Consider the following 115,343-nt stretch of genomic DNA (forward strand, 5'->3'; position numbering starts at 1 on the left):
TGGTGGGTCGTGAAGGATTCGAACCTTCGACCAATTGGTTAAAAGCCAACTGCTCTACCAACTGAGCTAACGACCCATCTTGGTTTTGCAAGAATATCTATTCTTACTGGGAAAAAGCCAACTGCCTATGTTTCAAGACCAACTAAGCTAACGACCCATCTTGGTAACTAAGAAACACTAACTTAGACAGTAACGATAGAATAAGTTATAGCTCTTAACACCCCCAGAAGGCTATGCCGTTCTGAGGGCGCCTATAATACCTTTTTCAATTTCTCATGCAAGCGCAAATTTATAATTTCTTGTTGTTTGCATGAAAAACAGACTAAGAGGCTGTTTTTTGTCTTGATTAGCCTTTCAATGCCGATAATTGCTGCTGTGCAAGGCGTGCAGATGCACTATCTGCATACTCTTTTAATACTTTATTATAAAGCGATCTGGCGCCGGCTGAATCATTTTCTTTTTCGGCAATCATGCCCAGTTTAACTAAACTGTCAGCACGCTTATTTGAATCAGCAAACTTACTGACAACGGTACTAAAAGCTTGTTTCGCGTCATTGTATTCACTTTTATTATACAATAACTGGCCTAACCAATAGTTTGCATTAGCGGCATAATTAGATTCAGGGTATGTTGATATGAAGGTACGAAAAGCAGGAATTGCTTCATCGTATTTACGTTCTTTGAGGACTAAATTCACTGCAGCCTCATAGCTTCCGGTTTCATCCAACGTTGAACTGGCAGCCGCCACTGTTGTCGCGTCAGCTTGAGCTGGCACTGCTGGAGTTGATGACTTAGCAGTAAGATTAGCAATTTCTTCATACAGCTGTCGTTGACGCTGCAATATCTGATTCATTTGATAATTTTGTTGCTCAGTAATACCTCTTAACTCTAACACTTCATTTTGCAACGAGTCCATACGGCGCTGCATATCAAACTCGCCTTGCTGCTTTGCTTTAATGATGCGTTCTAATCTTGACACTCTGTCATTATTAGAACCACCTGCAACATCTTCAACAGGGGCTGGAGCAGCAAAAGCTGAAGCCGTTGTGAAAAACATTGCCGCAACTAATATGGCTTGTTTCATTTTTATCTCCTAAAAAAAGGCCAACCGATAAAGGTTGGCCTTGTACTTCTTTTACTTAGTAAACTAACACACCACGACGGTTTTTAGCAAAACCAGTATCGTTACGAGAAAAATCCAATGGCTTTTCTTCGCCATAACTGACTATGCTCATTTGGCCAGCCTGAACGCCCATACCTTGTAAATACTTAGCAATCGCTTTAGCACGACGCTCACCTAGTGCAATGTTGTATTCAGGAGTACCACGTTCGTCAGCATGACCTTCAATCAATACGCGAACATTTGGATGCTCAACTAAATAGTTACCATGAGCTTGAAGTATTTCAGCATTTTCGCTTTGAACTTCACTACGGTCAAAATCAAAATAAATGATATTTTGACGACGTAATTCCTGTTCTTTTAAACGTTGCTGCTCTGTTGGGCTTAACACAGGAGCGACACCACCTGTTTCAATACCACCAACACCATATTCACTACCTGTACCACTCATAGAACCGTTAGCGTCAGTTTCAGAGTCTGAAGTTGAGCTACAGGCACTCAGTGCCATAAGCGGAACTGCAACCAACATAGCTTTAAACAACTTATTCAGATCCATTTTAAATCCTTATCAATATCTATTTAGAGAAACGGAGACCATGCTGGTGATTTCACCTCGCCTTGGCCGACAGGCAATCTTGCTTTAAATCTGCCATCCATAGAAACAGCAGCTAATACTTGCTTACCTTGATGGGTTGTACCGTAGATAACCATAGTGCCATTAGGGGCAACACTTGGCGATTCATCAAGTTGAGTTGATGAAAGCACCTGCATAAAACGTGTTGCAAGATCCATTCTAGCAATATGGTACTTACCGTTAGTACGGTTTACAAAAATCATACTACGACCGTCTGGGGTAATTGAACCACCGAGGTTCCATTCTCCTTCAAAAGTCATGCGCGAGACTTTATTTGTATCTAAATTTACTCGATATAACTGTGGCTTGCCACCTCGTTCAGACGTAAACAAAATAGACTTACCATCTGGGAACCAAGAAGGCTCAGTATCAATTGCGTAATGGTCTGTGATACGTCGAGCAGCTTTAGTTGTTATATCAATTATATAAATATCTGGTTGACCGTCTTTTGACAAAGTGACAGCGAGTTTTTTACCATCTGGTGAAAATGCTGGCGCACCATTTATGCCATCAAAACTACTCACTAAAGTGCGTGTTTGACTATAAATGTCTTGCACAAAAATTTCGGCTTTTCTATTTTCAAAACTCACATACGCTAAACGACGACCATCAGGAGACCAAGTCGGTGACATCAATGGCTCAGGTGAACGCAATAACATTTGCTCATTATAGCCATCATAGTCAGCAATCATTAGATGGTAAGGTGCTTTTTGACCTTGTTTTACCACAACATATGCAATACGGGTTAAAAATGCACCACGAATTCCTGTCAGCTTTTCATAAACAATATCACTGATACGGTGACCATATTGTCTAAATTGGTTTGCACTGATAACGGTTTCACGGCTTTCAAGCAATAACTCACTGTTATTCTGAGGTCCTTTGCCAGCTTGAAGCTGTGCTTTAACTAAATCAATGAGTTCAAAACTCACTAAATACTGATCGGCGCCATAGGGCTTAATCGAGCCAACAACAAGTGCTTCAGCTTCAACATTAGTCCAATTCTGAGCAGTAAAATCATTCACTGACGCAATAGATGACTGTGGTAATGCACGTACATCGAGAGTTTTAAAGGTACCGCTACGAGCCAAATCAGATACCACAACATCAGAAATAGATGCTGGAGCAGGACCTTGCCCTTGCCATACAAAAGGCACCACAGCGATAGGTCTTGCTGCATCAACCCCTTCTGTAATCACAATATCTAACGCTGCGCGAGCGGGTGTAGTTAACACTATCAATACCAGCGTTAGCCATTTAGCCAAATTTTTCATGCGACTCCTTTTAACTCAATTCCATCATTAAATACGATTAATATTAATTAAATTCCGGTGAAACGGTTAAATTAATTTCTTTTAATTGCTGATAAACAGCCGGTTCAGGTGACACAGGTAACCGCCCTGCTTTATTTATTGAGGCTTTCGCTGCTCGACAAACAACCTGATCACCATCTAACGTTTGGCTTGTTGTTACAAAACCATCTGCAGCTAGACGAATAAATACCCGACAGCTTTTACCACGCATTGACTCATCAACCACTAGATTTCGTTGAATAGTGGCAATAATCATAGCCTTATATTTATCAACCTCTGACAACACCTGCTTATTGCGCGTTTTAGAAAGTGAGTCTTGCTCTGCAGCCATAGCTTCAGCCATTTCACGCTCTTGACGCGCTTTATTATCAGCTTCAGCTTTACGTTTACGCTCAGCATCTTCCTTACGTTTACGTTCATCTTCAGCACGTTGACGTTCTTCTTGAGCTTTTTTCGCAGCAGCTTCTTCTTGCTTACGCTTTTCAGCTGCTTTCTTAGCAGCATCTTCTGCAGCTTTTTGTTCCTGTTCTTTCTGTTTGCGAACCACTTCAGCTTTATCTGCGCGCTCTTTTTCTAGTACCTGCTTTGCTTGAGCAGCTTTAGCGGCATCATTGGCCTTTTGAGTTTCCTGCTCTTTTTGTTTACGCTGGATCTCTAAGGTTTTAATTTTTTCCTGCTCGCGTTCACGCTCGCGACGGGCTTCTAATGCTTTACGTTCTAATTCTGCTTGACGAGCCTTTTCTTGCTGAGCCACATCTTGTTTTTGCTTCTTTAACTGCTCAACTCTATCATTCACTTTCTGTTGATCAATCACGATCGCTTTCAAAGCTGGCGCACTTGCAGCAGCCGTTTGCATTACCTTCGGCTTATCGTCAAAACTAATGCCTAAAGCCAAGATGATGATAAACCCAATGTGAATACCAGCAGAAATAGACATCGGTACAGTTAAATCTGATTTGCCAGCCACCTATTTCTCCTTTGGTGAATCGGTCATTAACCCTACTGCTGGTACACCAGCGCCTTGCAAGCTAATCATTAATTGAATAACACTTTCGTAAGGTATTGCACGATCGGCCTTTACGACTACAGGCCTTAACGGTTCAAGTAGGATTAACGCGCCAACTTCAGTTGATACCTGCTCTAAGTCCATTGCCTGAGAATTTGAGCTACTACCTGTATTCAAGAAATATTGCCCATCAGCGTCAATTGAAGCAACGATAGGAGGCTTACTGTCCGGTGGTAAAGATTCCGCATTACCTTGCGGTAATTCTACTTTGACCCCTTGGGATACAATAGGCGCTGTCACCATAAAAATAATCAACAACACCAACATAACGTCGATGTAAGGCACAACGTTGATTTCTGCAACTGGGCGACGACGTTTACGCTGATACATTAAACAGCTTCCTTCTCGCTATATGCTTGACGTTGCAATATGTTGGAGAATTCTTCCATAAAGTTAGCATAAGTCATTTCAATTTTATCAACTTGCGTTGTAAAACGGTTATAACCAATAACAGCAGGGATAGCGGCAAACAGACCCATTGCCGTGGCAATCAATGCCTCTGCAATACCTGGAGCAACCATTGCAAGAGTTGCGTTTTCTACCGCACCTAGCGCAATAAAGGAATTCATAATCCCCCAAACAGTTCCGAACAAACCAATGTATGGGCTCGTTGAACCAATGGTTGCCAATAACGGTAAATGGTTTTCAAGTTTTTCCATTTCACGTGACAAACTCACTCGCATTGCTCGAGAGGTGCCATCCATAACCGCTTCAGGTGCTTTACTGTTTACTTTACTCAAACGGGTATATTCTTTAAAACCAGCAACAAACATCGATTCTAAGCCAGAAATCGCACTTCCTCTGGCTATCAGTTCTTTATAAAGTCGATTTAAGTCCACTCCAGACCAGAAAGTATCTTCAAAACGTAATGACTTGACTCTTGCTGAGCTTAATAATTTGTTGCGTTGAAGGATCACAGCCCATGAGGCAATCGATAATGCCAACAAGGTCAGCATAACTAACTTTACCAACACACTGGCTTCTAAAAACAAACCAATAAATGAAATTTCAGCGTGCACTGTCAAACTCCTGAACAATATTTAGGGGAATAGCGCGGGGACGCATACGTGATAAAGATATACACGCGACAACCACTGTCGCTTCACAATAGCAATCACCCTGATGATCAACTAGGCGCTGGTGAAACACCAACGACACTTTTTTTAATTCTATAACCTTGGATTCAACGACTAAATCCTGTTCAAACTTCGCTGCTTTACAAAAATCTAATGCAGCATGTTTAACGACAAAAGCAATGTCTTCTGTCAACAGTTCCGCTTGACTAACACCCATCGCTTTTAACCATTGAGTACGAGCTCGTTCGAAAAATTTTAGGTAATTCGAATGGTACACAACACCGCCAGCATCGGTATCTTCGTAATAGACAGAAATGGGCCAAACAAACATAATTTGAACATCAATTTTTAGGTTGTAAAAGTTGGCTTACTATACCGAGTACCAACACGCTTGTGAATAATGTACCAAGGTAAAAACAGACTTTATTTTGCTCAAAATGAACTGAAACACTCGAAAAACCTCAGGAACAGCAAGAGATGAAGCTTTATTAATGTATTCCACCTAATAATTAACAAGCGGTTAACTAAAGTATGCCATCAAGATAGTATATTACTTGGCGCTGACAGCCGACAATTAGCCCTTGCGAAAGTAAAAAATGTAACCACAAATGAATATAAAATAATCGCTGCAGTCCCATTATCGCACGTCCACATAAACGTAAACGTTAATAAAAGTTAAGCTAAAAATACACTCCACTTAAATATGGTTTTGAGCGAGGTAAAGTGCGGCTTATTTATCACACTATTCGGGGACAGGATCAAAAGAAACTGACCTGAAGTATTTTTCATCGCAGTAACTGAAGTCTATTAATAACGATTAAGAGCAATATTAATCACATTGTGAAACATTATTAGGCTTTATGATTTACGCAAATATGTTCTATTTGTTAAATAAAATCATTACACAATTATCTAATCCGAATACTTATGCAAAAAATGTAAATAACAACTTAGAAAACCGCTACATAAGCCGATTAGGGCAGATATAAAAATATAAGACCCTTAAAAAGGATTAGTTTTACTAATCGTAAAGAGTAATTTTTCTAGTTTGTCAGTTTAGTGTATTAATTCTATTATGATCTTGTTTTCAAGACATGTGATTCAGATATTGAAAATCAAGAACTCCAAACTGATGTAACCCAATACCTCAGTTTTCTCTAGTTCTTATGTTTGACTTCCTTCCTTAGATTTGTTGATTGCAAATTATTTAGCCCACTTGGATTAAGTGGGTTTTTTTTGTCTTTTTTTTGCCGCAGCAATCAACATTAATCTCATATGAGTATACATCTTGGTATTCAACCTTCAGCATCGAACCCGTTAATAAAAAGTTAGTAAGCTTTTTACACTTCGGCATTCAATCAAAAGGTATTTATTTTAGCTCAAGGCCAAAGAGATAGTGATAAATAAACAACTGAGTTTAACTGCGCTAAGTAGCGCAGCTAAAAAATAAATGAGAGGAATTAGATAGGCTTGGTTATTTTAATTACAACTCGGCGATTTAGCTTACGTTCTTCGGCAAGATCATTGCCTGCAACATGGCGTTTTTCACCATGACCGGATGTATGAATACGATCTTTAGGGATACCGCTAGCAATTAAAATATCTTTCACTGAGGCAGCTCGTTTATCTGACACCCTCTGATTAATAGAGCGTCCACCGTAACTGTCTGTGTATGCATCAACTAAAATCAGCTCAACGTCTGGATCAAAAGACAAGTAACGCTGTATTTTTTGTAACTGCTGGGTAGAAAAACGCGTCAGTTCTACCCCACCTTCTTGATAATTTAATACTGTAAAAGCGATATCATCAAAACTATAAGGCAGTAAATTTGCTAAACAAGCGCGAAACTCACGATATTTTCCACCGAAATTAGCTGAAGATATGCCCACTGCAATTTTAGTATCGTTATTGTACCAATCAGCATAATAAAACGTCGGCTCCATCCCCTGACTCAACTCATTTAACATTGACCAGGCAGCTTTTTTAGGCACTTCACCATTAAACTGCTTACTGTAAGTTAACTCAGTAATTTCTTTAGCATTATGCCCTGGACGCCAGCTAGGGGCTCGGCTAATTAACGTTGCTTTAGTCACAGCATCAGGCTTGAGCCACATATCTAAGGTGAAACTTAAATTTAAACTTTTCCCGGCTCTACTGGTAAATATTGCACGGCCATAATCAGGAATATCATGCTCCAAGCGACACTCTATTGGATTATTCTCGCCAACACGCCATGCTGAGTTTTCAAGTGATGCAACGTAGTGCCTCAAATCAGCATGGGCTGTTGAGCAAAGACACAAACTTGTGAGAACGATCAGTTTTCGCCACATAAAAACACCCTTTATACCTAGTTACATTCTTACTATCGGCCCCAAAGTCTGTTCCTTTAGAAAACAATCATGGTTAATCGATGATAAAAACCACAATCAAACATGACACTGCGCTTGAGTTTGCGCATAATACTCGGCCTACATCATTTGCACCGATAAATGATAGCTATTGAGGATAAAGACTGTAATGACTGATATTTGCGACGCTAACAAGTTTAAACACCGCTTTCGTGGCTATTTCCCTGTGGTTATCGATGTCGAAACAGCAGGGTTTAATGCCAATACCGATGCGTTGCTTGAAATTGCAGTCAGCTTATTAAAAATGAATAGCGATGGGATTATTGAACTTGATAAAACGCTTCACTTTCATATTGAACCTTTTGAAGGGGCAAACTTAGAACCTGCAGCACTGGCGTTTAATGGTATTGACCCCACCAACCCACTTCGTGGAGCCGTTGACGAAAAAGTCGCTTTTTTAGAAATATTCAAAGAAGTCAAAAAGGCTCAAAAAGCAGCAGATTGCCATCGCAGTATTATTGTTGCTCATAACGCCGCTTTTGACTTAGGTTTTGTTAACCAAGCGATTGAACGAAACGGCTTAAAGCGTTCTCCATTTCATCCTTTTGCAAGTTTTGATACCGCGACACTAGCAGGTCTTGCGATTGGCCATACAGTGTTAGCTAAAGCTTGTAAAATGGCTGGGATAGCTTTCGATAATAACGAGGCGCATTCAGCTTTATACGATACTGAACGCACGGCCGAATTATTTTGCCTAATCGTTAACCGTTGGAAGGCGCTGGGCGGTTGGCCGTTAGTGGACCAAGATGATAGCAAGGATCTAGCAAACGAATAGTTAAGCCCAATTTTTTTATCACTTTTCGCCGGCTATTAATGGCCAACTATTTATTTACATCGACAAACTCAATACTAAACCATGAGTTTGATCCAATAAAAAAGCTGCCGAAGCAGCTTTTTTATTGTCTCTAATACGCTAAATTATAGCTTATCAGAGTTGTCTTTTAAGTATGCCGCTACACCTTCAGTGCTTGCAGTCATACCTTTTTCGCCTTTTGACCAGCCCGCTGGACAAACTTCACCGTGCTCTTCATGGAACTGAAGTGCGTCAATCATACGGATCATTTCATCAACGTTACGACCTAGTGGTAAATCGTTAACCACTTGATGACGAACCTGGCCTTCTTTATCTACTAAGAATGAACCACGGAAAGCCACACCCGCTTCAGGATGTTCAACATCGTATGCTTTACAAATTTCGTGCTTAACGTCAGCAACTAGAGTGTATTTAACTTGGCCAATACCACCCTTGTCTACTGGAGTGTTACGCCATGCGTTATGAGTGAACTGTGAGTCAATAGAAACACCAATCACTTCAACACCACGCTTAGTGAACTCTTCCATGCGGTGATCAAAAGCAATTAGCTCAGATGGACACACAAAAGTGAAATCAAGTGGGTAGAAGAAAATAACCGCAGGCTTACCTTTAATTGCGGTAGTGAGGTTAAATGTGTCAACAATCTCACCAGAACCAAGAACGGCTGCTGCTGTAAAATCTGGGGCTGGACGGCCTACTAATACGCTCATTATCTATCTCCATTTAATGACTTAAACACTCGACAACGTTATAAGGTTCTTACTAAATAGTGATCTAGCAAACAATTAACTATAACGTTGGGACATATATCAGTTGTATACCATACATCTAATTCAACGGACTTATAAGTTATTTCAGATGAAAATTGGTTTACCTGCTGAAAAATAAAACATCATGACGCTTTGAATAATATCTTTCCAATATGACAAGATGATTTGTTGAGAAGATTTCACTGGTGCCTTACTTGCAGTAACTGATGAACGTTAGTCAATATTGCTAAAAAATCAGCATAAACAAGCAAAAAAACGATATACGCTGGACAAATAGACTATTGGCAGTCAAGAATAGCCGCCTCACTTACTTTTAAGAAAAATGATTATGAATGCGGTTGTCATCGCGGTTTGCTTAATGTTGTTTTTAAGCTTTATTCGAATTAACGTTGTGGTGTCATTGACCATTAGTGCTGTTGTCGCAGGTATCGTTGGTGGATTAGATATTCATCAAACAATAGCAGCATTTAATGACGGCTTAGGCGGCGGCGCTCAAATCGCATTAAGTTATGCATTACTCGGTGCCTTCGCCGCAGCATTATCGCATTCAGGCTTAACAACGTTAATTTCTCATTCAATTATAAAAAAACTGGGTAAAGAACCTAATAGTGGTAATACCCAAGTTGTACGGTGGTTGTTATTGATCACGATACTGTTAATGGCAATATCATCGCAAAATATTTTGCCTATTCATATCGCCTTTATTCCTATCCTTATTCCGCCACTATTGCATGTGATTTCTAAGCTCCATATCGACCGACGTCTTATTGCCTGTATTCTGACATTCGGTTTGGTCACCACTTATATGATATTACCTATCGGTTTTGGTGGCATTTTCCTCAATGACATCCTGTTAGCAAATTTAAATACTAATGGCTTAAATGCCGTAGCCGAACAAATACCTAAGGCAATGTTACTGCCAGCAATAGGTATGGTTGTTGGTCTGCTTACGGCGATATTTATTAGTTATCGCAAACCTAGAGAATACATGATTGAACAACCTGTGATCAGTGACAGTATTTCAACCACCATTAGCCGAAAAAGTTTGTTGGTCTCACTCTCTGCGATTTTGGCGACGCTAATTGTTCAATTACAAACTGACTCGATGATATTTGGCGCATTAAGTGGATTTATCATTTTTCGGTTTTCAGGAATAATCAAGCACGAAGTCAGCAAAGACTTGTTTAATCAGGGCGTGCACATGATGGCTAATATTGGCTTTATTATGATTGCAGCGGCAGGCTTTGCAGCAGTAGTTAAATCAACTGGTGAAGTTAGCACACTGGTAACCTCTTTAGGTGACATTATTGGTGACAACAAGGCATTAGCTGCGCTATTGATGCTGATTGTTGGACTGTTAATTACAATGGGAATTGGCTCTTCATTCTCAACGATTCCTATTATCGCCACCATTTATGTGCCATTAGCTCTCAGTTTTGGTTTCTCGATTGCGGCAACCATTGCACTCGTCGGCACAGCGGCCGCACTTGGTGACGCAGGATCGCCAGCATCGGACTCCACTCTGGGCCCCACTGCTGGTCTCAATGCCGATGGGCAACATGACCATATTCGAGACAGCGTTATCCCAACGTTTATTCACTACAATATCCCATTACTGATATTTGGCTGGATTGCCGCGATGGTATTGTAAAATAGGCTAAATACTGACGAGCTGTCTTGATATAATAAAAAACGGGAGCCTAACAAAGGCTCCCGTTTTTTATTGTCTGGTATTAAAGCATCAAGCCATCTAACAATGGTCTTTAACATTGAGCATAAAAATCGCTCAGTTAATATTACTTAGTACCGAATATCTTGTCACCAGCATCACCTAAACCAGGCAAAATATAACCTTGCTCGTTTAAACAATCATCAATTGCTGCGGTATAAAGTTCAATATCAGGATGCGCGAGTTCAAGTGCTTTGATACCTTCTGGCGCGGCAACCAAAACCAGTGCTTTGATCGAAGTACAGCCACGTTTTTTCAGTAAATCGATAGTCGCAATCATCGAACCACCAGTGGCTAACATAGGGTCAACCACTAATGCGATGCGTTCTTCAACATTACTGACTATTTTTTCAAAGTAAGGCACAGGCTGTAATGTTTCTTCATCGCGATAAATACCGACAACAGAAATACGAGCACTAGGTAGATGCTCAAGCACACCATCCATCATTCCTAAACCCGCACGTAAAATAGGCACGACAGTGACTTTCTTACCTTTAAGTTGATCAATAGTAACAGGGCCATTCCACCCCTCTATGGTAACCGTTTCAGTTTCAAAATCAGCTGTTGCTTCATAGGTTAATAAACTGCCAACTTCAGTGGCAAGTTCGCGAAATCGTTTGGTGCTGATATCTGCTTCACGCATCAAACCGACTTTATGACGAACCAGAGGATGCTTTACTTCAACGACTTTCATTTATTTCTCCTAGATTTCTGACTATTTCAGGCAAATTTGATAAATGTTAGACGATTTATCCTCTCTATAAAACATAAAGTTTCAAAATTGCTGTAAATCGTGAGCTAAACCAATAAAAAATAGGCAAATCATCGTTTTCTTTATAGGATAAAGTAAAAAGATGGCTTCCGACTCGCACGACAAACTGGTAGAATATCGGCGCATAAAATTCCATAAAACGATGTACCCTAGAGGATCCTCCGTGACCACTCCAACCCCCCTAAGTTACAAAGACGCCGGCGTTGATATCGATGCAGGTAATGCGTTAGTAAACAACATTAAATCTGCGGTAAAACGCACTCGCCGTCCAGAGGTTATGGGCAATTTAGGTGGTTTTGGCGCATTATGCGAATTACCAACTAAATATAAACACCCTGTACTGGTTTCCGGCACAGATGGTGTTGGCACTAAATTAAGATTAGCTATTGATTACAAAAAGCATGACACCGTGGGTGTTGATTTAGTTGCAATGTGTGTCAACGATCTGATTGTTTCTGGTGCTGAACCACTTTTCTTCCTCGATTATTATGCAACAGGTAAGCTTGACGTTGAAACAGCTACCTCTGTTGTTACAGGTATCGCTGAAGGTTGTTTCCAATCTGGTTGTGCTTTAATTGGTGGCGAAACTGCTGAAATGCCAGGCATGTATGAAGGCGAAGATTACGATCTAGCTGGATTTTGTGTTGGTGTTGTTGAAAAAGCAGACATCATTGATGGTACCAAAGTCAAAGCGGGTGACTCACTTATCGCTCTAGGTTCTAGTGGTCCTCATTCAAATGGTTACTCGTTAATCCGCAAAGTATTAGAAGTGAGTAAAGCAGACCCGCAGCAAGATCTTGCTGGTAAGCCATTAATAGACCATTTACTTGAACCAACAAGAATTTATGTTAAGCCTTTATTGAAGCTGATTGAACAATCAGACATTCATGCAATGGCACACATTACCGGTGGTGGATTCTGGGAAAATATCCCACGCGTGCTGCCTGATGATTGCAAAGCTGTCGTCAAAGGTGACTCTTGGCAGTGGCCAGTGGTGTTTGATTGGCTAATGACAAACGGCAATATTGCACAACACGAAATGTTCCTAACATTTAACTGTGGTGTCGGTATGGTGATTGCACTACCAGCAGATAAAGTCGATGCCGCATTAGCATTATTAACCGCCGAAGGCGAAAATGCTTGGTTAATAGGTGAAATTGCTTCTCGTCAAGGTGACGAAGAGCAAGTGGAGATCATCTAATGAGCCAAAGCTGTCGTGTTGTGGTACTGATTTCCGGTAATGGCAGTAATCTTCAAGCTATCATTGATGGTTGTGATGATAATTTAAAAGCTAACATTGTTGGAGTGATCAGTAACAAGCCGGATGCTTATGGATTAATACGCGCCCATCAAAGCGAAATTGATACCAGTTGTGTTATTCCTTATGCCAATGAAATACGCAGTGAATATGATGCGCGTTTATTAAAGGCAATAGAAAAGTATCAGCCTGACCTGATCGTTCTAGCCGGATTTATGCGTATTTTAACTGATGATTTTGTTAGCCATTTCCTTGGAAAGATGATTAACATCCATCCATCGTTATTGCCTAAATATCCAGGATTACACACGCATCAGCGTGCCATTGATGCTGGCGATACCGAACACGGCGCCAGTGTACATTTTGTGATACCAGAACTCGATGCTGGACCTGCTATATTGCAAGCTAAAGTGCCGATTTACCCTGAAGATGATGCTGAAACATTAGCAGAGCGTGTTCACGAACAAGAACATGCTATTTATCCACTGGTGGTAAAATGGTTCAGTCTGGGTCGTTTGACTATGACTGATGGTAAAGCTTATTTAGATGGCCTATTAATCGGTGAATCTGGGTATGCGCCGGACTAATCTGTCACTCAGCTTTTAACATGCTGCTCATAAAAAAACCTCGCTGACATGCGAGGTTTTTTATGTAACAAACAAAAATGAGATTAAGTACTAACGTACTGGTAGGTCAATATTAGAAAACATTTCATCAATCAATTGTTGGTCACGAAGGGCCACGGCTTTTTCAACAACATCTCGGGTTAAATGCGGTGCAAAATGACGCATAAAATCATACATATAGCTACGTAAAAAGCTACCACGTCTAAAGCCGATTTTGGTTGTACTATGGGCAAACAGATGACTTGCATCAATTGCCACTAAATCTTTATCAACCGCTGGATCAATTGCCATTGAAGCAATCACCCCTACACCAAGCCCCAAACGAACATAAGTCTTAAGGACGTCGGCACTGGTTGCACTAAACACCACGCGCGGATCAAGATCTGCACGCTTAAACGACTTTTCAATTTCAGATGCTTTATCAAAACCAAACACATAAGTGACCAATGGAAACGTCGCTAAGTCTTCGATACTGATTTTTGCCGATTGGGAAGCTAGCGGGTGATCCCGTGTGACGACAATTGAACGATTCCAATGGTAACAAGGCAACATAATGAGATCGGTATATAAATGCATCGCTTCTGTCGCGATGGCAAAGTCCGCATCGCCTCTGACTGCTTGCTCACTAATTTGCGAAGGCGTGCCCTGATGCATATGTAAATTAACTTTTGGATATCGTTTAATGAACTCACGAATTATTTGTGGCAGAGCATAGCGAGCTTGTGTATCTGTCGTAGCAATATTCAACTCCCCCTGATTGGGCTTGGTATATTCTTCAGACACCTTCTTAATACTATCGACCTTGCCAAGTATATCATTTGCAATATCAATAACTTGCTGACCTGCAGGGGTCACGTGAGTCAAGTGTTTACCACTTCGACCAAATATTTGAATGCCTAATTCATCTTCTAGCATTCTAACTTGCTTACTAATACCGGGTTGTGAAGTATAGAGATTCTCAGCCGTTGATGACACATTTAGGTTGTGTTTAACAACCTCTGCAATATATCTAAGTTGTTGCAGCTTCATGGTTTTATCCTTGATTTAACCGGCACTCATCAGCAAATATGCAAATAAGAAAAAATCGGTCGTTGTTTTACATAGCAAGAACAATTGTTCAACTATAATAAAACGTTATATGACACTTGAAATGTAATATAAATAGGAATAACGAGCAAGTAAAAATAGCGGTTATTGAATCGACTTAGCTTTTTTATAAACATCTTGGTTAGTCTGTTTAATGATTTATCAACAAAACGACTTATTATTCAACGACAGCCACGATAACATACGCTAAGATATAGAATCTTTTTGATGAAATTTTATTAGCACAGCTTATTCCAACATCAAATTTACTTCTAGCCATCGTTGTTTGGCTATACTTACCATGTGATATGAAAGATAAAATGGAACCTTTATGTCCTTAATTTTGGTATTAATTCTTATTGGTGCACTGCTACTGCTGATTATTGGCTTTAGTATTGTCCAACAACAAAAAGAGCGGGCAGAAGCCGAGCGTCGCATAGAAATTGCTCGTCAGCGCGCCATCATAGATGAAACCGATGCCGTCTTATCTAACACAGGTATGACACCATCTTCTAGCCATATAATGTTAATCCTTTATCGCCGCATTCAAGATGCTTTAGAACAGTCATTATTACATGCATCAGGGCAATTAAAATCTGATTACGAACGTCGCTTAAACGACATAAAAGCACAAGTATCTAGTGTATCTAGCTCAGCAAGCCAAGTCCCTGCGATTGAGGGCTTCCGCTTACCTGATAATGACAGACAAGTTTTAGAGTTAGTCAAAACACTCAAAAAACTTAAAGCGATTTTACGAGCTGAACATAACAAGGGAAAAGTTGATCCGTCTATTTTTAGTCAAGAAGAAATGCGTATTGATAACCTTCAATTAAGAATTAATGTTGAATCTATGATTACTCGAGCACGTGCCGCTTGCTTTATGAAACAGTACGGTTCAAGTAAACAGATGGTCACTAAAGCTTTAAACACTTTGCACACGATAAAGGGACAAACGCCGAATGATCCTTTTATTGCTCGTAAAGTCGATGAAGCCAAGCAACTACTCGATGAAATAATGGGTGCTCAAAAGCATAGTGAACCAAGTGCACCAAAACAGAAAAAAGAAGGTGATGATCTTGATATGCTATTTCAACCGAAAAAGAAATGGTGATGGTCTTGCTTTAATTTTGCTATAAAAAAAGCCCCGTTATGAGGCTTTTTTTATAGGCGAAATTGATTTTAAGTAAAGTCGTCGTTACTTTTTAACCACACAAAAAAAATCACTTAATACAAAGGCTTAGTGATATAAACAACATTCGTCAACAAAGTTGTCCACAGATTCTGTGGATAACATTTTAATCCGTTATTATTACTGGATTAATAAGTAATAATTCATCTGTACGCTGATACGGCATAGCTGGGTGTATATAACTCGCGTAAAGTTACTATATTGATTTATGACATGTCATATAGAGCGCGTCAAGCCATTAAGATCAAAAGTACTCTCTTATGCTGTCAATTGAACAAATAATAGTTTATCCACTCATTTATTATCTGCTTCTATATTTCCAATATACAAAATCTCACCTATTCGTCCCGGTAAGCAATGGTTAACATGATGGCGATCTATAAAAGGATGATTTATGTCCTCCTATCCTTGTAAGCCATGACATAAATCGAGATACTGGTTAAAATTATAAAAACAACTGTATTAGAATATGATGTTAAATATGAATTTGATAAGAATTTTACCTTTTTTCCTGCTACTCATTCTCAGTGCCTGTGGTCAATCAGATGAGTTTGGCGAAGCCCAACTCACGCCAGAACAAGTATCCTTGGGCTTCTTCGAAGCAATTTACGTCGATCGTGATGTAGATAAAGCAAAAAAGTTTGTCTCTACTGATATCCAAGAGATCATGGATCACTACCATATTGCATCTGCGGTACAACGACATGTCTTAGGCTTATCCATGAAGCAAGTAACTATGTCTATCGATGAGATTGATATCGATTTCTTCCGTAAATTCACCGATGACGTAACAGTAGTGGTTAAAATGCAAGGATTGAAAGGTGGCAGAGATTGGATTGACGATCGAACTATTCGTCTGCATAAAATAGGTAATACTTGGGTTATTGTTGAAATATTAACTGAAAAAGGTCGTATTGAAGGTTGATATTGAATAGGCTTAAGTATTGTCTTCGCTTCATTGCACTATTGGATAGAATAGCTATTAAATTGTCATTCAATAACTGCTTAGCCATATTAAAGTAGTGTAATCAGTAATAAAAAAGCAGCCTAGGCTGCTATTTTTGTTTTTAGTGTCGGAGTTTTTTAATGTAGTGAACCAAGTGTCAGTACATCAATATGCTCGTTCAATCGTCTTACTCTTCGTCAGAAGGTAAAGACTCTAACACGTCATCTTTCACTTGATAGTAAGCATTTTCGTATTCATGAACTTCCATAATAACTCCAATCTTTTAGGTCGTTTTGTAGGTGTAGGCCTGTCTTTTTATTTACAGCAACAAGATGTTAAATCTTTAATATAGACAACATCTTGTTAATGCTGAGGGGATGACATTTGCCTTACAGAGAGAAGACTGACAATCACATTCTTCATGCTGTGGAGTATAACAATAGTCAGATCACAATCAAACCAAAATTACGAAAAACTTTCAGTTTTGTAGGTTTTTTATTGATATAACCTATAAAAACCCCATTTTCAGCAAAAATAAATGAAACACTTTCAGTTTTACATAAAAAAGCCGATGCATGGCATCGGCGATAATATTATTCTCAACAATTATATTTGGCTAATATGGTTCAATACTCGCTTTTCTGAAATAGGATAAGCAGTGCCTAGCACTTGGGCAAAACATGATACTCGATACTCCTCAATCATCCAGCGAGCTTCAATCAATGCTTCAGGTATTGCTTGTGAACGCGGCACTTTAGCTAATTGCGCCGTTAACGCCTCTTGTACTTTAGCAATGCTATGCATGTGTAATCGATCGCGTGTTGGGTCAACAGGTAGCTTATCGAGTCTATTTTCAATGGCTCTGAGATAACGGCTCACATCGGTTAAGCGTTGCCAACCACAATCCTCAACAAAGCCTTTATAAACCAGACTATCAAGTTGAGTTTGAATATCACTCATCGCAAAGGCAATATCCAGGCTAATTTTACCTTTTAAACGCTTCTTAACACGTTGATAAATAGTTAATATTTGCTCAACATTTAATGCTATTTGCTCAGCAGTTGGGTTAAGCTCTTGGCGAACCCAATCTTTTGCTTGCTCGAACTGCTGTTCATTGCGAATATCGAGTTGCTTTTTATCCAATAACTGCTGCACCGCGGCATTAATAATGTCTTCAATTAATATCTGCACTTGGCCGAAGGGATTAAAGTACATTGCAAGCTTAGCTTTATTAGGTAATGCTTGCTGTAAGTGCTTCACTGGCGAAGGGATATTAATCAATAACAACCGACGCAGGCCTACTCGATGATGGCGCTTAGCTTCGTGTTCATCATCAAATAGCTTGATCGCCACATCCGTTTTATTGTCTATTAAGGCAGGATACGCTTTTACTTCGTAATTGCCTTTACGCTGCTGATATTGAACCGGTAAATCACCAAACGACCAGCTAGTTAAAGCTTGTTGTTCAATGCCTTTATCAGCCACTTTACGAATAGCTTTGGCAACTACCCCTTGTAACTGACCTTTTAACGCTTCTAAATCACGGCCTTGGGCGACTAAACGACTTTGATCATCTTCAATCTTAAAGTTCATCTTAAGATGTTCTGTTAGTTGCGTTAAATCAAAATCATCAGCCGATATGCGCACGCCACTCATGCGCAGTAACTGTTTACACATAGAATTGAGCATCGACAACTCAAACGGTTTCATCGCTTGATAACATGCTCGGGCATAGTCTGGAGCTGGCACAAAATTACGGCGTAAATTTTTCGGCAGTGACTTGATCAACGCAATGAGTTTCTCTTGTCGTAATCCCGGTACAAGCCAATCAAAATCACTGTCGTCAATTTGGTTGATCAGTGCAACAGGAATATGTACAGAGACTCCGTCATCAGCGCTAGCAGGTTCAAAATGATAGCTCACCGTTAAGGCTAAATTCCCTTTGTGCCATATATCAGGGAAATCAAGCGCCGATATATGCTCGGCACTTCGCTGCATTAACAAGGCTTGGCTGTAATCAAGCAAATCAGGGGTTTGTTGGCGAGCTTTTTTCCACCACGCAAAAAACAACGGCGCGTTAAAAATACCTGCAGGGATCAAGGGTTCATAAAAATCCACAAGCACTTGCTCATCGACTAAAATATCTCGACGACGAGACTTATGCTCTAGTGTTTCAATGTCATTGAGTAGCTGCTGGTTATTTACAAAAAAAGCTTCTTTAGTCTGTAACTGCCCTTCTGCTAAGGCGCTACGAATAAAAATCTCTCGAGCTTCAATAGGCTCAATAGGCCCATATTGCACTCGACGGCGATTAACGATAGTTAAGCCATAAAGCACTTGGTTCTCAAGTGCGATAACACTTGCTGCTTTGGCTTCAAAATGCGGTTCAAGATAATTCTTTTTCACTAAATGGCTCGCAAGCGATTCCAACCATTCAGGATCAATTTTTGCGCAACAACGGGCAAACAATCGTGACGTTTCAGTCAACTCTGCGGCCATAATCCACTTAGGACCTTTTTTGGCTAAAGGTGACCCCGGAAACACAAAGAACTTACGGTTACGTGCCCCTAGATACTCGTTGTTCTCGCCTTTAAAACCAACATGACTTAACAAGCCTGATAATAATGCTCGATGTAACTTTTCATAACTGGCTGCACTGTCATTAATTCGCCATTTCAATTCATGAACAGCTTGTTTCACTTGAGTATATAAGTCTTGCCATTCACGCACGCGTAAATACGCGAGATATTCATCGCGACATTGTTTTCTAAACTGACTGGCTGACAACTCATGCTTTTGATCTTTAACGTGGTCCCATAACTTAACCCAACTGGCAAAATCAGAGTCTTTATCGGCATAGCGACGATGACACTCATCAGCGGCTTGTTTTTTATCCACAGGACGTTCACGCGGATCTTGGATAGATAAACCAGAGGTAATCACTAATGCTTCATGCAAACAGCCCAATTTGTTCGCTTCAATAACCATTCGAGCTAAACGAGGATCAAGTGGAATTTTAGCTAAATCTTTGCCCAACGGGGTTAACACTAAATCATTACCTGATTTCTTCACTGCTTGTAACTCTTCAAGCAATAAAAAACCATCACGAATGTGTTTTTGATCCGGTGGCTGAATAAATGGAAATCCGCCAATGTCACCCAAACCAATCGCCAACATGTGTAAAATCACCGAGGCAAGATTAGTCCGCAAAATTTCAGGATCGGTAAATTCCGGGCGCTGAATAAAATCCATTTCATCGTAAAGTCGAATACAAATACCAGGGCCTACACGACCGCAACGTCCTTGACGTTGATTGGCACTGGCTTGGGAAATAGGTTCTATCGGCAAACGTTGTACTTTAGTCCGGTAACTATATCGGCTTATGCGGGCGGTTCCGGGATCGATAACATAACGGATCCCAGGAACAGTTAATGAGGTTTCAGCAACGTTAGTGGCCAGTACAATGCGCCTACCAATGTGACTTTTAAACACTTTAGATTGCTCACCGTAAGAAAGGCGCGCATATAGTGGTAACACTTCAGTATCGCGATATTGCTGTTTATTGAGTAAATCAGCTGTATCACGGATCTCGCGCTCACCATTCATAAAAATTAATATGTCGCCGGGCCCTGCCGCCATGAGCTCTTCAACAGCAGCAAAAATACCATCGCTGACATCTAAATCTTCATCGCTATCGCGAACTAAAGGACGGTAACGCGTTTCAACGTCAAAGGTGCGCCCTGATACTTCAATAACTGGCGCATTATTGAAATGTTTTGAGAAACGGTCTACATCGATGGTTGCGGAAGTAATAATGACTTTTAAATCAGGACGTTTTTTTAATACTTGCTTTAGGTACCCTAAAATAAAATCAATGTTTAAACTGCGTTCATGCGCTTCATCGATAATAATCGCATCGTACTGGTTTAAAAATCGATCAGAAGTGAGTTCCGCTAACAAAATACCATCGGTCATCAGTTTGATATAACTGTTGTCGCTCAGAGCATCTGCAAAGCGAACTTTAAAACCAACAATATCACCTAAAGGGCTATTAAGTTCATCAGCAATACGGTTGGCAACACTACGGGCGGCTAGACGACGAGGTTGAGTATGGCCAATTAAGCCACGAGTGCCTAAGCCAAGTTCAAGACAAATTTTAGGTAACTGAGTCGTTTTACCCGATCCCGTCTCACCCGCGACAATGACCACTTGGTTATTGGCAATGGCAGAAGCGATATCATCACGTTTTTGTGACACAGGCAGTTCGTCTGGGTAATGAATAACCGGTCGAGACTGTAAGCGCAACTGCGCTTTGGCATAGGCTTGCTGCGCAGCTTCAGTTAACTGCGCTAACGTTTGGGATTTTTTTTCAGACTCGGCTTCTTTATTGACACGATACAAACGACGTCGAATTTTAGCGGCATCGGTTTGATAACAAAGATTGAGATACGCCTTAGATAGCGGGTGAAGGTCCGAATTCAAATCTGATTCCCTTGCTTACATCAAAAAAAGCGATCCTAGCAAGGAAAACAGCAGAATGGTATTGATTTCAACGATTGTTATATTGGAGATAAGTAACACTGTTGCATATAAATATTCATCGCCTTAAGTACATTCGTCCGATTAATCGTTCCAATGACTTTTCCTGCACTCACTACAGGATAAATCTTCGGTTTAGCGCCTAACATTTGATCCGCTAATTCCAATATACTTTCATCGGGCGTCACCGACAATACAGGGCTTTTCATGCAATCTTTTACTGTACTGGTCATATCGCAATGGTAACTGCTTTTTAGCATCACAGATAAACAATCTTGTTGAGATAGAAAGCCCACTAATTGACCGATATGATCAACAACCGGTGCACCATTTTTATTACTGGCGAGTAGTTTTTCAACCGCAATAGCCAGTGACATATCTGCAGTTAATAATACTGGATGCTTATCCATATAATCTTTAATTTTTATTGAATCCATATTGCCCCCTATTACACGCTAATTAACTACGTGTTTAATAAACCCCCGTCAAGCAATTCATAAGGAATCAACTCTCGGGTACTAACTTGATTAAGTTTAGTCAATAATGGCTCAGGAGATAGAAAATATAACCGATTGCACTAATCGGTTTACTAATCAATGGTATTAGCCCACTGCATTAACCACGTCATGAACTGACTTGATGAATCTATTTGATAAACCTAAGTCAATTCAGCGCAGTAATACTTACTTGTCACGCCAAATCATAACGGTTGCAGCTTGGCCTTTACTTCGTGTGGCGCGATACATCCCTTCGGTATTAAATGGTGTCGCGATATTGCCACGTTGATCAATCGCTATCACTCCTCCAGTTCCCCCTGCCGAGAGCAAGCGTTGATTGATGACCTCATCGGCCGCTTGAATAATCGATTTCTGTTGGTATTTGACTTTAGCGCATATGTCACCTGCCACTTGATAGCGAATAAAATATTCGCCATGACCCGTCGCTGATATGGCGCAAACACCATTTTCAGCATAGGTTCCAGCACCAATAACCGGTGAGTCACCAATGCGGCCAAAACGTTTTGCCGTCATGCCGCCAGTTGATGTTCCGGCGGCAAGGTTGCCTTGTTTATCAAGCGCCACTGCGCCGACTGTGCCGTATTTGTAGTTGGCAGGTAACTGGGCAACTGACGCCTGGTGATCACCACCATTTACGCGCTCAGCTTCAATGATGCTCGCTTTGGCATCCAGCAATTGTGCATAACGATGAGGCGTGTCGAAATGGCTATTAGACACCAACCTAAATTGTTGCGTTAATGCAAACTCCTCTGCCCCTTGGCCATATAGCATCACATGAGGTGATTTTTCCATCACTTTTCGAGCTAAATCAATTGGGTTTTTAATGTGTTTAACCCCCGCAACGGATCCAGCATTCATGTTGTTACCATCCATTACCGAGGCATCTAGTTCATGGCCGCCGTCAAAAGTATAAACCGCGCCAACACCAGCATTAAAAAATGGACTATTTTCTAACACATTAATTGCCGCTTGAACCGCATCAAGACTATTACCGCCTTTATCTAGCACCTTATAGCCTGTATCAACAGCCTGTTTGAGTTTATCGCGAATAGCTTTTTCTTGTTGAGGACTTAAACTGGCAGCAGAAATGGTTCCCGCGCCGCCATGGATGGCAATTGAAAAAGGCTTATCATCTGTGGCTGCACAGATATTTGCGGTTAAGCATAAACACACTGCAATCGTTAAATATAATTTATTCATGTTAGGCAAGTCCTTGAAAGTGGTTTATCTTTGTAACCATTTGTGGTTGTAATTTCAATCATATCCTTGCGACTTTTAGACTTTGTAGCGACAATAGTCATCATGATCACTTTTGGAAAAATTAGCTTAACTTGCCGACAAAACGCCTTAAATTTAGTCAGTTTCTATTACTTTCGTTGACCTTATTGATGTCAGGCTTTGTGCTGGCTGATAATAATTGGCTAACGATTAACGTTAATGGCGTTAACAAACAAATTGAAAATAATATTTCAGCTCACTTAGGTACCTTGCCAGATAATGATGTTCAACGCCGAGCTTTTTTATTCACAGTTGACGATAACACCCATGATGCGCTTGAATCTATGGGCTACTATCACGCTATTGTAGATATTGACGTTAACGAAAAAGACAATGGGCCTTGGGAGCTAAAGCTCGATATCACCCTTGGGGAACCAGTGATTATTCAGTGGGTTGATATTCATTTTCAGGGAGAGATGCTTGAAGACAATACTTTTTCGCTATGGCTTAATAGCCTAAAAATCAAACCTGGTGACACCTTAAACCACGGGGTTTACGATTCAATTAAATCACAATTAGTCACTCTGGCAATGGCAAGAGGATATTTTGATGGTCAATACACAAAATCAGAAATCAGCATTAATCGTGACTTAAATAGCGCCCAAATTAACCTCGAATTTGATTCAGGTAAGCGATATTTATTTGGTGATGTTGACTTTGAAGGTTCAACGCTTAATGACGATATTGTCGAAGCATTAATCCCTTTTGGTGCTGATGCGCCTTATGCCACGCAACTTTTGACTGAGTTTAATCGTAATTTGTTAGATACTGGTTACTTTAGTAATATCAAAGTATTGCCACAATTAGACAAGATTGAAACCGGTGTTGTGCCAATTAAAGTTGAACTAAGTCCTCGTCCTAGCCATCTTATTGAGGTCGGTTTAGGTGCTGATATTGGTAATAGTACCGAAAAAAGTATCGATCCTCGCGTGCGAGTGACTTGGCGTACCCCACAAATAAACCGCTATGGGCATTATCAAGAAACCAGTATGGAGTGGTCGCCTGAACGGCCGAAAATTTTAACTACCTATACGATTCCATTAACGCATCCTTTAGATGATCAACTAAAAATAAAACTAGGATTATTACGCGACACCTATGGTGTCACTCAAGATTATGATCCAGATAACCGTCAATTTAATAATACTGGGCAGTTAGAGTCTGAAAAATACATTATTGGCTTAACGCGTCAACGACGGTCCAAAAGTAATTGGCTGCATGGTTATTCCCTTGAATCCACAAGAGAGTTTTATAATCAACTCGATACAGATTACGATCCGCGATTTTATTTAGTAGGTTACAACCTCACCAAAACGGTTCGAGGTGACAATACCCTCGATCCTAAATCTGGCTATCGTCAAACATACAGCATTGAATATGCAGATCCATCTGTAGGATCGACTATTCGTCTCACTCGCTTACAAGCACGATTTAAATGGATAGAAACCTTATTTGATAAGCATCGGTTTGTTGCTCGCGTTGACTTAGGCGCCAATATTGCAAATGATAACGATATTGCCAACATTCCCCCATCACTGCGTTATTTTGCTGGTGGCGACCAAAGTATACGGGGTTACAGTTACCAAGAATTAGGGCCCTATATTGACTACACCAACAGTGAAGGCGGCTTATCGAGACAAGTGGTTGGTGGCCGTTTCTTGGCCGTCGGCAGCGTAGAATATCAGTACTATCTCACCCCTACTTGGCGCGTTGCTACCTTTGTCGATGCGGGTAATGCCTTTGATACACAGAAGTTTGAACCTGTGGTATCGGTTGGTGGAGGTTTACACTGGATATCACCGATTGGTCCAATCCGAATGGACTTAGGGTTTGGCTTAAAAGAAACTGAGACTGTTGCACGCTCGTTTCGTTTCCATTTAACCATGGGGACTGATTTATGACAGATGAGCATTCTGAGCAAGGTCAGCAGCCACAAGCGACCGCTGCCAATAATAATACCAAAACTAACCGTGCAACTAGCTTACCTGCACGCATTTGGCGCCAAATTAAGTTTTATACTCGGATCTTAATTTATGTACCTTTAGCATTATTGATGTTGTTTGCCGTCCTCATAGGCACGCCATTTGGCAGCAAAACAGCGGTGTTCTTGGTTAACCAATTGGTCAGTGATGTTGAAGTTGAATACGCTTCTGGCACCTTAAATGGCGATCTCACCCTTCATAGCATGTCATGGTCAATGCCTGGTATTAGCGTTAATGCTCAAAATGTAACATTGGAATGGGTGCCAACCTGTCTGATGAATAAACAGCTGTGTGTGACAAACCTAATGGCTTCAAGCATAGGAGTGAACATTGTCAGTGATAATATTCCTGCTGCAAAAGATGCGGATAAATCCACTGAGTTACCAGCCCCTTTTACTAAGTTTGAATTACCGATAAACATTAGCCTCAGCCAAGCAAAATTAACCCAGGTTGATATTGCGGTCAATAGCATGACATTTCATGCCGATGAGCTGTCGACTCAAGCTATTTGGAACAGCGCAGGCCTGATGGTTGAATCATTTACCAGCCAAGGCCTGATAGTTGATATCCCTGCAGCACCAGCATCAACCAAGCCAATCAATGTTCCAGTGGAGAGTATACAAACTGCACAAACGGTTGATGCAAAAGCGACAGCATGGCCACTAGCAAATTTACCACAAGTGTTTATGCCTTTTCCTATCGATGTTAGGCAATTTAATGCTACAGACAGTCTGCTCAAATTGGGTGAACGAACTGACCATTTTAGCCATATCGCATTGGCGGCCAGTTTTCGTCAATTTCAACTTGGAATAAGCCAACTCGACATTAAGCATGATGATGGTAATGTCAGTGTTAGTGGTGACATTGCTTTGCATGACCACTATCCGCTCGCATTAACACTAACAGCAAATGTCGATAATCTGCCTGAATTACCGGGGCTTAAACAGCAACAACTTAGCCTTGAACTTAGCGAAGACTTAAGCCAGTTACACATCGACGCCATTGCTAAGGGTGATAGCCATTTTAACCTCACCGCTAAAGTCGATCTCACGTCTCCTGCGCTTGACTACCAAGTAACACTGACCGACGCAGCTTTACAGTGGCCACTGAGTAACCCCTTGTACACCAGCAACATTAGCCGTTTTACCAGCAAAGGTGATAGTAAAGATCAAGTGGCACAGTTTGAAGGGCAGATCACCACGCCTTACCATCCACCTTTAACGGTAAGTGCTGATATTGTTAACGTTAAGCAAAAACTGACGGTTAATAAGCTGAAGGTGCAGTCGCTGGCTGGCAATGTGGAGCTAACGGGAGAACTGTCATATCAAGATAACATAACATGGCAAGCTAAGGTGTTTAGCGACAATATCCAGTTGCAATACATTGATTATATTAATCAGCAAAATCCAGTCAAAAGTAAATTCAGCGGTCATTTTAATAGTTCAGGCAGCCTTGCGGATAAACAATGGCAAGTGGCAATTGAACAGGCTAATTTAACAGGACGTTTAAATGGTTATCCATTGAATTTACAGGGCGATATTTCATTAAATCAAGATTTTGCAGTTAACGCGTCGAACTTACAAGCCAATGCCCTTGGCGCTCAGTTAATCGTCAACGGTCAAGCGGATCAAATCTGGGACATCAATGCTGAACTGAGTGTGCCAGATGTCAGCCAGTGGCTAACAGGCGCTCGCGGTAGTATCTTTGCTAAAGTAGATGTCAGCGGCAATAGTGCAGACCCTATCGTTGATGTGAACGCACAAATTAACAAGTTGAGCTACCAAGGTAGTAAAATTGATAACCTCAATTTACTCGCTAACTATCGTCCTTATTTACAACACCAATATCGAATAGAACTGCATAATAACAATCTTGTATGGAGTAGCTATAAACTGACAGATATTTCTTTTATCAGTGAAGGCAACCAAAGCAAACAGCAAAGTAAACTGAATACTAAAGGTGATTTGGTCGTCAATACTCAAATTAGCAGTAGTAGCAATATTGATAAACAACAATTTAATGCCACCTTAACCGAGTTCAGTATCAGTAATGTCCTTGGACAATGGCAACAAGATAAACCCATTACAGCAAACTGGGATCAACTTAACCATAGAGGTAGCATCAGCAGCTTCTGTTTAGTGCACCCACACAATAAATTATGTTTGATCAATGATGTTAATTTGGGCCACACTGGCCAAGCCAATATCACGCTTACGGGTAACCCAGGTAAAACCTTGGAGCCCATTTTATCTAAAAAAATCAACTGGAGCGGTGAAGCAGCGTTAACCAGTCAAGTTAATTGGGCCAAAGCTAAAAAGCCTACGGCCAATCTTCAATTTACACTCCTGCCCGGTAATATTAAGCTAAGCCGTACTAAAAACAACACCATTAGCATCGACTATCAGCAGCTGCTATTACAAGCGTCACTTGATGAGAAAAAAGTGACCAGTTCATTAAGTTTCGATTCATCCGGAATCGCCAGTTGGCAAAGTCAGCTAAGTGTTAATATCACTCCCGATCGTACCTTACAAGGAACGATTAATGTGAATGAGCTCAATCTCGCTCCCTTTGGAGAATTTTTCCCAAGACTTGAAACCTTAGAAGGCATGCTATCGAGCCGATTAATGTTATCCGGTACCCTTATGGACCCTAGTCTATCAGGTAATATTAAACTCAATGATGCAGCATTGGCCTTATCAACTAACCCGACATTGATTGATAAACTCTATTTATCACTCTCACTTGAAGGTCAGCAAGGGCAGCTCAATGGCCAGTGGCATATGGGAGATGGCCAAGTCACCACCCAAGGTACCCTAGCGTGGCCACAAGGTAAATTTAGTGGTGATATTGACATTAAAGGCAGTAACTTAGCTGTTATTCAACCGCCAATGGCAATCTTAAATGTCTCTCCAGATATTAATATGACCTTTGATGACCAACTGTTCGCAATAAAAGGCAAAGTGAATGTTCCCTCAGGACAAATAAAAATCACCCCATTGGCTGAAGGAGGCATAGCGGTATCAAATGATGTGGTATTCAATGATTCAGTGTCTCAACAAACGGTTAAAACCAGCCCTTACGCCATCACGGCCGACTTAAATATCAATGTAGGTAAAAACCTCACTATTGATGGCATGGGCCTCAAGGGTAAGCTAGAAGGTGACCTTGTACTTCAGCAACAAGCATTTAAACCACCGATGTTGTTTGGCGATATTAGAGTCAATAAAGGTACCTATAAGTTTATGGGGCAGACCCTAACGATCAATACCGGTGAAGTGCAATTTATTGGACCAACTGCATCACCAAATCTTAATATAGAGGCAACCAGAGAGATTAAGGAAAGCGATATAACCGCAGGTGTCAGAGTTACGGGGACACCAATGCGCCCTGTTGTAACCTTATTTTCTAATCCGGCAAAAGAACAAGCTGAGATATTATCGTACATTTTAACGGGTAAAGGCTTTACCAGTTCAAGTAACCAACAAAGCAACTCATTAATGATGGGGGCAGCGCTGAGTTTAGGCTCACAATTTGATGGTGGCGCAATGAATAGTATTGGCAGTACAGCGACAGGACTCATTGAAAAATTTGGTTTTTCTAATGTACAACTTGATACCAATGATGATGGAAAAGTAGCTGTGAGTGGCTATATTGGCGAAGACTTAATGATTAAATATGGTGTGGGCGTGTTTAACCCAGGGTATGAAATGACCGTGCGCTATTACTTATTTTCACAATTATATTTAGAAAGTGTATCGAGTACCTTAAGTCAATCACTGGATATCTACTATAGCTTCGAAATTGATTAAACTTTAGGGTTTAGGGTTGTAAAAAACAGACACAAAAAAAGCGCCCTTAGGCGCTTTTTTCAAAGCAAAAGTTAGACAAACATGAAGTCAATATGTTCAACTAATTGCTTGAATGCGTGACGTTGGATAGCCTTTGCACGAACTTTAACTTCTTTACCATCGACAACGATAGTTAAATCAGTTGTGTAAAAGTTTTCATTTAACTGGATGTTAATGATGTCTTTGTGTTCGAACGTGATTGATACAGGCTCTTTACCTGGACCATAAATTACTGCAGGAACTTTACCGGCATGACGTAGGCGGCGGCTCGAACCTTTCCCGATTTCTGTGCGGGTTACTGCGTTGATTGTGTAAGACATTAGTCACTCACTTAATAATTAATAAAGTATGAAGGCGTCATCATTCTCGACCAACGATGACTCAAATAAAGCGCGCGGATATTACCACAGCCATTATCAACCCACAAGAAGATATACCAATCCTATTAAATATGTGATCTTTCAGCGGGAGTTCAAAGTGCTATAGGCAAGACAGATGATTGAAACAAACAGTGACTCTCGGTAACAAGCTCCTGCGTAACTCACCCTCTAGCATCTGACCGCAATGGATGGTGGGAATGTCTTATTTTTAAAGCGCCTAAAGATGCCTAAAGGACTTTGAAACCTGAGAGACTCTGAACTGACCAGATATTCAATGAGATTTGTCTTATTAACCCCAACGTCTCACTGGACCACAATCAATGTGTACAAAGCCATCGCGAGGATAAAACCCAACACCGCCCAGCTTAAGAGACTCGGCGGCATCACGCAAATGTTTGGTTTTTACCCCAGGTAAAGCAATATCCATTGCCATGCCTTTCATGTGATAACTTTTCTTCGCTACGCCATTACTACGAGATGCGAGCATTTGGTTCGTTTTCGGTGAACGATAAGCGGAGATAACATGGATTTCATCTTGATTATCTAACGTAGCCTGCAATTTATACAAATATTCAAATAATCGTTTATCAATTGGTGCGGCTACATTTTGACGATGATCACGTAATACATGATCAAATTCAGTCAGTGTCGCTGATTGATATTGACCATCAACCCAAAAGCTTCCCTGACTTCTTTCACCGGTATGTAGATTATAAAAACGTAAATCTTTAACCCCAATAGTTGCACGACTTGCTTGGGCGGTATTAGGTAACAGAGTCACCACTGCGGCACCGCTTAAGCCTAATAATACCTGCCGACGAGTTAGACACTCAATTGTCATTTATACACCACTTTAATTATCTAAATTCAGGACTTATCAGCCTTTGAGGCATGATTTAATCTTCACAACACGATCGGATAAGTTGTTGTTTTTTTATCCAACTGGCGAATAAATTAACCATTAATGCTCATAAATGCAAGTCTGGCGCTGTTGCGTGAGATTAAAAACACGCACGGTAATATAAGAGTGTGATATTGCTCAAGTGCTTAGCAGCAAAGTGAGCAGCCATTAACTTTACTTAATTAACTGATAATGCCTGCACAATATCTTTGCTGGCGCCTTGATGGCTTAATAAATTGACCGCTGCCTTTGGAGTTAACTGATAAATGTCATCACGATACTGAATAACATATTGCTCATCCACCCAAGCACGCCAATAGACCATGTGCACGGGTAAAGATGCAGATAAGGCAAACCATTGGGTTTGAGTATAATTAGACTGTAAGCGATTCCAGGTTCGTTTATCGATAACCAAATGGTTGACAAACCAGTCGGCTAATTGCTGTACCTTTTCAATGCGGACACAACCTGATGATAAATCTCTTTGTGATTTTGAAAATAGCGTTCGATTGGGGGTGTCATGCAAATAGATACTTTGATCATTATTGAAATGGAATTTATATCGGCCTAAAGCATTATCACCTCCAGGACGCTGCACGACTCGATAAGGAAAGCGCCCTATTGCTGCTTGCTGCCATTGCTCCGCAGTTTTATTAACTATATTACCTTCATAATCAAACACATCAAAATGCTTGTCGGCAAAATAGTCACCATAGTGCCTTATTTGCGGCAAAATATCTTGGCGTAAAATCTGTCGAGGTACCGTCCAAGTAGGATTGATGATGATATTTGAAATTTGCCCTGTCATCAGCGGAGTCGGCCGGTACGGTTTACCCACGATAACTTTCGATGACAATACGACCTGATTATCATCCACCAATACCATTTGAAAAGCAGGAATATTAATTAACAAATAAGGTTGAGGCAATTGACTTAAATATGCTGTTTTTTCAACAAAGCTCTTTGCTAATAAAGAAGCCAGTTGAAGCGGAGTTTGATTTAACCAAAATAAGGTCTTTGGACCAATCACGGCGTCAGGTTTTAGCCCATGGCGAGACTGAAAACGTTTAACACTTTCCGCTGACGCGGGTTGATACACAACTTCATCAGCAAGTAATTCGCTGGCATCACCTAATAGCCACAAACGTTGGTTGATTAACTTAATATTGGGATCGCTATCGCCAGGGCGAAGCAAGGCATCAACTGTGATAGCTTGCCAATCTTGAGTTTGCGATAACCACATTAACTTGCGTAGCGCATTTATGACGCTCAGGTAATCATCGACGGCAGGTTCCAGTGCGATATTTTTTTCAAGCAACGAGGCCGAACTCTCGATTGCATCAAATGCGATAGGCACCTTTTTATTACGCCAAAAAGTGGCAACACTTTGCTGAATGAGATCGATATATTCTAATGACTTTGCAGCTGACTCTGATTGTAATATTGCTAAATAGTGTGCTCGCTGCGCATTAGGTTCAGCCAAATACTGTAATTGCAGATTTTGAGTTAAGTTAGGATATATATCATCAGTATCGGCCAAAACAAATGACGATATACTCCAAAGCAATATGGCTACTATGCTCACATTTATAGACAGTTTATGTTTACTGAACATACTCTTCCCCATTAGCGACACCCCACGATACTGTCATGTTTATGACATAAGTGAAATGGGTATAGTCATTATGGCAAATAATAACGCGCTTTGAATGAACGAAACATTTAAGCAACAAAAGTGAATACTAAAATATTACCTCTGTGTATAAAAGTTAATCGTAAATATAAAAAGTAACCACTTAACATTAATTTATGAATACACAACTAGGAAGGTCGATATTGAATTGTTATAAGAGGGTTTTGAAGTACTTAAGTTATAGAGACTGTCATGAATAAAAAGCAACTCATCCAATCAATGGCCAATAAAATGGACCAACCTCAAGCTCAAACAAAGCAACAACTTGAACAGATCCTAGCCATTATTCATCAAGGTTTAGCTGAAGGTGAGAAAATCTACATTCCACAATTTGGCACGTTTGAATTGCGTTTTTACTTACCTAGAGTAGGCCGTAATCCACAAACGGGTGCAGCCATAGAGATTGACGGATTTAATCAACCCAGCTTTAAAGCGTCGCCAACATTAAAAGCGCTAATCAACAATTAACTGAGGCACTAGAGATTAAAAGCCGAGGTGCTAGAACGCTTCGAAGCTAGAGGCTATAACTGAAGTAGCTAAAGGGCGATATGCAGGCTGTTGAATGCAAATACCACTGAAGTCAGCGTTAAAACCTTATAAGTCTAAGTACTAGAGTGTTTAGCAGCTATAGGCTATAACTCTGTAATATTCAGACCTCAAACGCTCTTATAGCCGCGTAGCGGACTAGTAGGATGAAGTCCGCCCTAGCATCTAGGCTCGTTCGCTCTTATCGCCCTCACCTTCTTTTGCGTTTGTTACCCTTAACTACCAAATTACAGACGTAAAAAAGCCCCAACATAAGTTGAGGCTTTTTTACACCACTCTCTATTACTAGAGATTATAATGGTACCCGAGGCCAGACTTGAACTGGCACGCTTATTCAGCGAGGGATTTTAAATCCCTTGTGTCTACCGATTCCACCACTCGGGCAAACTGAGCGTGTTTTGATAAAAATATCAACTCACTTAATTTGTTATTACGTAAGGTAAACCAAGCTGCTTTCGCGTCCGGCTTAACTTGGGGCACACTTTACTGATTTTTTTGAGCCAAGCAACTAAAATTTTCATTACATCAAACTGAACGCTTTAAAAAACGTCAATCCGATGTAAAATCCAACAAAACAAAGTGCTTAGCACAATAAATAATTAATTTGCTCTTACTGGTGTTAAGCCTTTACTGCGATTAGTTACCGCTTCTTCAATCTCAAAACCGGCTTCACTCCACACTTGAGCTTCTTCAACATTAAAGGCTTCTTTGGCCCAAGTCGTTGCCGTATCTAACGTGAAGTTTGCTTTTATCCAACCATCAGATTCTGCAGGTCCAAAGCCTCTGACACGCCAATTTTGCGCTTGGGTTGAATCAAACCCTATCGCTTTCCATTGACTGATCTCACGCTCAGACATACCTTGCCAACTCGGTGCAGATGCGCAAGCTACTAGTAACAAGACCAATAAACCAACCAATACTTTTTTCATACATTCCTAATCATTAGTATTAACGCCGCAGCGCATAAATTGTCGAATAACAGCTCAATAGGCCGTAAATTTTGAGAATCATATCTGAGAAAAAACTTTTGACAAGTAGGTGAGCAATATATAATTTTTATCAATAAAAATTAACAAAAAAGGCCGCTTTCGCGACCTCCTATAAACAAAGCAAAACTGATGTATTAGCTACGCTGACGCGTTGGTTTGCCGTGATTACCCACCACTTTATGCTTATGAACTGCACGGCGAATTTTAGCACTTTTCACTTTAGAACGGGCAACACTGTGTTTGTCCGAGCCTAAAATTGAACGTGTCTCAGGTTCTAAACCAGCAAGTTGACGTAAGTAGTTCACTTGGTCAATTGGCAGTTCAATCCAGCCACCACGAGGCAATGTTTTTGGCAATTCAACTTGACCATAACGCACGCGGATTAAACGGCTAACTTGTACGTCTTGAGACTCCCACAAACGACGCACTTCACGATTACGTCCTTCGCGAAGGGTAACATGCCACCATTGATTGATGCCTTCGCCGCCCGCAGCTTTGATGGTATCAAACTGGGCTGGGCCATCTTCTAAGGTCACACCGGTACGTAAACGCTGCACTGCAGCCTCTGGCACTTCACCAAAAGTACGCACAGCGTATTCACGCTCTACTTCATTAGACGGATGCATTAAACGATTAGCTAATTCACCATCACAGGTAAATAATAGTAACCCTGAAGTATTAATATCTAAACGCCCTACCGCAACCCAACGAGCATCACGCACTTTAGGTAAACGTTCGAACACGGTAGTACGACCTTCAGGATCTTTGCGCGAGCAAATTTCACCTTCAGGTTTATGGTATGCCAGTACACGACAAATAATGTCGTCAGCTGATTTTAATGAGACGGCACGGCCATCAATACGTATTTTGGCATCAGCCTCAACACGATCACCTAAACCAGAAATTTCACCGTCAACACTAACTCGGCCTGCAGCAATCCATGCCTCCATCTCACGACGGGAGCCATGGCCTGCACGGGCCAAGACTTTCTGCAATTTTTCACTCATTAGCGGGACTCTTTAAAGAAGTTTTATAAAAAACAAAAGGTTAATTACTCTTGTTTTATTGTCTTTTTAGGATTGTACCCGCCTATGGCGCATACAATTAGAAAAGTGCGTAGATTATACGCTGAATGGGGCTGGTGAGCAAAAAATACCACAGTTACATTCAACTAAGGATAAGAGATAACTGAAACGCAGCAAAATCAATCTATGCTATGTCATCAATATCAAGCTGGCGATTGGTTTGCGAACAAGACCAATGGAGGCGTAAAAGCTGACCGATTTTGAGTCAGCCATTGTTGATAACAGAAATACATTAAGCAGCCTGCTGTACAACGTCGCTAATGATAGATTAATGCCTTCAAAAAGGCTGCTGGCACTATTGCATCAGCAGCCTTAATCAATCAAATAGCATTATTGATCGATCAGCGAGTCACATTAAGGTTAAACACTAGGCTATACATAACGGGCAACACCACTAAAGTTAATAGTGAAGCAAAACCTAAACCAAAGATGATGGTAATCGCCATAGAACCAAAAAAAGCATCACTAATTAAAGGGATCATACCCAACATGGTGGTAATCGCAGCCATCATAACAGGGCGAACACGACTCACACACGAATCAACCAGTGCAAATCCAGCCTCTTTCCCCTCTTCAAGTTCAAGATTGATTTGATCAACCAACACTATGCCGTTTTTGATCACCATCCCAGACAGGCTCAACAATCCAAGTAATGCCATAAAGCTAAACGGAGCATCAAATATCAACAACCCTGCAGATACACCAATAACCGCCAACGGTACCGTAAACCAAATGACCAAGGGTTGTCGTACAGAGTTAAACAGAAACACTGTGATTAAAAACATCGCTAAATAACCCATGGGAATTGAGCTAAAAACAGCTGTTTGCGCTTCGCCTGCCGATTCAAACTCCCCGCCCCACTCCAAGCGATAACCGGAAGGCAGTTTAATCGCCTCTATTTTATGTCTAACTTTTTTGTGCACTGAGTCTGCAGTTTCGTTAGAGCCCAATTTAGGATCTGCCAAGACAGCCAACATACGAATACGATCACGGCGCATCACCAAAGGGTTTTCCCATTCAGTGCTGAACTCACTGACGACTTGCGTTGCTGGGACAAAGGTATTGTTCTCTGTACTCCAGATTTGCATCTTCCATAAACTATCCGCTTGAAGCCGTTCTGCTGCTGGTGCACGAGCAACAATCGGTAATAGATGGCTGGTTTCACGGTACAAACCAATTTGTTTACCGCTAAAGTTAACCAATAAGGCATTATCTAAGTCTTGCTTACTGATGCCGGTTTCACGTGCTTGAGCATTTTGTAATTGTGGACGGATGAGTGGCACTTGGTTGCGCCAATTGTGGCGAACACCGTCCATTGTCGGTTCGTTTCTAAAAATACTTTCCGCTTGCGCGGCTAAACTGCGCAGCACTTGAGGATCTTCGCCATAGAAACGCGCCTCAATTTTCGCCGCTGGTGATGGACCATTCTCCATATTTTTTAAACGGTATTGTGCTTGGGGAAAATGGCTATTTAACAACTGTTCAACTTGGGGCATATAAGCCTTAACGGCTGCTAGATCGCGCATTTCTACGATAAGCTGAGCAAAGGCTGGATAGCCTTTTTCAGGCTGATAAGGTAACACAAAACGCTGGGCACCCTGACCGATGACAGATGTCAGGTGCACTAACCCGCTGTCATTAAGCTCACTTTCTTGCAGTAGCTTTTTCTCTATTTCGCCAGTAAATCGTTCCGTGGCTTTAATGTCTGTCCCTTCTGGCATCCATACATCAACAAAAAATATTGGCGTATTTGATGCGGGAAAAAACACGTTCTTAATGTGACCAAAGCCTATCACTGCGGTGACTAACATCGCCAACACCACTGATAATGTCACTAGACGAAAACGTAATACAAAATACAGAAAACGACGATACGTGGTAAACAACCAGCCTTTATAAGGGTCTACCTGTTCAGCTTGTGGTGAAGCCTCTTTGAATAACAAATTACAGAAAAATGGCGTTAAGGTGATTGCTGTAATCCAACTAATAAACAAAGAAATCATTAACACTTGAAACAATGAACGACAAAATTCACCGGCCGCATTTTGTGACAAACCAATTGGCGCAAAGGCAATGATGGCAATCACAGTTGCGCCTAATAATGGCCACTGAGTTTGCGATACCACTTGCTTGGCTGCTTCAAGACGAGTTTTACCACGCTGTAAGCCAATCAAAATACCTTCGGTGACCACAATCGCGTTGTCGACTAACATACCTAAGGCAATGATCAGCGCCCCCAGAGATATCAACTGCAATTCAATGTCCAATACCTTCATTACAATGAAAGTACCTAAAATAGTTAACAGCAGAATTAGGCCCATCAATAGTCCAGAACGCAGGCCCATAAATAATAATAATACTGCGATGACAATCGCAATCGACTCTAAAAGGTTAATCAAAAAACCTTGTACGGTATGATCAACCGCAGAGCTTTGGTTATAAACCGTATCAAGGCTCATCCCTAACGGCCGTTGCGATTCAAGTTCAACTAAACGCTCGCTCACACGCTTGCCCACATCAACAACGTTTACGCCGCCTGAAAACGCAATACCTAACGATAATGCCGCCTCACCACTATTGTGATAAAGCACATTAGGGGTCTCGTCATAGTCTTTTTCAATATTGGCAATATCTCCAAGGTAAATAAGTTCAGTACTGCCCGGTGAACTGACGACTAAACGAGACAACTCCTCTACAGAACTAAACTCACCAGTGGGATGTAAACGGATACGATTATCACCAATCACAATGCTGCCAGCATTAGACACCACGTTTTGATTGTTCACTAATCCATAGATGTAACTTTGATCTAAACCAAGCGCTGACAGTTTCTGCTGTGAAATCTCAATCACCACTTGCTCTGTCACATCACCTACAACAGAGACTTTTTTTACCCCGGGAACAAGCACCAACTCACGGCGTAAATAGTCGGAATAGTTGCTCAGTTCTCGGTTACTAAAATCGTTGCCTGACAAGTTCAATAAAATACCGTATACATCACCAAAGTCATCAATCACTTGTGGCTTAGCGGTACCAGGTGGTAAGCCCCCTGTGGTGTCATTTACTTTTCGACGCACCTCATCCCACACTTGGGGTAAGCGATGTTTGTCATAATTGTCTTTAATCTCAACCTGAATTTGTGATAACCCAGCACTGTTGATAGAAGTGATGTGTTTAATGCCATCAAGCTGCTGCAACGCATCTTCAAGCGGCAAGGTCACTTCTTCTTCCACTTGCTCAGGCGATGCACCAGGATAGGCGGTGATCACTAGCACTTGTTTAATGGTAAATTCTGGAAACTCTAATTGTCCTAGTCCCGTAAAAGCCACACTGCCACCAATAAGCAGTAAAAATACAAACATCCAGCTAATCACTTTATGATTAATGGAATATTCAGCAACATTCATCAACTACACTCCCCGTTGCCAGCGTAATGGCTTCACTTTCATGCCTGCAGATAATTGCGACAATCCAGCAGCAACAATAACGTCGCCTTTTTGCAAACCACTCAACACTTCAACACCATCTGTGCTTACGCGACCAAGCGTCACTTTCACCGGATTAATGTCACCGCTATCTGGCTGATAGCGCCATACTGTCACCTCACCTGTTTGATCTTGTTTGTCTACAGCAGAAATAGGCACAATCGCAGTAAAGCCTTGTGGTGATTCGTTGAGCGTAGCTAAGGTTAATTCAGCACTCATGCCTGGCAGTAATTGCACATTGTCAGGTTGTGGTAATGAAAACACCACTTCATAGGCTTGGGTGCCCGGCGTCACTTGGGTTGAGTATTCTTTAAATTTGGCATCAAACGACATGCCCTCTACTGCGCTAAAACGTACTTTTGCCGCTAAGCCATTGGCAATATCTTGAGTTAAGACTGCTGCCATAGCTTCAGGCACTTGAATAGTGACATCAAGCAAATGATTATTTTGCAGGGTCATTACCCCTTGGTTTGCCTGAACAATTTGGTGATTATCCACTAGTCGCTTAGCAATGGTGCCATTGAATGGTGCTTCTAAACGGGTATAACTCACTTGGTCATTGGCTGCTGCTAGCGCTGCTTTAGCCGACTTAAGTTGGGCTTTACTGCTGTCAAATAGTGCTTGGGAAATCAGTTTACGATCGAGTAGCGTTTGATTACGGCTAAAATCGGCCAGCAACAAATCGTACTCAGCTTCACGCGTCATTAAATTATTACGCGCATCGCGATCGTCTAATTGAGCCAGTAAAAAACCTTGTTTAACCTGCTGCCCTTCCACAAGATCCAGTCTGACAAGCTGACCTGAAATCCGAAATGATAATTGTGCTCGACTGTTGGCTTCAACTCTGGCAGGAAATTGGCGAATAGTATTGCCTGAAGATTGCGCGACCTCAAACAATTTAACGGGGCGTACAAGCTCTTCTTGTACGGCGCTTTCGACAGGCGTACAACCAGCTAGAATAGTAGAAATAAGCAATGCCAACGGCAATGTTGAGCGATATTTCATCGATTATGTTCCTTGGTAACAGAGATTTAAACTGACGTAATGACAACATCATCATCTCTTTTTGAGATGACAGTTAATTTACAATTGGTTCGAACAATACGCTGAATTATAGTTGCAATAAATGGGTTTATTTGGGAATATCAATCCCATTATTTGAGTTTGACTTATCAAGCATTATTAGAGCAAACAATATGAAAACTGAAGACATTGCATTATTCCACCGCATCGTCGAAACCGGCAGCATTCTTGAAGCGGCTAACTTATTGAATTTGCCTAAGTCAACCGTCAGTAGACGCTTGCAATCGTTAGAGGAGTCATTAAATTTAAAGCTGTTTCACCGTCAAAGCCGCGCCATCACCCTCACCTCCGCAGGCAGTCATTTCTACCAAAAAACCTTAACTATGCTAGCTGATTTAGCACAGACATTAGATGAAATCACCGATAACAAAGCTGAACTCAATGGCCATCTGCGGATATTAATCTTCCCTATCCCAGAGATGATGGACATTGTCAGCAAAATTTTTAATTTTATGGACGCAAATCCAAAGCTGTCAGTTGAAATTATTAGCAGCACAGAACCCCTCGATATGGTCAGACACAATATCGATATTGCATTTATGGTCCAAGAAACGTTTAGCGAAATAGACATGGTGGCAAAACCGATTATTCGCGAAGAGTTATATTTTGTTGCCAGTCCACAATATCTGGCTAACGCCGGAACACCGCATTCACCAGAGGACATAGAGCAATATAATTCGATTTTATTTCGCTTCCCTAATGGTAAAACCTTCAGCGAAGTGCCTTTGGCAAATGATGCGATGCAAGCGGTGAAAGGTAATTTGTGTACCAATAGTATCCAACTCGCTTATGAAGCAACGCTTTCTGGCCGCGGCATAGGTTATTTACCTTTGCGAATTTGTCAGGAGGATTTTAAACATGGCAAATTGGTGCGTTTGTTTGATGAACTCCCACCTTATATGGCGGTAGTCTTTTTAGTTTACCCTTCGAGGCGTTTTTTAAGTCTTGCCAGCCAACGCTTTATCGATTACATGTTAGCCAATCTGCCTCAAAGTGGCCATTATCAATCGCCGTCGACACATGTAAAAGTGTGGATGTGATAAAGCGACTGGACCAACTCTTAGATATTGATGAGGAAAACGAATAGCGCTAGAGGGTGCACCAAGATGTTACCGATAAGGGTTAATATGACATGCTTAATTAATGATGTGGCTGATGCGAAGGGTTATTATCGTTTTGATTGTCAGGATCAATGTCATTGTTAACCGCGCCATCTTGTTCATCAAACTTAATAGCTCCATCTGGCTCAGATACCTCATCAAGGGCAACGACGTCATCGTTATCTGGATCAACGACGGTTTCAAGCTCAGATTGATTGTCCATGCCTAGCTGAGCTTTTTCAAATAAAGCATGTAAAGAGTCGGCATCAGTTAAGGCTGGCAAGTCGGCTAGCTTGGTAAGATTAAAGTAATCGAGAAATACACTGCTGGTGGCAAATAACGCAGGCCTACCAGGTACCTCTTTATGGCCCACTACTTTAATCCACTGGCGATCGACTAAGCTTTTTATGATATGGCTGCTAATAGCCACGCCTCTGATGTATTCAATATCGCCACGTGTTACCGGTTGTCGATAAGCAATAACCGCTAAGGTCTCCAGGGTTGCACGTGAATACTTAGGAGATTTCTCTTGCCATAGCGGTTGCAGGTAAGGACTGAGCATCTCCTGAGTTTGGAAGCGATAACCACTGGCAACTTTCACTAGTTGCACTCCACGTTCTTGATAATCTAGTTGTAATTCATCAAGCACTTCCTGAATGCGCGAGCGCGACACACTAAAGTCAGCCAACACAGTTTCTTTGATAGCGTTAACTGACAATGGCTTAGCTAAGACAAATAAACTGGCTTCGATAAGTTGCTTTAGCTGTGTAGGATTAATTGGCTTCATGGATCTCTTCGAATATCGTTAACCTCAACTTTGGATAAAAGAGAGGGATAAATCGTTAATATTTGCGTTGTGTTAAGTCCGTTATGTCAAACTTGTCATGTGTTTTGCTCACAGCGTTGAGCTTGATTAATAGGCTTTTACATAAATGGGCGAGAAAGGTTCATTTTGTACTAATTCAACCAGTAACTCTTTAACCAGCTCCATAAGTGCCAAAAAGCTCACGACCACACCGGCTCGGCCTTCACTGACATCAAACAAACACTCAAAACCAATGAATTCGGTACTGGATAACCTGGCTAAAATTTGGCTCATACGCTCGCGGGTTGATAACTGTTCGCGCTTAACATGATGATCTTCATTGGCATCAATGCGTTTCAGCACTTCACCAAACGCGCGGGCAATATCCACCAGCGACACTTCAGGTGGCACAGTGACAGGTTTAATGTCTGGAGCTGCACTCACCGATGCTTGTAATACATCTCGCTCAATCCGTGGTAATGCATCGATATCTGCAGCAGCTTGCTTTATCACTTCATAGGCTTTTAATTGCCGGATCAGTACCACGCGAGGGTCTTCTTCCTCATCATTTTCACTGGCCATTTTAGGCAAAAGCAAACGTGACTTAATTTCAGCTAAGGTTGCGGCCATCACTAAATAATCAGCCGCCAGCTCAATCCGCGCTTCAGTCAGGATCTCAATATAGAGTAAATATTGCTGGGTAATTTGTTGAATGGGTAAATCAACCACATCCAATTTTTGTTTGCGAATGAGATACAGCAATAAATCCAGCGGGCCCTCGAAGGTTTCAAGAAACACTTCTAAGGCCTCAGGCGGAATAAACAAGTCTAGTGGCATGCTATCAAGTACTTGGCCACGAACCACTGCCAATGGCAGGCTCTGCTGGCTACCTTGCATATTTATCCTTGACGGTTCATCAACCATGGTCACCTGTGGTTATTCAAATGCACTGGTATCGCCAGCACCATGACGTAATATCACCATCTCATCTTCAGACATATCAATCACAGTCGTTTGATTTTCAGGCAAATAGCCGCCATGAATAATACCTTCGACTAGGTGATCGAGAATGTCGCGAATATGCTCAGGGTCTGACTCAGCAAATTGCTCATTTGGCATAACCAAACTGGTGGTCATCATCGGCTCACCCAATGCTTCAAGTAACGCCAATGCAATTACATTATTCGGCACGCGGATACCTATGGTGCGTTTTTTATCGCATTGTAACCGGCGCGGCACTTCTTTAGTGGCTTTGAAAATAAACGTATATGGCCCAGGCATACAGCTTTTTAATAAACGATATGCTTGATTATCAACCCGGGCAAAATTAGCCAGTTCAGATAAGTCACGACACATTAATGAAAAATTGGTGTCGTTTTCTATCTGGCGAATACGCGCCATGCGCGTCATGGCATTTTTTTCGCCAATCATACAGCCTAATGCATAACCAGAGTCTGTTGGGTAAACAATGACTCCACCTTGTTTAAGAATCGCCACCGCTTGGTTTATTAACCTTGCTTGTGGGTTTTCATCATGAATATACCAAAATTGACTCATGCTCTTTCCGTCCAATGTTGTGATTGCCAAACCCATTCCACACCTTGAGGTTGGAATAAGTTTTTACCTAGCTCGATCCAATTACTGGGGAAGTGGAAATCGCTCCCCACAGAAGCAAGTAGGTTATTTTGCTTACTTAATGCGATAAGATTATTACGATCATCCAATGTTTGCTGGCCTAGAATAACTTCCATTGCATCGCCACCGGCCTCTGCAAATTCACGTACTAAGCGCTTAAGCCATTTGGCCGATAATTTGTAACCACTAGGGTGAGCCAAGACTGCAACGCCACCCGCTTGATGAATGTGGTCTATCGCATTGGCCATGTCGCCCCAATTATTAGGCACATAACCGGTTTTTCCGCGCGCTAAGTAACGTTTGAACACGCTAGGCATATCTGTCGCATGACCATTATCAGCTAACCATCTTGCATAATGGCCACGACTCAGTGCGGCGTCGCCAGCAATTGCTTTTGCGCCGTCATAAGCGCCTTCAATCCCGGCCTTAGCTAAACGCTCGCCAATTTCTTGGGCACGCACTTCACGCAATTGGCGTTGGTGAGTTAAGAAGTCTAATAATCCAATATGGCCGATATCTAAGTTTAAACCGACAATATGAATATCAAAACTGTTCCAACGCGTTGAAATCTCACAACCATTAATTAACACTAATGGTGTGGCATGCGCTTGATTGGCAAGATGCGCTTCTGCTAACCCTCCGACTGTGTCGTGGTCAGTAATAGCAAACATCTCGACGCCTTTTTCAATAGCGCGAGTTAATAATTCGGTTGGTGTTAATTGACCGTCTGATGCGGTCGTGTGGCTATGAAGATCGGCCAGGAGAGTCTCTGTAATCATGTGCTTATTGTACAAGAGTAGCGATAAAAATACTGCTTGGATTTATGAATAAATGATGGCAATTGATGAATTATTTATACACAAGCCACCTAAAGCGCTCAATAATTAGCCTCTCGTTATCCTGGTTGTCATTTTTTAATGGCTTTTGAGAAATATTCAATTGACATTACTCTCCAGCTGGGTTTTCCTATAGGCATTAAACAAAGACATAACATAGCGATTAACAATGACACATTCTTTAGCTTCATTACACATTACTTGGTGGTGGCACTTCCCAAATTAACGGGTGGTGTGAAGCGTTGTGCTCATTTTTAAGAGACAAGATTTTACCAAAAAGCCCGCAGAAATGTGGGCTTTCTTGTTATCTGGCCCATGCAAAATTAGTCACTCGGGTTACACAATATTAGAGGCCAATAGATGATAAATAAACATGATACAAGGAGCGGCGACATAGTGACGACAACAGTGACTACACCAAATCAACTCGCTCAGGTTACCACGCAAAAGCAGGCACTAACCTACCATACAGATCCGCTAAAACTGTATCAGCAAGTGACTAATAACGCGCCGCATACCATGCTGTTAGAGTCTGCGGAGGTCGAAAGTAAAGACCATTTAAAAAGTATCGTCCTCACCCATGCGGCAATGATGATTCGTTGCGACGGTTATCAGCTTAGCTTTAGCGCATTAACTCAAAATGGTGCCGCGCTGTTAGCGCCAATAGCGAACTTCTTCAGTGATGCACAGCAACAACGAGATAATGATACTCTCATCGTGACGCTGAAAAAAGCCACCGAGTTACAAGATGAAGATGCACGGTTAAAGTCAACATCGCCTCTTGATGGCTTAAGAATGTTTATCAAGCACATTCAAACCAATAATCCGCTTAAATTTGAAGATTTATTTTTAGGTGGTGTATTAGCATATGACTTAATTGATACCGTCGAGCCACTCCCTGCTGCGCCCAATGCGCATAATGATTGCCCTGACTATTTATTTTATCTAGCTGAGACACTTGTTTTAATTGACCATCAAACTCAGCAAGCTGAGATTGTCAGCCACCAATTCGGTCAAGATAACATCATTGCAGAGCAATTAGCCTTGCAACTGCAACACGTTACCGAACAATGCGCTGAACTAGGCGATATTGCTCAATTAACGCCAGTGACAACCGACGAAGAAGTTAACATCACCGACGAGCAATTTAAGCAGACCGTGATTGATTTAAAAGAACACATTGTCGCCGGTGATATTTTCCAAGTGGTGCCATCACGTTGTTTCAGTCTACCTTGTCCAAATACCCTAGGGGCGTATCGAGCTTTGCGCTTAACCAATCCTAGTCCGTATATGTTCTATTTCAGAGGTCCTGATTTCACCTTATTTGGCGCATCGCCAGAAAGTGCCCTGAAATACGATGCGGCCAGTAACCAAGTTGAAGTGTATCCCATTGCTGGCACCCGAAAGCGCGGTAAAAACGCCCAAGGTGAGATTGATTTTGACCTAGACAGTCGTATAGAGCTCGAGCTGCGTTTGGATAAGAAAGAATTGTCTGAACATTTAATGCTAGTCGATTTAGCCCGCAATGACATTGCTCGCATCAGCCAAAGCGGTAGCCGTAAAGTGGCCGAATTGTTAAAAGTTGATCGTTATTCACACGTGATGCATTTAGTCAGTCGCGTCACTGGTCAATTACGCTCAGATTTAGATGCCCTGCACGCTTATCAAGCCTGCATGAACATGGGAACTTTAGTGGGCGCGCCAAAAGTACGTGCATCGCAATTAGTTCGCCAAGCAGAGCAAGCTCGTCGCGGCAGTTATGGTGGCGCTGTAGGTTACCTCAATGGTCTTGGCGACATGGATACCTGCATTGTTATCCGTTCAGCCTTTGTTAAAAATGGGGTTGCTCATATACAAGCAGGTGCTGGCGTGGTATTTGATTCAGACCCACAAGCCGAAGCCGATGAAACTCGTCAAAAAGCCCAAGCGGTTATCTCAGCAATAAAGATGGGAGGTGGCCTATGAGCACTGCAACCACACAAGCCAGTAACCAAGCGACTAACCGCATGAAACTGTACTTACTGGATAACTTTGACTCATTCACCTACAACTTAGTCGATCAATTCCGCAGCCTTGGTTGTGAAGTCATCATTTACCGTAATGATGTCAGCGCCGATTATGTTGCACAAAAGCTTATTAATGAAACCTCAAAAGCAGCCTTGGTATTATCACCAGGCCCAGGGGCCCCTCATGAAGCGGGCTGCATGATGGAACTGATTGGTAAAGTAGCCGGCAAAGTTCCAATGTTGGGCATTTGTTTAGGTCATCAAGCTATGGTCGAATATTATGGCGGTAAAGTAGAACGAGCACCATTTGTGGTTCACGGTAAAGCCAGCCCCACCTTCCATAATGGTCAAGGCGTATTTGCCAATTTGCCCTCACCATTACCAGTGGCTCGTTACCACAGTTTGGTGGCGACAAAGGTGCCTGACTGCTTAGAAATCATTGCCACTACCGATGATATGCCGATGGCAATATTGCATCCACAACATCAAGCAATAGGCTTTCAGTTTCATCCAGAATCGATTTTAACCACCTTAGGTAGCCAACTACTGACGCAAACATTAGCGTATTTAACCCAAGACCACGCCTTTACTGGAGGAGAATAATGGATAATCTGCAAGCTTTATTCGACCGCCTTTATCAAGGTACCGCGTTAACTCGTGAACAAATGACACAAGTTTTTAGCGCGATTATTCAAGGGGATATGCAACCTGCCACCATGGCGGGGATGTTAGTGGCGCTAAAAATGCGTGGCGAAACCATTGATGAAATAGCCGGAGCGGCAGATGCATTACGACAAGCCGCTAAACCCTTCCCACGCAGTGATGCCTCAAAGCAAAGCGGTATTGTTGATATTGTCGGTACCGGTGGTGATGGACATAACACCATCAATATTTCCACTACAGCTGCTTTTGTTGCCGCTGCAGCTGGCGCTAAAGTCGCAAAACATGGTAATCGCAGTGTATCGAGTAAATCTGGTTCATCTGACTTATTATCCCATTGCGGTATTGCACTCACCATGACACCAGATGCCGCAAGCCAGTGTTTAGATAAACTGGGCTTATGTTTCTTATTTGCGCCGCATTACCATGGCGGAGTAAAACATGCTGTGCCGGTTAGACAAGCGTTAAAAACCCGGACCATTTTTAATGTGCTAGGACCGTTAATAAACCCTGCAAGCCCAGAATTTATGCTTCTAGGTGTTTACACACTTGAACTGATCGAGCCTATCGCACATGTGCTCCATGCTTTGGGGGTAAAACGCGCCATGGTGGTACATGGTAGTGGTTTAGATGAAGTGGCATTGCATGACAATACCTATGTGGCAGAACTAAAAGACGGTGTGGTGCGTACTTACCAACTTAGCCCTGAAGATCTAGGGGTTAAGCGCGCAAGTATCGAGCAACTCACCGGCGGCGAACCGGCAGACAATGCCCTCATAACGCAAGCTATTTTACAAGGTAATGGCCTCCCTGCTCACCGAGATGCTGTGGCCATTAACGCAGGTTGTGCTTTGTATATCAGTGGTGTGTGCGACTCAGTTCAAGCCGGTACACAGCTAGCATTAGCAACCCTTGCCAGTGGCGCTGCCTTCACCTTATTAACCGATTTAGCTGCCGTGAGCCAAGCAGGAGAACACCATGAGTAAGCCAGAAAGTAATGTATTAACCCGCATCGTTGCAACTAAAGTCGCGCATATTAGCGCACTTAAATTGCGTTTCCCCGAAGCTAGCTTACAACCTAAAATATCAGATCGTAGCTTATTTGATGCGTTGAAAGCGCCGAATGCTCAGTTTATTTTTGAATGTAAAAAAGCCAGCCCTTCAAAAGGACTGATCCGCGCCGACTTTGATGTAGAAGCTATTGCTGATATTTATACTCGATATGCTGCAGGCATCTCAGTGTTAACCGACGAAGAATTTTTCCAAGGTGACATGGACTACATTCCTAAAGTGCGCGCTAGAGTGACTCAGCCGATTATTTGTAAAGACTTCTTTGTCGACCCTTACCAAGTGAAATTAGCGGCTCACCAAGGCGCTGATGCCATTTTACTGATGCTGTCAGTGCTTGATGATCAACAATATCGATTATTAGCAAACGAAGCGGCAAAGTATCACTTAGATTGCTTAACTGAAGTCAGTAACGAAGCAGAATTAGTTAGAGCGATTGATCTAAACGCGCCGATTATTGGTATTAATAACCGTAATTTACGCGACTTAAGTACCGATCTTGCCACCACAGAATTATTAGCACCGCAAATCCCCGCTGACAGAGTGGTGATCAGTGAGTCAGGGATTTATTATCATCAGCAAGTGTGTCGCTTAAACCCATTAGTTGACGGTTACCTTGTCGGTAGCTCAATAATGGCGCAAGACGATATTGATTTAGCCTGTAGACAATTGATTTATGGTAATAATAAAGTTTGCGGCTTGACTCAAATTGACGATATTGCAGCAGTGGCACAAGCCGGTGCGGTATTTGGAGGATTAATATTTCATCCTAAATCACCCAGAGCTGTAACGCCAGCACAAGCAAGTGACTTAGTCGCCCAAATGCACCAACGTCATATTGGATTAAACATGGTCGGCGTGTTTGTTAATCATGCCGTTACTGATATCGCAGCTTTAGCCAAAACACTGGATCTTTTTGCAGTGCAACTACATGGCGATGAAACAGAACTTGAAATTAAAGAGTTAAAAACATTACTGACTGAGCAGCAACTTAGCACCGAAATTTGGAAAGCCATTGCAATTGACAGTCAGAGCGGTGAAGTGAGTCCAAAACCTGCCAGGGCCGATCGTTATTTGTACGACAGCAAATCTGCACAGCAATTTGGTGGCACCGGAAAAACATTTAACTGGCAAGCCAATATTGGTAATAAACAAGACGCCATCTTGGCCGGCGGGTTAACCGCAGAGAATGTTTATCTTGCCAGCCAACAGGGATTTTATGGGGTCGACTTAAATTCAGGAGTAGAATCAGCTCCTGGCCATAAAGACCATCAAAAACTGAACGCTGCATTTGCCCAGTTACGCCGCAATTAACATTGAATAACGAACAACGAACAACGAATAACGAATCAACATGAATATACGATTACTCAAAGGGAACATTTATGACCGAGCTCAAGCTTAACCCTTATTTCGGCGAATACGGTGGTATGTATGTACCGCAAATTTTAGTGCCTGCATTAAAACAACTCGAAACAGCCTTTATTGACGCGCAACAAGATGAAAGCTTTATCGCTGAATTTACCGACCTGCTGAAAAACTATGCAGGCCGCCCAACAGCGCTAACACTTACCCGTAATTTAAGTCCAAATCCAATGGTAAAAATTTACCTAAAACGTGAAGACTTACTCCATGGTGGCGCCCACAAAACCAACCAAGTGTTAGGTCAAGCGTTGTTAGCAAGACGTATGGGTAAAAAAGAAATCATCGCAGAAACAGGTGCTGGTCAACATGGCGTAGCCACTGCCCTAGCCTGTGCGCTTTTAGGCTTAAAATGTCGAGTTTACATGGGTGCTAAAGACATTGAACGTCAATCGCCAAATGTGTTTCGAATGAAATTAATGGGTGCTGAAGTGATTCCGGTGACTTCAGGTTCATCAACCCTAAAAGATGCCTGTAACGAAGCCATGCGCGACTGGTCAGCAAGTTATGATAAAGCTCACTACTTACTCGGCACCGCTGCTGGGCCACATCCGTTCCCAACAATTGTGCGCGAATTTCAGCGTATTATTGGGGAGGAAACCAAAAAACAAATTCTTGAAAAAGAAGGCCGTTTACCTGACGCTGTCATCGCCTGTGTTGGCGGAGGCTCAAATGCTATTGGTATGTTTGCCGACTTTATTGACGAACCATCCGTTGAATTAATTGGTGTTGAACCTGCAGGTAAAGGACTTGATACTACGATGCACGGCGCGCCGCTTAAACACGGTAAAACTGGTATATTCTTTGGCATGAAATCACCGTTAATGCAAAACAGTGATGGTCAAATTGAAGAGTCGTATTCTGTTTCTGCCGGGCTTGATTTTCCCTCGGTAGGCCCGCAACATGCACATTTAAATGCCATTGGTCGTGCACGATATGAATCAGCAACCGATGATGAAGCGTTAGAAATGTTCCAAACCCTCGCTCGCTGTGAAGGTATCATTCCGGCATTAGAATCAGCGCATGCACTTGCTTACGCAGTTCGCATGGCAAAAGAAGCGACTAAAGAGACCATTTTAGTGGTTAATTTATCAGGCCGTGGTGACAAAGATATTTTCACTGTCGCAGATATTTTAGAAGCGAAACAAAAACAACAGGAGAGCGGCAATGAGTAACCGTTATCAAGCAAAATTTGCTGCACTTAAGGCACAGAATCAAGGTGCGTTTGTTCCTTTTGTCACCATTGGCGATCCGAGCCCTGAATTATCGTTAAAGATCATTCAAACCTTAGTTGATAATGGTGCTGATGCACTTGAATTAGGTTTTCCTTTTTCAGATCCATTAGCTGATGGCCCAGTAATACAAGGTGCTAACTTACGCTCATTAGCCGCTGGAACTAAACAAAGCGATTGCTTTGACATTATCGCTAAAATACGCGCGCAATATCCTGATCTGCCTATCGGACTATTACTGTATGCCAATTTAGTATTTGCCAATGGTATTGATGAGTTTTACGCCAAAGCACAAGCTGCAGGTGTAGATTCGGTATTGATTGCCGATGTGCCAGTTGAAGAGTCAAAACCTTTTAGCTTGGCCGCAAAAGCACATGGTATCGCACCTATCTTTATCGCACCGCCTAATGCTGATGCTGACACCTTAAAAATGGTCAGCGCACAAGGTGAAGGTTATACCTATCTATTATCACGAGCCGGCGTTACGGGTACTGAATCGAAAGCCGGTGTGCCAATTGAGAATATTCTGGCACAGTTGGTCGAATTTAATGCCCCACCGCCACTATTAGGTTTTGGTATTGCCGAACCAGAGCAAGTGCGCGCGGCCATCAAAGCCGGTGCCGCAGGCGCGATATCTGGTTCTGCCGTGGTTAAAATTATCGAAGCTCATCAACATGATGAAGTCACATTACTGACAAAACTTGCTCAATTTACTGCAGCAATGAAAGCGGCAACCTAGAAACGTTATATTTTAAATAGAAAAGTAAAAACAAAAAAGGCGCTTAAAGCGCCTTTTTTAATGGATGCCATTTTAGACGGGTACTCTAAGTCTGTGATAATCTAAAATACTCTCGAAGTAGAGTAAAGTAAAATTAGTGACGGTTTGCTCTTGCGATTGAATTAGCTCTAAATATCTAAAGATTTTATTGATGAAATAACATTTAGGTCGAATAAATTATCCATGGGCGATAGTCAACATATAGAACTAATCCATAAATCTGTTTTCTATATTACAATATTAAAAAATTGGTAGATTATTTAATCTATATTACATCAAAGAGGTTTGAGATTTTTCTCACTAAAGGACTTATTATTTGAGTATCTAATGTATGAAATTTAATCCAGTGAAACCTTTTTAAAACCAATGATAACAAGTAACTTACTACTATTTAGACAGTTCCTAATTTTGTACAGCTTTAGTTGATGACAGCCAAAATATAGTAAACTATGGATATAAAACAAATTAACCCATCACTCAAAAAATCAATAATTAAAATAAAATCAAAACCTTAGTAATATAAAAATAGGCCAAGAACGAGTTCATGGCCTATTTTTTATTTACTAAACACGTGATTGATTAATTATTTTATATCAATCAATTAAGAAATAAAGCTAACTCCTTAGCCATCATCTCTGACATTAACACTGTATGAAACCGGATCGCCGTAAATGGTTTTAACTGTAATAGATAATAATCCAGCTGATTTTTGATTTGGACTAGCTTCTCGAGTTACAGTAAATGCATACAGTAATGGTTTGTTGGAGGTATTGTTACCAATTGTGTACGACGATGTAGATGTAGATAATGCACCATTGTCAATACTGGTTGTAATCTCAGTACCGTTGGCAAGAGTGTTATTATTGATATCAGACAAGAATAAATAAACAGTTTTTGAGGATACGCCTGTTGCCGCAGTTAAATCTATATCGACTACAGGGGTAATATTTCCCGAGCTATCAATATCAACTAAACGACCGTAAGGCACGGAACCAGACATTACAATCGGCATATTTCTGAACACATTAAGTTGTGCTTGGGTGTTATTGACTCCGGTTTGAGTACAATTAGATGCTGAAGATGCTGCGCACAAAAGACCAGTATAAAAACCATCTTTACCATCAAAGCTACCATTGGTATTAAAGTCAATAAACTCTTCATTTACAGCGCCTAAAGGCACTGATGAGCCACGATAAAACCCATCTTCGTTATCATCAGTAAAGGCTTCAGTTAAATCAATGAAATCTTCACCAATATCAAATAAACCATTGCCATTCAAATCAACAAAACTCTCTTCGCCGATAGCGAAAGCAGTTATCGTTGCTCGACCAGGTCGAGGCTCTGCTATAACAGAAGTAGAACCATCTAAATAACCCGCTAACTGATTACCGGTACATGGTGGTGTTAATAAACCGTTAAAAGCAACAGGACAAACAACAGATGTTCCTTCAAATGGGCGTGGATTCTGGCTCGTCCAATCTAGAGAACAAGCTCCTGTTCGACCTGCCGTTTCACAGCTGGCGCTGATAGAGCCACCTTCAGTTCTAAAGTTGATCACAGTTCCATCTGGAACAGGATTATTAAAATGATCTGCAGAACGAATGGTAATCGTCGATGACTCTCCATCATGACTCCAGCCCTCTACGTTTAACGTTGTCGCTGACAAGGAAAAGCTGTTGTAATCAGCTAAACCAGTTGTCACTGTTAAACTATCAGACACATTTGACACTATAAGACTTGCCGGATCTGTAGCATCCTGCCAAAGAGCAAAAACTTTAACAGGTGTTGGTATTGTTCCTGAACGTACAGTAACAGATACATCACCATTAGCATCAGTGTAAGCTACTGCATATTTATTAGGAGTACTGATATCGCTAGGATACTCAGCATCACCTACTTTAGGAAAATTAGGACAATTTACAAAATCATCTGCTAATGGTGCTGGAGTTAATACCATACCCCCCACATCAGTAGAGAGTTCAAAACAAACTCTTTCAGAACTTGCTGGCTGACCGATCTCATTGAGCAACTTGAAAGCAACATTTGCGGTTTCTGAACGAGCACCTGCACCATCAAGGCCTCCAGAGACTTTAATTGCGAGCTCCTTTGGTGACGCACTGACGAATTGAATTGCACCGACCGCATTAGGATTAATGGTGATATCCGCAGTAGCATTTACGCTTGATGCTCCTGTAATTGCTGAAACAGTAACAGTATCTGTACCTTCGCAATTAATGCTTCGATAGGTTGCAAAACCTTTACCCGCATTTGTTATAACCGGAGAATCAACAACTGCATTACCTGCCGACATACATTGAGAAGAAAACTCTAATGTAAAAGGTTGACTTGTCTCAATACTGCCATCCGGAGCTTTAACGGTCACTTCAATAACAGTAGAGCCGCCAGCTGGAAGAGTGTTAGTACCTATGTATGTACTAACTTCAAGAGAGATATCGACACGACCAATCTCAAAAGCTTTGGTAGAAGTAACTTGTTTAACTTTTAAAGACACTTCACCAGCACCAACATCACCGTTTGAATATAGATCTAAAACAGCCTTACCGTCAGCATTAGTTATTGCTGTAGCAGAATTTGGGCTAATTGCACCTAAAGTCGTACCAGCAGTAATTAGTACTTGCTTTAAAGGTTGATTAGAACCATCAAGTTTGACTATTGCCCCTAAAATACCAGGGCGTTGATTAGTAATGTTATCGGTAACAGGACAGACTTCAAAGTTTTTCAAAGTCTTGTCGAATGCTACAACACCATTACAATCATAAATTTCAAATGAGATAGAAGGATCTGCAGCAACGGGATCAATATCATCACCAGCGGTAGTAAAACTGACAGTATCAACTGTTAAACCATAACTAGCAGTGATAGTAGCAGCCCCCTCTACGGTTCCTGCTGTAATAGCTAATTCAGCTTTACCAGCGCCATCCGTAAGGGCTGTCCCTACTGAAGGTAGAAACTCACCTAAGCTACTAGAAAATGAAATAACTTTCCCACTTAGTGGGTTGTTATTTCGGTCAAGTAAATAAACTTGTACACGTCCTGGAGATGATTGGCTAATACTAGAAGCCTGATTTCCAGTACCATCAAGCAAGCTTATGGTTAATGAGTTGTTTTCACCATCGCCACCAGGAGCATCACCAGCAACACTGTAATTAAATGTTTCTGTTAATAGTTCATTATCTAGATTAAAGGTTGCTTGAACAGTACCAGCACCATCCACCGTACCAGTCAATAGAGTCACTTTAGCAAAACCACTCGCATCAGTTAGTGCATTTCCTGATGTAGGGTTAATGACCCCCTCACCAACTAAAGAAAAATTAATTAATGCATTCGGTACAGCTGCTCCGTCTTTTAATAACGTAGCCCTTACAGATCCTGGCGAGCTCTTATTTATACTTCGTAACTCATTATTTAATAAGTCGAGTACAGTTAGATTTAAAGTGTATGAATCTATAGGACGAACAATTATTTCATCACCCAAAGTTTCGAAAAGGATACTGGCTCTAGATGTTTGTATTTGAACAGATAACTCTGCTGCACCTGCAATATTACCAGCAGTCAAACTAATTGAAGCAATACCGTTACTATTAGTAACGGCGGTACCTATAACTGGAGATAAATTCCCTAAACTAGATGTAAAAGTCGCTAGTTGTCCCGTTAAAGGTAAGCCATTTAAGTCAACATATGTGGCTACTACATTTGCAGCTGAAGAATTACTGATAATAGAAATTGGATTACCATTGTTATCCATTAATTTTAGAGATAGACGATTTGTTCCAACGGCAACACCATCACCTAAAATGTAAAAGCTTATCGAAGTTGTTAAACCAGAACCAGTACTGACCGTGACTGTAGCAGCAGTCTCGACATTAGCAGTACGAAGTTTAATCTTCGCTAAGCCATTTGAATCTGTAAGAGCGGTTCCACTAGATGGCTCAAATGTACCGAAAGAACTATCATTTAATGAGAATGATACAACTTGACTAGCTAGACCTTGGCCAATAGAGTCGGCAAGAAGAACTTCAATGTAACCAGGTTGACTGTCAGAAACTGTAGTGATTGAAGTTCCCGCTGCATTAATTAACTTAGCGGTAAGTGAAGATGAACCAGAAACGCCAGCATCACCTTTAGAATAAAAGTTTACACTAACTGCTTGTTGCTCATCAATTTCAACTTTTACCGTTCCAGCGCCCTCTTTATTCGCAGCAATAACTTTAATGACCGCTTGACCATTTTCGTCAGTCAAACCGGTGCCACTATTAGGAACGAAAGTCGCTAAAGCGGTATCATTAAGAGAAAAAGTAACTAAGCGATTGGCTATCGGTATCCCTGTGGGGTCTTTATACTCTACATGAATATAACCTGGTGTTAAAAAACTAATATTACTAATTGCATTTCCAGCAGCGTCTTTTAATTTTAGCGTTATTAAATTCTCACCAGTAACAGCCCCATCTCCAGCCATTGATATACCTGTAGACGCTGATTCACCAGAATCTAAAGAAGCCGTTACTGTCACAGCACCTTGAGTGGTTGATGTGCTAAGAATGACTTCGGCCACACCTTCAGAATTAGTTTTGGCAGTCCCAGCGCTTGGGGTAAATGAACCCAAAGATGGATCTGATAAGGAAAAAGTCACAACTGTATTTGCAACAGCTCCAGTTAAAGAACTTGTAACAGTTGCCTTTAACATTGCTGATGAACTTGCCGTAATCTCATTTGAAGATGTCTCAAGTTTTATTGAAATAACCTCAGTAGGATCCGTCCCTCCATCGCCTCCGGTTCCACTATCAGTAATACCGCCGCCGCCACCACATGCGACGAGAAAAAAAGTACATAAAAGTGCGAAATAAACTTTATATGCTGACCTCATTGTCAGGCTCCCTGTTACATTGAAATAAAACTTAAGAATTATTATAGTTACTTATATTTAAACAATACACAAACATCCTATAACTTTAGCATAACTATAATAATTTCTTTGCTATTTATCGGCTAAAACTTTCACTTTTAGGCCATTTCCTAAGTTAACGATTCCTGCTAGTCTTTAGCGCATTCAATAAAGAAATAAAATAATATGATGAAAAGGAACACTCTGTGAGTAAACAATACAAGCTCGGACTCACGAGCAAAATTTTATTTGGCATGGCATTAGGCATTATATTTGGCCTAGTATTGAGAAACTCTTTTCCTGATAGCCAATTTATTCAAGAGTACATTACCGATGGATTCTTGCACGTCATTGGCACTATCTTTATCTCAAGCTTAAAAATGCTTGTCGTACCTTTAGTATTTATCTCATTAGTGTGCGGTACTTGCTCCCTTAGCGATCCATCTAAACTGGGTCGTCTTGGTGGCAAGACCATATCCTTCTATTTATTCACTACCGCTATTGCGCTCACGATTGCGATTCTAGCCGCAGTGTTGATCCATCCAGGTAATGCTAGTTTGGCCGGTAACGCATTAGAATACTCAGCAAAAGACGCGCCTAGCCTTTCTGAAGTCATTATTAATATTGTACCGACAAACCCTATGCAAGCCATGAGTGAAGGCAATATGCTGCAGATTATCCTATTTGCAGTTGTTTTTGGCTTTGCCATCTCACATATTGGTGAACGCGGTACGCGTATAGCATCATTTTTTAACGATTTAAATGATGTGATTATGCGTGTAGTTACCTTGATTATGCAGCTCGCGCCTTATGGTGTGTTTGCACTGATGGCGACTCTCAGCTTAACGTTAGGCTTAGAAACCTTCGGTAGTGTAGTAAAATACTTCTTCCTGGTCGTTGCAGTATTATTTATTCAAGGCTTAGTGGTATACCCGACGTTATTAAAGTTATTCTCAGGCCTGAGTCCACTGATGTTTTTGCGTAAAATTCGTGATGTGCAACTGTTTGCCTTTAGTACAGCCAGTTCAAATGCCACATTACCTGTCACCATTGAAACAGCTGAACACCGAATGGGGGTTGACAACAAAATTGCCTCATTCACTTTACCACTGGGTGCAACACTTAACATGGATGGCACCGCCATTATGCAAGGTGTCGCCACGGTATTTATTGCCCAAGTGTTTGGTATTGAACTGAGCATAATGGATTACGCTATAGTGGTGGTCACTGCAACGTTAGCCTCCATTGGCACTGCAGGGGTGCCTGGCGTAGGCTTAATCATGCTCGCCATGGTGTTAAACCAAGTTGGCTTACCTGTAGAGGGGATTGCATTAATTATTGGTGTCGACAGAATGCTCGACATGATCCGCACCGCGGTGAACGTAACCGGTGATGCGGTAGCAACGGTGATTATTGCTAAATCAGAGGGTGAATTCAATGAACAAATATTCAATGACTCACAAGCGGGTAAAGTCGCTAAAAACTTTGAAGATCAAGTGCTTAACTCCAAAAATTAACACTTAACATCACCTTATATAAAAAAGCGCTAATTTAGCGCTTTTTTATTATCTTTTTTCTGCATAAATATGTCATTATCATCAACATACATTGATATAGGCTTTTATTATCATTAAAACTCATGGGTAAATGACTCGTCATAGCTTACAAAAAAACGGAATAAATATGGACCTTACTTTATTGGCAAGTTTAGCGGTTATTCACATAGTGGCATTGATGAGCCCTGGACCCGATTTCGCCATTATTGTAAAAATGGCCACACAACAAACGCGCTTAACCGCACTTTATTGTGCCTTAGGTATTGCGGTGGCCATCTTGATACATACCTTTCTATCTTTGATGGGGATCAGTGTGATGATCCAACAATCTCATATAGCGTTCTTGGCTTTACAACTCATTGGTAGCAGCTACTTAGCTTGGATGGGATATGGGGCGCTTAAATCAGCGATGACGAGTATTATCAGCAAACGCCGGACTGTAGACATCCCTTCAGTTCAGCAAAATCTCACCCAGGTGGCTGTAGTCTCGTCGTTAAAAGGGTTTAAGGTGGGTCTTTATACCAATCTACTCAACCCTAAAGCGCTGATCTTTTTTATTACTTTATTTTCAGTATTAATTACGCCACAAGTCAATCATTCAACCAAAATAGCCGCGACAGTATTATTGTTTGTGTTGTCATTAGCATGGTTTAGCTTGCTGGCATTAGTATTATCTAAACCTCGAGTTCAGCAGAAATTACTCGCAGCGAATACCATTATTGATTTACTGGTAGGGATTATTTTTATTGCCGTTGCGCTGACTATTGCAAGTAATATTATCCAACAAATTATCAGCTAATTGACATAGATATACTCATTTAAAGCGACCTGAGTTTTAAGCCTTATAAGTAATTCGTGGCCAAGATTAATCCGAGGATTAATCTTAAGGCTGCTTTAGCAAACCTGTATACGATGCCGAGGATAATGGAGTAATCGACGCGCTAAATAATCCACGGCAACATTTAAACCCGCAGTGAACACCAATAACAATAAGGCACCGCTAAAGCGGATTTCAGAAAAGTTACTGTCAACATAAAAGCCTAACGTCATCACGCCAAGCATACCCAAAATAGCCGTTTCACGAATAATCACTTCAAAACGATAAAACAGTAATCCCATAAAATGTGGATATAGCGTAGGCACAACCAAATAACTATATTGGTCAATTCTTGGCAGATATGTGAGCGGAACACTCACGTTGTCAGCTTGGCGCGCCATTAAAAATACCATAAGACCGGCATTGTGTAATGCTAGCGCGATAATAGCGGGTAACATAGAAGGACCCAGCAACATCATAAACACAAAAGCCAATAAATATTCTGGCAGTGAACGTAATATTAAATTAACCGCACGCATGAACAAGATGATCAGGTTTGGCATCATTAAACGCGTGTTTAGCGGCAACAATATCATGGTGAATAAGTGAGTTAATCCTAAGGCACAAAAAGCCAATACTAAAGTGGCAATCATTCCCGGAAACACTTGTTGGCTTATTAATTCATAAACCCAGTCAAACAACTTTGATAAATTATCTGAATCAAACCAGGTAAAAAAAGCCTGCCCTTGGAGCATTGGCGGTAAGATATCCACACTGATAAAGCGCCAAATAAGTTGCGAGTCAATCACAGGTATTGGTGGTAAAAAATACACCGCAAGCGGTAAATATAGCCACAGCAAAATCGGTTTAGCCCAAAAGCGTATGCTGCCAATTAATAACACAAATAAAATCAGTAATGCCCCACCTTGCTCATAACGCCCTTGACGAAAAGCGGATTCTAAATAAAAGCCTAATGTCGGCATACCAATAAAACCCAATACCGCACTACTGCGCAATGCACATTCAAAACGATAACGAATATAATCAATAATCTGTGGATACATGTGCATCCAACGTCCATAGATAAATGCCGATAACTTATCAGTACCTTTGGGCAGTGAAAACAGAGTATGGATAGGGGCTTGTTGTAATATATCCGCAAAAACTCGGGCAAATGTGGCAGCATAAGGTAGTGCAATGGCTAAGATACCGGTAATGGCTGATAGACCAAAGATCTGTAAAAATATCAGCGCCCAGAAAATCTCATGGATCGCGCGGATAAAGGCACACAATGCCGCAATTAAGGGATGTTGATACCACAAGGCTAATGGAAACCCCACTAGCAATCCAACCGTGATCCCAAGCAAGGCAAAACTGATAGTTTGCCACAGTGCATCAAACAGATTCTCTGTCGCAAAAAAATCGGGATGCACAAAACCCTGCCACATACGGCCGAGTTCGGACCAAGGATCGAGTGCTATCACTTCGGTATCGGCAAAAAACCAACACACAGATACCGTAACTAAAAGTAGTAAAGTGATTTTCTGCCAGTGGCCCACAAAAGCGCGTCCACGAAAAATCATGGCGTCAGACATAATAGAAAAGACAGTAACGGCACACAGATAGAGCTGTGATAAGCAATATAATGAGCTGCAGCGATGTGATCATATTCACGCCATAACCTGCTTTGGCATATCGGCCAAAGCATAATGCTGTGATAAACGGGCCAGAGATAACTTATCGGCGCCATCATCTAGCACCACTTTGCCCTCGCTAATCACGATAATGCGATCAAAATGCGCTAAGGCTAACTCAGCATCATGCAGCACACAAATCACACTTTGATGTGCTTGTTTAATCAAATTTAATAACCGTAAGCCCATTAATGGATCTAATGCAGAAAAGGGCTCATCACCCATAAAAATGGATTGCTGTTGAAATAATGCTCTGGCTAATGCGACACGTTGACGTTGTCCACCAGACAGCTCACTGACCTTTTGTGTTAATGGCATGGTGAGCTCTAACTGCTGACAAATAGCGGCTATTTGTTGTTGTGGCTTATTAAATGGCAATAATAAATTAGCCATATTGTACCAACGAGAGTAACGCGCTAATCCACCAATAAATACATTATGATATATCGACAAGTTATCAACCAACCCTTGTGCTTGAGAACACAAACAGGTTTGCTGAGCCAATTGTAGATATAGATGATGCAATAACGTGGTTTTACCCACGCCTGAAGGACCTAAAATAGCCACATGTTCATTGGGCTTAAATGACAAATTAACCTTAGATAAAACAATGTTCTGACTATAACCTAAATCAACATCAACCAAAGACAACATTAATCAAGCATTCCAATGGTTTTTGCGACGCGCTCAATCGGCTCATAGTCGTTATTATGGGCGGGTACAAATGACTCACGAGGGAAACTGGCTAATAAATCTTTATCCGTCATACCAATTAATGTTTTAGTCAGTTTTTCTTTAAAACCTGCACCAAAAGAGTCATCAACGCCAGCACGTACTGTCCATTGATAGTCAGGGTAGCTAGGACTTTCCCAAATAACTTTCACTTTACTGGTATCAACCTCGCCTTTTTCAACAGCAGTGTCCCACACTTTATAATTAACCGCGCCAACTTGGTATACACCCGCTTCGACTTGGCTAATGGTGCGGCTATGATCACCAGAGAAACCGATTCGTTTAAAAATCTGTTCGATCGGCTTACCTAAGTTTCGCTCAATAAAGAACTGCGGCATTAACCGTCCAGACGTTGAATCTTTAGAACCAAACGTAAAAGTATAATCGTTTAGTAGCGGGAAATTACTGGAAGGAACAATTTCAGTAGATTGATGGGCTATCAAATAACTCTTAAAGTACTGATCTTCAAAACCTTGAGCGATAGCTTCAGAACCAGGCACTAAGCGACGAGCCTGAACCCCAGATAAACCGCCAAACCAAGCAAGCTGAACTTGATTGTTACGGAACGCCGTTACCGCAGCTGAATAAGACTTTACTGGAATATATTTTACTTCCACGCCCAATTGCTCAGATAAATAATCAGCCACTTTATCAAATCGAGTACGAAGCTGACTTTCATCTTCATCAGGGATAGCAGTAAAGGTAAAGGTTGCACTTAATGCAAACGTCGAAAATAAACTTAAAAAGCTCGCTGCTAATAAATGTGTTAGTTTCATCTTAATCTTATAAGTTAGTCGGTTGTTAACGCTATTCTAACTTACCTGCTACTCGATTACATAGCCAAAGCGACTCAATATAAAAATGTGAGTAAAAACAAATAAAAAATATTAGTATTATTGTTATAAACTTAATTATATCGACACCCAAAGCCTATTTAATATTTAACCTAAAAGATTGATAAGGTAATACTAATCGAGCACATTTTACCTAAGGCAGCGGCGAAACAAGGATAAATTATGCGCATATTGGTTATTGAAGACGATCCTATTTTGTCACATCACTTACAGATTCAGTTATCTGCGCAAGGCAACCAAGTACAAGTCGCATTAACCGCAAAAGAGGGATTTTATCAAGCGACTAACTATCCGATAGATGCTGCTATTATTGATTTAGGTTTACCCGATCAAGACGGAATAAGCTTAATCAAAATGCTCCGTAGTGCCGATATCAAAGCCCCGATTCTCATTTTAACCGCACGACTCACGTGGCAAGACAAAGTAGAAGGGCTTAATGCTGGCGCCGATGACTATTTAGTTAAACCATTTCAAAAAGAAGAACTCATCGCTAGGCTAGACGCCATCGTACGCCGCAGCTGTGGTTTTGTGAGTTCAACTATTACCAGTGGGGCGCTGCAAATTGATATGGCAGCAAAAAACGTGACACTGAATCAAACACCATTAGACATCACGGCCTTTGAATACCTTATTTTGGAATACTTAATGCGCCATAGCCATGAAGTTATCGCTAAGCAGCGTTTACTTGATGTGGTATATGCAGACAAGGAAGGCGATCCCAATACCATTGAAGTAATAATCAGTAGATTAAGAAAAAAACTGGCTCAGGGCGGAATAGCAGAGGCGATTGTGACTCTTCGCGGTCAAGGATATAAATTTAATCACCCATGCGACTAATTCCCCGACCTCAAAAACGCCTGCTAACAAGAATGTTTGTTACTTCCTTGGCCATTATCACATTAGTGGGATTTGGTCTGGCTTGGTTAATTACCCTGCTCCATGCCCAAAACCGTTATAACCAAACCACCAGCGCGTTAATCGCTAAATTACCTATCATTGCTGCGGAGTTTCGCGAAAACAATTTAATCCCCATCACCCAAGCACGTGAAGGTGATGACGTTGATACGCAATATATTATGGCGACTTGTAATAGTGCTTATCACACTTTATGGCGTTCTGATTTCGCAATTAGCTTAAAATTGAATAACATCTGTGAAAAATATCTTCAAATAAAAGATGATTTACCGCCGTTTTATCTTAATTTTGACGCCCAGCAAAGCTACTTTGCTTATTTGCTCAGTATTGATGTTGAAGATCAAATGTATCATCTATTAATTTTAAAAGACGCGACGGCATTAAAAACGGAACTTAAACAATTTAACCGATTAACTTATTTTAGATTAGCCATCGTCATGGCTATTGCATTACTGCTGTTAGTCAGTGCAGCCTATTGGGGCATGCGGCCGTTAACACAATTAAAACAAGAACTATTACAACTACAACAAGGACATAAGAAAAGCCTTTCACAGGATTATCCCGTTGAATTACACGGTATTACGATGGCGTTAAATCAGCTTATGGACCAAACGGATCAACGTCAGACTCGCTATCAAAATGCAATGAATGATTTGGCTCATAGTTTAAAGACACGTCTTGCTGCCAGCATTGCCATCATTGACGATGACTCTTTAGATCGTCAGCAGCAACAGCAAAAGATACTAGAACAAATCAATGATATGGATCAGCTGGTGCAGTATCAGCTCAAACGCGCCATGTTAGGCCAGCAAGGCTTACGTCAACAACAAACAAAGGTCGCACCTATTGCCCAACAAGTGGCACAAATGCTTGATAAGATTTATCGGGACAAACACGTTATATTCACACTGCAAGTATCGGCGTCATTACACTTACCGCTCAGCAAAGGGGATGTAATGGAGTTATTGGGTAACTTAATGGAAAATGCGTTTCGCTTGTGTAGTAACAAGGTACAAGTTACCGCCCAGCATCTTGATGGCAACATGATTCAGCTTAGTGTCGAAGATGATGGCCCTGGGGTTGATGACGCCATTAAACAAAAAATCATTCAACGCGGAATGAGAGCCGATACCCAATCATCAGGACAAGGCATTGGTTTAGCAGTATGTCATGAAATCGTTAGCAGTTATGGTGGCACCATGACCATTACGACCAGTGAATTAGGCGGAGCAGCCTTTGTGATCCAGCTCTCCGCAACGACGTAATATCATTTAAACATAAGTACCTAAGCAAGCTATCAGGGCAGTAAATACAGCAACAACACGCTTTACTCGACAGTGATCACTAACTTAATGGCGCATAAAGCTGCTCTGCACGATTAAACATTGCCCAAGAAGTGGCAATATACTTGTCGTTGCTAATGGGCACATTACCACGATGACTGTGAGTAAAGCCGGCCGGTGCTATGACCATAGTGCCTTTTCTAGGACTTATTTTACGCTGCTGATAATAAAACTCCGTTTCACCGCCCTCTTCTACATCGTTAAGATAAAACATGTATAACACTACCCGATGAAGCGCCTCATTATGGCCATTTTGTGGAAATTGCTCTGAATGCCAATGCGGATAGCCACCGACACCTTGCTGATAGTGCTGCACGTTGATACTACCACTGCGGTACAAGTACTTAGTTAACGCTGCAGCCCTTGGCCGACCTAATGTTTCAAAATTATCAGGGGTCAGGGTTTGAGCTTGACCATTTTCATCAGCAACTTGCACTGACACGGCCCCCATTAGGGTTAATGAGTATTGGGTGAAATAATCACTAATGTGAGTAAATGTTGCCGCTAATAGCTCATTTTTCAATTCAGCTAAATCATCAAAAGCGTCTAACATTAAGTCACGACTGCGCTTTTTGTCGGTATCAATGCCAAAACCAGTATGACCAGGCCCCACACTCGGATGAGCATTAAATGCTGCCATTAAACGATCACATAGGTCATTACTTATCGCATTGGGATATACTTCAATAAAATCCATAGGGAGTAACTATTGTTAATAAATGTATAGTAGTATGCTGCCATGCCTATAAAGCATCTGTAAAGCGCAATGCACAACATACCTCTTTGTTCTTCAAAGTAACTATCGATTGAATATGAAAAAAAATCAAAAAATATCTGTAGATCAATTAGAAGTGGGTACTTTTATCCGCTTGCCTATTTCTTGGAAAGACCATCCTTTTTTGTTCAGCAGTTTTAAAATTAAAGACACAGTACAAATAGAGCTCATCAAAGGATTAGGGCTAAAGGATGTTTTTTTTGATCCTGATAAAAGCGACATTGAACCGGTAACATCTGACACGGCTGACGTTACAGCACCTGACCAGCAAACACTCGATGCACGTAAAGAGCAAATGCTCAGTCAAAAATCAGCGCAGATAGATGAACAACAAAAACTCAAACGCGATTTAAAGAAAACCGAACAACAATTTAATCGCTCAGTGTCGATGATGCATTCCATGGTCGCTAAAATCGGCAGCAGACCTCTTAACTCGGTTATCGAGGCCAAAGATCTCATTAGTAACATGACCACCATGCTACTCAACAGTGATAACTTAGCCTTGCATTTAATGGCCGATGCTAAAAATGATGAACATATTTACCATCATTCACTTAACGTCGCCATGCTGTGTATGCTGATGGCAAAAGAGCTGGGTTGGAATCGCCAAGAGGTAGAGACTATTGGTATGGGGGCGCTATTTCACGATATAGGTAAGCTCAAAATTCCAAGTAATATTCTCAATAAGCGGGTACCTCTGACCACACCAGAAGAAAACTTTATTAAACAACACCCTTTAATGAGCATTAACTTTCTTAAACTTGCAGATAATTTCCCGGAAGAGGCTAAACCATTAATTGCTAATCATCACGAATTTTTAGATGGGAGTGGTTATCCACAAGGCCTTAAAGCAGACAAGATAGACAAGTTGTCGCAATTGATCGCAGTGATCAATGAATATGACAATCTATGTAATGGTACTAATCAAATCAAACCTAAGCCGCCCAGTATCGCTTTAGGTTTATTATATAAAAATTATAAAAACAAACTAAATGCTGAGTATATTAGTAAACTAATCAAACTATTAGGTGTTTATCCTCCTGGAAGTATTATCGAGTTATCCAGTGGCCAATTTGCCTTGGTGATGTCAGTAAACTTACAACACTTATTGTGTCCCAATATTGTAGTATACGATCAGTTAGTACCCAAAGATTTAGCCCCTATCATTAGTTTACAACAAGAAGGACTCACTATTGTCCGCAGTTTACCTGCCGCCGCATTACCTGAGAAAATTCATAAATACCTAAATCCTCGAGAACAAATCAGCTTAGGTATCGGTCAAAGCTAGTCAGCTAAATGACACTGTTTTTGGGTTGTCGTCATGTCAATAATGATAAAATTCAACGACCTTATTCACAAATTGATACACCCTTGTTGAGAAACAAAAAAGCCATCAATTGGCAACAATTGATGGCTTTCTTATAGCGCAATTTGCGGTTATAACCAGCCTTTTCGTTTAAAGAAAAAGTAAGTTCCCGCTGCGCTGGCAAGCATTAATCCGACCGCCATGGGATAGCCAAATCGCCAATCGAGTTCAGGCATAATATGAAAATTCATCCCATAACTACTGGCAATGAGCGTGGGAGGTAAAAAAACCACCGCCGATACCGAAAATATCTTAATAATTTTGTTTTGTTGCAAGCCACTGAATCCCATCGCTGCATCAAGCAAGAATTGTAACTTATCGAAAATAAATTGGCTGTGTGGCATCAATGATTCAATATCCGATAACATCTCTCGAATATCCTTCAAGTTTTCATCCGACAAACGATCACGATAATAACGTTGCATATAACGCAAGGAGCGCTGGGTATCCAATAAACTTAATCGAATTTTACCGTTAGAGTCTTCTTGCAAGGTGATCAGTTTAAATACGTCATCAAGCTCTTCGTCATTAAACACTTGCTCGCTGACATTTTCTAATACACTGTAAACATCTTCAATTAAGTCAGATAGATAATCTACTTTCAGGGTAAATAACTCTAATAATAACCCTTGTGGGGTGGTAATATCTAAACGACCTAAACGCAAATAGTTACGCAATAAACGGATAAGACCAACGTCTTCCTCACGCATTGTCAGTAAAAAATTTTCACGTAAGTTGAATGACACGTTCACTGCACGCACATCTGAACTCACCCGTTGAGGAAACAACGAGTTAATATGTAAACCATCTTGGTTTTGATAAAAACGTGCTGATGCCTCAATTTCTTTAATATCTTCTTCGTCGGGCACTTCTTCAGCTGAAAACAAGCTCAACCACTGACGTTCTTCGTCATCGGGTTTCAATAAATCTAACCATAAGGTCGACTCGGGCACTTTATCGCCCACTTTCAATTCGGTGGTGATTAACTCTCTATTTTGATAGGCGTATGCAGTAATCATCGCTCCCCCAAAGTTCATTAGGCTATAAAGCACAACAAACAAAAAACACTCAAAAAGTGGCGCTAGTTTACTCAACTACAAATGAATGAAAAGTAAAATATTCAACTGCGCCAAAGATCGTACCAGCGACATCATTCGTGAAATAAGACATGAGATAAGTCTAGACTAGACTGTGCTGAATTAAGCGCCACTTAGGCTATTTAATTATCTGGATACTGAGGTAAAGAATGGCTATTTTCATCATTAATATTCGCGCCAACGATCACGATATTCAACATAACATTCCCATAAAAAACCAATGTGTAAAATCACATAAAGTGACTTCAGCGGCTAACTCACAACAGCATAACACGCGCTAAACCTTAATTAGTGTTTTCAGCAGATATAAAAAAGCGCCCAGATAGGACGCTATAACAACACACTACCCAGATTGAGTTAGCTCAGCTTGTGTTCAGCTTAAGTTACTCACCTTTTAAACGACGATCCAATTGATCTTTCAAATTGGCCGGCACACCTTTTATCAAAATGGTGTCAGAAATAGGATCATAAATAACCCGTTCACCTAAATGGCCGCCATCAAAACTCAATGTTACTCCGCCGCCAGTGCCTGAAAACTTCTTCAAACTGCGTAAACTGGCTTTATCTGCCGGAAACTCATCATCCAACTCATAACTGCCACCACAGGCGAAATCATAAAATGAATCCATGCCGGAATCAGCTAACTCGTCAGCTAAATCTTTAACTTCAATCACATCACCAGAGCCCGCGCGCTCAGAACAATAGTCAAAGACCTTGTTACGGCACTCTTGACGTTCATCTTTGGTTAACTCACTGCCCGCAACAAAGTCTTCAACCGCATGGATCAAGGTTTTGTTTTGCGCTTTGATGTTAACCCCTTCAACACAGCCCATAAAATCTAAAAAGAAGTCGGCAACTTTACGGCCCGCACGACCACGAATAAACGAAATATATTTACGCGAGCTTTTATCGGCCTGCCACTCAGTTAAATCAATGCGGGCGGCCAGTTGAATATTGTTTAAATCTAAGTGATTATTTTGCGACAATTCCATGTCATCTAAGACAGTCATCGACGACTTAGCGCTTAATAACGCCACAAATAAATAGTCGCTTGTCATACTGGTATAGCAAGACATCAATAAAAATCCGCCTTGGCTAAAGTCGTACTTAGACAATTCTTGCTGCAATAGTTGGCTTGCTTGGCCGCTAAATTCTACAAAACCTAAATCGCCTTTGCGATAGCCTGTCAGAGCATCAGAAAATGCACTATTGGCTTCGCCATCATCGTCATGGGTACCAAAAAAGCCAAAACCTTTTCCCGCTTTGCCCGAATAGGTCTGATGTAACTCTTCTAACATGGTTTCAACGGCGTGAGTATTCAACAACGGTTGCGGGCGTAAACGACAACGCATTTGCCCCTGACTGTCTTGAGATATTTCGTGAATAATTGCTTGCTCAATACTAATGCCCATAAGCCTTGTTAATCCTAGTCAGTCACAGATGATAATTTTAAAAAGAATGATATCAGACCAACCGTATAAATCGAACAAGGGTTTACGATATTCCTCACATAGAGCGAATAAAACTTGAGGCGAGCGCCGGCTAAATCCGTTATTATGTGCAGCTAATTCATTCTTTATTGAAGTTTTCTGACTATGGCAATTCAATCTAAATACACAAACACTCAAGTTGAGGCACTTATCAGTGAGCTGCTTGCTGTGCTAGCAAAGCATCAAGCACCTACCGATTTAAGCCTGATGGTACTAGGTAACTGCGTGACCCATTTACTCGACAAAAAAGTCCCAAATGAGTCTCGTCAAAAAGTAGCAGAGCAATTTGCCAAAGCTTTAACACAGTCGATTAAGTAACGACTAAATAAAATTTATCACGAATGCTAACAATCAGTTACACTGAAAAAAAGCCGTGATAATAACGTAGGAATACGAGTTAACATGATCGAGCGCAAAAAGCAGCAAATGACGCGTGATAAAGTGTCACGCTTAGTTAATTGGGGTCACTGGTTTGCCTTCTTTAATGGCATATTGGCGATGTTAATTGGCGCTCGGTATATCGGCAGTGTCGGCTATCCAGAATCCATTATTGGCTGGGCATATCTTACTATCAGTACCATTGGCCATTTTACTTTTTTGGCTTTTATCGGTTACTTAGTTTTTATCTTCCCGATTACCTTACTCCTACCTTACTCTAAAATTTTACGCGGTTTTGCTGCATTTATTGCCTCAATTGGATTATATGCCCTACTGTATGACACCATTATTTATGACGACTATGGTATTCATTTAAGTCCTTTTGCCTTTGATTTAGCTTGGCAAGACCTCAACGCGCTATTGCACAGTACCTCATACATAGTCACCCCTATCGTCATTGTGATTGTTGAACTTACCGCGGCCAATTATTTGTGGAAACGCATCGACAAAATCCAGAAAAAACAATGGGGTAATAAAGTGGTATTGTTTGTCGGAATTTGTTTCGTCAGCAGCCATTTATTTCATATTTGGGCCGATGCCACTAACATGACTGAAGTCACTCGTTTTGATGACGCTTATCCAGTGTCATACCCAGCAACAGCGCGATCGTTTATGGAAAATCACGGCATTGACAGCAGCATGCAGTCAACAGAATCACGCAACACTAAATCGCGAAAGTTAAGCTACCCCATCAATCCGATGCAATGCAGTGCTGATAGCCAACCTAATATTATGCTGATCACCATAGACAGCCTTCGAGCAGACATGGTCGATAACGTCACTATGCCGTTTTTAAGCCAATATCGAATCCAAAATCAGCGTTTTACGAATCACTATGCTGGTGGTTCTGACTTTGAAACCAGTATGTTTACTCTCATGTATGGTCTACAAGGTAATTATAGTGACCGCAAAGAGTTTGACAGTACTAGCCCAATCTTAACCAACATCCTTAAGCAGCAAGGTTATCAATTAGCCATGTTTGCCCCCGAAAATGAACAATACGCTGCCAATAGCGCAATGTTTAACGGCATGACCATGCACATCAGCGAAAGTCAAAATGGCAGTGCAGATGCCGACATCAATACCATTAGCACAGTCAATCAATGGCAACAGAATCAAACACAACCTTGGTTCAGCTTAGTCAATCTGACTGCACCGAAAGACTACGATACTCCTGTTGGTTTTTTAGGCGTGCAAACCGTGAAACCGCAAATGCCATTAAAGCCAGCACAGAAAGTATTGTTTAACCAATATCGTCAGTCGCTTAACTTTATTGACCAGCAACTCGCTACGCTACTCAATAATGTCAGTGATGACACTGTGGTGCTTATTACCGGCACATACGGTCAAGTCTTCACCAGTAACGCCAGTGATGCACGCAGCGATTTATCACCCGGTAACGTTAAAGTGCCACTGATCATTCATTGGCCAAACAGCAGTGGTAATAAAGTCAATTACCGCACTAGCCATTATGGTATAGCACCAACCTTGCTAAGCCATGTCTTAGGCTGCACAAACCCAAGTACTGATTACAGCTCGGGACGAAGCTTGCTAGAGCCTAATAATGAAACCTGGGTCTACATAGGAGATAGTCGCCGTTTTGCTATCTATCAAAAATCTGAAATTACCGTGCTGGATCGCTTCGGCAAGTACCGTATCTATGATTTGGACTACAAAAAACGCTTAGATAAAAAAATGAGTGCACCAGAACTCATCCAAGTGATGCGCGAAGGTAGAAGGCTATACAACCAATAAACCAACCAAAGTACCATTCATTGGTGTAAGTTATGCTTAAAAAGTGCTGAAGGTAATACAATAAATGTTCCCTTCAGCTTCTAAGTCAATATCGACCTATATTCATGATCAACGCTTATGCAAAAGGCTATATTCTGGCCGCTTATCCAATATTCGTTATCGTAATTGGGCAGTTTATAGTCAATCGATAAATAGCGCTTAACTAACTGCTTGCACTCGTTAATTACTGTTGATAAAGTGCTTATCCGCTTAGTGAACTCAGCTGAGTTACCCCAAAGCCATTAGGCGAACTAAGTGATACTTTACCAACCAGCTTGATACTAACTATTGACCGCTAGTGTGATAAAGTACTAAAAAACTCGGTATGTAGCGCAGCCCGGTAGCGCACTGTCATGGGGTGTCAGGGGTCGGAGGTTCGAATCCTCTCATACCGACCAAATCAGATGTTTTATTCCGATATATTATCGAAATTGACCTAAACAAAACCCCGTTTCAGCAACACTGAAACGGGGTTTTGTTTTTCTAGTTTGTGTTGAGCAATCCAGTTAATTCTTTTATAGCCTTTAGCCTGCGACACAGTAGACTTCGCCACATAAAAACCAAACACTAAATCACTGCCCCATAGTTCTGGCAACATTGTTAAAAACGAAATGGTCGCTATGGAGATTGATCAAATTGTTAGCTTAGTTTGAACATTATTACTTTTGTGCCAGTAATAAGCGCTGACACAGTTTGACAAAGTCTGAAGATGTAACGATACCAAGAACATTATTTTGCTCATCAACCACCGGCAAGCAACCCAGTTTATTATCAATAAAATATTGTACGACTATAGTCAGAGGTTCATCTAAGCCTAACTTTTGTACTTTCGTGTCCATAATATCGGCAATTGGAGTATATCGCTCTTTTCTGTCTAACGCTCCTTGACCATATTTATTAAGCATACTCAACACACTGGCGATCATCTTTTTGTGAGTCAACATGCCGATGAGTTGTCCATTTTGCTCAGAAATAACCGGTAAATGACGCACATTACGGCTTTGCATCAATTGGTGAGCATCTTTAAGGCTAGCTTCATGACTAATGCACACCGGATTTGGGGTCATAATGTCGCATACTTTCATGGTATTACTCCTTTACAGCTGTCATAACATAATTCACTCCGAATGAAGACTATATCGAATATAGAATGCCGCTGGTAGCAAAATAAATAGGCATAACAGTAACCTTCATATCGACATTGAGCCAGAGACTAAATAGCCTTAAGCAACTCCTCTTAAAGGACTCAATGCTTTATACAATTGATTAATTTTTATGGTATATGTCTAGCAATACCATATCCTTAGGCTAAGTGATATCCCATTTCTTTGAGCATTCCGCGGTGATCTAGAGCTCCCGCGTCCCTTTACACCTAAAAATACTTTCGTGATACTCACAAATAAGTCTTCTTGATGCCTAAGAGTAAATACCAAAGCATTATCATCAGAAGTATTCATCCGTCGTATGTCTGTTTATAAGAAAGTGAGTTATTTAATGCAATATAAAAATCAGCCACACGGATCGTTTCATAAAAGAACTGACTGCCTATAAACTCAATATCAATGCTGACTTTTACGTCATATAAGCCACGACATAAAGCTTGTGGGCCTTTTTCTGTAATTTACAAAATTGAATGGCATGAATTGAACTTTCACACACATTTTTCTGCAGCATCTGCATGACAAGGTGCGACGATTAAAAGCAGTAACATTAGTACCTGTATTGATATTCACTGCACAACGAAATAATGTCGTATTTCAACCTTCATTTTAATCCTACAAAGACCAATGTACTGAGTCATGTCCTGCTTAAATTGCTTTACAATATTGCACTGAGAAGCCGTAAAGAGATGGTTTCTAACCTTAGTTAATATTCACTATAACTGCCAATACGTTGATTATCAGCGTGACTTTCGGCATATGTACTGCAGATGATAATTCAGAATAATAAAAGATTGATAGCACCCTTTATATCAGCAGTCGTCGGCATTAAGCTTAGCTCCATTTCCACATAGTAACTTTATCACTTCAGTATGACCCTGCTGCCTGGCACGCATCACAATGGACAACCCTTTACCATCAAGAGCATTAATATCTGCCCCTTTGGCTAATAAAAACTCCATTACAGCAATATGTTGCTTATTCGCGGCATAGATCAATGCAGAAAAATGCTTATTATCATACTGATTAACCTCTGCACCATGAAAGATAAGTTGTTGCACAGTATTGAGTTGACCTTGTTCTGCCGCAGCCATTAATGGCCGAAAATTATCATTGTTTTTTCCATTAACATTGACTCGGTTATCTAACAAAAGATTAATCGATTCCAGATCATTATGCTCGATGGCAAGTAGCAAGGGGGTCATCTTACTTTCATCGCTTTCTATTTCAGTCGCGGCGCCATGAGATAATAATAAACGGACCATTGCTATATTGTGTGTTCCAATGGCATACAACAAAGGAGATGTTCCAGCATTATCTTGAGTATTAATGTCGGCTCCGTAGCTGAGCAATATCGTCACGATATTTATATCTGAACGATTTGCCGCCCAGTTCAGCGCTGTATGCCCTGTTTTATCTTTTATATTTACGCTCGCCCCTTGCTTAAGCAGAGTATTAACGACGTCGGTATGCCCACTCAACGCCGCGAGCATTAAGGCTGTACGCCCTATTCTGTCTTTTGCTCTGGCATCAGGACTTGCTCCCTCTTTAAGAAGTTTATTCACCGCTTGCACATCGCCAAAAGCGGCTGCATGAAGTAATGCTCTGCGTTGCTCGTGAGAGGGTTTTAGGGGTTTAGCATTATTATCCTGAGCATCAATCAATGACGGATTATGTTGCAAATCATTGCTTTGGTCTAATCGTTTGGGGTCAGCTTGGCTTGCTGAAGAGCGGGGTGGATTAGCATATTGTTGATGCTGAAAGTAAGCAGAACCTCCCTGTTGTCGATATTCAGGATAACCAACATTAGCACTATTTATATGCTGTTCATCTATGATTGGTGATTGTTTTAATGGGCTATCCTTAGCTTGTTCTTCTGATGTTGTTTCCTTTCCACCACGATAATTAGCTTCACCTTTACCTAGCTTAGGCATATTTTTCTGGTAATCGTGGCCCATTGCCGGTTTTTTAGCACTTTGTTTAGCTGTTGGGGTGACTGTTGTTTGAACTAATTTAGTTGACTTTATTATTACTTGTGATGGGTTCGTGCTTGTTTCAGCAGGCGTAGCTGAAGTAACAGGTGTCTCTAGTTGGGTTGGATCACGATTATCTTCAGCTGACAAAGTGATAATTGCCGAAGATAAAATAATAATCGCAATGAAGACAATTTGTATAATGCGCATCTGCTATTCCTATCCTTTCGGTCTATAAAAACGGCTAATAACAGTTTATGTTTAGCTTGTGTGAAAAGGAGAGAACAGCGCTTCCCCCCTTTGATTCACCAGTCAATCCTTAATTAAAATCTACGGATTTTGGTTATTGCAGTACCAGTATTGTTATCATTATTAAGATCGCCTTCGGCAAACACTGTCGCCGTCCAGATAATTTTCTCGTTTTTTAGGATATTGACTGGCCAGCTGAAGTTTAAAGATGTAGCAGCCCCGCCAGCTAAGTCACTAAAAGCCAAGCTAGGCAGGTGAATAACCAATCCTCTATTGGTTACGCCACTCACACTTACCTCGCCACTAACACTACTCTCTTTCAGATTGGCCACTTCGACAACCATAGCCACAGTGTCACCAAACTTAGCTTGTGCTGATGCAGCAAAGGCCGTCAATGCGACATCTACCTCAGTATTCACCACAGGTACTTCACCCTCATATTCGATGATAAGCTGCGCGTTATATAAAGCCGTCGATTTACTATCGCCTTTAATATAGACCGCAAGATCAAAGTCCGACGTCATCGGCAAACCATTGCTGGTGACAGGCGGTTCACCTGAGTCAGAAACAATTGTGACATACTCATTTGCAGTTACATCTACCCAGCCTTTACTCGTTGCGAGTGGAGAGGTTTCGCCCTCAGCCCAATCGAGTAAATTGATCACTGTTGTTGTCGGTATACCCACAGTATATTTCACGTTATCTTTGGCAAAAGGCGGCGCACTACATTCAATCAAGGGGATTTCCATTCCAGGAAGGTCTTGACCAAACTTATTAGGTTTAAGTCTCCAGCGTGGCCCAGAAACCAGCTCCCCAAGCGAAGCATCGGGCAAAGCACTACCGATGAAGTCCTGAATATTTGGATCTGGATTTGTATCATAAGACCATTCAAATGGGTCTCGATTAAGGGTGGTATAGTAGGCGTTAGAATAACCACCAACAAGATCCGATGAGAAGGCATAAGGATGATCGGAGGGTTCTGAACCAGGAGAAGCTGCAGGGTCTAGCGCTTTAGGGGAATTTTTTAGTACGGTACCGATTCCGATAAAAGACGGTTCTAAAGACCCTTCATCAGTATCAATTATGTCACTATCGCCTTCATAACAAGGAACAGTACTTTTCCAAATAGCAGTGTCACCTTCACCTTCAATTCTATAAGATGGTTTACGACCTGTTGCCGCCTCATTTTCCAAGTCTTCAGGACGAAGTTGGTCATTAGGATTATTAGTGATCCAATGATTAACCACCAACTCTGCTCGAGTAACCACAAAGTTTGCTGCTGGATCTTTCCATTCTGCTGGCAATGCCAGCTGAGCATACATGCGAATATCATTAGGCCGTTTATGTATTCCTCCCCAACCATAAAGTGGCTTACCATCATCTTTAAGCTGTATAGAATAATCAGTACTTAAGGCAATATTATCTAACATATTGGTCTTATCATTAGGGAACATCTGACAGCCAATTGGATCATTATCTGCCACACAAGGTGTTGCCTTGATCAAGCGTTCATATGCTTTCCCACCGACTAAAACTTGGACATTATCATCCAGTGGTGCATTTGCACAGTCAAACGAGAGACTGCCGTCTGGTGTTGATAAAATTGCTTGGGTACCATCTGGACTGGCAAAAAAGTATGGGATGGTTTCATAACAACTAAGGGCATGCTCCATAACGGTATAATGTTCCGTTTCACATTTTACCGAGGTGCCACCTAACCCTTGACACCAAGTACCTAATGGAGGTTTCACCTTATATTTTTCGGTGGCAGCATTAGCAACTTGAATACCGATAATCTCTCCTCCATCGAGAATATTACCAACGAATCCTTCTAGGTAGTCACCATTGCGCGCTTTGGGTTGGGCGCCAAGAAAATCTACAACGTAAAATCCAAATTCACTATCGACGGGATATAACATCACCCCCGACTTATCAAGAAATGGAAGATTATCACTAGGACAACTGATTTCTCCAATATCACAAATAATTGATGGATCTTCAGAGAAAGTCACACCATTAAGTCCCCCCAGAACATCCTTAACTGAAAAAACGTGCACTGGCGATTCATAAGCCGTAGCACTCCCTATTGAGGCAAGCAATGCTATAGAAATAGCAAGGGCAAGCGGTTTTTTATTAAAATATTTAACAAATAACATAACAACCTCCTGTAATTATTTTGGGATTAAATTAATCAACCATAACAACCTCCTATATTTTATTTTTATGTAACTAAGTTGGGGCGGTATTAAAACTCGACAAGGTTTATGCACTCTGTAAACCTTGTTCGCCAGTCGATCCAACAGTCAAAACCTTAAACAACCGGCACCGACATATAACATTTAAACCACCTTTTTATTACCAAAAAGAAACCTATTAAACATACCGTTAACCATACAAAAAATGTGGAAATATTCAAGAGGGTAAAATAGCCCTTAATCCATCAAAATGCGCTTTTTGACTTGAAAAATATTTAATTTCAATTAATTAAAAAATACGGGGTCAGATCAATAAAAAGTGATATTTTTGACTATGCTGATCAAGGAGTTGGCGTTCTCATTCTTTCGAATGACAACTACACATTTTAGCTTTTTAAATATTACGGTTATTTCAACAGAGCTTGCATTTACTCGCATCAGAATAAACGCTGTAGTTGATGTATGCAGTTCAAGCCAGATAAGAAAACCCACTCATTTAGCTGGTCCTATGGAGATATGCGGAGTCGTTGAAATACTTTGGTTTAAACCGACTAACTCAACGGTTTATCTCTTTGAAGTTAAGTGTGGTATTGCTTTGGTACAACAGCCTTGAACCCATTAAAAAACCCAGTATCAATGACGCAATACTGGGTGTTGTATAAACTCAATGCTCAAAGACTAATTTATCGCTTCGTGTAGCTCCTGATACATTAACTCACGCATCTTAAACTTCTGGATTTTACCTGTCACTGTCATGGGGTATTGATCGACAAATTTGATATAGCGCGGCACTTTGAAATAGGCAAATTTCTCAGTGAGAAAATGACGAATATCGTCTTCAGTAATATCGGCATTGGCGCGCACTTTAATCCATGCGCACACCTCCTCGCCATATTTGTCACTTTGAACGCCAAAGACGGCTGCGTCCTGCACATCTTTGTGGCTATAGAGCTTTTCTTCAATTTCACGAGGATAAATATTCTCGCCGCCGCGAATGATCATGTCTTTAATTCGGCCGACAATTTGTACGTAGCCAAGTTCATCCATTTGACCGATATCTCCTGAATGCAGCCAGCCTACACTGTCAATGGTTGCGGCAGTTTTCACCGGATCATTCCAGTAACCTTGCATAATGCAGTAACCTCGGCTGCACACTTCACCGGGTTGGCCAACAGCCACCACATCACCAAATTCATTGATGATTTTCACTTCAGTGTGCGGCAATGCACGACCAACTGTGAGCACTTGCTTTTCGATGGAAGAATCAATCTCAGTAATATGATTTAGCGGGCTGCACTCGGTTTGTCCGTAACCTATTAATACTTGTTTCATATACATTACATTTTGAACGCGGCGCATCACTTCTTCGGGGCAAGTGGCGCCCGCCATTACACCAGTGCGCAATGAACTAAGGTCAAACTCGTTAAATTGCGGATGCTCTAATTCAGCGATAAACATGGTCGGTACACCATGTAGTGCGGTACAACGCTCTTGTGCAGCCACGGTTAACGTAGTTAGCGGATCAAAAGACTCCCCCGGGTATACCGCTGCGGAGGCATTTATAATTGAACATAAACTGCCTAATACCATGCCAAAACAATGATATAGCGGCACAGGAATACACAATTTATCAGCCGGAGTAAGCTTCATCGCCTCAGCCACTAAATAAGCATTATTTAAAATATTATGATGCGATAATGTCGCGCCTTTGGGGCTGCCAGTAGTACCAGAGGTAAATTGAATATTAATCGAATCATGTGTACTAAGAGAGTCAGCAATGCTGGCCAACACATGTTGATCATCGGCGTTAACCTCCACCAGCAAATCATTAAAATTAAGCATACCAGGGGTTTTGTCTGTACCCATGCGGATAACAAATTCAAGTTTTGGCAGTGCGCGAGCGGATAAACGGCCCTGATTACTGCTCAATTCTGGCAATAACTCATTCAACATTTGTAGGTAATCGCTGGACTTAAACCTATCAGCACAAATCACGGCACGGCAACCAACATTGCTCAAGGAGTATTCCAGCTCTTCAGGTCGATAAGCGGGATTGATACACACCATAATGGCGCCAATTTTAGCGGTCGCAAATTGTGTTAAACACCACTCAATGTTGTTAGGCGACCAGATCCCTACTCTATCTCCTGCTTGAATGCCTAGCTGCAATAAACCTGTGGCGAGGGAGTCTATTTTTTCTTGATACTGGCGATAGTTCCAGCGGATATGTTGATGGTAAACAACAACAGCAAGATTATCTGGATAGATGTTAGCAATATCATCAAAATATTGACCAATGGTTTTATTGATAAGCGTTATTGAAGTATCACCATGGTATTCACTCAGAGTAAGAGGAAGTTGCGCTTGGTGTTGTTTGACCATTAAAGCCTCCGTGCATTTATTATTATAATGAATAATGTTATTCGTCTTATTCAAACTAACCAATGCATGGGGTCACTCACAAGTAAAAAAGGCGGGTATTAGACTAAAGATTAACGTAGACGAAAGGAATTTATGCACCCAAAAATCAATATTTCAAGAATCAAGAATCAAGAATCAAGAATCAATGTTGGCTGAGATTGACCGCTTAAGTTACCAGCTCAAGTTAACAGCTAAGATTAACCGCATGATTACATCGCATTTACGACTTGGACAATAAAAGGACACATTAAATAATCATAATAGCCTGTTTATAATAAAATTTTAATTTATTGCGGTCTTTTATTAAAAATCTAATAAACTGTGGTGCTTTATGATGTCGCAGTCGCTAAGTTTCCCCTAATAATAGCGAATTCACTGTCGATACAATCATGTTTAACCATTATGTCTTTGGCACATTAAAGCTTGTTGCTCGTTGCCAGATCTTAACCGTAATAATGTCTTTACATAACATGACTATCATAAACTTAAAAATAAAACTCACCACTATTCGTCTCTTATCAATAACAGGATTACATATGACACCGGCGGCAACATCACCAAGCCAACTAAACACTACCGCCATTTTACTCGTGTTAGCGCTAGGCACCTTTATTTTGGGATTATCTGAATTTTCGATGATGCCAATGCTGCCATTAATTAGCGAGACATTTGCCTCTACTCCATCTCAAAGCGGTTATGCTATTAGTGCTTATGCGATAGGGGTTGTTGTCGGTGCACCGATTTTGATGCTGACAACTGCCAATATGAAAAAACGTCATGCATTGGCGATATTTCTGACATTAATGTTTATCTCAAATGGCTTAAGTGCCATGGCCACTTCACTTGAACAGCTTATTGTATTTCGCTTTTTAAGCGGTCTACCTCACGGCGCTTATTTTGGTGCCGCGATTTTATTGGCTGCCGATATTGCCCCACAACATAAACGTGCCAGCTATATGTCTAAAGTGTTTATGGGCTTAACCATAGCGACCATTGTTGGGGTTCCAATTGTCACTTTAGTCGGCCAAAACTTAAGCTGGCGCTATTGTTTAGCAGGTGCATCTGCTCTCGCTTTAATCGCACTTGTGTGCGTCTATGTGGTAATTCCAAAAATAGAAAATAGCCAACCATCTAATTTAATTAATGAATTTAGCGTGTTGAAAAATAAATTGGTGTGGTCAATTTTAGGCATTGTGATTATTGGCTTTGGCGGTGTGTTTTGTATTTACACTTATATCGCCGACACCATCTTAGTGGTGACACAAACCCCAGCCTACACGATTTCAATTGCCATGGTGATGTTTGGTATTGGTTGTACCTTAGGTAACTACGTATTAGGCAAAGCGGCCGATCGCGCCGCCTTAAAAACCACAGGTATCGCATTAGTGTGTACGATTATATTTTCTGTTGCCTATGTCAGCGCCAGCCATAATATTTGGCTATTGTATGCGGTGATTTTCTTTATTGGTTGCAGTGTGGGTTTAGCCACATTAATTCAAACCTTACTGATGGACGTATCGCCAAATGGTCACGCCATGATAGGTGCATTAGTGCAATGTTCATTTAACACTGCCAATGCTATCGGCCCTTGGGTGGGCGGTATGTTTATCGCACAAGGTGCAATGCCTAACGAGACCGGTTATGTGGCGGCTGTGCTATTTGCCGGCGGTTTAATCATGTGGCTGTTAAGTTATCTGCAAATGAACAAGAAAAATACTCAACTGGAACAGTGTTCAGCATAAATTAACAACGCTTTCCATTTTATGGAAAGCGTTGTTAGCTTCAAACTAGGTGCCAATATTAACGTGTGTGAATTTTAGCAGGAAGTGACTGACGAGCTGCCGCACCGACTACCCAATCAAGTAATACGCCTTTACCTTGACGGGTTAGGTTAATTTCCAAATGGCCAGAAGTTTGTCCCATTAATACTTCATGGCCTCTGCTTGATAAGCATGAGATGCATTATAAAAATACCGCAACGGATAATGTTATGGTTTAGCTTGTAAGCAGCCTTCAAAACTTTCTCAATGCCCATAAAAGTAACTAGAGAAAAATGCACTATCTAGTTAAGGGGACAACTTTAAGAAAACCCATTGGTGAAATCATCTAGGGGTTATTTTTAAGCCATCTTTTATTAATAACACAATTATCTCGTTGACCTAAAAAATGATCAACGGTTCAAATAATGGCTGTCATTGATATACGTTACATTGAGATTTTTAATTTTTTTAAGCGTAAATATAAAATAAATACCTTAGCGGTGAAATATTTCACGGGTTCTGCCTGTCTATACTGATTACATTACCCCACTAGGAATAATAAAAATGACAATTCGTCGATATCAATTACTGTCAAAAATCTTTTTACTCTCTAGTCTTTCTATTCTATCAACGTCACTTTATGCATCAGAAAAAACCATGCAAGAAATCGTTGATGCTGTTAATGGCACACCTGATATGGCGAGTCGAGAAGCAGGTAAAAAAGTCAAACTGCGCAATCATGCTAAAGGATTCTGTACCTCTGGATATTTTGCACCTAACCCTAAATTAAATGATGAATTAGCGATTCCTTTCTTTGATCAACCAAAGATTAATGTCATCGCGCGTTTTTCAATGGGTGGCACAAATCCACACGCTTCAGATAAAACTGCCGGACGCTTTATGTCACTTAAAATTGATGGTGACAAAGAAAATCTCAATTTTGTCACCACAAACTCACCGGTATTTTTTGCTGGTAACCTAGATGATTTTTTTACTTTTCAAGTTAAAGTAAAACAAGGGCCTGAAGGCAAACAATGGTTAATCGATAACAAACCCGATGCCAAGGCATTTTTTGACTTCGTTAAACAGTTGCCACCCAGTGCCAGTTTTGCCAATAGCCCGTATTTCGGTGTTAATAGCTTCCTATTCACAACCAAAAATAACGACATAGTTCCTGGTCGTTGGATTTTTGAGCCTGCTGACGGCGTCGTCAATTTATCTCAAGCTCAACTTGCAGAGCTTCCAGATGACTTTTTAAAAGAAGAATTATTAACACGAATTAAACATCAACCCGCAGTCTGGAATTTATTCATTAAGCTTGCAGAAAAAGATGATGAAATTAATAACCCAACGGTACTTTGGCCTGAAGACAGACAGCGTTTATTAGTTGGCCAAGTTATCATTAACGGCGAAAGAGATAACGAATCAACGATCCAAACATGTGGCAATGGTATTTTTAACCCTGTGTTGTTACCAAAAGGGATTACACCGTCAGCGGATCCTATTTTAAATGCACGGACTCCGGCTTATATTGAATCGTTTATTAGACGTCAGTAATAGCCGCTGACCGACACAGCATGATCCATTACATCTTCAGCAGGATCATGCTGTGAGGTTAAGTCAGCCAGCGATATTTGCATTACGCTAAATGAAATCGTTATGGCTGCTCACTAGTAATTAACCTGCCTAGCTTATGAATTTGTTAACTAACAAGGATCTATAATGAGCCTAATTGTCTATGGCGTGCCACTTTCTCCTTATGTACGTAAACTGCGTTTATGTCTAGCCGAAAAACAGCTCGATTATCAGTTGGTCATTGTATTGCCCTTTGATCAACCGGCTTGGTTTAAAAAACTCAATCCTCTGGGGCGTATTCCAGCAATGAAGGATGGTGACTTAACCTTGGCTGATTCCAGCGTGATCTGCCAATACCTTGAAGATAAATATTGCGAGCTTACCCCTTTACTAGGACAAACCGTAGAGCAACATGCCAAGGTACGTTGGTTAGAAAAATATGCTGATTATGAGTTGGCACCACTGGTTACCTTTACCCTATTTCAACAGCGTATAATTAATCCCAGTATGGGCCATCTTTGCGATGAACCTTCGGTAATGTCAGCTTTAAATGAAAAACTCCCCATCCACTTTGATTACTTAGAACACACCTTAGGTAATGCTAAATTCTTTGTGGCAGACACCTTAAGCCTCGCCGATTTAGCGTTTGCTTCTCAAATGGTCAATATGGAGCACGCAGGAGAGCAACTAGATGCACAGCGTTGGCCGAATCTTTCAGCGCTTTATACGCGGATCAAGGCCAGAGCATCAATGGCGGATTTATTACAAGGTGAGCAAAAAATATTATCTTCATTAAAAAAAGCCACATCAAAGCAAGCGTCATTTGAAATCTAATCAATAAAGGTGTGATGACAACGCAATGAGTCATGCAAAAAATCTCCCTTGTACCGATGATTTTTAATGATATCAATTGATTATATTACGAAAAATAATCTGTAAACCTTCTTTGTCGACTAAATAATGGCAAGCGGTTTACCCAGTCTTTTGATTTTATCAATAGGCCGAACAACCAAGCATATTTGAATAAATGCTAAAATAGACAAAAACCTTATTCACATTGAGCTGAAACCTCAGTCGCTTCGTATTTAATAACAATCGTCATCACAAAGAGCACTATAATGTTTTCATTTTTAAAGCCAGATCCAGTAAAAAAATTGCGCAAAAGCTACGATGCAATACTAGAGCAAGCCATGCAAGCGCAGCGAAAAGGCGATATTAAAACCTACTCTTTACTGACGGCTGAATCGGAACAAATTTGGGCTAAAATAGTCAGCTTGGAAGCAGCGAGTAAATAATCCCATACTGAGCCAATACAATGAGTAAGAGATTAATGAAAGTCATCATTGTGGCTCGGGTAATATAGGTTCACTTGAATCCATGTAGGTTAAATAGTTTTGCCAAATATTATGAGTACGCTGCACCGTAAGTTGCAGCATACATCCTTGATACATAACCCCTCTTATTGTGCCATCTCGCCATAATTGGTATATCGCATGGCAATAAGACTCTCGATAAGTCAGCCAGTCTCTTTGCGATCGCTGGAGTGCTTCAAGCACTACAGGATCATCATGAAAAGTGTCACTAGCCTTAGCGATATATTCATCTAACCTAACTTGCGCCACTTCAAACTCCTGTCTTGCGCATTGATTAATATCAACCGTACTCATTGCTGCATCGCAATCGATATCATGTTCAGTTTCTTGTGCCCTGCTGGCACCACTTATGATTAACGTGAAGCTGAGTAACCCTACAGCCATATATGCCTTCATTGCCAACACTCCTGTGGTGTTTACCTTAATTCAACAATCATTTGTAGCATATTGATAGTGAGAATAATGCTATTGTATTAATTTTGCTAATAAGTGCTTTGTATCCATAAGGGATAATCACTAAAATCACTTTATCAGTCATCGCTAATCTAAGTTAGATAATAAGGATATTATATTTTGCCTCTTGATCAACTGCCGATCCATTTCGCCCAAAAAACTGATTTAGCTGATATCCATCAACTTGAAAAGACGATATTTGGTGAACCTTGTTACCCTGCCTTTTTCTTTAGACAAGCTTTTGATTGCTGGCCTAAAGGACTATTAGTTGCCAAACAGGATAGCTCATTATTAGGTTATTTATTATGGGTTGAGTCGAACGCTCAAGCTGGTGATGCTTGGATTTTATCATTGGCCGTTGCAACACAAGCTCGTGGTAAAGGAATTGCTCGTGGACTAATCAATCACGCTATCGCTACTGCCCGCGGTGAATCCAATGGGGCAATTAAACGTTTATTACTCACAGTTGCGCCTAACAATCTTGTCGCTTTGTCTTTATATCAATCAATGGAATTTATTATTCTGACTAACGAAAATGATTATTTTTCCCCTGGTGAAGCAAGGTTAATACTGGCGCTCAAATTGTAATTTAAGCCTGCGCCTAGCTAATCATCGCGCCGATAAATAATACCCTTGAAATAACCCTCAGTTAATTACTGATTATCGAGAATCATTAAGCTGACAAATAAGTAATTTGTGAACCACAGCCAACAATCAGCCATCATTTAACGCTATGCTGCATTATTCATCGCCAACGATATACACACTTATAACACTTTTGTAGTGGCACTATTGGCATTCGTTGTGGCGTATTAATGAGGAAGAATGGTATGTGGTGGCGAGTAACCATAATTAGTTTAGCTTACCTGTTATTAGGCGCGCATTTTTTACGTTTTGACCAGCACGTCTTAGCCATTATTGCCATGAGCTTACCATTACTCATGCTTATTCGGCATTCATTTACCCACACATTACTCAAGATAGGTTTACTGGTAAGCGTAGTATTTGTCTGGTCGGTCAGCGCATTTAATTTTATTGATATGCGCATTGCACTGCAACAACCTTGGTTAAGATTGGCCATTATTATGCTGTCTGTGATGGTATTTACTGTGTTTGCCGCCTTTTCAACTAACGGCCTCAATCAAAAATTGAGACGTTAGTTAATAAAAAATAAGCTTATTTTTTCGGTTTAATCCATTTATAAATAGTATCTTTACGGTACAGCAATAACGCCGCAAACAGCACAATATAAATACTCGGCTCAATAATTTCAGACTTTACCGACCAATAAAAATGGATAGGTGCCAAAATCGCAGCCAGATAAATCCAATTATGTAATGACTGCCAGCGCTTTCCCATGCGGCGTTTGATGCTATTAGGTGACGTTAGCGCCAGTAATAAAATGATTAGTAATGCCGCTGCGCCAACTAAAATATAAGGCCGCTTAATCACCTCTTCAAACAATAATCCCCACGCAAACAGTAAGTCTAAACTGATAAAAGCACTAATATGTAACAGTGCATAGGCACACACATATAAGCCCACCAAGCGGCGAGTTTGGATTAGCGCGGCTATCTTAAAACGTTTAGCGATAGGTGAAATAAGCAAAGTAGCTAACAAGCTATTAAGCGCTCCCATGCCCGTATAATGAATAATATACTGCACAGGATCGCCGCCCGCATTGTCAGTTAACACTAGCGCCACGAGATAAAAGGCTGGCAATAAAAAGCTAATATGTAACAACACCTTTAGCCAAAACAGCCCTCGAGCACTTATGCGCATTAGTAAAACTTCCTCAGGTCAATATTTTTATACAGGTCGGCGACTGAATCGCCATAACCATTGAACATTTGTGTCGGAATACGTTTCGCTGAGAAAAGGCCACCCTCCCCAATACTGCGCTCAGATGCTTGTGACCAACGTGGATGATCAACCTCTGGATTGACATTGGCATAAAAACCATACTCACTCGAAGCTAATTGATTCCAACTCGTTGGTGGCTGCTTATCCATCACGCGGATTCTCACTACTGATTTAATGCTCTTAAAACCGTATTTCCAAGGCACGACTAAGCGGATAGGCGCACCATTTTGTGGCGGCAAGGTTTTACCATATAAACCGACGGCTAAAAACGATAAGTCATTCATCGCCTCTGCAACCGTTAAGCCTTCAACATAGGGATAATGGATCCCACCACCCATTAAGCGACTCTTTTGTCCGGGCATTTGCTCCGGATCAAACAAGGTCTCAAAAGCAACGTGAGTCGCGTTACTTTGCACCCCAGCTTGTTTAAGTAAACTGGCTAACGAAAAGCCCACCCAAGGTATCACCATCGACCAAGCCTCAACACAGCGTAAACGATAAGTGCGCTCTTCAAGAGCGAAACGGGTCGTCAACTCATTAAGGTCTAAGGTAATCGGCTTATCAACCAAGCCATCAATGGTCAGTGTCCAAGGATCAACCTTAAAGTTTTGCCCATTGTCATAGGGATCGGATTTACTGGTACCAAATTCATAGAAGTTATTATGACGAGTCACTTTATCTTCTGGGGTTTTCGGATTGGATAACACAAACTTAGCGGGAGTTGTATATTGCAGACCTTGAGTCACAAAAGGATGTTGCGCTTTTTGCTCGCCAAATAAATCAAAAATACCTGCTTGAACTTGACCAGGCAAACTGGCTCCCAACGCTCCTAACCCAAGTGCTTTGATAATGTTACGGCGATCATTAAATACCGATTCGGGAGTCACTTGGTTATCAGGAATATGCCAAGCCGCACGTTGTTGTATGCCTTGAGTAAAGCGTTTTTTACCGGTCATAAATCACCTCAATAAAATATTTTTCGACAGCAAAGTATTACCATAATCTGCCATACTTATCTCAATAGACAGGTAAAAACCTATTTTTATTTCAGAATATGACTAAAAAAAACCAAAAGGCCGTCAACCTTTATCGATTGCCGAAATGGTGTCACTGCAAATGCTATACGAACCTATATAAGGGTTAGGTTTAAATTTAATCATTAACAATAATATTTGATTAAATCCTCAGTTTACCTCTTGCAGCGGATTATTAGCCGTGCGACCCTTAACCATTATTTTCTATCGGTTTTTGTTATGCCTTTTGCAGTGTCGTTAACTCCTCCTCAAATTGCAGCTTTGATTGCTGTCGCGTTTGTTGCCTTTCTCATTGGCGCCCTAATCAATCAACGATTAACTCGTAAACGATGGGAGCAACTTAAGCTTCAACATGAACAGCAAACGCTTCAACAACTCAATGAAGTCCAAATTGAAATGTCCAGATTACAAGATAATCTCGATGATAAAATTGATCACAGTAATCATCTGCAAAGTAAAATTGAAGATCTGATTGGCCAACTGTCTAGCGCAGAAACCAAAGCAGATCGGGTTAGTCTTGTTGAACAACAAATGGTTGATATTCAACATCGTTTAATGGAATCACAGCTCAATTTAGCGAAGTCTAATGCAGTGCAACAAACGATTCTGGTCAAAGCTGAAACTGAGCAAAAATCATTACAAGATAAAATAGCCTTACTCGAATCTGCTGAAGAACGCCTTAAACTGCAATTTGAAAACCTGGCAAATCGAATTTTCGAAGAACGCAGTGAAAACTTTAAACAACAAAATGTCTCGCAAATAGACGGTGTTATCGGGCCGCTGAAACAACAATTAGAAGGCTTTCGACGTCAAATTCAAGAGTCGTACACCTATGAGCAATCTGAGCGTAGCGCGTTAAAGCATCAATTAGACAATTTGCGCGATCTCAACTTAAAAATGAGCCAAGATGCCATTAACCTGACCAAAGCGCTTAAAGGTGACAACAAGCAGCAAGGTAATTGGGGCGAAGTGATTTTAGAACGCGTATTACAAGAAAGTGGTTTACGCGAAGGCCATGAGTATCAAACACAGCAAGATTTAAAAGACGATAATGGCAAGCGTTTTAAACCCGATGTTATCGTGCATTTGCCTGAGCAAAAAGACGTGGTAATTGATGCAAAAATGTCGCTGGTCAGCTATGAGCGTTACTTTAATAGCGAAGATAAAGACATTCGCGACCAGGCAATAAAAGAACATGCGTTATCAATTAGACAACATATTAAGGGTCTTGGCCAAAAAGATTATCATAAGCTGCATGGGCTGAAGAGTTTGGACTATGTGCTAATGTTCATTCCGATTGAGCCAGCATTTTTACTGGCCATTGAATATGATCCAAGCCTAGTTAACTTTGCCTTAGAGCAAAATATTATGCTGGTGAGTCCAACCAACTTATTAGTAGCTTTGCGCACCATCAACAATATATGGCGTTATGAGTACCAAAACCAAAATGCGCAAAATATCGCTAAACAAGCCAGTCGTATTTACGATAAATTATGCGGTTACCTTGAAGACATGGAAAAGCTTGGCCGGGCCTTAGACACTGCAGACAAAAGCTATCAAAGTGCCATGGCAAAATTATCCTCAGGTAAAGGCAATGTCATTAGACAAGCACATTACATGCAGCAATTAGGTGTCGATACCAGCAAGCAGTTAGATAAACAATTGCTCAACCGGGCACTAGATGAATCAGTCGAAAAACACACTAGTGATAGTGAATTGCAATAATAAGTAATAATTAATCTTTATTTAATCAATAAGACTAATAGTGATTTAACAACGTACAACGACTGTTTAGCAAAAGCATTAATCACCCATTCTTTTTAGGAAACAAATTACTGTGGCGGAGATCCTTATTTAAATGCGTAACACTTGGGCAAACATGTTAATGGCTAGCGCATTATTATTCAGTACATCATTGGCCTTTATAAGCCAAGCTAATGCGCTGACCTCACAACAGCAACGCTATCTTGATGCTCGTCAAGCACTGGATAAAAACCAGCTGGATAAGTATCAAGCATTACGCAAAAAATTAGCCGATTATCCATTAACGGTTTACCTCGACTACCACGCAACCATCGACAGCATAGTGCAGTCTCCAGGTAGCATAGCACTCAATGCTATCAACAAATTTGATACTACACCGCTGTACAATAATGCCCGTTATCGCTATCTGCTTAACGCAGGTAAAAAACAACGTTGGCAAGACTTTCTGGTGATATCACCAGACACGCCTAATGATATCCGTCTGCAATGTTATTACTACCAAGCACAACTTGATGCGGGTAATAAAGAGATGGCATACAAAGGTGTAGAACGCATATGGGTTTATGGCTATTCACGTCCTAAAGAATGTGATGCGGTGATTAATCAATGGACTAAAGCGGGCTATCGCACCCAAGAACTTATCTGGGCCCGCATGCTACTTAGTTTCGACGCTGGCCAATCCAGTTTACTCAACTATTTGTCTCAAAAAATCACCCAACATGATGACGAAGCCAAACTATTATTGTCAGTGTATCGCGACCCAAATAGCTTACGGCACATGAAAAAATTTGCCAGCTCAAAACCTATCATAGGTGATATTGTTGATGCCGGATTGCGTAAACTGGCCTACAAGGATTTACATCAAGCAATTAAACTGTATGTAAAATATCAAAAATTAGATCGATTCAGTGACTTTGGCGGACGCCAACTTAATCGCTATTTAGTTCGCCGAGCACTGATCAAGCAAGACGATAAATTAGTGTCACACATTGACACCATGTTGCCATTACTCAAGTCTGATGATTTATATGAAATGCGCTTACGCTGGGCCATTCGTCAACAGGACTTTACGACAGTAGAGAAGTATTTAGCCTTGTTAAGCGATCAAGGTAAAGCTGATCCTCGTTGGCAATATTGGCAAGCTAAGATGACCTCTAGCCATGACAAAACCCGTGCAACACAACTGCAGTTGACCTTAAGTGGCGAACGTAACTTTTACGGCTTTAATGCCGCAGAAGCGCTCGGTAAACCTTTGGCGATGAATGATAATAACTTAGCACCCAATCCAGAATTGCAAGCTAAGTTAAATCAAGATCCCGGCCTTGCTCGCGTGATTGAATTAATGGCTTTAGATAAGCAAATTGATGCTCGTAATGAGTGGTTGTATTTAATGCGCCGCCATAACAGTGACATGACGGCACAATACGGTTTGTTAGCCTTAAAAAACGGTTGGCATGCATTGAGCGTTGAATCAAGTATTCAAGGTAAGTTATGGGATTCACTGGCACTGCGCTTTCCGGAAGCGGCTAACGATGAGTTCGTTAACGCCAGTAAAAAATTCTCCGTTAATATTGATGAAATTCGTGCTATTTCTCGTCGCGAAAGTGCCTTTTATCTCTATGCAACCTCAGGTGTAGGAGCCAGAGGTTTAATGCAGTTAATGCCAGCTACGGCCAAACAAACGGCTAAAAGAAATAAAATCCCTTTTAATAACGTAAAAGACCTATACGACCCGAAAGTGAACATTATGCTGGGCAGTGCGTATTACAGTGAATTACTTAAACAATTTGATCAAAATAGAGTACTCGCAACTGCGGCTTATAATGCTGGCCCAGGCAGTGTTAAACGCTGGTTAAAAGACTCCAATGGTCGCCTAGATGTAATGAGCTTCATTGAAACAATTCCGTACACTGAAACTCGGGAATATGTTCAAGCAGTACTGAGCTATCGCATGATATTCCAACAGAATAAATCATCTAAAGACGGTATGTTTAGTCGTAAAGAGCTTAGCTATCGTTACTAGCAATGATAAATCGTGACCCGTTTTAGCTCTGGTTTGACGCAATAATCGCCATTCAATATTGGTGTATTTTGCTAACATGGGTTCACAAGATAACCTATGATATAGGTATTGTGCTGGCATCATAGGTGTTGAAGCGCTTGGTGGTGATTGATGCTAATCACAATGGTCATCTATCACCATTAACGCACAGTAATCATAAGCCCGAATGGCAAGGATAGTGATCAAATACTGAACGACAAACCGTAACCCACAATAAACCCTTTCGACAATAAACCAATAAGGGTTTATTGCAGACAAGTTGGAGTTTTCGTGTCGCAATCAAATATTCAAACATTACTCACTCAACTCAGCCAAGTTCTGCTCGGTAAGCCAGAGCAAATAAAACTTGCTGTCGCTTGTATTCTCGCCAAAGGCCATTTACTGATTGAAGACTTGCCCGGCATGGGTAAAACCAGTTTATCCCAGGGTATTGCCAACAGTTTAGGCATGAGTTACCAGCGTATTCAATTTACCAGTGACATGTTACCGGCTGATATTCTTGGTGTATCCATCTACAGTAAAGAGCAGCAACAGTTTATCTTTCACAAAGGCCCAGTGTTTAATCAAATGTTGTTGGCCGATGAAATTAACCGCGCTAGCCCGAAAACCCAAAGTGCTTTACTTGAAGCCATGGCAGAACAACAAATTACTATCGATGGCATAACCCATCAACTGAGCTCACCGTTTTTTGTTATTGCGACCCAAAACCCAGTTGATCAAGCCGGCACTTTCCCCTTACCAGAGTCGCAACTTGATCGATTTATGATGCGAATTTCCATCGGCTACCCTAGCGCAGAAGCGGAATTAGCCATGTTAAAATCGCGCACTCAAGCGAATAAACCGGCTTCATTATCACAATGCTTAACCCCGCAAGAGCTAATGCTACTGCAACAACAAGTGGCGCAAGTGTCGGCATCTGATGCGGTACTAAATTACTTAATTGCCTTAGTCGATTTTTCTCGGCAACACAATACCGCTAACGGTTTATCGCCACGCGCCAGTATTGCTCTACTTCAAGCAGCCAAAGCATGGGCTTTTATCAATCAACGCCAGTACGTAGTCCCTGAAGATATTCAAGCGGTATTTGCCTCAGTAGCAGAACATCGCATTCGCAGCAGTAGTCAATTTCAAGGCGAAGCGTTGTCTGACACTATCCTCGCTAGTGTTAACCCAATACGTTAACGGCGCAGATATCCATGGCTAAATCGACGACAGCAAAAAAGCACTCTTCGCCAACCTATGCCAATGGTGCTATCAAGCCGTCACGGTTGCGTCGTTTAATTCCAGCATCGTTAACCCAGCGCTGGTCAAGGTGGATAAGTAAACGCCTACCAGCACAAAAGCAAATTACCCTCAGCCACAAAGGTATTTTTATTCTTCCCAGTGGTTTTGGCTTGGTGTGGATTGGACTCATTGTTTTACTGTATTTATTTGGCACCAATTATCAAAATAACTTGGTGATTGGCTTAAGCTTATTACTCGCCAGTGTGTTTCATACCTGCATCATATACAGCTATAAAAACCTTGCAGGGTTAACCTTTAATCCAGTCACGCCGCCACAATGCTATGCTGGCGACAGCATGCCATTTCCCATCATGTTAACTGGTCATACTCGGCAGAAAAATCCCGATACCACCCACCAGCAAATTTGTTTGCAATTTAGCTATCAGCGCCATGTCCGCGTCAAACAAATGCACGAGCAAACTATTGCTATCGTGCCATTTGAAGGGGCTAAGCGTGGTCAATTAACCCCTGGGCGGATCAAAGTCTCATCCTATTTTCCGTTAGGATTATGCTGTGCATGGTCCTATGTAGACTTAAATATTCATCATGTTATTTTCGCTAAACCAGAAATGTGTGACATTGAGCTTGCAAGCCACATAAGTGACAATGATAGCCAATATGAGCACGGTAAATTACGCCCAGGGGTTGATGACTACAAAGGCTTACGCACTTATATTCCGGGGGAATCACTCAAACAAGTGGCATGGAAACAATGGGCCCAAGACAAAGGCATGTTATCCAAAGAGTTTGCAGAGCCTGAAGGATTACCCGTTTGGTTAACCTTGGCCAACACATCGGGCAATAACATTGAACACAAACTGAGTAAGTTAGCTTGGCAAGTTGATAAACTCAGCCAAACCAAGCAAGTATTTGGCTTAATTCTGGATGAGCATATTATCAGCCAGCAAACAGGCGAAGCACACCGAGTGGCTTGCCAAACCATGATTGCAACTTATCGTTTACCCGCCAATATGAACCCAGATTTTAGCCCAAGCGATGTGACTTCCTCAACGGTAGGTAAATCACTATGACCGATAACTTTGATGCCATTATTAGTCGCAATACCTTGTTTTGGCTTTTGGTCACTAATGTCGCCATCCTTAGCCCCTTGTATCAACAAGCCACCTTATGGAGCATCGGCATCTGTGCGATTTGCTTTGTTTGGCGAGTAGGCATTTTTCTCGGTAAAGTCGCTGCGCCGCCTAAATTACTGGTAACTTCTTTGGCGATTGGCGCCGCGATAACCCTTGCTTTAGTGTCATCTGAAATCGGTTTGCTCAATGCCTTGGTTAACTTATTAATTTTAGGTTACGCATTAAAATACATCGAAATGCGCCAACTAAGAGATGTAAAAGCGATTGTATTAGTAGGGTATTTCCTTATTGGGCTCACCTTGCTTGATCAACAAAGCATGCTTGATACCTTGCACTTATTGGCCGTTGCGGTGCTCAATACCGGTGTGTTAATCAGTGTTTATCAAGACAAATCCAACAAAGCGGCTAACCTCAGTTTTAGTCTAAAAATCATCTTACAAAGCCTACCATTAGCCATATTACTGTTTGTGGTGTTCCCAAGGCTCGGGCCTTTATGGTTAGTGCCCAATATGAAAACCGCCAAAACTGGATTATCCGATGAAGTCTCCTTTGGTGACATAAGTAAGCTCACTCGTTCAGCAGAATTAGCCTTTCGCGTCGGTTTTGACAACCCAGATGGCAGTACCCTAGGACCAGCAAACCAAGACTTATATTGGCGCACCTTAGTGATGGAAAATTACGATGGTAAAACATGGCGCCAAGACCCAAGCATCAAACAAATTCAACAGCAGGCATATTTTAAAAAACCCGATCGCCAAGCCCCTGCTGCCAACAGCAATAATAGCAAAATCGATTATGTGGTGATTAGCGAACCCAGTCATCAAAAATGGTTGTATGGCTTAGATGAAGCGTTTAGCAATAATGATCAAGTGGTTGAATTAGCGGATTATCGTTTGTATTCACTCAGGCCTGTCGATCAGCGCATGAGTTATCGAGTGACCTCATATCCCGATCAGATTATGGATAAAAAACTCGATCGCAATACCAAACAGCTAAACCTTGAATTACCGCCCAACAGCAACCCAAAAACCCTTGAGCTTGGTTTACAATTTGCCAAAGATTATCCGGATCCACAGACGCGCATTAATGCGATGATGAATTATTTTGCTGAGCAGGCCTACTATTACACTTTAAGTCCGCCGAGTGTTGGTGAGCAGCAAATTGATGACTTTTTATTTGAAAACCGTGCCGGATTTTGTGCTCACTACGCCTCAGCGCTGGTGTTTATGGCTCGCGCCAGCGGCATACCAACGCGGATGGTTACCGGTTATCAGGGCGGAGAATACAATGCCAAAGCGGGCTATTACAGTGTGTATCAATACATGGCGCATGCTTGGACCGAAGTGTGGTTAGAAGGCCAAGGTTGGCAACGTTTTGATCCTACCGCAATGATTGCCCCACAACGGATACTCGATGGCTTTGATGCCACCTTTGACAGCCAAAGCAGCTACTTACAAGACAGCCCGTTTAGCACGCTGCACATGAAGCAATACCCATGGTTAAATGAATTACGCCAACAGTTTGCCAGTGTCGATTATTACTGGAGCGTGTGGGTATTAGGTTTCGATGAACAACGAAAACAACAGGTATTAGCCAAGCTATTGGGGGATGTCAGCAGCACTAAGATCGCCTTATTGATGATGTTTAGTTTTATCATTATCGCGCTGGTTATTGCTTATTATGCTGGGTTATTTAGTACCGATCGCCAACAAGATCCACTCAATAAACGCTATCAGATCATTTGCCAACGCTTAGCCAAAAAAGGCATCGCCCGCCAACAAGGCCAAGCACCATCCGATTACGCTGCGGCAGTCAGTGCACATTTAGGTGCCCTTACCCCTCAAGTGGCAGCGGACTTTACGGCCTTGAGCAGTGCCTATGTAGCTCTTAAATATCAACCACTGACAGCGTCGCAAATCCAGCAACAACAGCAACATTTTAGCCAGTTATATCGTCGCTTACGCCTGCGACTCTTTCGCAACTGATCTTGTGCACTACAGCAGCAATCATCCTGATTATTAACGGTTTTGATTGATGATTTACGGCAGAGTCCATAGAATGAATTAATCTCAAATTAGCGGGTCGCCCATGCTTACTTTAATTCAATCTAATCAGATGGAAGTGTTATCTGAACAACTGGCCAAACTATTGGCTATTCGCTTAGATAACGTCAGTTTATTAGCCTGTGAGCATGTGTTAGTTCAAAGCCCGGGGATGTCGACTTGGCTGCGTTTAGAAATCGCTAAACACAATGGTATCGCCGCCGCATTATCGTTCCCACTTCCCTCAAGCTTTACCTGGCAGTTATGCCATGACTTGCTGCCCGATGTGCCAAAAGATAACGCCTTTACCAAAGCGGCAATGACGTGGAAATTAATGGACTTATTGCCAAGTCTGCTAGATAAGCCAGACTTTAGCCCGCTCAAACAGTACTTATCACCTCAAGTTGATTCCACAAGTGATATTACTGATACAGATATCGATGCGAATACTGGTACTGATATTCATACAGCAAACACCCACGCCATATTGCAGCTCAATCAGTCACATGACGCGATTAAGCTATTTCAATTGTGTGGCCGCATTGCCGATATTTTTGACCAATATTTAGTTTATCGTCCTGAGTGGATTTTAGCGTGGGAGCAAAATCAGCCATTATCGAGCCTAGACAATCGCTTAACGTTAGATGAAAACCAGCAATGGCAACCGATCCTGTGGCGAGCATTAATCGATTATAACCAACACCATTTACACGCCAGTCATTATCATCGCGCCAATTTACATGCCGATTTAATTGCAACCTTGGCCAATCCAGATACTGACTTATCCATGTTGCCGGCTCGATTATACGTGTTTGGTATTTCATCCATGCCACCACAAACCCTCGATGTGCTGTACCATTTAGCCAGTCGCATTGATGTGATTATGCTGTCTCTCAGCCCTTGCCAGCATTATTGGGGCGATATTATTGAGCCGAAAACCCGTGCCCGCATGGCGTTGCAATATGCCAATAAAAAACAACTCGACCAAGACTGGGAAGACAAACTCGAAGTGGGTAACCCTATACTGGCCAATAATGGTCAAATGGGCCGTGAACTACTGGATTTATTACTGTCGTTACCGCCAGAGCACACCGATTTTGGTTACGACTGTTATGTTGAACCTGAGCCGAATAATCTGCTGCACGGGGTACAATACGACATTTTACAAATGGAAACACTCGGTCAACCATTAGGGCCAAATGCCAGTTTGTATCAAGATATTCATGCTCGCCGCACCTTATTGCCAAGTGATGACTCTATTACCTTACGCAGTTGTCACAGTGCCTTGCGTGAAGTTGAAACCTTACATGATCACCTGTTAGAGCTGTTATCAAACAATAGCGACTTAAGCCCTAAAGACATAGTGATCATGATGCCCGATGTTGCGGCCTATGCGCCGTATATTGATGCGGTATTTGGCACCGCCAACAGTCAGTATTTTGCTGACAAAAATCCGCAAAAAGGCGATTATTACATTCCTTACGCCATTGCCGACAGGGGCGCAGCGCAAGAGTCACCGCTGATTAATAGCTTTTTAAGCCTGTTAAATATCAATCAAAGTCGCTTTGGCCTCACTGACATGATTGGTATTTTAGAAGTGCCGGCTATTTTGCGTCGTTTCCAACTCGATGATGACGAATTGTCATTAATCCGCCGCTGGTTAGATGATGCCAATGTCCGTTGGGGCCGCAGTGAACACACTCGAAGCCAACTGGGTGTGCAGCCTTTTACGCAAAACTCATGGGCATTTGGCATTAAGCGTTTAATACTGGGTTACGCCTTTTACGACGATGCCGATATTTATCGCGATACCTTAATGGTGCAAGGCATTGAAGGTCAGTCATCTCAGGCATTAGGTAAGTTGCTCAATTTCTTAGAAACCATCGACACCTATTTCAACTTATTTGCCAATGACTACAGCACCGCAGAGCGCCTTGAACAATTACAACAGCTACTCACCGATTGCTACGACACCACAGATGACGAGCGTGAACAAATCCAAGCCATTCGGGATGCATTAGTCACCCTAGATACCGAGCTTGAAAGCGCCGGCCATCAAGGCCAAGTCGATATTGAAGTCCTAAAACAGTGGTTTAATCAACGCTTAACTGAATCTCGAGTCGGCCAGCGTTACCTTGCTGGTAGCGTGAATTTTTGTACCTTAATGCCAATGCGATCAATCCCCTTCAAAGTGGTGTGCCTGCTGGGCATGAATGACGGCGTCTATCCGCGGATTCAACATCCTGTCGGGTTTGATTTAATGGCGCATTTTGGGCCTAAAAAAGGCGACCGTTCGCGCCGATTAGACGACCGCTACCTATTTTTAGAAGCATTACTGTCTGCTAGAGAACAGCTTTACATCAGTTATATTGGCCACAGTGAGCGCGATAATGCTGAACGTATTGCCTCAATGTTAGTGTCTGAATTGGTCGAATATTGCCAACTCAGCTACCTACCGCAATCCTTACAGCAACAGCTTGAACAGCAAGTAGACATTAATCTTGATGATGCTGATAAATCCGTACTGGCACAGCTTATTCAAGCGCAACCTTTGCAACCATTTGACGCTAAACTATTTCGAGAGACACCACAATCAGCGGACAGTGTCAGTAAACTGCAACACAGTTTTAATGCCCAATGGTGTCCGCCAGCCGCCAATGCGACCATTAACAATCACTTTTTTGAGCAAACATTACCCTTGTCAGCCGAACAGGCAGATGAAGTGTTCGCCCATACTCACATCAATAGCAATGGCATTAAAGTGGTCGAACTCGAATTGTCGGCATTAATCCGTTTTTATCGCAATCCTGCGCAATTCTTTTTCAACCGCAGTTTAAAAGTCGATTTATCACTGGATATTCAAGCCGATGACAATGACGAACCGTTTAGCTTAAATGCACTCGAGCGCTATTTATTGCAATCACGCATGCTCAATAATGCCATTGAACATCAACTCGACAGCCCAGATCTCGAATTACTCAGCAAGCTCAAAACCAGCGGTGAATTGCCAATGGCGCCGTTCGACGACTTGTTAATTAATCAATATTTACGCGATATATCGCCGTTGATTAATCGGGTGCAGTTTTTACAAGATCAACAAACCATGCACACGCTAAATGTGGATCTTAACTTTGATCTACCGATGCAGGATTTACCTACAAGAGCAGATCCAAGCCAATCGTCCACAGTGCGAGTCAATCTTGTCGGCCGTATTGACGATATTTTGCCTAAAGGCTTAGTCAATTACCGCCCCGGCGCTGCCCACGGACGAGATTTTATTCGGGTGTACTTACGCCATTTATGCATCAACGCTATGGCCAATTCGTCCACCGCGGGCATGGGTAAAAATCAATTTAGTTACTTACTCGACATTGGTCATTTTCATGCCTTTGCGCCTATCACCGCCGAACAAGCGCAGGCGCAACTCCTGCGCTTTATCAGTGGTTTCATTCAAGGGCAAACTCAACCCTTGTGCTTTATGCCTAAAACGGCTTTTGCCTATGTTGAAACCGATGGCGACCATGAAGAAAAGTTACTCAAAGCCCAGCAAAAATGGGATGACGGCCAAAACCAATTCGGCGAAGGCCACGATCCACATAACCAGCGATTATTCCATTTCCCAGAAGACTTTAGTGAAGCGACATTTGGCGCATTAGCCAGCCATTTACTGCAACCGATGTTAAGCCTGTATCACAAGGATAAACTGGCAGAATTAGACACCTTTGTCAGTGGCGCCGCAGTCGATATTCAAGCGCAACTCATTGCCAACGCAGCTAAACCAGGAGCGCATTAATGGACGCTATTACCGTGACACCGCTTAATGCCCTCACCTTACCTTTTAATGGTTCCAGCTTAATTGAAGCCAGTGCCGGTACGGGGAAAACCTATACCATTTCGGGTTTATACTTACGCTTATTGTTAGGCCACGGTGGTAAAGCGCCATTAAGTTGTGAGCAAATTTTGGTGGTAACCTTTACCAACGCTGCCACAGAAGAACTCAGAGACCGTATTCGTAAACGGATTAACTTAGCGTTTAAACGCTTTTTAGGCTTAGCCGTCAATGATGAGTTTATTGAACAGCTTTACCAAGACACCTTGGAAGATGAACGTCCTATTGCGTTAAGACGCTTAGACTTAGCGTTAAAGTCGTTAGATGAAGCGGCCATTTTTACCATTCACGCCTTTTGCCAACGCGTGTTGTCAGACATGGCATTTGAGTCGTCACTGCTATTTGAGTCCGAATTCACCCTCGACGACAGTGAGTTTTTACACCATGCGGTGCGCGATTTCTGGCGTGAAGTGTGTTATCCATTACCGCCCTTTTTGGCCCAAGCCATTAGTGATGTGTTTGCTGAACCAGACGTGTTAGCGCAAAAGCTGCGCCCGCTATTAGGTGCAAGCCAAGCTGTGTTGTCAATGCAACCACTGGCCTTTGAAACCCTACAACAGCAGCTAAGCCAAAGCATCAGCCGCTTTACCTTATTGTGGCAAAGCCTGCACGACAGCACTCTTGAATTATTGCAATCGCTACCATTAAACGGTCAACGTTTTGGTAAAGGCGCCGACGGCTACCCTAAACTAAGTCAACTGTTTGATAGTATTAGTAACTGGGTAAAATTTGGCCAAGGATTACCGCCAATAAAAGCGCTGGAGCAATTGGCATTATCCGAGCTTAAACTCAATAAAGGGGGCGTTATTCCCACTGCTGCTGAAGCGCCGTTGCTGGATCATATCGAGCGCTTGCTTGAGTTAATTAGTCAGCTTATTCCGTCATTTTTAGTACGCGCCCGTGAAGGTATTCGTCAACGCTTTGCTGGCCAAAAACAGCAACGCAATTTAATGACACCCGATGACCTATTGCTCAGCTTAGCCATGGCGCTCAGCCAAAACCCGATCACCCTAGCCCATGCTATTGCTAAGCGTTTTCCGGTCGCATTAATTGATGAATTCCAAGACACCGACCCTCTGCAATTCACCATTTTTAATCAGGTATATCAACAGCCGCTAGCATCGCAACTGGACTTAACCACAGCGACCACTGTGCACAGCCCAGCTAATGAAGACAATAGTAATGACAACAAAGCTAACGACGCCAGTAAAGGTCAGCTGAGCTTATTAATGATTGGCGATCCTAAGCAGGCGATTTATGCTTTTCGTGGTGCCGACATTTATACCTATATTGCCGCGCGCCAACAAACACAGGCCCATTATAATCTTGACACCAATTACCGCTCATCGACTCAATTAGTCAATGGCGTTAATCAGCTATTTAGCCAACATCAAGACCCGTTTATTAGCCAAGCGATTCCCTATGATATTGTTAAAACCCCATCATCGGCAGCCAATAAACACCTGAGTGAAGCCACAACTAATCCTGCCGCTCTGCGGATCCGTTTATTAGCCGAAGACGATGTTAATGGCCTCAATAAAACCAGCGCAAGACAACGCTTGGCCGCTGATGCTGCCAGCGAAATAAAGCGCTTACTCACCGAAGCGCAACAAGGGTTATGCCGAGTGAATACCAACCTTGAGCAGGTAGGTAAACCGCTCATTGCCAAAGACATTGCCATATTGGTGCGCGACCGTAACGAAGCCGCCGTGATGAAAGCGGCATTATCAGCACGTAAAATTGGTGCAGTATTTTTAAGCCGAGACAGTGTGTTTAACACCATTGAAGCCCGTGAAATGGCCATTTTATTGTATGCATTAGCCACGCCTAAAGATGAACGCGCTATCCGCGCCGCACTGGCAACTGAGCTTGTCGGGTTTAATGCCCAGCGGATCCATCAATTTAACCAAGATGAAGAACAACGCCAACAGGTATTAGATCAATTCACTCATTGGCATCAGTTGTGGCAACAACGCGGCGTGATGCCTGCGCTGCTTAACTTTGCCAGCGAAACCAAACTGATCCATCGTTATCTGTCGCAATCTGTCACGGCTGACATTAATAGCGCTAATGAACATAATGTTAATGCTCACAGTGGTAGCACTTATAGCAGCAATAGTGACAATAGTGACAATAGCTTTAATGATGCTGATGACGACAACGCAGCAGATCTCAAAGCATCTGGTGAACGACGCTTAACCGACTTTAGGCATTTAGCCGAATTACTGCAGCAAAAGGCCACTGAGCTCGATGGTAGCAGCGCGCTTATCAATTGGTACGAGCAACAACTGATTGGTAACAACGGTGGTGATGAGCAGCAACTGCGCTTAGAAAGTGAACAGAACTTAGTGCAAATTGTCACTATTCATAAAAGTAAGGGCTTAGAATATCCGGTATGTTTTGTGCCGTTTGTCAGCTTAGCCCGTGGCAATAAAAAACGCCCTGCACCTATGATGTACCATAAAAATGAGCAGCTCATTTGGGATATCGACGCCACCGACGAAGGCTGGGAACAACTCAAACAAGAAACCCTCGCTGAAGATTTACGCCTACTGTATGTGGCGTTAACACGGCCGGTTTACGTGTGTTATTTGTATATTGCCAACCAAAGCCGTCAGTTAAAAGCGGGGATCAGCAGCCAATTACCTGAAACAGGTATTGGTTATCTGTTGGGCATTACCGACAAGAAAACTGACTTTGCTCTTATTCAAGCCAAAGTGAATGCAATTGCCATCTTGCCAGCGATGAGTGTGGAATGCTTAGACAACAATATTGACGATTCAGTGCTCGCCGATATCCACGACAATAATGACCCGCTAGCGGCCAAAAAAGTCACGCGAGTACAGAGCCTTGCATGGCGCGTGGGCAGTTATTCTGGCTTAGTAAAACATCTGCCTCATGAGAGAGTCGCGCCCGGTGCCGATGATGAAGACTTCACCGATGAGCTTATCCAATTACAGTTACAAGATGAGCTCACCAGCGAACCTGAACTTGATCGCTTTACCTTTGAACGCGGCGCCAACGCCGGTAGTTTTATGCATTTAGTGTTAGAGCTGTTTGATTTTACCCAAGCAGACACCGAACTGACACCTGCGCTAACGAAAGCCATGAAACAATATGGATTTGACGAAGCCCTGTGGCAACAGCCGTTAATGGACTGGTATCAGCAAATATTGGCAGCGCCCTTGTTTATCGACACATCGTCAGAGAACACATCACTGACATTAAGCCAATTAGGCATCAAGCAAAAAATGGTCGAAATGGAGTTTTATTTGCCTATTTCAACCTTACAAGCATCGCAATTAAATCATATTTTGCAGCAGCACGGTTATGTCGCCGGACTCGACTTTGACACCTTAAAAGGCATGTTAAAAGGCTTTATCGATTTAACCTTTGAGTACCAAGGCCAATTTTATATTGCCGATTATAAGTCCAACCATTTGGGCGATAACTACAGCGACTACACTCGCTCAGCCATGGCTAAAGCCATTGATGCTCATCGTTATAATTTGCAATACATCTTGTATACCTTGGCATTGCATCGTTACTTATCGCTTAGATTACCAAACTACAATTATCAGCAACATATTGGCGGCTGCTATTACCTGTTTTTACGCGGCATGCATCCTGATCATCCTGGCGTTGGGGTATTTTATGACAAACCACCGCAAGCATTAATCGAACAACTCGACCGCTTATTTACAGGTAATACAGACAATCGTGCGCCGGAGACGTCATCATGCTAATACTCACCCATCCAATCACTGAGTTATTGCACCTTTGGCAAGAACAGCGGCTCATTACCGCACTCGATCGTCATTTTGCTTTAGAGCTGGCCAATATTGAAACCATCAATAACGATCCCGCAATAAACGAGCAGCCGCAACTGTTCTTGCTTGTTTGCGCCATGCTCAGTCAGCAATTGTCTAATCAGCACAGTTGTTTAGTCATCGAGCAAATTGATTTAGCCAATCCCATGGCAGAGGAAAACCGCGGCCACGCTGAAATCAATTGTCGGATTGAACTTGACCATCAACAATTGATTGAACAAATCGTTCTATTTGATGCCGTCGGCCAGCCCGGTGACAACAAACCGATGATTTTTGAACATGGGCGCTTATATTTAAATAAATACCACTTCTTTGAAACTCAAGTGGCGGCTAAGTTGACCCAATTAGCCAATCAACAAATTGAAATCGATCTAGCTAACAGTAATCTGCCGCAGCTCATTGAATGCTTATTTACCGCAGAAGACACCAATAGCAGCCAGTTTAATTGGCAAAAAATTGCCACGGCAACAGCGTTGGCCAAAGCATTAGCGGTGATCACTGGCGGCCCAGGAACCGGTAAAACCACCACTGTAACCAAGCTATTATTGTTACTGTTAACCCAGTCGTCGCTAACAATCCGTTTAGTCGCGCCTACAGGTAAAGCGGCAGCAAGGCTAAGTGAATCGATCAAGGCGTCTAAACATCGTTTACTGCAACAGCTAACTCAAGTCAGCGACCCAGCATTGGCGAAAGTATTAACAGATTCGCTAAAACAAATACCAGAAGAAGCCTCAACATTGCATCGACTATTGGGGGTTATCCCAAACTCATATCAATTTAGGCACCATCAGGATAATCCGTTGCGCTTAGATTTACTGGTGGTCGATGAAGCGTCGATGGTCGACTTACCCATGATGTATAAATTACTCAGCGCCCTACCGTCTCATGGCCGCTTAATATTGTTAGGCGACCAAGATCAACTCGCATCCGTAGAAGCTGGCGCAGTGCTCGCGGATATTTGTGTTGGCTTAAAACAAGCTAACCCGCAACAAACATCACCATGGTCAATGCGTTACAGCGCCGCACAGGCAAAGCTCATTGAGCAATTAACCCAACAAGATGTCAGTCAGTTTATTCATCAACAGCCTAAAATTGGTGACAGTTTGTGTATGTTGATGCACAGCCATCGTTTTAAAGGTGATGCAGGTATTGGGTTATTAGCCAATGCGGTTAATCAATCAAATGTGCATGCGATTCTCCAAGTATGGCAGCACAATCATGCCGAATTGAATTGGTTTGAACATCAGCATAATGCCCAGGGAGATAACACAGGTAAACAAGCATTATTGGCATTATCGGTACACGCTTATGGTGACTACCTTAATTTGGTGCAACAGAATCAACAGGCCATTATCGATCAAGCGGATCGGCAAGACAGCGCCATAACACTGCCGCATACTGAACAAACCATCATCGACAGCTTTAACCAATATCGAGTCTTGTGTGCCATGCGGGCAGGTGAATTTGGGGTTGAGGGCATGAACATCGCCATCACCGACAGCCTTAAACACGCCAAACTGATTACTCCTCAAAATGAGTTCTATTTAGGCCGACCGATCATTATTCAAAGTAACGATTACAACTTAGGCTTATTTAATGGCGACATTGGTTTAATCTTGCAAGACAGCACTAAGCCAAGCCGCTTAATGGCCCACTTTGTTATGGCTGATGGCAGCCTGCTTAAAGTATTGCCCGCACGCTTACCCAGCCACGACACTTGCTACGCCATGACAGTCCACAAAAGCCAAGGCAGCGAGTTTGATAAAGTCAGCTTTGTATTGCCACATAAACCCAGCTCCGCCCAATGGCAATTACTCAGCAAAGAACTGCTTTACACCGCCATCACCCGCGCCAAAAACCATTTCTATTGTTTAGGCACGGCAATGATATTTGAAAAAGCCAGCAAACAAGCGACATCACGAGCATCTGGGCTAGCTTGGAGATTGTGGGGCTGATTTTAAGAGAAATAACATGAACGCTATTCCAGGGTAAGCAAATCTGCACTATCACAGATTAGTCGGGACCGAATTTGAACAGCTTTAGCTGACCTAAAGATGAGCGCTATGGGTGACAGCGAATAAAATCTGCCAGTGCACTTATCTGGTTTGTTGCCCATTCGAGCAAGCGGCTCATTCAAGCAACGTATAAACCAACTCATTCCAAGCCCACTCATTAAAGTGGGCTTCTATTATCGTCTTTTGAACAACTTATAGGCAGCTAGAGCGAGTTGAGCTCAACTTATTCACTCAAAAAAGAAGCTAACTCATCAACATGAGATTGAGTTTCATTGATGAGTAGGCCTATTTGAACCGCGGCGTCATTTGACGTTTTCGCAAGATTACGAACTTCGTCCGCAACAACGGCAAATCCACGTCCGGCTTCACCTGCTCTTGCTGCTTCGATGGCTGCATTGAGGGCTAATAGGTTAGTTTGATCGGCGACCGCATTAATGGTCGTTACTGTATTTTGAATTTTACTCAACACTATAGACATAGCACTGTGCGTTTCGGTCACTAACTTATTACGAGAAGAAACATTACTGCCAAAAACAATATACTTAGAAATATTTCCATTCAAATCCGTAATTGAAGAAATAACACAATCTAAAATCACTTCAGTGCCTTGATGAGTCAGTTTCATCATAACTGCTGTCGGTTCGCCTCGTTGGATCATCTGCGTACGAGAATGGTCTAAGTGGTCTTTTAAATTCGCCACTACAGTTTGCATTTGTATATCGTCGTGTAAATTTAACTGCTTTTTAGTATAGTCATTAGCCGAAATAAACTGACCACTTTGATTAAACTCTAACACTGCCGAATGACTGCTTATTGCATCTCTTTGATTAATCTGTTCTAACACAATACGTTTGATTTCACGCACATCAGAGCTCACACCAACAAAACCTGTGTGCTCACCCTTGTCATTAAAAATCGGATTTACTGCCAATACAATCCAATATGGCACTCCATTTTTATCAAAATTCAATATCTCTTCATAGAAGGCTTGTTTTGCTTTGAGTTTTTGAGATATGCGCTTAATCGTTTCTTTGTCGGTTTGTTCTCGTTGCAAAAGTATACCGGGTTTTTTGCCCTTTACTTCTGCAAGGGTCAAGCCTGAAAGTTTTTCAAAACCAGGGTTTACATATTCAACTAAACCATTTTTATCAGTGATCAATACACTAGTGCTAGTGTTACTTACCACCTTTGATAACATTTCAAATTGCTTAATGTGCTGATTTTGCTCTTGATGGGATAATACATAGGCGGTGAACTTTTGATTACCAGAATTTATTTGATGGCGCGCCACATGAACATCGACCTTATCTTGCTCAGATAAACAAAGTAGGCGTTCTTTATTGTTAAGCCCATTTTTTAACGTTCTCTGTAAATTGATATCTGCTTGATTTAAATAAATAGAGTCAGTATTTACGGGATCCAAATTAGCTGTTACTAACTTTTCATTGTTATCAAATACAACATAGGCCTTGCCACTGAAAGCTAATAACTCTTGCCACACACTTTCAGTTAATAACGGTGTTGATACAGCATCAAACGTATAAAGTGAGCAAGACTCTAAGTTTTTATAGGTCAGTTGGATAACTTGCTGACTAAGGAGTAGGTTTTCATCACAGCGAATAGTTTTGCTGCTACTGTCATAACGAGTAAGCAATAAAGTAAAGGTTTGATTATGATCAGCTTGTTTTAAGCGCTTGCTTAATTGATTAAAAGCATCATTAACGACAATAATATTTTGCTGAGCATCGACCACAACAGCAGCTGACTGATGCGTGGTAACTAGCTGCAATGCCAGCGCTTTCCGACTAATTTTCGAACTAAACCACATAATAGATCTCTAATAAAAAAAGTAACAACGTCAATACGTTAGTCGAGCGTTAATCGATCACTATTTAGGGTCTCAGTAATTGGGGGGCATCGCAACAACTGGTTTAGTCTTTAAATCATTACATTGAATATATAACGGGTAAAAAATATTGCTCTTATTTGAGAAAAGTAACTAAGCCAGCGATTTTTATGATGATTGCGCAAACACTCTTAACTGCAGTTGCCATTCACTAAAGGATAATAAAAATAGCGCCGAATAAAGCAAATATGTACTTACCTCCTATACTGTTATTTAAGACACACCATAGTGTGCCAGTAACCTTAGTTTTTATAAAAAACTGTAGCTTGAAAAAAGCGAGGAGGAAGCATGATTAATCACGTTTGGGGACTTGTACATCATCCTGATAAAGAATGGCGCAACATAAGTAATGAGCATGAAACGGTCAGTCATTTGTACACCAGTCATGTACTGTGGTTGGCGGCGATCCCCGTGGTCAGTACTTTTATTGGTACGACACAGTTTGGCTGGACTTTTGGTGGTGAAGACACAATCAAGGTCTCAATGGAGAGCGGTTTAAGCCTAGGAATTTTATTTTATGTGTTAATTTTAACGGCAGTGACAATAGTCGGTAGTTTGATCCATGGGTTGGCGCGTAAATACCCTAATTGCCCAAGCAGAAATGAATGTATTGTCTTTGCCGGTTATATTGCCACACCGATGTTTTTAAGTGGCCTGTTTGCTATATACCCTATGATTTGGTTATGTACACTCGCCTGCATTATGGGCATTTGTTATACAGGCTATTTACTCTATCGTGGTACACCAAGCTTTTTAGGCATAAGTAATCAACAGGGCTTTATTATATCAAGCACAACGCTAGCCATTGGTGTATTAGTACTAGAGGTTTTACTAGCCGCCGTTGTATTGCTGTGGAGTCTTGGTGCAGACAATACCATTATCTGGAACCTATTCAGATAGACCATATGTTGTGAGTACATCGACGGAAAACGCCTTAATAATTTGGCCAAAGATACATGAGCTGTTAAGCATCAAGTCATCAGGAGATGCATTATCTTCTGATGACTCCCACAAGACATGAACAGCTTTTTATTGAGCTTAAGCAAACAAGATAACTGTAGCGCAATGCTGGATGCTAGGAATACTAAAAAACCACAACCTATTTAGGTAAAACCACCATCTTACTCATGCGGTCGCACAGCTTAAAAACAGGTACTAAAGGCTCATTAAATCCGCGAGATTATCATTCCACAAAAAACACATCTTACTTTGTGCTAAGTCCATTGAGTATTTGCTGAATGAAAATCAACCATAAAAACTATTTTATAATGAAAAAATATCGTCACACAATAAATACGCTGACGTTATCTGCCGGCTTCGGGGATGTAAATCTGTAACCTGGTGTTCTAACACGGCTAAAATGATAGCTAACAAGACTCACCCTATCAGTACGATGAGTTGGGCGTACTCTCAGGATTAACCTCACCATAAACCTCTTCAGGATCGACATCATTAATCAATAATATTTCCCTGACTGTTTCAATGTGATCTAAAATCTTTTGGTAATCATCACCATACTCATATTTAGTCACTTCAATTGATTTTGGCATGTAAGTAAACGCGATTTTCAATGCGTTTAGCGCCGATTCACTTATTTTGTCACTCATATAAGGTCCTTATCTGATAGTTTGAATTGATAACATCTAACTCAGCATTCTGCCACTAGGTAGCGTTGAAATTGATTATGTCAACAAGCGCACAAGCGAGACCAGAATTCAACTGTGCCTCTTTTACAGGTAAACAACTTAACCTCTTTGAACTCAGATTACGATAGTTATTTATGATCACTTACTTATAGAATATTTAATTTAATCATAGTATTGGATGTTAATTGCATTCAGGGTAATTCAAGTACAGACAAGGTAGCAAGTTTATTTATCTGCAAAATTACAAGACAGTATCAATTACTCAATAACTATAAAAATTAATAGCTTAATAGATATAATTAAAACTGAAACCCACTTGTAAACAAATTGTAACCCAGGTGTTACTTTATGTTCATTATAAACCTCTATGTTATGGCTAGGTCCTTAAATAACTTAACTACAACATAGGGTAATATGAATATGCTCAAACAAGGCTTATCAGTGGTTATCGCTAGTATATTGTCTTCGGCAACATACGCTGGTTCTGCAACCGCAGCGACAACGACTGACACACAACTCAATAATGCTTGGTATAAAGACGGCCAAGCAACCATCACCGAAAAATTACAACAATCAAGATCAACAAGAGCAAAAAATGTCATCTTGTTTGTTGGCGATGGTATGGGTATTTCTACACTTACCGCTGCTCGGATTTTAAAAGGACAATTAGCTGGTAATTCTGGTGAAGAAGGTTACTTAAGCTTTGAAACATTTCCTTATTCAGCTCTAGTTAAAACATACAATGTAGATGCACAAACACCAGATTCAGCTGGCACCATGACAGCCATGATGAGCGGCTTAAAATCAGACGCTGGTGTTTTGGGTGTTGACGAAGACGTCGTTCGTGGAAGTTGTGCTTCCGTTAAAGGCAACGAAGTTGTAACGGCTCTAGAGTTAGCCGAAATAAAAGGCTTGTCGACGGGTGTGATATCAACCGCACGTATTACCCACGCAACGCCAGCCGCCACATATGCAAAATCAGCAGACCGTGACTGGGAAGATATCTCAGATATGGATATTGATAATAATGCTGAACGTGCAAATTGCGAAGATATCGCATCTCAACTGGTTAACTTTGAAAAAAATCTAGAACAACGTTATACCGGAGTTGATGTAAATGGTATCGATGTTGTTATGGGTGGCGGACGTCGACATTTTCTCCCTAAAGACGCCGCATTTAATAGTGTTGATGCCGTTAGCGCTATTGAAGGCGATCGAACCGATGGACGTGATTTGACCGCAGAATGGAGCGCTATGTATCCAAATGGTAAATACGTTATCGACCAAGCTGGATTTGATGCCATTGATACAGAAACGACTGAACGTGTTTTTGCTTTATTCAATGAATCTCATATGCAATACGAAGCTGACCGAGGCAATGATATTGCCGGCGAACCAAGCCTTTCTCAAATGACCGACAAAGCCATTAAAGTATTGGATAACAACCCAAAAGGTTACTTTTTAATGGTTGAGTCTGGACGAATTGACCATGGACATCATGCTGGTAGTGCAAGCACAGCCCTTAATGACGCTATTGAGTTTTCAAATGCCGTTCAAGCGGCATTAGATGCAACAAATGATGAAGAAACGCTCATTATTGTCACCGCCGATCACAGCCATGTGTTTACGATTGCTGGCTATCCTAAACGTGGTAATCCTATTTTGGGTAAAGTTGTTGGTATTGGTGCTTCTGAGCCTAGTGAAGATTCAGAAGGCAATCCTTACACCACATTAGGTTATAGCAATGGACTGGGTTTCAGAAACTTAGGCGCTGAAACAGATGGCGACGCATCATATGCGGCTGAAGCTGTTGCTGGGCGTCAAGACATTGCCGCAATCGATACAACAACCCCAGGTTATCACCAAGAAGTGACTGTTCCATTAGATAGCGAAACTCACGCGGGGGAAGATGTTGCTATTCATACATCAGGCCCAGGTGCGCATTTAGTTCAAGGTATTGTTGAACAAAGTGTCGTATTCCATTTAATCAATCGTGCTCTTGGTTTAGTTGGTCAATAGACCCTATAAGGTTTTTATGATGAATAAATTTATATTATCAACAATAACAGTTTCTTTGGTTTTTGCATTATCAGCTTGCGGCGACAACGGTGACAATGGCACAGATGGAAGCAACGGCATCAATGGTTCAAATGGATCAAACGGAACGAATGGTACTAACGGAAACAACGCGTTAATCACACAAACTCCCTTGCCGGTAGGTAATGAAAATTGTCTCAATGGTGGTGTGCAAATCGACTCGGGTATCGATACCAATGCTGATACCGTTTTAGATGCGTCTGAAATAACATCAACTCAATATGTATGTTCGCCTGCCGCTACCTCAGTAAATGATAGCGAACTGCTGAGCAGTTTAAATAACTCATGGTTTAAACAAGGTGCTGCCGAAATAGAAACAGCAGACGATGTTTGGAAAAAAATAGATAGCCAATTAGTAAATAATGCCAACGTATCGATTGCAACAGCATCTACCGCGGCTGAAATAACAGCACTTAAAGGCTCAGCTAAGAACGTGATTTTATTTGTTGGTGACGGTATGGGTATTTCAACTGTAACCGCTGCGCGTATTTTAGATGGTCAAAATAAAGGCATGATGGGTGAAGAAAACCAATTAAGCTTTGATAAGTTCCCATTTTCTGGTTTAGCAAAAACCTACAACGTTGATGCACAAACACCAGATTCTGCAGGAACAATGACAGCGATGATGTCGGGCATTAAAACGGATGCTGGCGTGTTAGGTGTTGACGAAAATGTGGTTCGAGGCAATTGTGCTAGCACTAAAGGCATTGAGATGATCACGGCCTTAGAATTAGCTGAGATTGCAGGTAAATCAACGGGGGTTATTTCTACCGCACGTATTACCCACGCGACACCTGCTGCGACTTATGCAAAGTCAGCAGATCGTGACTGGGAAGATATCTCTGATATGGATATTGCCAACAATCCTGAACGCGCTAATTGTGAAGATATTGCATTACAGTTAGTCAATTTTGAAGCCAACTTAGAAGCTCGATATACCGGTGTAGATGTTGATGGTATTGAAGTTGTTATGGGTGGTGGTCGTCGTCATTTTTTACCTAAAGATGCAGCATACAATAGTAATGACGCAGTCAGTACGATTGAAGGTGACCGTACTGATGGCCGTGACTTAACCGCCGAATGGCAAGCTAAGTATGCAACAAGTGCTTATGTATATGACCAGACTTCATTTAATGCTATCGACACTGAAACAACACCACACGTATTTGGTTTATTTAACGAATCACACATGCAATACGAAGCTGATCGTAAGAATGATATTGCTGGTGAACCTAGCTTGTCAGAAATGACAGCCACTGCCATTAAGGTGCTTGATAATAACAACAAAGGTTTCTTCTTAATGGTTGAATCTGGTCGAATTGACCATGCTCACCATGCCGGAAATGCTTACAACGCGCTAAATGACGCGATTGAGTTTGCTAAGGCTGTACAAGTAGCGGTTGATGCAACTAGCCAAGAAGACACCTTAATTATTGTTACAGCAGATCACAGCCATGTATTTACCATTGCAGGCTACCCTAAACGTGGTAACCCAATCTTAGGTAAAGTGGTTGGTATTGGTGAGACTGAGCCAAGTTTAGCCTCAGACGACATGCCTTATACAACGTTAGGTTATGCCAACGGCCTTGGTTTTAGAAATTTAGGCGCACAAACCGATGCTGATGCAAGCTATGCAGCTGCAGCAGTAACAGGCCGCGTTGACTTAACCGATGTTGATACATCAACTGCTGGGTTCCACCAAGAGTCGTTAGTACCACTCGATAGTGAAACGCATGCGGGTGAAGACGTTGGTGTTTTTGCTGTTGGACCTGGTGCCCAATTAATAACAGGAACTAATGAGCAAAGCTTAATATTTCACGTAATGGATTACGCAGGCAACCTTTCAGGTACAGCCCAGTAAAGAAGTAAAACGTTATCAATAAAGAATAGGGGCTTGCCCCTATTCTTTAACGTTTAGCTTCCACCTTGATACTTAATCAGCCAAAAAGATGAAACACATGAAAACTCTATTATTAATAACCGCTATCACTTTGCCGTTATTTGCTTCAGCAAGTGAAGACTGCCAATCAACTACCCTTATGGCGACTTATAATATTGAACAAACAACTCACGATGCAGCATCAAACAAACAAAACCAACTGGTATTATTAAGAACCCAAAATTCGGTATTTCACATCAGCAATCAACAAGTAGCAACACAATGGACCACACTGCCAAATAATCACATGAAAAAAACCTCATATTTTATGGATGATAAACGTGCAATTGAATACGAAGCGACCAAAACGAAATCTAATCAAGCATGGCAATATCATGCACAATTACTGAATCCGTTATTTAAAAACCAGTCAACACTCATTGAAACTACTGGACAAGGTTGCAACAAAATTGAGCATTATCAACAACAAACAAATACAAAAACAGTTGATATATGGTGGTTTCCAGCAAAAAAATTAGTACAACGCATTAGTACTGTATTGTCAGATAAAAGTGAATCTGCAGATAAAGCCATAAATTGGCAATTAAGCGAAATAACTTATGACAACAACATTATTCAACAACAGTTAGATACATTATCTGCGTACCAATCGACCGACTTTGCTGATATTGGCGATAGTGAATATGACCCATTTTTTAGAAAAATGATCAACTTAGGTTTTATTGAGCACAGCGCATCAGGATTTTATGACAGCGAAGGTAATTCATTATCGTCAGCACATCAGCATTAACATTGGCATGAGCCATAGTACATATGGGTTTATGTGATCAAAGCCGTGACAGTTATTTTCGCTCTTCGCGCCCCGGTATCAACTAAGCTGAACATTAATCAGGTGATTTGTCTCGCTATCACAGGGAAGTGAAGCGTTACTCCCGTAAGACGGGTCATTAAACATAATGCCGTGACAAACTAGACTGATTGAAGGCTTCTCGCTCAATATTGACAACACCTACTAGGCGTCGCGCTGGGTTAATGAAAATACGGCACATGCGACAATAAACTCAGCAGCGATGACACTTGCCAATGCGGTAGCGGCATTATTGTTGCGAGCATGCATCAACCGCTAAAGTGGTTGCCTTATCATCCTCAACCGCCAAGGGCTCTTGAGTGAGTTTGGCGAGTATCCCAATCTCATGATTATTTGCGCTAAGATAACGTCAACGCCGCAAAATTACGGTATCCTTAGTCCAAATGTTCAACTGCAGCCCTTAAATGCCCACCAATATCATTACCATGTTCCCTGAGTCGTCCGATAAATCATCGACTCCCGCATCGATAAGCGCTGTAGAGCAACCAGCAGCTGTGACCTGTTCAAATTGCCAGGCCTGTTGTTGCCGCTTAGAAGTAATGTTAATCACCGAAACCGGTGTTCCTAAAGTGTATATAGCAAAAGATAATTGGGGCGGAGAAGTAATGCGCCGTCTTGATGATGGTTGGTGTGCCGCGCTAGATCGAGACACTATGATGTGTTCAATTTACGAAGTTCGGCCACTGATTTGCCGTGAATTTGAAATGGCCGAATACGAATGTGTCTCTGAACGCGAAGCTTTCGGAATATAAGCCCTAAGACGTTGATGTTAACTGTAATGCCATTGCAGTTAACATCAACAAACTGCTCAATGAAATTAAGCCGTCCCAAAAGCTACAATGGTTTAGTTTGGTGACTGATAAAATACATCTGGTAACTTCCAGCTAATAACTTGCTGTTGCCCCTGCCAATTTTCAATGGTTAACCACGCCTTGTGTTCTGCTGTTAATACTTCTGGCGCAATAGCATGAACTTCTTGTCCATGCTGACTTCCATGCAAGATACCTGCATCGCCCATTTGCAGTGTTTCTAATGGTAAGGGCTCTGTGCCAATATTTAAATATGCTTGACGGATCTGGTTTACCTGCCCCTTACTAAACAATAATAAAAAATCTTTAGTGTAGGTACCATCGTGAAGATATGGCGGATCAAGATTATACGGCATAGGTGTTATTTCAAAAGCTCCGACCGCTTGGGTTTCCCATGCCTCAGGGAATTGCGGGAATAAAGACTGATATAGAAAATAACCGACTAGCACTAGCATTAAGCCATTTATTTTATACTTGTAACGATTCCATATGGTGTTTTTAATGCGGGCCATTAGTTACCTTCCTGCTCAACTAGCGATGAGTTATGCATTGTCAACGAATCGTCGAGTTCGGTTCTGGCAGCTTTTACGGTTCGACTTCCCCACATTAAAAATCCTGTGATAGACATACCCGTTAGAAATACGCCAAAAATAAACCAAATCACTTTGGTCCACAGACCGCCGATTGTGCCGTAATGCAGGGGATTAGCGATATGTGATAGCGTTTGTAACGTCGTCATTGCCGCTGGCGATCTTTCACTTTCAATGTTGCCGCTCCAAGGATTAACCGTCACACCATAAGCGTATTGATCATAGAAAATATGATCTCCTTGACCATACACTTTGTAAGTATCTCGATTGTGCTCAGGAAGCATAATGTAAGTACTTTTAAAATCCGCGAAGGTTTGCTCTGCGAGATGAAGTGCATTGGCCAAAGTATATGGCCTAATTGGCGCACCATTGGTTGTCGTTATAAGCTGACTGACCTCCACTAAAGGAGGATGTTCTTCAATCTCGATATGATTGTGCCACATAATCGCCTGTGCTAAATACCATAACCCCGTAATGCTCATTAACATTAAAAACCACATTGACCACACGCCAGACAATCGATGGAGATCTGCAAGCAGTGTTTTTTTACCTTGGTTTATTCGTAATTTAGGTTGAGTAAAAGCGCGCCAGAACTTTTTATAAATCACCAGTCCTGATACCAGCGCACCTAACATCACAATGGCCATGAAACAGACAATGTAATAGCCAACACTGTAATTACTGTGCCAAGGAAACAGCAACCAGCCATGTAAGGAACGCATAAAATTAGTGAAGGTCATACCAAGGTTGATTGCTTGTATTTGGCCTGTGTATTGATTGACGTAAGCGATAGCAAAAGGCACATCGCTATCACTAAAGATGACTGCATTAACCAGATAAGACTCAAAGCTCATCACTGTGGTGATGTTTGCTGTTGGGTGCGCTTGTTGCACAATGTCAACGAGTTCTGACATCGGCTTTTCAGTCAAATTTTGCGGATTAGTTGCGCGAGCGTCAGGATTGGTCAGCCAGGTTAACTCATGACTTATCACTGAAATGGTCCCGGTAAGGCACACAAAACAAAATATTATCCATACGGGT

At 41.5% G+C, this 115,343-nt stretch carries 86 protein-coding genes and 3 tRNA genes (1 of these 89 running past the window's edge); 43 read left to right on the forward strand and 46 right to left on the reverse strand.

The window, feature by feature from the left end; all coding sequences use genetic code 11:
• From GW828_RS09900 to GW828_RS09940, 9 genes are all read right to left on the reverse strand, one after another.
• Positions 1 to 76, reverse strand: a tRNA-Lys gene (locus tag GW828_RS09900).
• 270 nt (positions 77 to 346) lie between these two features.
• A complete protein-coding gene (gene ybgF / locus GW828_RS09905; RefSeq protein ID WP_124016525.1) occupies positions 347 to 1,084 on the reverse strand; it encodes a tol-pal system protein YbgF in 738 nt (245 codons plus the stop codon).
• A gap of 55 nt (positions 1,085 to 1,139) precedes the next feature.
• Complete coding sequence (gene pal, locus GW828_RS09910) at positions 1,140 to 1,676, reverse strand: peptidoglycan-associated lipoprotein Pal (RefSeq protein WP_124016524.1); 537 nt, start codon at positions 1,674 to 1,676, stop codon at positions 1,140 to 1,142.
• A gap of 23 nt (positions 1,677 to 1,699) precedes the next feature.
• Positions 1,700 to 3,028, reverse strand: coding sequence for a Tol-Pal system beta propeller repeat protein TolB (gene tolB / locus GW828_RS09915; protein WP_124016523.1), 1,329 nt, complete (start codon positions 3,026 to 3,028; stop codon positions 1,700 to 1,702).
• A 43-nt stretch (positions 3,029 to 3,071) separates the two neighbouring features.
• Positions 3,072 to 4,034: a cell envelope integrity protein TolA gene (tolA, locus tag GW828_RS09920; RefSeq protein WP_182722238.1), complete on the reverse strand. Its 963-nt coding sequence runs from the start codon at positions 4,032 to 4,034 to the stop codon at positions 3,072 to 3,074.
• Complete coding sequence (gene tolR / locus GW828_RS09925) at positions 4,035 to 4,463, reverse strand: protein TolR (protein ID WP_124016521.1); 429 nt, start codon at positions 4,461 to 4,463, stop codon at positions 4,035 to 4,037. It lies immediately after the preceding gene.
• The gene (gene tolQ, locus GW828_RS09930; protein WP_124016520.1) at positions 4,463 to 5,152 is read right to left on the reverse strand and encodes a protein TolQ; all 690 of its coding nucleotides are present in this window, start codon (positions 5,150 to 5,152) and stop codon (positions 4,463 to 4,465) included. Before tolQ ends, tolR begins: the two co-directional genes overlap by 1 nt.
• Entirely contained in the window at positions 5,142 to 5,543 is a 402-nt protein-coding gene (gene ybgC / locus GW828_RS09935; RefSeq protein WP_124016519.1) for a tol-pal system-associated acyl-CoA thioesterase, read from the reverse strand. Before ybgC ends, tolQ begins: the two co-directional genes overlap by 11 nt.
• 1,126 nt (positions 5,544 to 6,669) lie before the next feature.
• Positions 6,670 to 7,539: a flagellar protein MotY gene (locus tag GW828_RS09940; protein ID WP_124016518.1), complete on the reverse strand. Its 870-nt coding sequence runs from the start codon at positions 7,537 to 7,539 to the stop codon at positions 6,670 to 6,672.
• A 187-nt stretch (positions 7,540 to 7,726) separates the two neighbouring features.
• Between GW828_RS09940 and rnt the strand changes: the two genes are divergently transcribed.
• Positions 7,727 to 8,392: a ribonuclease T gene (rnt, locus tag GW828_RS09945; protein WP_124016517.1), complete on the forward strand. Its 666-nt coding sequence runs from the start codon at positions 7,727 to 7,729 to the stop codon at positions 8,390 to 8,392.
• Positions 8,393 to 8,535: 143 nt separating this feature from the next.
• Here rnt and GW828_RS09950 read toward each other — a convergent pair whose 3' ends face one another.
• A complete protein-coding gene (locus tag GW828_RS09950) occupies positions 8,536 to 9,141 on the reverse strand; it encodes a peroxiredoxin (RefSeq protein ID WP_124016516.1) in 606 nt (201 codons plus the stop codon).
• Between the two features lie 388 nt (positions 9,142 to 9,529).
• Here GW828_RS09950 and GW828_RS09955 point away from each other — a divergent pair, with 388 nt between their 5' ends.
• Positions 9,530 to 10,852, forward strand: coding sequence for a Na+/H+ antiporter family protein (locus GW828_RS09955; protein ID WP_124016515.1), 1,323 nt, complete (start codon positions 9,530 to 9,532; stop codon positions 10,850 to 10,852).
• A gap of 145 nt (positions 10,853 to 10,997) precedes the next feature.
• On the opposite strand, the gene upp is transcribed toward GW828_RS09955, so the two are convergent.
• A complete protein-coding gene (upp, locus tag GW828_RS09960) occupies positions 10,998 to 11,624 on the reverse strand; it encodes a uracil phosphoribosyltransferase (protein ID WP_124016514.1) in 627 nt (208 codons plus the stop codon).
• A gap of 241 nt (positions 11,625 to 11,865) precedes the next feature.
• Here upp and purM point away from each other — a divergent pair, with 241 nt between their 5' ends.
• A complete protein-coding gene (gene purM, locus GW828_RS09965; protein WP_124016513.1) occupies positions 11,866 to 12,903 on the forward strand; it encodes a phosphoribosylformylglycinamidine cyclo-ligase in 1,038 nt (345 codons plus the stop codon).
• Positions 12,903 to 13,547 carry a phosphoribosylglycinamide formyltransferase gene (gene purN, locus GW828_RS09970; protein ID WP_124016512.1) on the forward strand — a complete coding sequence of 215 codons (645 nt, stop codon included), beginning with the start codon at positions 12,903 to 12,905 and terminating at the stop codon, positions 13,545 to 13,547. Before purM ends, purN begins: the two co-directional genes overlap by 1 nt.
• 90 nt (positions 13,548 to 13,637) lie before the next feature.
• On the opposite strand, the gene cysB is transcribed toward purN, so the two are convergent.
• The gene (cysB, locus tag GW828_RS09975; protein WP_124016511.1) at positions 13,638 to 14,615 is read right to left on the reverse strand and encodes an HTH-type transcriptional regulator CysB; all 978 of its coding nucleotides are present in this window, start codon (positions 14,613 to 14,615) and stop codon (positions 13,638 to 13,640) included.
• 388 nt (positions 14,616 to 15,003) lie between these two features.
• Here cysB and GW828_RS09980 point away from each other — a divergent pair, with 388 nt between their 5' ends.
• Together GW828_RS09980 and GW828_RS09985 are read left to right on the forward strand one after the other, a co-directional pair.
• Positions 15,004 to 15,783, forward strand: a complete 780-nt coding sequence (locus GW828_RS09980) for a hypothetical protein (RefSeq protein ID WP_182696963.1) — start codon at positions 15,004 to 15,006, stop codon at positions 15,781 to 15,783.
• A gap of 568 nt (positions 15,784 to 16,351) precedes the next feature.
• Entirely contained in the window at positions 16,352 to 16,786 is a 435-nt protein-coding gene (locus tag GW828_RS09985) for a DUF4878 domain-containing protein (RefSeq protein WP_182741254.1), read from the forward strand.
• Positions 16,787 to 17,413: 627 nt separating this feature from the next.
• Here GW828_RS09985 and hrpA read toward each other — a convergent pair.
• The 3 genes from hrpA to GW828_RS10000 form a co-directional block, all read right to left on the reverse strand.
• Positions 17,414 to 21,289 carry an ATP-dependent RNA helicase HrpA gene (gene hrpA, locus GW828_RS09990; protein WP_273057398.1) on the reverse strand — a complete coding sequence of 1,292 codons (3,876 nt, stop codon included), beginning with the start codon at positions 21,287 to 21,289 and terminating at the stop codon, positions 17,414 to 17,416.
• A gap of 77 nt (positions 21,290 to 21,366) precedes the next feature.
• Positions 21,367 to 21,783, reverse strand: coding sequence for a CBS domain-containing protein (locus GW828_RS09995; RefSeq protein ID WP_124016507.1), 417 nt, complete (start codon positions 21,781 to 21,783; stop codon positions 21,367 to 21,369).
• A gap of 246 nt (positions 21,784 to 22,029) precedes the next feature.
• A complete protein-coding gene (locus GW828_RS10000; RefSeq protein WP_273057400.1) occupies positions 22,030 to 23,064 on the reverse strand; it encodes an isoaspartyl peptidase/L-asparaginase family protein in 1,035 nt (344 codons plus the stop codon).
• 188 nt (positions 23,065 to 23,252) lie between these two features.
• On the opposite strand from GW828_RS10000, the gene GW828_RS10005 reads away from it, so the two are divergent.
• Positions 23,253 to 25,043, forward strand: coding sequence for an autotransporter assembly complex protein TamA (locus tag GW828_RS10005; protein WP_273057534.1), 1,791 nt, complete (start codon positions 23,253 to 23,255; stop codon positions 25,041 to 25,043).
• Positions 25,040 to 28,933, forward strand: a complete 3,894-nt coding sequence (gene tamB, locus GW828_RS10010) for an autotransporter assembly complex protein TamB (protein WP_182741241.1) — start codon at positions 25,040 to 25,042, stop codon at positions 28,931 to 28,933. The genes GW828_RS10005 and tamB overlap by 4 nt, the downstream gene beginning before the upstream one ends.
• A gap of 71 nt (positions 28,934 to 29,004) precedes the next feature.
• On the opposite strand, the gene rplY is transcribed toward tamB, so the two are convergent.
• From rplY to GW828_RS10025, 3 genes are all read right to left on the reverse strand, one after another.
• Positions 29,005 to 29,292, reverse strand: coding sequence for a 50S ribosomal protein L25 (gene rplY, locus GW828_RS10015; protein WP_124016504.1), 288 nt, complete (start codon positions 29,290 to 29,292; stop codon positions 29,005 to 29,007).
• A gap of 349 nt (positions 29,293 to 29,641) precedes the next feature.
• Positions 29,642 to 30,193 (reverse strand): peptidoglycan L,D-endopeptidase MepK, encoded by a 552-nt coding sequence (gene mepK / locus GW828_RS10020; RefSeq protein ID WP_124016503.1) that lies wholly within the window; start codon positions 30,191 to 30,193, stop codon positions 29,642 to 29,644.
• 238 nt (positions 30,194 to 30,431) lie between these two features.
• Positions 30,432 to 31,868, reverse strand: a complete 1,437-nt coding sequence (locus GW828_RS10025) for a L,D-transpeptidase family protein (protein WP_182741242.1) — start codon at positions 31,866 to 31,868, stop codon at positions 30,432 to 30,434.
• A 270-nt stretch (positions 31,869 to 32,138) separates the two neighbouring features.
• Between GW828_RS10025 and GW828_RS10030 the strand changes: the two genes are divergently transcribed.
• Positions 32,139 to 32,414 carry an HU family DNA-binding protein gene (locus tag GW828_RS10030; protein ID WP_182722230.1) on the forward strand — a complete coding sequence of 92 codons (276 nt, stop codon included), beginning with the start codon at positions 32,139 to 32,141 and terminating at the stop codon, positions 32,412 to 32,414.
• A gap of 376 nt (positions 32,415 to 32,790) precedes the next feature.
• On the opposite strand, the gene GW828_RS10035 is transcribed toward GW828_RS10030, so the two are convergent.
• From GW828_RS10035 to GW828_RS10055, 5 genes are all read right to left on the reverse strand, one after another.
• Positions 32,791 to 32,876 (reverse strand) — tRNA-Leu (locus tag GW828_RS10035).
• Between the two features lie 215 nt (positions 32,877 to 33,091).
• Positions 33,092 to 33,421: a hypothetical protein gene (locus tag GW828_RS10040; protein ID WP_182741243.1), complete on the reverse strand. Its 330-nt coding sequence runs from the start codon at positions 33,419 to 33,421 to the stop codon at positions 33,092 to 33,094.
• Positions 33,422 to 33,615: 194 nt separating this feature from the next.
• Positions 33,616 to 34,488 (reverse strand): 23S rRNA pseudouridine(2605) synthase RluB, encoded by an 873-nt coding sequence (gene rluB, locus GW828_RS10045; RefSeq protein WP_124016499.1) that lies wholly within the window; start codon positions 34,486 to 34,488, stop codon positions 33,616 to 33,618.
• A gap of 419 nt (positions 34,489 to 34,907) precedes the next feature.
• Entirely contained in the window at positions 34,908 to 37,973 is a 3,066-nt protein-coding gene (locus GW828_RS10050) for an efflux RND transporter permease subunit (protein WP_273057403.1), read from the reverse strand.
• Positions 37,974 to 37,976: 3 nt separating this feature from the next.
• Entirely contained in the window at positions 37,977 to 39,056 is a 1,080-nt protein-coding gene (locus GW828_RS10055; protein WP_182741245.1) for an efflux RND transporter periplasmic adaptor subunit, read from the reverse strand.
• A gap of 191 nt (positions 39,057 to 39,247) precedes the next feature.
• Between GW828_RS10055 and GW828_RS10060 the strand changes: the two genes are divergently transcribed.
• Entirely contained in the window at positions 39,248 to 40,174 is a 927-nt protein-coding gene (locus GW828_RS10060) for a LysR family transcriptional regulator (protein ID WP_182741246.1), read from the forward strand.
• A 100-nt stretch (positions 40,175 to 40,274) separates the two neighbouring features.
• Here GW828_RS10060 and scpB read toward each other — a convergent pair whose 3' ends face one another.
• The 4 genes from scpB to rnm all read right to left on the reverse strand — a co-directional run bounded on the left by scpB (position 40,275) and on the right by rnm (position 43,453).
• Positions 40,275 to 41,021, reverse strand: coding sequence for an SMC-Scp complex subunit ScpB (gene scpB / locus GW828_RS10065; RefSeq protein ID WP_182741247.1), 747 nt, complete (start codon positions 41,019 to 41,021; stop codon positions 40,275 to 40,277).
• Between the two features lie 126 nt (positions 41,022 to 41,147).
• The gene (locus tag GW828_RS10070) at positions 41,148 to 41,936 is read right to left on the reverse strand and encodes a segregation and condensation protein A (protein WP_124016494.1); all 789 of its coding nucleotides are present in this window, start codon (positions 41,934 to 41,936) and stop codon (positions 41,148 to 41,150) included.
• Between the two features lie 39 nt (positions 41,937 to 41,975).
• Positions 41,976 to 42,596 carry an L-threonylcarbamoyladenylate synthase gene (locus GW828_RS10075; protein WP_124016493.1) on the reverse strand — a complete coding sequence of 207 codons (621 nt, stop codon included), beginning with the start codon at positions 42,594 to 42,596 and terminating at the stop codon, positions 41,976 to 41,978.
• Entirely contained in the window at positions 42,593 to 43,453 is an 861-nt protein-coding gene (gene rnm / locus GW828_RS10080; RefSeq protein ID WP_182741248.1) for an RNase RNM, read from the reverse strand. Before rnm ends, GW828_RS10075 begins: the two co-directional genes overlap by 4 nt.
• A 450-nt stretch (positions 43,454 to 43,903) precedes the next feature.
• Here rnm and GW828_RS10085 point away from each other — a divergent pair, with 450 nt between their 5' ends.
• The 6 genes from GW828_RS10085 (at position 43,904) to trpA (ending at position 50,637) form a co-directional block, all read left to right on the forward strand.
• Positions 43,904 to 45,475 (forward strand): anthranilate synthase component 1, encoded by a 1,572-nt coding sequence (locus tag GW828_RS10085; protein WP_273057537.1) that lies wholly within the window; start codon positions 43,904 to 43,906, stop codon positions 45,473 to 45,475.
• Between the two features lie 41 nt (positions 45,476 to 45,516).
• On the forward strand, positions 45,517 to 46,119 hold the full coding sequence (locus GW828_RS10090) for an aminodeoxychorismate/anthranilate synthase component II (RefSeq protein ID WP_124016534.1): 603 nt from the start codon (positions 45,517 to 45,519) through the stop codon (positions 46,117 to 46,119).
• Positions 46,119 to 47,162 carry an anthranilate phosphoribosyltransferase gene (gene trpD / locus GW828_RS10095; protein ID WP_182741249.1) on the forward strand — a complete coding sequence of 348 codons (1,044 nt, stop codon included), beginning with the start codon at positions 46,119 to 46,121 and terminating at the stop codon, positions 47,160 to 47,162. The genes GW828_RS10090 and trpD overlap by 1 nt, the downstream gene beginning before the upstream one ends.
• The gene (gene trpCF / locus GW828_RS10100; RefSeq protein WP_273057406.1) at positions 47,155 to 48,558 is read left to right on the forward strand and encodes a bifunctional indole-3-glycerol-phosphate synthase TrpC/phosphoribosylanthranilate isomerase TrpF; all 1,404 of its coding nucleotides are present in this window, start codon (positions 47,155 to 47,157) and stop codon (positions 48,556 to 48,558) included. The genes trpD and trpCF overlap by 8 nt, the downstream gene beginning before the upstream one ends.
• A 71-nt stretch (positions 48,559 to 48,629) precedes the next feature.
• Positions 48,630 to 49,841, forward strand: a complete 1,212-nt coding sequence (gene trpB, locus GW828_RS10105) for a tryptophan synthase subunit beta (protein ID WP_182741251.1) — start codon at positions 48,630 to 48,632, stop codon at positions 49,839 to 49,841.
• Entirely contained in the window at positions 49,834 to 50,637 is an 804-nt protein-coding gene (gene trpA / locus GW828_RS10110) for a tryptophan synthase subunit alpha (RefSeq protein ID WP_124016488.1), read from the forward strand. Before trpB ends, trpA begins: the two co-directional genes overlap by 8 nt.
• A gap of 661 nt (positions 50,638 to 51,298) precedes the next feature.
• On the opposite strand, the gene GW828_RS10115 is transcribed toward trpA, so the two are convergent.
• A complete protein-coding gene (locus GW828_RS10115) occupies positions 51,299 to 55,561 on the reverse strand; it encodes a beta strand repeat-containing protein (protein WP_273057408.1) in 4,263 nt (1,420 codons plus the stop codon).
• A 224-nt stretch (positions 55,562 to 55,785) separates the two neighbouring features.
• Between GW828_RS10115 and GW828_RS10120 the strand changes: the two genes are divergently transcribed.
• Together GW828_RS10120 and GW828_RS10125 are read left to right on the forward strand one after the other, a co-directional pair.
• Complete coding sequence (locus GW828_RS10120; RefSeq protein ID WP_273057410.1) at positions 55,786 to 57,096, forward strand: dicarboxylate/amino acid:cation symporter; 1,311 nt, start codon at positions 55,786 to 55,788, stop codon at positions 57,094 to 57,096.
• Positions 57,097 to 57,262: 166 nt separating this feature from the next.
• Positions 57,263 to 57,934 carry a LysE family translocator gene (locus GW828_RS10125; RefSeq protein ID WP_273057412.1) on the forward strand — a complete coding sequence of 224 codons (672 nt, stop codon included), beginning with the start codon at positions 57,263 to 57,265 and terminating at the stop codon, positions 57,932 to 57,934.
• A gap of 95 nt (positions 57,935 to 58,029) precedes the next feature.
• On the opposite strand, the gene GW828_RS10130 is transcribed toward GW828_RS10125, so the two are convergent.
• The 3 genes from GW828_RS10130 to GW828_RS10140 form a co-directional block, all read right to left on the reverse strand.
• Positions 58,030 to 59,535, reverse strand: a complete 1,506-nt coding sequence (locus GW828_RS10130) for a PhnE/PtxC family ABC transporter permease (protein ID WP_273057414.1) — start codon at positions 59,533 to 59,535, stop codon at positions 58,030 to 58,032.
• An 87-nt stretch (positions 59,536 to 59,622) separates the two neighbouring features.
• Positions 59,623 to 60,300, reverse strand: coding sequence for an ATP-binding cassette domain-containing protein (locus GW828_RS10135; RefSeq protein WP_182696980.1), 678 nt, complete (start codon positions 60,298 to 60,300; stop codon positions 59,623 to 59,625).
• Positions 60,300 to 61,154 carry a putative selenate ABC transporter substrate-binding protein gene (locus GW828_RS10140; protein ID WP_182696981.1) on the reverse strand — a complete coding sequence of 285 codons (855 nt, stop codon included), beginning with the start codon at positions 61,152 to 61,154 and terminating at the stop codon, positions 60,300 to 60,302. The genes GW828_RS10135 and GW828_RS10140 overlap by 1 nt, the downstream gene beginning before the upstream one ends.
• Before the next feature lie 240 nt (positions 61,155 to 61,394).
• Between GW828_RS10140 and GW828_RS10145 the strand changes: the two genes are divergently transcribed.
• Complete coding sequence (locus GW828_RS10145) at positions 61,395 to 62,069, forward strand: response regulator (protein WP_273057417.1); 675 nt, start codon at positions 61,395 to 61,397, stop codon at positions 62,067 to 62,069.
• Positions 62,060 to 63,412 carry an ATP-binding protein gene (locus tag GW828_RS10150; protein WP_273057419.1) on the forward strand — a complete coding sequence of 451 codons (1,353 nt, stop codon included), beginning with the start codon at positions 62,060 to 62,062 and terminating at the stop codon, positions 63,410 to 63,412. Before GW828_RS10145 ends, GW828_RS10150 begins: the two co-directional genes overlap by 10 nt.
• Positions 63,413 to 63,491: 79 nt before the next feature.
• On the opposite strand, the gene GW828_RS10155 is transcribed toward GW828_RS10150, so the two are convergent.
• Positions 63,492 to 64,187, reverse strand: coding sequence for a 2OG-Fe(II) oxygenase (locus GW828_RS10155; protein WP_124016479.1), 696 nt, complete (start codon positions 64,185 to 64,187; stop codon positions 63,492 to 63,494).
• Between the two features lie 115 nt (positions 64,188 to 64,302).
• Between GW828_RS10155 and GW828_RS10160 the strand changes: the two genes are divergently transcribed.
• Complete coding sequence (locus tag GW828_RS10160) at positions 64,303 to 65,553, forward strand: cyclic di-GMP phosphodiesterase (RefSeq protein WP_273057421.1); 1,251 nt, start codon at positions 64,303 to 64,305, stop codon at positions 65,551 to 65,553.
• Positions 65,554 to 65,702: 149 nt separating this feature from the next.
• Here the strand turns inward: GW828_RS10160 and corA are convergent, their stop codons facing one another.
• The gene (gene corA / locus GW828_RS10165; RefSeq protein WP_124016477.1) at positions 65,703 to 66,650 is read right to left on the reverse strand and encodes a magnesium/cobalt transporter CorA; all 948 of its coding nucleotides are present in this window, start codon (positions 66,648 to 66,650) and stop codon (positions 65,703 to 65,705) included.
• A gap of 461 nt (positions 66,651 to 67,111) precedes the next feature.
• Positions 67,112 to 68,140 (reverse strand): nucleoid-associated protein YejK, encoded by a 1,029-nt coding sequence (gene yejK / locus GW828_RS10170; protein ID WP_124016476.1) that lies wholly within the window; start codon positions 68,138 to 68,140, stop codon positions 67,112 to 67,114.
• A gap of 183 nt (positions 68,141 to 68,323) precedes the next feature.
• On the opposite strand from yejK, the gene GW828_RS10175 reads away from it, so the two are divergent.
• The 3 genes from GW828_RS10175 (at position 68,324) to GW828_RS10185 (ending at position 70,848) form a co-directional block, all read left to right on the forward strand.
• On the forward strand, positions 68,324 to 68,536 hold the full coding sequence (locus GW828_RS10175) for a YejL family protein (RefSeq protein ID WP_124016475.1): 213 nt from the start codon (positions 68,324 to 68,326) through the stop codon (positions 68,534 to 68,536).
• An 84-nt stretch (positions 68,537 to 68,620) separates the two neighbouring features.
• On the forward strand, positions 68,621 to 70,411 hold the full coding sequence (locus GW828_RS10180) for a DUF3413 domain-containing protein (RefSeq protein ID WP_273057425.1): 1,791 nt from the start codon (positions 68,621 to 68,623) through the stop codon (positions 70,409 to 70,411).
• 360 nt (positions 70,412 to 70,771) lie between these two features.
• A tRNA-Pro gene (locus tag GW828_RS10185) sits at positions 70,772 to 70,848 on the forward strand.
• 261 nt (positions 70,849 to 71,109) lie between these two features.
• Here the strand turns inward: GW828_RS10185 and GW828_RS10190 are convergent.
• The 4 genes from GW828_RS10190 to GW828_RS10205 all read right to left on the reverse strand — a co-directional run bounded on the left by GW828_RS10190 (position 71,110) and on the right by GW828_RS10205 (position 78,409).
• Complete coding sequence (locus tag GW828_RS10190) at positions 71,110 to 71,535, reverse strand: CBS domain-containing protein (RefSeq protein ID WP_124016473.1); 426 nt, start codon at positions 71,533 to 71,535, stop codon at positions 71,110 to 71,112.
• An 887-nt stretch (positions 71,536 to 72,422) separates the two neighbouring features.
• Positions 72,423 to 73,793 carry an ankyrin repeat domain-containing protein gene (locus GW828_RS10195; RefSeq protein WP_273057427.1) on the reverse strand — a complete coding sequence of 457 codons (1,371 nt, stop codon included), beginning with the start codon at positions 73,791 to 73,793 and terminating at the stop codon, positions 72,423 to 72,425.
• 113 nt (positions 73,794 to 73,906) lie between these two features.
• Positions 73,907 to 75,889: a hypothetical protein gene (locus GW828_RS10200; protein WP_273057429.1), complete on the reverse strand. Its 1,983-nt coding sequence runs from the start codon at positions 75,887 to 75,889 to the stop codon at positions 73,907 to 73,909.
• Between the two features lie 816 nt (positions 75,890 to 76,705).
• Positions 76,706 to 78,409 carry an AMP-binding protein gene (locus GW828_RS10205; RefSeq protein WP_182742855.1) on the reverse strand — a complete coding sequence of 568 codons (1,704 nt, stop codon included), beginning with the start codon at positions 78,407 to 78,409 and terminating at the stop codon, positions 76,706 to 76,708.
• 575 nt (positions 78,410 to 78,984) lie between these two features.
• On the opposite strand from GW828_RS10205, the gene GW828_RS10210 reads away from it, so the two are divergent.
• Positions 78,985 to 80,190 (forward strand): MFS transporter, encoded by a 1,206-nt coding sequence (locus GW828_RS10210; protein ID WP_124016471.1) that lies wholly within the window; start codon positions 78,985 to 78,987, stop codon positions 80,188 to 80,190.
• Positions 80,191 to 80,248: 58 nt separating this feature from the next.
• Here GW828_RS10210 and GW828_RS10215 read toward each other — a convergent pair whose 3' ends face one another.
• The gene (locus GW828_RS10215; protein ID WP_259396271.1) at positions 80,249 to 80,371 is read right to left on the reverse strand and encodes a hypothetical protein; all 123 of its coding nucleotides are present in this window, start codon (positions 80,369 to 80,371) and stop codon (positions 80,249 to 80,251) included.
• Positions 80,372 to 80,772: 401 nt separating this feature from the next.
• Here GW828_RS10215 and GW828_RS10220 point away from each other — a divergent pair, with 401 nt between their 5' ends.
• The 3 genes from GW828_RS10220 to GW828_RS10230 all read left to right on the forward strand — a co-directional run bounded on the left by GW828_RS10220 (position 80,773) and on the right by GW828_RS10230 (position 83,078).
• Complete coding sequence (locus GW828_RS10220; RefSeq protein ID WP_273057433.1) at positions 80,773 to 81,765, forward strand: catalase family peroxidase; 993 nt, start codon at positions 80,773 to 80,775, stop codon at positions 81,763 to 81,765.
• Positions 81,766 to 81,930: 165 nt separating this feature from the next.
• Positions 81,931 to 82,617, forward strand: a complete 687-nt coding sequence (locus tag GW828_RS10225) for a glutathione S-transferase family protein (protein ID WP_273057435.1) — start codon at positions 81,931 to 81,933, stop codon at positions 82,615 to 82,617.
• Between the two features lie 284 nt (positions 82,618 to 82,901).
• The gene (locus GW828_RS10230) at positions 82,902 to 83,078 is read left to right on the forward strand and encodes a DUF6435 family protein (RefSeq protein WP_182696992.1); all 177 of its coding nucleotides are present in this window, start codon (positions 82,902 to 82,904) and stop codon (positions 83,076 to 83,078) included.
• Positions 83,079 to 83,123: 45 nt separating this feature from the next.
• On the opposite strand, the gene GW828_RS10235 is transcribed toward GW828_RS10230, so the two are convergent.
• The gene (locus tag GW828_RS10235; protein WP_273057438.1) at positions 83,124 to 83,552 is read right to left on the reverse strand and encodes a lysozyme inhibitor LprI family protein; all 429 of its coding nucleotides are present in this window, start codon (positions 83,550 to 83,552) and stop codon (positions 83,124 to 83,126) included.
• A gap of 177 nt (positions 83,553 to 83,729) precedes the next feature.
• Between GW828_RS10235 and GW828_RS10240 the strand changes: the two genes are divergently transcribed.
• Positions 83,730 to 84,197, forward strand: coding sequence for a GNAT family N-acetyltransferase (locus GW828_RS10240; RefSeq protein WP_259396722.1), 468 nt, complete (start codon positions 83,730 to 83,732; stop codon positions 84,195 to 84,197).
• Between the two features lie 242 nt (positions 84,198 to 84,439).
• Entirely contained in the window at positions 84,440 to 84,769 is a 330-nt protein-coding gene (locus GW828_RS10245) for a hypothetical protein (RefSeq protein WP_124016467.1), read from the forward strand.
• Positions 84,770 to 84,785: 16 nt separating this feature from the next.
• Here the strand turns inward: GW828_RS10245 and msrQ are convergent, their stop codons facing one another.
• The gene (gene msrQ, locus GW828_RS10250; protein ID WP_182722157.1) at positions 84,786 to 85,391 is read right to left on the reverse strand and encodes a protein-methionine-sulfoxide reductase heme-binding subunit MsrQ; all 606 of its coding nucleotides are present in this window, start codon (positions 85,389 to 85,391) and stop codon (positions 84,786 to 84,788) included.
• On the reverse strand, positions 85,391 to 86,428 hold the full coding sequence (gene msrP, locus GW828_RS10255) for a protein-methionine-sulfoxide reductase catalytic subunit MsrP (RefSeq protein ID WP_182743135.1): 1,038 nt from the start codon (positions 86,426 to 86,428) through the stop codon (positions 85,391 to 85,393). The genes msrQ and msrP overlap by 1 nt, the downstream gene beginning before the upstream one ends.
• Before the next feature lie 297 nt (positions 86,429 to 86,725).
• Between msrP and rmuC the strand changes: the two genes are divergently transcribed.
• From rmuC to recD, 8 genes are all read left to right on the forward strand, one after another.
• A complete protein-coding gene (rmuC, locus tag GW828_RS10260) occupies positions 86,726 to 88,231 on the forward strand; it encodes a DNA recombination protein RmuC (RefSeq protein WP_273057444.1) in 1,506 nt (501 codons plus the stop codon).
• A gap of 133 nt (positions 88,232 to 88,364) precedes the next feature.
• Positions 88,365 to 90,293 carry a transglycosylase SLT domain-containing protein gene (locus tag GW828_RS10265; protein WP_273057446.1) on the forward strand — a complete coding sequence of 643 codons (1,929 nt, stop codon included), beginning with the start codon at positions 88,365 to 88,367 and terminating at the stop codon, positions 90,291 to 90,293.
• A gap of 309 nt (positions 90,294 to 90,602) precedes the next feature.
• A complete protein-coding gene (locus tag GW828_RS10270) occupies positions 90,603 to 91,514 on the forward strand; it encodes an AAA family ATPase (RefSeq protein WP_124016462.1) in 912 nt (303 codons plus the stop codon).
• 14 nt (positions 91,515 to 91,528) lie between these two features.
• The gene (locus GW828_RS10275) at positions 91,529 to 92,647 is read left to right on the forward strand and encodes a DUF58 domain-containing protein (RefSeq protein WP_182742658.1); all 1,119 of its coding nucleotides are present in this window, start codon (positions 91,529 to 91,531) and stop codon (positions 92,645 to 92,647) included.
• Positions 92,644 to 94,695, forward strand: coding sequence for a transglutaminase TgpA family protein (locus GW828_RS10280; protein ID WP_182742657.1), 2,052 nt, complete (start codon positions 92,644 to 92,646; stop codon positions 94,693 to 94,695). The genes GW828_RS10275 and GW828_RS10280 overlap by 4 nt, the downstream gene beginning before the upstream one ends.
• Positions 94,696 to 94,798: 103 nt before the next feature.
• The gene (recC, locus tag GW828_RS10285) at positions 94,799 to 98,545 is read left to right on the forward strand and encodes an exodeoxyribonuclease V subunit gamma (protein ID WP_273057450.1); all 3,747 of its coding nucleotides are present in this window, start codon (positions 94,799 to 94,801) and stop codon (positions 98,543 to 98,545) included.
• A complete protein-coding gene (locus GW828_RS10290; RefSeq protein WP_273057452.1) occupies positions 98,545 to 102,387 on the forward strand; it encodes a UvrD-helicase domain-containing protein in 3,843 nt (1,280 codons plus the stop codon). The genes recC and GW828_RS10290 overlap by 1 nt, the downstream gene beginning before the upstream one ends.
• The gene (recD, locus tag GW828_RS10295) at positions 102,381 to 104,426 is read left to right on the forward strand and encodes an exodeoxyribonuclease V subunit alpha (protein ID WP_273057454.1); all 2,046 of its coding nucleotides are present in this window, start codon (positions 102,381 to 102,383) and stop codon (positions 104,424 to 104,426) included. The genes GW828_RS10290 and recD overlap by 7 nt, the downstream gene beginning before the upstream one ends.
• 283 nt (positions 104,427 to 104,709) lie before the next feature.
• Here recD and GW828_RS19280 read toward each other — a convergent pair whose 3' ends face one another.
• Entirely contained in the window at positions 104,710 to 106,314 is a 1,605-nt protein-coding gene (locus tag GW828_RS19280; RefSeq protein WP_420542434.1) for a methyl-accepting chemotaxis protein, read from the reverse strand.
• A 366-nt stretch (positions 106,315 to 106,680) separates the two neighbouring features.
• Between GW828_RS19280 and GW828_RS10310 the strand changes: the two genes are divergently transcribed.
• Entirely contained in the window at positions 106,681 to 107,292 is a 612-nt protein-coding gene (locus GW828_RS10310; RefSeq protein ID WP_124016455.1) for a Yip1 family protein, read from the forward strand.
• A gap of 485 nt (positions 107,293 to 107,777) precedes the next feature.
• On the opposite strand, the gene GW828_RS10315 is transcribed toward GW828_RS10310, so the two are convergent.
• Positions 107,778 to 107,999 (reverse strand): penicillin-binding protein, encoded by a 222-nt coding sequence (locus GW828_RS10315; RefSeq protein ID WP_182697004.1) that lies wholly within the window; start codon positions 107,997 to 107,999, stop codon positions 107,778 to 107,780.
• Between the two features lie 453 nt (positions 108,000 to 108,452).
• Here GW828_RS10315 and GW828_RS10320 point away from each other — a divergent pair, with 453 nt between their 5' ends.
• The 4 genes from GW828_RS10320 to GW828_RS10335 all read left to right on the forward strand — a co-directional run bounded on the left by GW828_RS10320 (position 108,453) and on the right by GW828_RS10335 (position 113,655).
• Positions 108,453 to 110,057 carry an alkaline phosphatase gene (locus tag GW828_RS10320; RefSeq protein WP_273057456.1) on the forward strand — a complete coding sequence of 535 codons (1,605 nt, stop codon included), beginning with the start codon at positions 108,453 to 108,455 and terminating at the stop codon, positions 110,055 to 110,057.
• A 19-nt stretch (positions 110,058 to 110,076) separates the two neighbouring features.
• Positions 110,077 to 111,996, forward strand: a complete 1,920-nt coding sequence (locus tag GW828_RS10325; RefSeq protein ID WP_404717399.1) for an alkaline phosphatase family protein — start codon at positions 110,077 to 110,079, stop codon at positions 111,994 to 111,996.
• 97 nt (positions 111,997 to 112,093) lie between these two features.
• Positions 112,094 to 112,825, forward strand: coding sequence for a hypothetical protein (locus tag GW828_RS10330; RefSeq protein WP_273057458.1), 732 nt, complete (start codon positions 112,094 to 112,096; stop codon positions 112,823 to 112,825).
• Positions 112,826 to 113,328: 503 nt separating this feature from the next.
• Entirely contained in the window at positions 113,329 to 113,655 is a 327-nt protein-coding gene (locus GW828_RS10335) for a YkgJ family cysteine cluster protein (RefSeq protein ID WP_049763595.1), read from the forward strand.
• A gap of 92 nt (positions 113,656 to 113,747) precedes the next feature.
• On the opposite strand, the gene GW828_RS10340 is transcribed toward GW828_RS10335, so the two are convergent.
• Together GW828_RS10340 and GW828_RS10345 are read right to left on the reverse strand one after the other, a co-directional pair.
• Positions 113,748 to 114,224 carry a hypothetical protein gene (locus GW828_RS10340; protein ID WP_273057462.1) on the reverse strand — a complete coding sequence of 159 codons (477 nt, stop codon included), beginning with the start codon at positions 114,222 to 114,224 and terminating at the stop codon, positions 113,748 to 113,750.
• Positions 114,224 to 115,343, reverse strand: the 3' portion of a protein-coding gene (locus tag GW828_RS10345; protein WP_273057464.1) for a PepSY-associated TM helix domain-containing protein. Its footprint extends 53 nt past the window's final position; only the last 1,120 of its 1,173 coding nucleotides appear in the window; its start codon lies beyond the right edge, outside the window; the stop codon is at positions 114,224 to 114,226. The genes GW828_RS10340 and GW828_RS10345 overlap by 1 nt, the downstream gene beginning before the upstream one ends.

Source organism: Shewanella vesiculosa (genome assembly GCF_009994065.1).
GTDB classification, from domain to species: Bacteria; Pseudomonadota; Gammaproteobacteria; order Enterobacterales; family Shewanellaceae; genus Shewanella; species Shewanella vesiculosa.

What these genes read in the sequence shown, in the direction of transcription:
- ybgF (WP_124016525.1), bottom strand. Translation starts at nt 1,084, where the DNA reads ATGAAACAAGCCATATTAGTTGCGGCAATGTTTTTCACAACGGCTTCA.
- pal (WP_124016524.1), bottom strand. Translation starts at nt 1,676, where the DNA reads ATGGATCTGAATAAGTTGTTTAAAGCTATGTTGGTTGCAGTTCCGCTT.
- tolB (WP_124016523.1), bottom strand. Translation starts at nt 3,028, where the DNA reads ATGAAAAATTTGGCTAAATGGCTAACGCTGGTATTGATAGTGTTAACT.
- tolR (WP_124016521.1), bottom strand. Translation starts at nt 4,463, where the DNA reads ATGTATCAGCGTAAACGTCGTCGCCCAGTTGCAGAAATCAACGTTGTG.
- GW828_RS09940 (WP_124016518.1), bottom strand. Translation starts at nt 7,539, where the DNA reads ATGTGGCGAAAACTGATCGTTCTCACAAGTTTGTGTCTTTGCTCAACA.
- rnt (WP_124016517.1), top strand. Translation starts at nt 7,727, where the DNA reads ATGACTGATATTTGCGACGCTAACAAGTTTAAACACCGCTTTCGTGGC.
- GW828_RS09950 (WP_124016516.1), bottom strand. Translation starts at nt 9,141, where the DNA reads ATGAGCGTATTAGTAGGCCGTCCAGCCCCAGATTTTACAGCAGCAGCC.
- GW828_RS09955 (WP_124016515.1), top strand. Translation starts at nt 9,530, where the DNA reads ATGAATGCGGTTGTCATCGCGGTTTGCTTAATGTTGTTTTTAAGCTTT.
- upp (WP_124016514.1), bottom strand. Translation starts at nt 11,624, where the DNA reads ATGAAAGTCGTTGAAGTAAAGCATCCTCTGGTTCGTCATAAAGTCGGT.
- purN (WP_124016512.1), top strand. Translation starts at nt 12,903, where the DNA reads ATGAGCCAAAGCTGTCGTGTTGTGGTACTGATTTCCGGTAATGGCAGT.
- cysB (WP_124016511.1), bottom strand. Translation starts at nt 14,615, where the DNA reads ATGAAGCTGCAACAACTTAGATATATTGCAGAGGTTGTTAAACACAAC.
- GW828_RS09980 (WP_182696963.1), top strand. Translation starts at nt 15,004, where the DNA reads ATGTCCTTAATTTTGGTATTAATTCTTATTGGTGCACTGCTACTGCTG.
- GW828_RS09995 (WP_124016507.1), bottom strand. Translation starts at nt 21,783, where the DNA reads ATGGATTCAATAAAAATTAAAGATTATATGGATAAGCATCCAGTATTA.
- GW828_RS10000 (WP_273057400.1), bottom strand. Translation starts at nt 23,064, where the DNA reads ATGAATAAATTATATTTAACGATTGCAGTGTGTTTATGCTTAACCGCA.
- GW828_RS10005 (WP_273057534.1), top strand. Translation starts at nt 23,253, where the DNA reads ATGTCAGGCTTTGTGCTGGCTGATAATAATTGGCTAACGATTAACGTT.
- tamB (WP_182741241.1), top strand. Translation starts at nt 25,040, where the DNA reads ATGACAGATGAGCATTCTGAGCAAGGTCAGCAGCCACAAGCGACCGCT.
- rplY (WP_124016504.1), bottom strand. Translation starts at nt 29,292, where the DNA reads ATGTCTTACACAATCAACGCAGTAACCCGCACAGAAATCGGGAAAGGT.
- mepK (WP_124016503.1), bottom strand. Translation starts at nt 30,193, where the DNA reads ATGACAATTGAGTGTCTAACTCGTCGGCAGGTATTATTAGGCTTAAGC.
- GW828_RS10025 (WP_182741242.1), bottom strand. Translation starts at nt 31,868, where the DNA reads ATGTTCAGTAAACATAAACTGTCTATAAATGTGAGCATAGTAGCCATA.
- GW828_RS10030 (WP_182722230.1), top strand. Translation starts at nt 32,139, where the DNA reads ATGAATAAAAAGCAACTCATCCAATCAATGGCCAATAAAATGGACCAA.
- GW828_RS10040 (WP_182741243.1), bottom strand. Translation starts at nt 33,421, where the DNA reads ATGAAAAAAGTATTGGTTGGTTTATTGGTCTTGTTACTAGTAGCTTGC.
- rluB (WP_124016499.1), bottom strand. Translation starts at nt 34,488, where the DNA reads ATGAGTGAAAAATTGCAGAAAGTCTTGGCCCGTGCAGGCCATGGCTCC.
- GW828_RS10050 (WP_273057403.1), bottom strand. Translation starts at nt 37,973, where the DNA reads ATGAATGTTGCTGAATATTCCATTAATCATAAAGTGATTAGCTGGATG.
- GW828_RS10055 (WP_182741245.1), bottom strand. Translation starts at nt 39,056, where the DNA reads ATGAAATATCGCTCAACATTGCCGTTGGCATTGCTTATTTCTACTATT.
- GW828_RS10060 (WP_182741246.1), top strand. Translation starts at nt 39,248, where the DNA reads ATGAAAACTGAAGACATTGCATTATTCCACCGCATCGTCGAAACCGGC.
- scpB (WP_182741247.1), bottom strand. Translation starts at nt 41,021, where the DNA reads ATGAAGCCAATTAATCCTACACAGCTAAAGCAACTTATCGAAGCCAGT.
- GW828_RS10070 (WP_124016494.1), bottom strand. Translation starts at nt 41,936, where the DNA reads ATGCAAGGTAGCCAGCAGAGCCTGCCATTGGCAGTGGTTCGTGGCCAA.
- GW828_RS10075 (WP_124016493.1), bottom strand. Translation starts at nt 42,596, where the DNA reads ATGAGTCAATTTTGGTATATTCATGATGAAAACCCACAAGCAAGGTTA.
- rnm (WP_182741248.1), bottom strand. Translation starts at nt 43,453, where the DNA reads ATGATTACAGAGACTCTCCTGGCCGATCTTCATAGCCACACGACCGCA.
- GW828_RS10090 (WP_124016534.1), top strand. Translation starts at nt 45,517, where the DNA reads ATGAAACTGTACTTACTGGATAACTTTGACTCATTCACCTACAACTTA.
- trpD (WP_182741249.1), top strand. Translation starts at nt 46,119, where the DNA reads ATGGATAATCTGCAAGCTTTATTCGACCGCCTTTATCAAGGTACCGCG.
- trpCF (WP_273057406.1), top strand. Translation starts at nt 47,155, where the DNA reads ATGAGTAAGCCAGAAAGTAATGTATTAACCCGCATCGTTGCAACTAAA.
- trpB (WP_182741251.1), top strand. Translation starts at nt 48,630, where the DNA reads ATGACCGAGCTCAAGCTTAACCCTTATTTCGGCGAATACGGTGGTATG.
- trpA (WP_124016488.1), top strand. Translation starts at nt 49,834, where the DNA reads ATGAGTAACCGTTATCAAGCAAAATTTGCTGCACTTAAGGCACAGAAT.
- GW828_RS10115 (WP_273057408.1), bottom strand. Translation starts at nt 55,561, where the DNA reads ATGAGGTCAGCATATAAAGTTTATTTCGCACTTTTATGTACTTTTTTT.
- GW828_RS10125 (WP_273057412.1), top strand. Translation starts at nt 57,263, where the DNA reads ATGGACCTTACTTTATTGGCAAGTTTAGCGGTTATTCACATAGTGGCA.
- GW828_RS10130 (WP_273057414.1), bottom strand. Translation starts at nt 59,535, where the DNA reads ATGATTTTTCGTGGACGCGCTTTTGTGGGCCACTGGCAGAAAATCACT.
- GW828_RS10135 (WP_182696980.1), bottom strand. Translation starts at nt 60,300, where the DNA reads ATGTTGTCTTTGGTTGATGTTGATTTAGGTTATAGTCAGAACATTGTT.
- GW828_RS10140 (WP_182696981.1), bottom strand. Translation starts at nt 61,154, where the DNA reads ATGAAACTAACACATTTATTAGCAGCGAGCTTTTTAAGTTTATTTTCG.
- GW828_RS10145 (WP_273057417.1), top strand. Translation starts at nt 61,395, where the DNA reads ATGCGCATATTGGTTATTGAAGACGATCCTATTTTGTCACATCACTTA.
- GW828_RS10150 (WP_273057419.1), top strand. Translation starts at nt 62,060, where the DNA reads ATGCGACTAATTCCCCGACCTCAAAAACGCCTGCTAACAAGAATGTTT.
- GW828_RS10155 (WP_124016479.1), bottom strand. Translation starts at nt 64,187, where the DNA reads ATGGATTTTATTGAAGTATATCCCAATGCGATAAGTAATGACCTATGT.
- GW828_RS10160 (WP_273057421.1), top strand. Translation starts at nt 64,303, where the DNA reads ATGAAAAAAAATCAAAAAATATCTGTAGATCAATTAGAAGTGGGTACT.
- corA (WP_124016477.1), bottom strand. Translation starts at nt 66,650, where the DNA reads ATGATTACTGCATACGCCTATCAAAATAGAGAGTTAATCACCACCGAA.
- yejK (WP_124016476.1), bottom strand. Translation starts at nt 68,140, where the DNA reads ATGGGCATTAGTATTGAGCAAGCAATTATTCACGAAATATCTCAAGAC.
- GW828_RS10175 (WP_124016475.1), top strand. Translation starts at nt 68,324, where the DNA reads ATGGCAATTCAATCTAAATACACAAACACTCAAGTTGAGGCACTTATC.
- GW828_RS10180 (WP_273057425.1), top strand. Translation starts at nt 68,621, where the DNA reads ATGATCGAGCGCAAAAAGCAGCAAATGACGCGTGATAAAGTGTCACGC.
- GW828_RS10190 (WP_124016473.1), bottom strand. Translation starts at nt 71,535, where the DNA reads ATGAAAGTATGCGACATTATGACCCCAAATCCGGTGTGCATTAGTCAT.
- GW828_RS10195 (WP_273057427.1), bottom strand. Translation starts at nt 73,793, where the DNA reads ATGCGCATTATACAAATTGTCTTCATTGCGATTATTATTTTATCTTCG.
- GW828_RS10205 (WP_182742855.1), bottom strand. Translation starts at nt 78,409, where the DNA reads ATGGTCAAACAACACCAAGCGCAACTTCCTCTTACTCTGAGTGAATAC.
- GW828_RS10210 (WP_124016471.1), top strand. Translation starts at nt 78,985, where the DNA reads ATGACACCGGCGGCAACATCACCAAGCCAACTAAACACTACCGCCATT.
- GW828_RS10215 (WP_259396271.1), bottom strand. Translation starts at nt 80,371, where the DNA reads ATGGGACAAACTTCTGGCCATTTGGAAATTAACCTAACCCGTCAAGGT.
- GW828_RS10220 (WP_273057433.1), top strand. Translation starts at nt 80,773, where the DNA reads ATGACAATTCGTCGATATCAATTACTGTCAAAAATCTTTTTACTCTCT.
- GW828_RS10225 (WP_273057435.1), top strand. Translation starts at nt 81,931, where the DNA reads ATGAGCCTAATTGTCTATGGCGTGCCACTTTCTCCTTATGTACGTAAA.
- GW828_RS10230 (WP_182696992.1), top strand. Translation starts at nt 82,902, where the DNA reads ATGTTTTCATTTTTAAAGCCAGATCCAGTAAAAAAATTGCGCAAAAGC.
- GW828_RS10235 (WP_273057438.1), bottom strand. Translation starts at nt 83,552, where the DNA reads ATGAAGGCATATATGGCTGTAGGGTTACTCAGCTTCACGTTAATCATA.
- GW828_RS10245 (WP_124016467.1), top strand. Translation starts at nt 84,440, where the DNA reads ATGTGGTGGCGAGTAACCATAATTAGTTTAGCTTACCTGTTATTAGGC.
- msrQ (WP_182722157.1), bottom strand. Translation starts at nt 85,391, where the DNA reads ATGCGCATAAGTGCTCGAGGGCTGTTTTGGCTAAAGGTGTTGTTACAT.
- msrP (WP_182743135.1), bottom strand. Translation starts at nt 86,428, where the DNA reads ATGACCGGTAAAAAACGCTTTACTCAAGGCATACAACAACGTGCGGCT.
- rmuC (WP_273057444.1), top strand. Translation starts at nt 86,726, where the DNA reads ATGCCTTTTGCAGTGTCGTTAACTCCTCCTCAAATTGCAGCTTTGATT.
- GW828_RS10265 (WP_273057446.1), top strand. Translation starts at nt 88,365, where the DNA reads ATGCGTAACACTTGGGCAAACATGTTAATGGCTAGCGCATTATTATTC.
- GW828_RS10275 (WP_182742658.1), top strand. Translation starts at nt 91,529, where the DNA reads ATGGCTAAATCGACGACAGCAAAAAAGCACTCTTCGCCAACCTATGCC.
- GW828_RS10280 (WP_182742657.1), top strand. Translation starts at nt 92,644, where the DNA reads ATGACCGATAACTTTGATGCCATTATTAGTCGCAATACCTTGTTTTGG.
- recC (WP_273057450.1), top strand. Translation starts at nt 94,799, where the DNA reads ATGCTTACTTTAATTCAATCTAATCAGATGGAAGTGTTATCTGAACAA.
- GW828_RS10290 (WP_273057452.1), top strand. Translation starts at nt 98,545, where the DNA reads ATGGACGCTATTACCGTGACACCGCTTAATGCCCTCACCTTACCTTTT.
- recD (WP_273057454.1), top strand. Translation starts at nt 102,381, where the DNA reads ATGCTAATACTCACCCATCCAATCACTGAGTTATTGCACCTTTGGCAA.
- GW828_RS19280 (WP_420542434.1), bottom strand. Translation starts at nt 106,314, where the DNA reads ATGTGGTTTAGTTCGAAAATTAGTCGGAAAGCGCTGGCATTGCAGCTA.
- GW828_RS10310 (WP_124016455.1), top strand. Translation starts at nt 106,681, where the DNA reads ATGATTAATCACGTTTGGGGACTTGTACATCATCCTGATAAAGAATGG.
- GW828_RS10315 (WP_182697004.1), bottom strand. Translation starts at nt 107,999, where the DNA reads ATGAGTGACAAAATAAGTGAATCGGCGCTAAACGCATTGAAAATCGCG.
- GW828_RS10320 (WP_273057456.1), top strand. Translation starts at nt 108,453, where the DNA reads ATGAATATGCTCAAACAAGGCTTATCAGTGGTTATCGCTAGTATATTG.
- GW828_RS10325 (WP_404717399.1), top strand. Translation starts at nt 110,077, where the DNA reads ATGAATAAATTTATATTATCAACAATAACAGTTTCTTTGGTTTTTGCA.
- GW828_RS10330 (WP_273057458.1), top strand. Translation starts at nt 112,094, where the DNA reads ATGAAAACTCTATTATTAATAACCGCTATCACTTTGCCGTTATTTGCT.
- GW828_RS10335 (WP_049763595.1), top strand. Translation starts at nt 113,329, where the DNA reads ATGTTCCCTGAGTCGTCCGATAAATCATCGACTCCCGCATCGATAAGC.
- GW828_RS10340 (WP_273057462.1), bottom strand. Translation starts at nt 114,224, where the DNA reads ATGGCCCGCATTAAAAACACCATATGGAATCGTTACAAGTATAAAATA.